The sequence below is a fragment of the Anaerococcus ihuae genome, from assembly GCF_928368155.1.
Classification (GTDB): domain Bacteria; phylum Bacillota; class Clostridia; order Tissierellales; family Peptoniphilaceae; genus Anaerococcus; species Anaerococcus ihuae.
Genome location: NZ_CAKMRU010000001.1, coordinates 230,685 through 346,027 on the forward strand (window position 1 = coordinate 230,685; position 115,343 = coordinate 346,027).

Consider the following 115,343-nt stretch of genomic DNA (forward strand, 5'->3'; position numbering starts at 1 on the left):
TTTTTCCTGTTCTAAAAGATCAATTGGACTATCATCTCTTGCAGGAGCTTTAGGCTTTTTAGTTTTTATGTTAGTTAAAGATTTTTATGGTGGATTATTTTTTCCAGTTCTTGTTGGATCATATTTGACTGGAATTTTGGGAGAAATATTTGCAAGAAAATGTCATATGCCAGCAATTTTATTTATAGTCCCAGGCATGATAAATCTTGTACCAGGAAAGGGAATATATAATACCTTATTTTATTTTATAGATGGACAAAAATCTCTTGCCCTTGTAACCTTATTTGATACCATGGCAGTAGCTTCAGCAATTTCATTTGGAATTTTACTAGCATCTGTATTATCAAAATCATTAATGAGTTTTAAATTTAGAAAACCGAGCAAAAAATATGATTGGAGAAAGAAAAAATGAAAAAAATATATTTAGCAGGCGGATGTTTTTGGGGAGTTGAGGCATATTTAAAAGATATAAAAGGAGTAGAAGAAACTTTAGTTGGATATGCAAATGGAAATAGTGAAAAAACAACTTATGAAAATTTATACCTAACAGACCATGCTGAAACTGTAGAAATAACCTACGATGGTAAAGAAGAATCACTAAAAAGAATTTTGGAATATTTTTATTATATTATTGATCCATTTTCAATAAATAAGCAAGGAAATGATATTGGTCTTCAATATAGGAGTGGAATCTTTTCAAAAGATGAAAAAGATTTAGAATTTGCAAGAAAATTTTTAGAAGAAAAACAAAAAAATGAAGATAGAAAAATTCAAATTAAAGTAGAAAAATTAGAAAATTTTGTAAAAGCAGAAGATTATCATCAAAAATATTTAGAAAAAAATCCAAATGGCTATTGCCACATTGATTTGTTAGATAAACCAAATCTAGATTAAACTAGGTTCAGAGCGTAGACAACCCCTCAAGCACGAATATCGGACTTCAAAAATTGTTGATTTCTAAATTCCAAAATTCTAAAAACGCAAACTCGCTAACGCTCAAACAGTGCGTTTTTTTGACGAATTTTAAAATTTGAAATCAAATCAATTTTTTCCGTATGATATTCTTAGCATGAGGATTTGTATACTTTATCAACAGTCTGAACCTAAATTAAACTAGGTTTTTTCTTTTTGGAAAACTTATAAAAAATATAAGAAAAATCAAAAATTGATTTTTCAAAACTTTGTAATACAATCCTTGTAGAAGAAAATATTCTATGTTATTATACTCAAAGGAGAGGATAATATGGATCTTATTGATGAAAATAATTTAACTCAAAATCAAAAAAATTTGTTGGATTTAAAAATTCGTCTTATCAAGGCCGAGTATGAATTAAATTTTTATTTGACTGGATATGAAAATCTTAGTCAATTTTATGATGATAAGGAAAAACTTGATAGGATTTTTGTTGATTCTTATGTTTCATTGAGAGATCATAACCTTTATGATTTTGTTGAAAAAATAGATAGAATTAAAGAAAGTGATTTTTTCTATAAAACTGACGACAGGAAAATTCAAAATTTTCTCAAAAGTTTAGAAGATATTAAAAATTTAGATGATGATGAGATTATAAAACAAAAGTATAGAATAAAAAACAGAATTCGCAAGATGGAAATGGCGGCAAGTGAGATTGAATATGTTTTGCTTGGCTCTTTGCCAAGGAATTATTATAGTTAGGAGTTTATATGGCAATAAAATATGATATAGTAGAAAATTTGGGAGTTCTTTCAACAAATGCAAAGGGATGGACAAAGGAATTAAATCTTGTTTCTTGGAACGATAGGGATCCTAAATATGATTTGAGAGATTGGAATGAAGATCATACAAGAATGAGCAAGGGAATTACTTTTACAAAGGAAGAAGCTGAAGTTTTAAAAGAAATTTTAAAAGAAGAATTTGACGACTAAGACCTAAATTTTTAGGTCTTTTATAAATTATAAGGAAATTTTGATGATATATTTTGATTATGCAGCTACATCAATAAAAAGAAAAGAGATTTTGAAAGATATTTTTGAAAACATGGAAAATTTTGATGGGAATCCTGATTCTTTGCATGCCTTGGGAAGGGCTGGAAAAAAAGTTTTGGAAGATTCTAGGGTAGAAATTGCAAAATCTATTAATGCAAATCCAAATCATATAATTTTTACTTCATCTGCAAGTGAGGCTAATAATACAATTTTGTCAAATTTCAAAGATGATTTAGTAATAACTTCAAAAATCGAGCATGATTCTATTTTAAATACTGTTAATAAGGAAAAAACAATTTTTCTTGATGTTGATGAGTATGGATATTTTTCTCTTGATGAATTGAAAGAAAAACTTACAGATGATGTAAAATTAGTTTCTTTGATGTTTGTAAATAATGAAATAGGGGCAATTGAGCCAGTTTATGAAATTGGAGAATTTTTAAAAGACAAAAATGTATTTTTTCATGTAGATTGCGTTCAAGCTTATTCTCATGTTGATATTGATGTAGAAAAACTTCATTGCAATTCTCTTTCTCTTTCAGGGCACAAAATTGGTGGAATAAATTCTTTCGGTGTTCTTTATTGTAATAAAAAAATAAATCCACTCATTAAAGGAGGGGAGCAAGAAAAAGATAGGCGTGCTGGAACTTCTTTTACCATGGGAGCATATTCAATGGCAAAATCTTTCCCAAAAGCTATTGGTGAAAGAGAAAAAATTAAAGAATTAAAATCTTATTTTGTAAACAAATTAGAAGAATCAAATTTCTTATATGAAATAAATGGAAGTTTGGAAAATTCAACTGATCATATATTAAATTTATATTTTCCAAAGGTAAGAAATGAGCTTCTTCTTACATATTTGGACATGAATGGAATTTGCATTTCTGTTGGTTCTGCTTGTAGGGCAGGAAGTGTGGAAGCAAGTAATGTTATAAAAAATATGTACGATGAAGATAGGGCAAGACATTCTGTAAGATTTTCTTTTGGTTTTACAAATACAAAAGAAGATATTGACTATACATTTGAAGTTTTGAAAAAATTAAGGGGGATAGATGGAAAAGAAAGATAAAAAAGATATAAAAGTTATAGTTGGTGTAAGTGGTGGAGTTGACTCATCTGTTGCTGCCCTCTTATTAAAAAAAGAAGGCTATGATGTAAGCGGAATTTTTATGAAAAACTGGGACGAAGAAGATGAAAATGGAGTTTGTACTGCAGAAGTTGATTATGAAGATGCTGTCAAAGTTTGCAATCAAATAGGAATTCCATACTATTCCATAAATTTTGAAAAAGAATATTATGATAGGGTATTTTCATATTTTCTTGATGAATATAAAAAGGGAAGAACTCCAAATCCTGATATAATGTGTAATAAGGAAATAAAATTTAAGGCCTTTTTGGACTATGCAAAAGATTTGGGAGCAGATTATCTTGCAACAGGTCATTATGCAAGAGTTGATAGGGAAGATGGCGAAACCAAAATGCTAAGAGGTCTTGATTCAAACAAAGACCAAACCTATTTTTTATCTCAATTATCCCAAGATCAAATAAAGGATGTTTTATTTCCAGTAGGAGATTTGGATAAAAAAGAAGTAAGAAAAATTGCCAAAGAAAATAATTTGGCAACAGCCGATAAAAAAGATTCAACAGGAATTTGTTTTATAGGAGAAAGAAATTTCAACGAATTTTTATCCCACTATCTTCCAGCAAAAGAAGGAAATATTGTTGATACCGATGGAAATATTATGGGAAAACACTATGGTTTAATGTATCACACAATTGGTCAAAGAAGAGGACTTGGAATTGGTGGAGAAGGAGAAGCTTGGTTTGTTTGTGGAAAAGATTTAGAAAAAAACGAACTTATAGTTTGCCAAGGAAAAAATAATGAAAAATTATTTTCAAATAGACTAATAGGATCAAATTTATCATCAATTTCAGCTAAGGGACTAAAAAAAGAATTTGATTGCACCTGTAAATTCAGATACAGGCAAAAAGATATAAGATCTCATGTGAAAATTTTAGATGACGGAAAAGTTGAAATCACTTACGATAAAACAAAGGCCGTAACCCCAGGTCAAGCCGCAGTTTTTTATGATGGAGAAGTCTGCTTGGGTTCTTGCATTATAGATGAAGTTTATAATGGAGAAAAAAGATTAAAAGTTTAATAGAATTAATGTGCTCTTGCAAAGTTTTTATTTTTGCAAGAGTTTTTTTATTTGAAAATTTTAAAATAATCCTACTTTGTATATATTTTTACGTAATGCTATAATTTAAGTATGAAAATTAAAGCAAATAAAGAAATTAGAATTGATAAATATCTTTCAGATATATTTGAAGAAATTCCTAGAGAAAAAGTGAAAGATTTTATCAAGGATGAAAAAATAAAAGTAAATAATAAAAAAATAAAACCTTCCTACAAATTAATTTTAGAAGATGAAATAGAAATTTCTGACCAATTATTTGAAAAAGCAAAAATTGAAGCTGAAGATATGAATTTAAAAATAATTTATGAAAATGAAGATTTTGCAATTATTGACAAGGATAAAAATGTAATTGTCCATCCAGCAGGTTCAATTGTAAGTGGAACTTTGGTCAACGGACTTTTGGATCATTTTGGCTATGATAATTTATCTCATATAGGAGGTGATGATAGGCCAGGAATTGTTCACAGACTTGATAAGGATACAACGGGTCTTATGGTAATTGCAAAAAGCAATTCTTCTTACAAATATTTGAAAAATCTTTTTGAAAAAAGAAAAGTTGACAAGGAATATTTGGCAATTTGTAATGGGATTTTCCAAAAAAAATCTGGAACTATTCATACTTTTATGGACCGTGATCCAAATAATCGCAGAAAAATGGCAGTTAGAAATTCTGGTCGTGATGCAATTAGTAAATATGAGGTTATTTCAGAAAATAATGGCTATTCCTTGGTTAAAATAAAAATTTTAACTGGAAGAACCCACCAAATTAGGGTTCACATGACTCACATTAATCATCCACTTTTGGGAGATCCTGTTTATGGGAATGTAAAACACAAATTTAATTTGGACCACCAACTACTTCATTGCCACAAATTAGGATTTAAAGATAAAGATGGTCTTTATAGAGAATTTTGTGCAGAAGTTCATAAAGATTTTAAAAAATATCAAAAAATTTTGGGTTTAGGAGAATAAAATGTATTCAAAAACAAATACAGTAAGTCTTTTGGGACTTGATGGAAAAGCGATTGAAGTCGAATCTGATATAACTTCAGGCATGCCAGCTTTTAATATTGTAGGTCTTCCCGATTCATCTATAAAAGAATCCAAAGATAGGATTAGGGTTGCTCTGATAAATTCTGGTTTCAAATTTCCCCAAGGAAGAATAACCATAAATTTATCTCCGGCAGATATAAAAAAAGAAGGAACTCAACTAGACTTACCAATTGCAATTTCTCTTTTAAAAAGTATGGGAGTAATTGAAAATTCAAAAGATGATTTTATTTTTATAGGGGAGCTTTCACTTGATGGAAGAATTGTCCCAGTAAAAGGTGCCCTTGCCATGGTAATTTCTATGAGAGAAAAGGGCTTTAAAAATTTTATAATTTCAAATGAAAATAAAGATGAATGTGCAATAATAAAAGACTGTAATATTTTTCCATTTTTAAATTTAGAAGAATTAGTTTCATACCTTAACGAAAACACCAAAAAATCTCCTTACAAAATAAAATTATCAAATACAAGTGAAAATATTACATATCCTTTTGATTTTTCTGATATAAAAGGTCAAGACTCATTAAAAAGAGCCCTAGAAATTGCAGCTGCTGGTGGTCATAATTTATTGATGATTGGACCTCCTGGAAGCGGAAAAACTTTTTCTGCCAAACATTTGCCATCAATTTTACCAGATATGGATTTTGAAGAAAAAATTGAAGTTACAAAAATTTATTCAGTGATGGGACTTCTTGAAAGTGGAAAATTGATAAATAATAGGCCATTTAGGTCTCCCCACCACTCAGCAAGCGAGGTTTCTTTGATTGGAGGAGGGGCAAATATTCCAAAGGCAGGAGAAATTACTCTCGCCCATAAAGGAGTTTTATTTTTGGATGAATTTCCAGAATTTTCCAAAAAAACCATAGAAGCTTTGAGAGAGCCTTTGGAAAATAAGGAAATAAATATTTCAAGATCAATGGCAAGTATAAAATATCCGTCTGATTTTATTTTAATTGCTGCCATGAATCCATGTCCTTGTGGAAATTTTGGAAATCCTTTAAAAGAATGCACTTGCACTCAAAATGAAATAAGAAGATACTTGTCAAAATTATCTTCTCCAATTCTTGATAGGATTGATATTCACATAGAAATAAAACCTGTAAAATACAAAGATTTGGATGATAATATCAAAACAAAATCTTCAAAAGAAATGAGAGAAGAAGTTCAAAGGGCAAGAGAAATTCAAATAAAAAGATACGAAAATGAAGAGATTTCTACAAATGGAGCCCTTTCAACAAGACTTATGAAAAAATATATAAAACTTGATAAAAATGTAAAGGAAATCGGACAAAAGGCTTTCGATAAATATAATTTTTCTGTAAGATCTTACAATAAAATTATTAAAATGGCTAGGACAATTGCAGATCTTGATGGAAGCGAAAAAATCGAAGCAAAACATCTTCTTGAAGCTGTTAGATATAGGTCTTTGGATGATAAATATTGGAGTGTGTGATGGATAATAATTTGATAAATTCAAATATAGATTTGTATATAAATGGGCTTATAGAAAAAGCTTTAAAATTAAATGCAAGTGATATACACATTGAGCCTATGGATGAAAATTTTTCAAGAATTAGATTTAGAATTGACGGCAAACTTAGAGTTATAACTGAGATGGATTATTCCTCTTATATTAAACTTTTGACAAGAATTAAATTATCTTCTAAATTAGATATTTCAGAAAAAAGAAGACCTCAAGACGGATATTTGAAATTAGATAAATTTCCCCACATTGATTTTAGAATTTCAACTTTAAACACAATTGTTGGCGAAAAATTAGTTCTTAGGATTTTATCAATTGAAAATTTTAAAAAATCTCAGAATTTATTGGGTTTTTCCGATGATTCAAAAAAAATTTTGGAAAATGCAATTAAAAATAAATCTGGAATGATAATTTTTTCTGGACCCACTGGCTCTGGAAAATCTACTTCCCTTTATTCTTTATTAAATAAGTTAAATGATGAAAATAGAAATATTATTAGCATAGAAAATCCAGTAGAAATAAATATTTTGGGTATAAATCAAATTTCAATTAATGAAAAAATAGGTCTAACTTTTCAAAGTGCACTTAGGTCAATTTTGAGGCAAGATCCAGATATTATTATGCTTGGGGAAATCAGAGATAATGAAACTGCAAAAATGGCAGTAAGAGCTGCTATAACTGGGCATTTAGTTTTAACAACTTTACATACTAACGATAGTTTTGCATCAATAAATAGACTTCGTGATTTGTCAGTTGAAGATTATTTGATAAAACAATCCGTAAATACCCTTGCAAGCCAAAGACTTGTAAGAAAACTTTGCTCATGCAAGAAAAAAAGAAAAATTTCAAAAAAAGAATATAATTTTGTAAAAAATTATTTTGATATAGACGAAGAAACTTATATTTACGATCCAGGATCTTGTGAAAAATGTCACGATGGATATCTAGGCAGAGAAGCTGTTGAAGAAATTGTAGATTTTGATGATGATTACAAAAATCTTTTCTTTGAAAATAAAAATTTCAGCAAAAATGATTTAGAATTATTGAATAAAGAAAAAAATTTTAAGTCTATGACTTACAATGGATTAAAAAAAGTTTTAGATGGGGTCACAAGCTTTGAAGAAATTTTAGATTCAATTTATTATTTTAATTAAACAAATCGAAAAAATTAATATAGCCTCCACCTTTTGGTGGGGGCTATATTAATTTTTACTACTGGAATAAAACTTCTATTTATTCTTTAAAAATATTGGAAAAAATTAATTTTATATCAGTATAAAAATATTGACTAATTAATAGACTAAATTTATAATGTACATAAATGGAGATATATTTATAGACTATTAAAATTGGAGGGAATTATGAAACAAATTTCACTGTTTAATACGGAAGAAAATAAAAATAATTTACAGAGGATTAATGATGGTACAAGTCAAAAATTTATAGAAAATAAATATAAAATATATCACACAAGATTTTTGGAAACTAGTTATGAGACTTTAGAGAATTTATTTAGTGGATACGATGAAATAAGGGCTATAACATACTCATATAATATTAAATTTATAAGTAAAATTATAAATATGTTCGAATACGGAGAGCTTATACTTGGTGGAAGATTTATGGTCAGAAGAGATAGCGAGCTACACAAATTAAGGTCAGAAGCTTATTTATTAGCCGAAAATATGACTTTATCAGAACTTGCTGCTGACTATGTTAGGAAGGAAAAAGATTTGGTAAAAAGAATTGGGGATGGATCTTTGTCGATAAGATCTCCTAAATACATAATAGACCATAGGAAATTCTATCTACTAAAATCTAATCAAGGGAAAACTAGAGTAATAATAAGTTCTGCAAATATGTCAAGTGGCGCATGGTCTGGAAATCAAATTGAAACATATGAAATAGATGATACAATAAATGCTTATTATGCTTATTTAGAAGATTTTGAAACAGCTTGGAGTTTGGCAGATGATATACCTGAAGAGGTAGTGGCATCTTCAAAAAAGGATGATCCAGAAAAAGATATACCAATAATTAAAAAAGCTATAAAAACACAAAAAACTATATTATTAGAAAAACCAGCTGAGAATGAAGAATTTTATGATCATATAAAATATACTTTAGATGCAGATAAAATAATGGAAAAGAATAAAATCTTGGTAAATAATATAAAGGCAAATTCTAAAAAAGGTTTTATTGAAATAGTTCCAGATTTAATTAAAAAGATAAGCGTAAACTCTAGGAAAATTAAAAGAAAAAAATTAGATATTAAAGAAATTCAAACAGATTATCCTAAGCTAACTTTTGATTATAATAATGGAAAAGTATTTTTAAATGATAAAGTTATAGATTTAAATCCAAAAAAAGAAGATGTAAAAAAAGATATAGAGCTCTTATTTGAAACGATGGATAATTACAAAAAAGATTTTATAGGAGATGTAGATAAACTTAGAGATTCACATTATAAACTTTTAAATATAATGTTTTCATCGCCTTTTAATGCAAAACTAAGATGTGTCGCAGATATTAAAAATATTCCTACTTCAAGTCTTCCTTTATTTACATTGATAGCTTCGTCATCATCTAATACAGGAAAAACTTTTATGACAGAGTTGATATTAAAATTAATGACAAATATGAACTTAAAGCACTTTTCAACTAAAGAAGTTTCAACTGCAAAAATTGGTATGATTCAAGAAACATATAAGGGTCTACCAATATTTGTAGATGAAATTGATGGACATTACTATGGAAGACTTAAAGAAAAAATAAAAAATAGTAAGCAATGTGAAAATAGGCAAATAGAAGAACAAGCACTTTTTATTTTCGCAAGCAATGAAATATGTGATCCTGGAGAACCTGAAAGAAAAAGAATGCCGTTTCTTAAATATAATTCGGGTCTAAAAAAAGATATTGATCCTGTAGCATATGATGGTATAAGTAAAAATATTAAGTCAAGAGCAACAAATGCACTCTATAGAGAATATTTAAGAATTATGATAGAAGAAGTTAATGGGATTATCGATTATATGATAGGTTCGAATGATATAGCAGATGATTATTATCCAGATATTATTAAAATATCTTCAAATGTTTTAATACAAATATTTAAAGAGCATAATTTTGATTTGCCTGATTATGTAAGAGAGCTAAACTGGAATGAAGATTTTTCTTACCATGCAAAATATATTTCACAAGATGCTATAGAAGAAATAAGAAATCTATGGGAAAGTGATCCTAACTGTTTTATAATAAAAACAAACATTGTAATAATTAAGTTTGGATCAGATAAAACTTCTAAGAAAATTTTAGAGAGTTGGACCAATTCTTTACCAGGGGAATTTGAATGTAAGTACTCATGTAATAGAGAAATGTCAAAAGTAAAAATTAATAGAAAAGAACTTGAAAATGCATTAGGATTTAAATTTAATAAGTTAGTGAAGTTTTTTAGGAGGTAAAAAATGTCTTTATATATTTATACAAAAACGACAGAAGATATTAATATTTTTGAAGGCATAATTGATTTAATAAGAGAAGAAAATGTGGATATATTTGTAAGTGTTGAACACAAAAGAAATTTTAGAGAACTAAATTCAATAAAAAACGAGATGAAAAATACTGATATCTTACTTATTGGATCACTTAAATCTTTAGGAATTAGCAAAATAGATATAGCAAATGAATTAGAATATTTTATAAATCGAAAAAAATTTTTGCTAATTGCTGACATTAAAACAAGCTATGAATACGGTGTATCCCAGCCTATGAATAAGGCTATACTTAAAACAATACTTGATTCTTTACTTTTAAATAATAATATTGTTAAACTAGAATTTAATAAAAAATCTAATGCTGGAAGAAATAAAATGGAATTTCCAGATAATTGGGAAGAACTTTATGAAAAATGGGATAATGAGGAAATATCTTCCAAAAAATTTATGGAAGAGTCAGGGCTTAAAAAAGCTACTTTTTACAATATGATCACAGAATATAGGGAGATTTTAAAAGCTAATAAAGATTTTGTAAATAAATATAAATTAAGTTAAATACAATTATAAAAATTTTAAAAGTAGATGAAAATATAAATTACAATCTTTTTTTTATTGAATGATTCATACTACTGATTTTCTAGTATTTTATTAAAATATTTCTTATTAATTCTTAAATTTCTTATGGTATAATCATATAGAGATAAAATTAGAAGGAAGGACGTATGAAAGAAAAAGAACTTAACCATCTTGCCATAATTCTTGATGGAAATGGTAGATGGGCTCAAAAAAGAAATTTGCCAAGATCTATGGGTCACAAGGAAGGTTCTGAAAATGTTGTGGATATTGCTCTTTATGCTAAGGAAAAAGGCATAAAATATCTAACTCTTTATGCATTTTCTACAGAAAATTGGAAAAGACCAAAAATAGAGGTCAATTATTTGATGAAATTGTTGGCAAAATTTATAAAAGATAAGACAAATTTACTCGTTGAAAATGAAGTAAAATTAAACATTATTGGAGATATATCAAAACTTCCAGAAAAAACTATAAAGGCTTGTCTTGATGTTTGCGAGCTAACAAAAAATAATGATAAGCTCGTTTTAAATATGGCCATAAATTATGGGGGAAGAAGTGAAATTGTAAAAGCTTTCAAGGATATGGCTAAAGATGGGATAGATTTTGAAAATATAAATGAAGAATACATTTCAAATTATTTGTATACGGCAAATATGCCAGATCCTGATCTTTTGATTAGAACTGGTGGAGATCTTAGGATTTCTAATTTTTTGATTTATCAAATGGCCTACACTGAATATTATTTTACAGATATTTTGTGGCCAGATTTTTCGAAAAAAGATTTGGATGATGCAGTCGATGCGTTTTTTGGAAGAGATAGAAGGTATGGTGGTATAAATGAACCTAGCTAAAAGGCTTTTTGGTGGAGGAATAATTCTTTTTATATTAATTGCAATAACTTATCTTGGTGGAATTTATTTTGCAATTGGTTTTGGGATTTTTTCGTGTATTGCTGTAAAAGAATTGGTAAATGCACTGAAAAATTTGTCATACAATGTTCCTTTAAAATTTGCTATGGTAATAAATTTATTTTTTGTTATAAATGCCTTTAGCAATCATCAAAATTTATTTATGTTTGGCTTTACATCTATACTCATAGCAATTTTTGTATATATGATTTTTAATAAAAAATATAGGATGGAAGACTTTTTTGCACTTTTATTTGTAGTAACTTATGTTTCTATTTTTATGTCAAGTGCGATAAGAATTAATAATAAAATATATCTTTATATGTTATATATTATTGCTTGGGGCTCAGATACTTTTGCTTATCTTACAGGCTCAACTATTGGCAAACACAAAATCAAATCATTAGAATCAATCTCTCCTCACAAAACCATAGAAGGTTTTATCGGAGGAATTTGTGGAGCTGTGATTTTAAATTTGATTTATGTAAATTATGTAAAGCTTGACAAAAATATATTATTAGTAATTATTTTTACAATAATTGCTGCATTTTTATCAGAAACTGGAGATTTAGTAGCATCATTTATAAAAAGAAAATGTAAAATAAAAGATTATGGAAATTTAATTCCAGGTCATGGAGGGATTTTGGATAGGTTTGATTCAATCTTATTTATCAGCCCTTGTCTTTATTTATTTACATTAATATAAGTTAGGAGAGAAATGAAGTCGGTTATTTTATCTATTATAATGTTCTTATTTTTGATTTTGATTCATGAATTTGGACATTTTATTATAGCGAAAAAAAGTGGAATTAAGGTTAATGAATTTGCCATTGGCATGGGACCTAAAATTTTTTCAAAACAAAAAGGAGAAACTCTTTATTCTGTAAATCTATTTCCAATTGGTGGATATTGTGCCATGGAAGGGGAAGATGATGAAAGTGATGATGAAAGATCCTTTGACAAGGCTCCAGCCTACAAGAGATTTTTAACAATTCTTGCAGGGCCTTTGACAAATTTGATTTTTGCAGCAATTTTATTTGCCATCGTATCTTTTAATACTGGAAAACCGTCAACAAAAATCGGTGAATTTACAAAAAACTCCCCGATAGAAAGTCAAGGTTTAAAAATAAATGATCAAATAACAGAAATTTCAGGCGAAAAAATTAATGAATTTTCTGATATTTCAAAAAGATTAGAAGAATTTTATAAAAACCATGATAAAAATGAAGAAATTTCTTTGAAAGTAAAAAGAAATGATAAAGAAATTGAAAAAAATGTCAAGGTTAAATTTGAAGATAAAAGACCTCTACTTGGTTTTATTCCAAAAAATGAGGATGTAGGATTTTTTGAAGCTATTAAAATTGGAATAAAAGAAGTTGGGTCCATGATAGTCTTAATGTTTACAGTATTAAAAAGTTTGTTTACTGGAAAATTAGGATTTTCAGCCCTATCTGGGCCAGTTGGTGTTGTAAAAGAAATGGGAAGACAGGCAAATCTTGGAGCAATGAATTTATTATTCTTTTTAGGATATATCAGTGTGAATTTAGGATTTTTTAACCTTTTACCAATTCCAGCCCTAGATGGATCGAAAATATTTACTTCCTTATTTGAAATGATTACAAAAAAAAGAGTAAATAAAAAAATTGAAGAAAAATTTACTATAGGAGGATTTATTCTCTTGTTGAGTTTAATTCTTCTAGTTACAATTAAAGATTTAATTAGCTTATTTTAAGGAGAAAAAATTGAAAAAAACAAGAAAAGTTTATGTAGGAGATGTAGCCATAGGAGGAGGATCTCCTATTTCTATTCAATCAATGACAACAAAAGAAACAAAAAATATAAAAGAAGTCGTAAAACAAATTAATGATTTTGAAAAGGCAGGTTGTGATATTTCAAGATCTGCAATAAATTCTCTTGAAGATGCAAGGGCAATTTCTGAAATTAAAAAGAAAACCAATCTTCCTTTTGTGGCAGATATACAATTTGATTATAAACTAGCTCTTGCTGCAATTGAAAATGGATGTGATTGCTTAAGAATAAATCCGGGAAATATTGGAGGAAGTGATAAGGTTAAAATTTTGGTTGAAAAATGCAAGGAGAAAAATATTCCTATAAGAATTGGAGTAAATTCTGGTTCTGTTCATAAGGATATGATAGAAAAATATAATGGAGTAAATGTTGATAGCCTTGTTTATTCTGCCCTTGATGAAGTAAAAGTTTTAGAAGATTTAGACTTTCACGACATAGTTATTTCTATAAAATCATCAGATGTAAATACAATGATTGATGTAAATAGAAAAATTTCTTCGCTTTGTGATTATCCACTTCATTTGGGAGTTACAGAAGCAGGTCCACTTTATCAAGCCTTGGTAAAATCATCAATTGGAATGGGATCTTTATTAAAAGATGGAATTGGAGATACAATTAGGGTTTCAATAACAGGAGATCCAATAGAAGAGGTGAAGGCTGGAAAAACAATTTTAAAATCTTTAGGCCTAAGACGAGATGGAATTGATTTAGTTTCTTGTCCAACTTGTTCAAGGACAAGTGTAAACTTAGATGAAATTGTAAATGAGGCAAGCGAAAGACTTGATAAATTAAATTTAAATTTAAAAGTTGCCATAATGGGTTGTCCTGTAAATGGTCCAGGAGAGGCAAAAGAAGCTGATTATGGAATAGCTTGTGCAAAAGGCTATGGATTTTTATTTAAAAAAGGAATAACCATAAAAAAAGTAAAACAAGAAGAAATAGTAGATAGTCTAATTGAAGAAATTTTGAAAGATGAGAAAAATGAAAATTAGTCTAAAATCAATTATTGATACTGATAAAGATTACTATATAAAAAATGCTATATATTCAAAAAAATTAAATAAATTAAAATTAATAATTGTGGGAAAAAAAGAAAAGGAAATCGAAGAAAAATTAGAAAATCATTTTTCCTATGTAAATTTGGTTTTAAAATATGAAGATTTAAAAAATGAAAATTTAAAAGTTAATCCAATAGAAGAATTTTATAAAAACCAACCACTGCCAGATTTTTACGAAACAGGCTATGAAAATGATAAGGAAGAAATAGTAGAAGATAATAAAGAACAAATAAAAGAAAATTCTGAGAATAATGATATTTTCGATTTACCAAATCTTGAAAATAAAAATGATGAAAATTTAAAAGAGGAAAAACCATCAAGCCTTAGAGATTTAAAAAAACTCGAGCTTGAAAATATGATCCAAAACGCCAGAAATAACAAGAAAAATTCTGAAAAAAATCAAAAAGATCCATCAGAAATTTTAAAATATGGAAGAAATATAAAGGCTGACGAATTTAAAATAGAAGAAATTTATGATAAAAAAGGCATGAATCTTTCATTAAAAGGTACAGTTTTTGGAATAGACATATTTGAATCAAAAAGAGGAAATTTCATTTATTCTTTTGACCTTGAAGATGAGTCAGATGCCATAGCTTGTAAAATGTTTGTTCAACCAAGAAATAAAAATAAACTTGATAATTTTAAAGAAAATATGGCTGTAAGAGTCCAAGGTGTTTTAAATTATGATGGATATTCTCATGAAGATGTTTTTACTGTAAATTCTATGGAAGAATGTGAAAAAAAAGAAAGACTTGATACCTATCCTAAAAAAAGAGTTGAGCTTGAAATTCATACAAAAATGACCAACCTTGATGGTTTTGTTGATATGGATGAACTTTCTAAAAAATTAAAAACTTGGGGACACACAGCTTGTGGAATTACAGATACAGAAACTCTCCAAGCCCTTCCAGATATGTATGATAAACTTGGGAAAAATGATATAAAAATGCTAGCAGGAGCAGAGCTTTTGTTAGTTGATAAAAATTTAAGAATTTTAACCAATAATTACAATAAAAAAATTAATGATATAAGTGATTTAAAAGATCAAAATTTTATTGTATTTGACTTGGAGACTACTGGCCTTTACAAATATTCAGATAAAATTACAGAAATTGGTGCTGTAAAAATTCAAAATGGTGAAATTGTTGAAGTTTTTAATGAACTTGTAAATCCTGAAAAAATGATTCCTCAAAAGGTAGTTGAGCTTACAGGAATTACAAATGAAATGGTCATGGATAAGCCAAAAATTGATGAAATTTTACCAAAATTTTTAGAATTTTCAAAAGATTCATATTTTGTAGGACAAAATACAGATTTTGATATTGGTTTTATAAAAGAAGCATGCCATAACCAATCTTTAAAATTTGAACCAGTTTATTTGGATACTTTGCCAATGGCAAGGGCAATTTTTCCAACAATGGGAAGATTTTCTCTTGATAAACTTGCAAAAAAATTAGGAGTTGGACCATTTAACCACCACAGGGCAAGCGATGATGCTTTAACAACTGCTAAGATTTTTATGAAATTATTTGAAAAAATCAAAGAAAAAAATAAAAACTTTAGTCTAGAAAAAATAAATTCTATAAAAACAAAATGGCCTCTTGCTCGTCATGAAAATTTCTCATCAATTATTTTTGCAAAAAATTATACTGGCCTTAAAAATCTTTATAAAATAATTTCAGAATCTAGGATGAAATATTTTAATTTTGAAGCAAAAACTCCCTTTGATTTGGTAAAAGAAAATAAAGAAGGCTTGATTATAGGTTCTGGAGGCAAGGAAGGTCTTTTGTTTAAGGCTATAAGAGATGAATACTCAGAAGAAAAAATAGATGAAATCTGTGAATTTTTTGATTTTTTCCAAATAGAAGCACTTGGTGTATTTGCTGATGATTTAGAAAATGGATCAATAAGAGATGAAAATCAAATTATTGAAATAAATAAAAAAATAATCGAACTTGGTAAAAAACATAATAAATTGGTTGTTGCAACTGGTTCTGTAAGATATATGGAAAAGAAAGATTATGTTCTTAGAAATATCCTTCACAAGGGACAATTTTTCCATTACAAGGAAAATAATCCCCTATATTATTTAAAAACAACTAATGAAATGCTTGATGAATTTTATTATCTAGACGATCAAACAAAAAATGAAGTTGTAATTGATAATACAATAAAAATTGCTGATAGCCTTGAAAGCATTATGCCAATTCCTCATGAAACTTTCCCACCAAAAATTGAAGGGTCAGATAAAAAATTAAAAGATACAACATATGAAAAGGCGATTTCAATTTATGGAGATCCTCTTCCAGATATTGTAAAAACAAGACTTGATAAGGAGCTTGATTCTATAATTTCAAACGGTTATGCAGTTTTATATATAATTGCAAAAGAGCTTGTAGAAAAATCAAATGAAGATGGATATTTGGTTGGATCAAGAGGTTCGGTTGGTTCATCTTTTGCAGCTACTATGGCAAATATTACAGAAGTAAATCCACTTGCTCCTCATTACATTTGTCCATCATGTAAGCATTCAGAATTTATAACTGATGGTAGTGTTGGGGCTGGAATAGATTTGCCAGATAAAACTTGTCCAAAATGCGGGGCAGAAATGAATAAAGACGGCCACGATATTCCTTTCGAAGTTTTCTTGGGATTTGAAGGGGACAAGGAACCAGATATAGATTTGAATTTTGCTGGAGAATATCAACCAACAATTCACAAATATACAGAAGAATTATTTGGTGAAGGAAAAGTTTTTAGAGCTGGAACTATTGGAACAATAAAAGACAATACGGCTTTTGGTTATATAAAAAAATATATGGAAGATAATGACCTAAATCTTTCCAACGCCCAAATTAGAAAATATCAAAGGGGACTTTTTGACGTAAAAAGAACTACTGGTCAACACCCAGGAGGACTTATGATTGTTCCAAATGATAAAGATATTTATGATTTTTCTCCAGTCCAATATCCAGCAGATGATGGAAAAGATGATATAAAAACAACACATTTTACTTACAATATGATGCATGGAGTAATTTTAAAACTGGATTTATTGGGCCATGATGTTCCTACAATTATTAGAAGCTTGCAAGATTTGACAGGAACAGATCCTTTGAAGCTTCAAATGGATGATGAAAATGTAATGAATATATTTTCTTCAACAAAACCCTTAAATATAAAATATGATTTTTCGAATAATGAAATAGGAACTTTGGGAATTCCAGAATTTGGAACATCTTTTGTAAGAGGAATGTTAAAAGATACTTTCCCAACCAAATTTTCTGAAATGACAAGAATTTCTGGACTTTCTCACGGAACGGATGTGTGGTTAAATAATGCTCAAGATTTGGTTAAATCAAAAACAGCAGGTTTTGATCAAATAATCTCAACTCGTGACGATATAATGAACTCATTGATTAATCTTGGACTTGATAAGAAAAAATCTTTCCAAATAATGGAAAAAGTAAGAAAGGGAAAAACTCTTTCAGAAGAAACTTTGTCTTATATGAAAGAAAATAAAGTTCCGGATTGGTACATTGATTCATGTCTTAAAATAAAATATCTTTTCCCAAAAGCTCATGCAGTTGCGTATTGCCTTATGAGTTATAGGATTGCTTATTACAAAGTTTATTATCCAAAAGCTTTTTATGCAACATATTTTTCTACAAAATTAAATGATTTTCAATATTCAGTTATTGTAAAAGGATTAAAATCAATCCAATATGCTTTAAATGAAATTAATCAATTGGAAAAACCAACACAAAGAGAAAAAAATCTAAGATCATTGTTGGAAGTTGCAGAAGAGATGGCAGCAAGAGATATTAAAATAAAAAAAGCAGACTTATATAAGTCTGAAGCTGTTAAATTTATTTTAGATGATGATGGAGAAATTTTACCTCCACTTTCAGCAGTCGATGATGTTTCAGAAGCTATGGCAAAAGATATAGTTGTAGAAAGAGAAAAATCTAAATTTATTTCAATTGAAGATTTGAAAAAAAGGACTTCATTAAATAAAAATGCCCTAAATTCTTTAAAAAATTTAGAAATAATTGAAGGCTTGCAAGAAGAAAATCAAATGTCTTTATTTGATTTGTAATTTATAACTCTAATAGAGATTAATTCTTTATTAGAGTTTTTTATTTGTTTTTAATAATCTAGAAAAATATGCATATTTATAACAAGAAAATCCATTTATTTATCAAAGTTAAGTCATAGATATAAGTTTTTAATTATTTTTATTAAAAAAATCTTACAAATTATAAATTTTTTGATATAATACAAGCAATGATTAAAGAAAATTTTAGGAGTAGATATGAAAAATAAGCATAAGGGTGAGCTTTTGTTATTATTGACTTCCTTTATTTGGGGATTTGCTTTTATTGCCCAAAAATTAGGAAGTGATTATATTGAGCCTTTTACCTTTAATTTTTTTAGAAATTTAACTGCAGGATTATTTTTGTTTGTATATTCAATTTTTAGAAAAAATAAAAATGCAAAAAAAATGGACACTTTTACAAAAACTGCAACTATCAGAGGGGCGATAGCCACAGGACTTGTTATGGCAATTGCTGTTAGTTTTCAACAAACAGGAGTTTATTTTACTACAAGTGGAAAGGCAGGCTTTATAACATCTCTTTATGTTGTTATTGTTCCGATTTTTGCAATTTTTATGGGAAAAAAAATCTCGAAAAAAACGGGAATTTCTATTATTCTTGCTTTAATTGGTTTATATTTGTTGACAGTAAAGGTTGAGGATGGGTTTTCAATTAACAAGGGAGATATTTTGATTTTTATCGGATCATTGTTCTTTGCCTTTCATATTTTATTTATCGACAAATTTTCTCCGAAAGCCGACAGCGTAAAAATGTCAATGATACAATTTTTTATTGCAAGTTTTGTATCTTTAATTCTTATGATTTTATTTGAAAAACCTGATATTAATTTGATAATGAAAGGAATGCTTGCGATTTTATATTTGGGTATATTTTCTTCAGGACTTGGCTATACCCTTCAAATTGTTGCCCAAAAAGATACTGATCCAACTATAGCAAGTTTGATTTTATCTCTAGAATCTGTTTTTGCTGCTTTTTTTGGATTTTTATTTTTACATGAAAGACCAGTTGGAAGAGAAGTTATAGGCGGTTTGATTATGTTTGCTGCAATAATTTTATCTCAAATTCCAGAAAGAAAAATAAAAAAGTTTTTTAGGATAAAATAAAAGAAAAATTCATATTATTTTTAAATAATACAGCGTATTTTTTAAAATTGAAAATTAAGACATAGAGAGTATAATAATTTTAAGCGAAGAGTGGACAAATCCACTCTTTTAATATGTAAAGGGGAAGTTATGGATTTAATAAGTAAATTAAAAGAAAATTTAGAAAAAGATATTAATGAGCTTGGTTATGAGCTTGTGGATATTGAGTTTGTAAATGAAGGAAAAAATAAAATATTGAGGTTTTTTATTTATAAGGACGGGGGAATCACTATTGATGATTGCGAAAAAACTTCTAATTTTTTGAGCGAAAAATTGGATGAAATTGACCTTATAAAATCATTTTATTATTTAGAAGTATCTTCTCCTGACCTTTCAAGACCTCTAAAAACGGACAGAGATCTTGAAAGAAATAAAGATGAGCTTTTGGAAGTAAAGCTTAAAGATGGTGAGAAGTTTATAGGAAAAATTAAAGAAATGAAAGAAGATTCCTTGATATTTGCACTTGAAAATGAAGAAAAAGAAATTAAGAAAAGTGAAATTAAGACTATTAAAATCGAGATAGTCTTCTAGGGGGAAAGATGAATAAAGAATTTATAATTGCCTTAGAGGAACTTGAAAAAAGTAAAAATGTTGACAAGGAAGTAATCCTTGAAGCATTGGAAAAAGCTTTGGTCAAATCTTACCAAAAAAACTACGATAATAATGAAAATGTTGATGTAAATATCAATCAAGAAACTGGAGAAATTGAAGTATATTCTCTAAAAAATGTAGTTGATGAAGTAAATGATCCGATAGCTGAAATATCTAAGACAAAAGCAAAAGAAATTGATTCAAAACTTGATTTAGGAGATATTTGTAGAGTAAAAATTGCTCCTAAAAATTTTGGTAGGGTTGCAGCTCAAACTGCAAGAAATATTGTAATCCAAAAAATAAGAGATGCCCAAAGAGATTCAGTTTACTCTGAATATTTGGATAGGGCAAATGAAATTATAACAGGTGTTGTTCAAAGAGAAGATAAGTTTAACGTCTATATTAATCTTGACAAAATTGAAGGAATTATTCCTTTAAAAGAGCAAGTAGAAAGTGAAACTTATACTCCAAATCAAAGAATTAAAGTTTTAATTAAAGAAGTTAAAAATACGACAAAAGAACCACAAATAATTCTATCAAGAAAAGACAAGTCTTTGGTTGTAAGATTATTTGAACTTGAAGTTCCAGAAATTACTAATGGAATAATTGAAATTTATGGAATAGATAGGGAAGCAGGATCTAGAACAAAAATCGCAGTATTTTCAAATGATCCAGAAATAGATTCTATCGGAGCTTGTATTGGTTTTAAGGGAAGTCGTGTAAACTCAATAGTTGAAGAATTACAAGGCGAGAAAATTGATATTATAAATTACGACAAAGACGTAAAAGTATTTATCAAAAATTCCCTATCACCAGCAGAAATAAACGAAGTATATATAAACGATAAGAAAAAACAATCCCTTGTTGTTGTAAGAGATGATCAATTATCACTTGCAATTGGAAAAGAAGGTCAAAATGCAAGACTTGCAGCAAGACTTACAGGCTGGAAAATTGATATAAAAAGCCAAGAAGAATATGACAGTTTAGACCAAGATCAAATAGATGAAATTTTAGGATTAAATGAAACAGAAGAAGAGATAGAATCTGTAGAATTAAGCGAAGAAGTTTTAAATAAAGATTTAGAAGATATTTCTAATACAGAAGATGAAAATTTAGAAGAAGGCGAGTCTTTAGATAAAGATGATATAGAAAATTTATCAGACGACCTTGACCAAATTATTAAAGAAGATATTGAAGAAAGTGATGAAGAATAACTTATTAATAATGGTGAAAAAATGAAACAAAGAAAAATACCACAAAGAAAATGTATAGTTTGTGGAGAAAACAAAGATAAACATGAATTAATTAGGATAGTTAAAAATAAAGAAGAAGGGATTATCCTAGATCCTACCGGCAAAAAAAATGGTAGAGGTGCTTATATTTGCAAAAGCGAAAAATGTATAGATGAAGCAAAAAAGAAAAGAAAATTAGAAAAAGTTTTTAAAACTGAAATTAGTGATGATCTTTACGAGGAGATAATTGCTATGAAATAAAAGAGGTGATTAGATGGCTAAAAAATTAAGAATATATGAATTAGCAAAAAAACACAAAAAAACTACAAAGGAAATGTTAAGTCTACTAAAGGAAGAATTTGGTTTAAAAATAAAATCCCATATGTCTGTACTTAGTGGTGAAGATCTAGAAATAGTAGAAGAATATTTTAACGAAACTACAGAAAATAAAAAAAATCAAGCCAAAGAAGATAAAAAAGAAAAAAAAGAAGAGAAAAAACCAGAAAAGGCTGAAAAAAAACCAGAAAATAATGAAAATATTTCTGAAAATAAATCTTCAAATAAAAAGAATAAAAAATCAAATAAAAAAGAAAAGAAAAAAAATAAAAAACAAAATAAAAGATCAAAAAAATCAACAAAAAGAGAAGCAAAGGCCGAAAACAATGATGATGGAAGGATTTATATTCCAGAATCAATTTCAGTAAAATCTTTTGCGGAAAAAATTGATGAAAATGCCAACCAAGTTATTATGAAACTTATGGGACTTGGGGTAATGGCAGGACTTAATGATCAAATAGAATTTGACCAAGCTGAACTTGTTGCTCTTGAATTTAATAAAGAAATTTCAAAAGAAGTTAAAGTTGATGAAATTGAAGTTCAAGAAAAAGATCTTGATTTTGAAGATGATGAAAAAGATTTGGCTACTCGTCCACCAGTAGTTTCAGTTATGGGTCACGTTGACCACGGTAAAACTTCAATTCTTGATGCAATTAGAGATACACAATTCGCATCTGGTGAAGCTGGAGGAATAACTCAACATATAGGTGCTTCAACTGTAAATATTAATGATAAAGAAATTGTATTTTTGGATACACCAGGCCACGAAGCATTCACTCAAATGAGAATGAGAGGGGCTCAATCAACAGATATAGCAATCTTGGTTGTAGCAGGTGATGATGGGGTAATGCCACAAACAATTGAGGCAATTAACCACGCAAAAGCTGCAGAAATTCCAATAATTGTTGCTATTAATAAAATGGATAAGGAAGAAAGTGATCCAAATAGAGTAAAACAAGAATTAACAGAATATGGTTTAGTTTCAGAAGACTGGGGTGGAGATACAATAATGGTAGAAGTATCTGCAAGAACAGGTGATGGAATTAAAGATCTATTGGAGATGGTTTTACTTGTTGCAGAAATGAGAGAATTAAAAGCAAATCCAAACAGAGCTGCTGTTGGAATTATTGTTGAGGCTCAACTTGATAAGGCAAGAGGTGCTGTTGCAACAGTTCTTGTTCAAAAAGGAACTCTTCACGATAAAGATTATGTAGTTACAGGATCATCTTCAGGAAGAATTAGGGCTATGTTTAATTCAAAAGGTGAACCAATTTCAGAAGCAGGCCCATCAATGCCAGCTCAAATTTTAGGACTAAGCGATGTGGCAGAAGCTGGAGATAAAATTTTTGCTGTAGAAGATGAAAAAACTGCAAGATTTTATGCAGACCGTGCTAAAGAACAAAAAAGAGAAGAAAGACTAATTCAAAAATCTAACACTAACCTTGAAGATATGTATGAAGGCATTGAAGATGGAAAATTAAAAGAATTAAATATTATAGTTAAAACTGATGTAAAAGGAACTGTAGATGCAGTTTCAAGTTCATTCTCAAAACTTTCAAACGAAGAAGTTTTTGTAAATGTAATAGCAGGAGCTGTTGGAGGAATTTCAGAATCAGATGTTCTACTTGCTCAAGCATCAAATGCTATAATAATTGGATTTAATGTTCGTCCTACTCAAGGTGCTCTTCAAATGGCAGAAGAAAATAATATTGAGATTAGAACATATTCTGTAATTTATGAAGCCATAGAAGATGTAGAAAAAGCATTAAAAGGAATGCTTGATCCAGAATTTGAAGAAAAAATTCTTGGTCGTGCAAAAGTTCAAGAAACTTTCAAAATTCCTAATGCTGGAATGATTGCTGGTGTTCTTGTAACAAGCGGATCAATTCCAAGAAGAGCAAAAATAAGATTATTAAGAGATAATGTTGTAATCTTTGATGGAAATATTGAATCTATGAAAAGATTTAAAGATGATGCAAAAGAATTAAACAATGGCTATGAAGGTGGAATTGGTCTTGAAAAATTCAACGACATCAAAGAAGGCGACGAACTTGAAGCCTATGAAATAATAGAAAAAGAAAGAGAATAGAATGGATAAAAGAAGAACCTTAAAAATATCTTCGCAAATGCAAAAAGAATTATCAAAAATTTTGGCAGAAGATATTAATGATCCAAGATTATCAGATAATGTAATAGTTTCTATTACTGATGTAGAAGTTACAAATGACCTTTCTTATGCTGATATTTTTGTTTCAGTTTTGGGAGATGACAGTAAAAAAGAATCTGTAATAGAGGCACTCGACCAAGCAAAAGGTTATATGAAAAAATTAATTGGCGAGAGAATGAGACTTAGGTCAATGCCAGAATTTAGGTTTAAATATGACAATTCTATCGAACATGGCGTATATATGGATAAGCTAATTGCTGAAACCATAAAAAAGGATGAAGAAAATGCCAAAAATCGAGAAGATTAGTCAAAAAGAATTAGAAAAATTCAAAAATTTTATTGACAAGGCTAATACAATTGCAATTTCAGCTCACATAAATCCAGATGGAGATGCCCTAGGATCAGCTCTTAGTCTTAGGAAGTCTCTTGAGCTTTATGGGAAAAAAGCCGAGGTAATAAAGATAAGTCAAGTGGATGATTACTTAAAATTTCTGCCACAACTTGAAAATTATAAAGATCCAAGCGAAAAAGAATATGATTTGTTTATAATTGTTGACTGTTCAGAATTTGACAGGATTGATAAGGCTATAGAAATTTGTAAAAGATCTAATAAAGTTCTTGTAATAGATCACCATGAAGGCGGATCTATAAAAACAGATTTAAATATAATTTACTCGGATTCTCCTGCAAGTTGCGAGCTTGTTTATGAAATTATTAAAAGATTAAATCTTCCAATTGATAAGGAAATTGCAACTTTACTTTATGCAGGCTTGGTTACAGATACTAATAGATTTTTATATTCAAATATAAGCGAGCTAACTTTTTATACTGCAGCAGACCTTTATAAGATTGGGGCAGATTTTGAAATGATTTATAAAAATCTCTATCAAAATAAAGAAATTTCAAAATTACAATTTGAAAATCATCTTTTAAATAAGGTTGAATTTAAAAAGCCCTATGCTTTGGTTGGAGTAAGCCAAAAATTGTGCCAAGAATTTGGTGTTCAAATGGGAGATAGTGAATCTGTTGTAAATATGCTTAGAGATTTAAAGGGGATTGAAGTTGCCTGTCTTGTAAAAGAGTACGGAGAAAATGAATATAAAATTTCTCTAAGAAGTAAAGATTATCTTGATGTTTCAGAAATTGCAAGAAATAATGGTGGCGGAGGTCATGTTAGAGCTTCTGGTTTTACATTAAATACAGATTCAATGGATAAGGCTTTAAATATAATGAGAAAAATTTTAGAAGAGGCAATAAATGACTAGTGGAATTTTATTAATTGATAAAAGTACGGGAATATCCTCAGGAAAATGTGTATATCAAGCAAGAAAAAAACTAGGCATAAAAAAAATAGGCCATGCAGGAACTCTAGACCCTCTTGCAACTGGCCTTTTGCCACTTTTAATTAACAAAGCAACAAGAGTTTCAGATTTTTTAATGGATGAGGTTAAAATTTATGAAACTCTTGCATTTTTTGGTCAAAAAACAGATACCCAAGATATTACAGGAGAAATTTTAGAAAAATCTTCAAAAACGTTTGAAAAAAAAGATTTAGAAAAAGTAATAAAAGAAAGTTTTACTGGAGAAATTCTACAAACTCCTCCCATGTATTCAGCCCTAAAGCACAAGGGCAGAAAACTTTATGAGCTTGCAAGAGAAGGAAAAACTGTAGAGAGAAAACAAAGAAAAATTAAAATTTATGATTTTGAAATTCTTGATTTTAATTTTCCATATGCAAGACTTAAAATAACTTGTTCAAAAGGAACCTATATAAGAAGTCTTGTAAATGATTTGGGCGAGAATTTAAAAACTTTTGCTACAGTAAAAGAGCTTAGAAGGTTAAAAGTTGGGGATTTTGATGTAAAAGATGCCATAAAAATTGATGATTTTGAAAAAATGGATACTGATCAAATTATAAAAAAATTAATTCCCATAGATAAGGCTTTGGGTCAATATGAAAAAATTATTTTGGATAAGTCTTATTATAAACAAGCGACCAATGGTATGACTATTAAAGTTGATGTTGACAAAAATGTTGAGGGATATTTGAGAGTTTATGTTAAAGATTTATTCATTGGACTTGGGGAATATAAAAATGAAAATAAGACTTTAAAGATTAAGAAGGTGTTTTATGAAAGATAATATAAAAATATTTGACCTAGATTTTAATGAATTTGACCTATCGCCAAAGGCAGTAAGCCTTGGGAATTTTGATGGAGTCCACAAGGGTCACCAAAAACTTATGAAAGAAAACATAAAAATTTCAAAAGAAAAAAATCTAACACCATCTGTACTATTATTTAAAGAAAACACCAAAAACATCCTAAATGGAGAAAAAGAATACCTAACAAGTCTTGAAGATAAAATTGAAATTTTAAAAAATATTGGAATAGAATGTTTCTGTTTGTTAGAATTTTCAGACAAATTTAAAAATTTATCACCCTATGAATTTATAGAAAAAATTCTTTACGAAAAATTAAACACCAAATATGTCATTGTTGGAGATAATTACAGGTTTGGGAAAATGGCAAAAGGTGATATAGAAACTCTAAAAAAATATGAAGAAGATTTTGATTATAAAACAAAAATTGTAGATTTTGAACTTGATGATGGAAAAATTATAAATTCTACAGATATAAGACAGATGGTAAGAGATGGAGAAATAAAAAGGGCCAACAAAGATTTAGGTCATCCTTTTAAAATGCAAGGAAAAGTTATAAAAGGAGCTCAAAGAGGAAGACTTTTAAATTTTCCTACAGCAAACTTAAAACCATCTTTTAAATATGTTACAGCAAAATCGGGAGTTTATTTTACAAGAGTTAATATAGACAGAGATTTTTATTATGCCCTTACAGATATAGGAACAAATCCAACATTTGAAAATAAAGAAGTAAAAATTGAAACATATATAATGGATTTTTCCCAAAATATTTATGGAAAAAATATGAGTATAGAATTTTTAGAATATTTAAGGTGTGATTATAAATTTAATTCCCCTGAAGAATTGATAAATCAAATGGAAAAAGACAAAAAAACAGGAAGAAATTTAATAGAAAAATATAGGAAAGAGTAGGAAACTGCTCTTTTTTTGATAAGCATTTTTTAATAAAGCACATATATAAAAATGTTGACAAAATATATATATATATGATTGTAGTAGGAAAACAAAATTTTAATAGGAGAAATTTATGAAATTAAAAAAGATTATTTTATGTGCACTTGCTATGAGTGTTTTTGTTGGATGTGGAGATAAAACAAAAGATGTTATTGAAGAGGCTGTAAATGAAACGAAACAAGAAGAAATAACATCAAATTCAGCAGAAAAAAATAATAAAAAAACAAGTAAAGAAAATTCTGATTATGAAGTTACAGATGTAGCAATAGAAACTGATGAATTTGGAATTTCCTATGTTACTGGAATATTAAAAAACAATACTGATAAACCAAAATCTTATATTCAAATATTATTTCCTGTAAAAGATTCACAAGGAAATAAAATTGGAGATGCTATAGACAATGTTAATAATATAGAACCTAATGGTACATGGAAATTTAAAGCTACAAGCCTTGAGAACGAAGAAGGAATGCAAATAGATACAGAAAATTATGATGTTACTGGATTTTAGATAAAATATATTCTAATTTTTTTACAGAAATAATTCTCAAACTATTATTTATTTTTTCTTTGCAAATATAAAGATATTTGGTATAATATCAAAGATACCTTAACTATGGACTAAGCTTCCTCAGACTATTTCATGGTTATGGCGAATATATTTAGGAGGATTTTATGTTAAATAAAGAACAAAAAACACAAATTATTAAAGAATTTCAAAAAGACGAAAAAGACACAGGTTCAGCAGAAGTTCAAATTGCTATTCTTACTCAAAGAATCAAAGAATTAACTGAACACTTAAAAGAAAACAAAAAAGACCACTCTTCAAGAAGAGGACTTTTCAAAATGATTAGACGTAGAAAAGGTCTTTTAAATTACTTAATGAAAAATGATATTGAAAGATATCGTGAAGTTATTGAAAAACTTGGATTAAGAAAATAGTTAAATATGACGGGGCTTATCCCGTCTTTTTTGTAGTTAGGAGAAAAAATGGAAAAAACTTATGAATATAAGTCACAAAATGGATCTGATCTTTCTATAAAGATTGGAAAAGTTGCAGAGCAAACTAACGGTGAGTGCCTAATTAGAACTGGCGATACAATTTTATTGGTTACTGCCGTTGCAAGCGACAAACCAAGAGAGGGGATAGATTTTTTCCCACTTATATGTGACTATCAAGAAAAACTATATGCAGTTGGAAAAATTCCTGGTGGATTTATTAAAAGAGAAGGAAAGGCTTCAGACAAGGCTATTTTAATTTCTCGTCAAATGGATAGACCTTTAAGACCTTTGTTTCCAGAAAATTTCTACAATGATGTTCAAGTAATTGCAACTCCATTTTCAGTAGATGAAGACAATGAACCTGATTGTATGACAACAATTGGTGCATCTATTGCCCTTGGAATTTCTGATATTCCTTTTTATGGACCAGTTGCTGCAGTTTCTGTTGGATATGTTGATGGAAAATTTATTGTAAATCCAAACAAAGATCAAAGAGAAAAATCATCTCTTGATTTAACAGTTGCTGGAACTGCTGATGCTATAAACATGGTTGAAGCTGGTGCAAATGAATTGTCAGAAAAAGAAATGCTTGAAGCTATGATGCTAGCTCACTCTGAAATCAAAGAAATTTGTGGATTTATCCAAACAATTATTGATGATATTGGCAAGGAAAAAATGGAAGTTGCAGAAGAATTTGAAACTGAACTTCAAAGAAAAATCAAAGATAAATACACTGAAGAAATTAAAAATTCTATAAGAACAACTGACAAGGTTCAAAGAGAAGATGATATAAACGAAATAGAAGAAAAATGTAGGAAAGACTTCTTGGAAGAATTTCCAGAAAGTGAAGATGAAATTCACAAGACTGTAGATTCTATAATGAAAAAAGAAGTTAGAAGAATGATTTCTATTGATAAAATTAGACCTGATGGACGTAAGATGAAAGAAATTCGTCCATTATCTGCAGAAGCTGGTCTTTTACCAAGAGCTCACGGTTCTGGACTTTTCCAAAGAGGACAAACTCAAGTTTTATCAGTTTTAACTTTAGGTTCTCCTGGTGAAGAGCAAGTAATCGATTCAATGAACAGAGAAGAAATTACAAAAAGATATATTCACCAATATAATTTCCCACCATTTTGCGTAGGAGATATTAGACCATTAAGAGGACCTGGAAGACGTGAAGTTGGACATGGACACTTGGCTGAAAGAGCTTTGATTCCAGTTTTACCTGATACAAATGATTTTCCTTACACAATTAGGGTTGTAAGTGAAGTTTTATCATCAAACGGATCATCTTCACAAGCTTCAATTTGTGGATCTACTTTATCACTTATGGATGCGGGCGTTCCAATTAAAAAAACTGTTGCAGGAATTGCTATGGGCTTAATTAAAGAAGAAGATTCAATTTCAATTCTTACAGATATTCAAGGACTTGAAGACCATCTTGGAGATATGGACTTTAAAGTTGCTGGAACAAAAGATGGAATTACTGCTCTTCAAATGGATATGAAAATTTCTGGAATAAATAAAGAAGTTTTAGAAGAAGCCTTGGCTGATGCTCACGAAGCTAGACTTAAAATTTTAGATGTAATAACATCAGCAATTGACAAACCAAGAGAAGATTTGTCAAAGTATGCTCCAAGGATTTTTTCCATAGACGTTGATCCTGAAAAAGTTAGGGATGTAATTGGATCAGGTGGAAAAACAATTAATAAAATAATTGATGCAACAGGTGTAAAAATTGAAACTGAGGATGATGGACACATAACAGTTGCAAGCCTTGATGGAGAAAGCGGAAAAAAAGCAATCGAAATGATTAGATCAATTGTAACTGATCCAAAGGCTGGAGATATTTATGAAGGCGAAGTAAAAAGAATAATGAACTTTGGTGCCTTTGTAGAAATTGCAATTGGAAAAGAAGGACTTTTACACATATCTCAAATTGATACAAAAAGAACTGAAAAAGTTGAAGACGTATTAAAAGTTGGAGATAAGGTAAGGGTAAAAGTAACAGAAATTGATAGGCAAGGAAGAATTAACCTTTCAAGAAAAGCCCTATTAATTGAAGAAGAAAAAAATCAATCTAAAGAAGACTAATTTTTTAGAATATATAACTAACTACAAAATTGGGCCAAGTCTTTTGGCTTGGCCCTTAAAAATATTGTAGAAGTAATAGAGGCTGCCAATTAATAGGCAGTTTATTTATTTTCCCCTTTGTTATATAATTTATATGAGGTGAATATGGCAAATACAAATACGAATAGAAAAAGAAAAAAATCTAAATATTCAAAAAAATCTGAAAATGCTAAATTTAATAAGAAATCATTTTCTATATTTTTAATGTTTATCTCTCTAATTGGACTTATATTTTTAATACTACCAAATACGGGAAGACTTGGAGATTTTATTACATATAATAATTTTAAATTTTTTGGATTTATGTCTTATTTTATTTTTCTTTTTGTTTTTATGAGTTTTTTATTTGTGTTTATGGATAAATTTAAGGAGAATTTTAGGATATTTAATATAGTATTTATCCTAATTCTACTTACTATGGCAATTTTATCTATGAAATTTATAGGAAATAATTTATCTATATCTTTAAAAACAACCGAAAGATTTATAAGAAAATCTGGAGGAGTTTTGGGAACAAGACTTGCTTTTTATTTAGAATCTCTTATAGGAAGTGCTGGAATTATAATTTTATACCTTATTTTTTGGATTTCTTTAATCAAAAATATAGTGGGCATAACTTATAAAGATTTAATTATAAAATTTAAGGAAAAAGTTATACTTTTTGGAAATTTTATAGGAAAAAATTATATGAAAATTTCCAACAAAATAAAAACTCATTTTAAAGAAAAAAAGCTTAAAAAAATTAAAGATAAGAAAAATGAGAGAAGCAAAGAAAAAATCCAAAATAAAGAGGATATAAATTCTGATAAAATTATAAAATTAGAAGAAGAAAAGAAAAAAGATACAAATGATGATTTTGACAAAAGATTTGAAAAGGCAAAAATAAATTCTTACAAGTCAAAACAAGTAGATTTGTCAGATTTTGACCAGACCTTTAAAGAAGAATACACTCTAAATTATAAATTTCCAAAGCTTGATCTTTTGGATGATAGGGAAAATGGGAGTGAAGTTGACCAAAATGATATTAAAGATAAGGCGAGAAGAATTGAAGAATGCTTAGATTCTTTTGGTATAAAATCAAAAGTTGTTCAAATAAATATAGGACCAAGTGTTACTTGTTTTGAATTAAAACCCCAAAGAGGAGTCAAGGTTTCAAAAATTTTAAACTTATCTGATGATCTTTCTCTTGCCCTTGCGACAAGTGATATAAGAATTGAAGCTCCAATTCCAGGTAAAAGTCATGTAGGAATAGAAGTTCCAAATTCCAAAAAAGAAGTTGTTGGTTTAAAAGAAATGATTGCAAGTGAAGAATTTATAAAAAATACAAAGGAACTTCCTTTTGTTTTGGGTAAATCTATATCAGGAACTCCAAAAGTTTCTGCAATAGAAAAAATGCCCCATCTTCTTGTATCGGGAGCGACAGGATCTGGAAAAAGTGTTTGTATAAATACAATTATCATGTCAATTTTATATAAGCATTCGCCAGACGAGGTAAAATTACTTCTAATAGATCCAAAAATTGTAGAACTTTCAATTTATAATGGAATTCCTCATTTGATTATGCCAGTAATAACTGATCCCAAAAAAGCTTCGTCTTCATTGTTTTGGGCAATCAGAGAAATGGAAAGACGTTATAAATTATTTGAAGAAAATCATGTTAGAGATATTTCTTCATATAGACAATTGAGTGAACTCGATGAAAATATAGAAAAACTTCCGTATATTGTTATAATAATTGATGAGTTGTCAGATTTGATGATGACAGCTGCAGGCGAGGTTGAAGATTATATTACAAGACTTGCTCAAAAATCTAGGGCTTGTGGAATTCATTTAATAATTGCAACTCAAAGACCAACAGTTGATGTAATAACTGGAACAATCAAGGCGAATATTCCATCAAGAATTGCCTTTGCAGTTACTAGTCAAATTGATTCAAGGACAATTCTTGATATGAGTGGAGCAGAAACCTTACTTGGAAAAGGAGATATGTTATTTGCTCCATCAGATGCAATGAAACCTATGCGTATTCAAGGAGCTTTTGTTTCGGATTCTGAAGTTTTGAGAGTTGTAAATTATATAAAAGAAACTCGTGAAGAAGAATATGACAAAAAAGCTATGGAAACTGTTGAAGAAAAAACAAAAGTTATTGAAAACGACGATGAAGATGAATTAATTAATGATGCAATAGAAATTATAATAAATGAAAACACAGCTTCGGTTTCTCTTATTCAAAGGAAATTAAAAGTTGGCTATGCAAGAGCTGGAAGAATAATTGATCAATTGGAAGCTCGTGGAGTAATCGGTGGTTACGAGGGCAGTAAGCCCAGAAAAGTTTTGGTAGATCATAGCTATTTAGAAGGAGAGTAAAATGAATATAGCAAATAAAGTTACAACTGTAAGAATGATCTTGGTACCAGTTTTTGTGGTATTATATTTAATTTTTGGTAGAATGTATAATGTTGCTGCAATTTTATATGCAGTGGCATCTTTGACAGATGCTCTTGATGGACATCTTGCAAGAAGTAGAAATTTGGTTACAACTTTTGGGAAATTTATGGATCCATTAGTTGATAAAATTTTGACCATGGCAGGATTTGTTTTATTAACATCAACAAATATAATTCCAAGTTGGGCAGTTATTTTGATTATTTCAAGAGAATTAATTATTACAGGACTTAGAACTCTTGCAGCAAGCAATAACATAACAATCGCTGCAAGCAAGGGTGGAAAGGCAAAAACAATGAGCCAATGTGTATCAACAGTTATGCTTTTATTAAATAATCAAACTTTAAATTCAATTGGTCTTGTTATATTTTATATAGCTGTAATTTTGACAGTTGTTTCTGGAATTGATTATTTGGTTAAAAATAAAAAAGTTTTAAACTTAGATGATATATAAATTTAAAATAAAATTTTCATAATAGAAAGGAAAATAAATGGCAAAAGAGATTGATAAGGAAAAAGAAAAAGCCCTAAGTCAGGCTTTTAAAAATATTGAAAAAAAATATGGTAAGGGCGCAATCATGAAAATGGGGGAAGCACCAAAGGTTGATGTAACTGTGATTCCTACTGGAGCAATAAATCTTGATATTGCTCTTGGAGTTGGCGGACTTCCAAGAGGAAGGGTTATAGAAATTTTTGGACCAGAATCTTCAGGAAAAACAACCCTAACTCTTCACTGTATTGCTGAAGATCAAAAATTAGGAAATACTTGTGCCTTTATCGATGCAGAACATGCTATGGATGCAGAATATGCAAAAAGACTTGGTGTAAATATTGATGAATTAATTTTATCTCAACCAGATACAGGAGAACAAGCTTTAGATATTGCAGAATCTTTGGTAAGATCTGGGGCGGTAGATTTAATTGTTGTCGATTCAGTTGCAGCTCTTGTACCAAAAGCAGAAATTGAAGGGCAAATGGGAGACAGTCACATGGGTCTTCAAGCAAGACTTATGAGTCAAGCCCTTAGAAGATTAACTGGAATTATTTCAAAAACAAATACAACAGTAATTTTTATAAACCAATTGAGAGAAAAAATTGGAGTTATGTTTGGAAGTCCTGAGACAACAACTGGTGGTAGGGCATTGAAATTTTATTCTTCTGTAAGACTTGATATAAGAAGAATAAAAACAATCCAACAAGGCGACAATATGGTTGGAAATAGGACTAGAGTAAAAGTTGTAAAAAATAAAGTTGCTCCACCTTTTAAGGTTGTAGAATTTGACATAATGTATGGAACAGGAATTTCAAAATCTGGAGTAATTTTAGATTCAGCAGTAGATGAAGATATAGTTGAAAAAGCAGGAAGCTGGTACTCATATAATGGCGAAAAGCTTGGTCAAGGTAGGGAAAATGTAAAAGATTATCTTGAGCAAAATGAAGATATTTTAAATGAGATAGAAGAAAAATTAAGACAATCAATAAATACAGATGAGAAAAAATCTGAAGAAGAAAAAATTGAAAAAGAAGAAGAATAAAAAAATCGCAAGCTAGTAAAATTTTATTAGCTTGCGATTTTTATTTAAAAATCAAAAAGTGATAATTGGGTATGGTCTTTTTTTGATAAATTTGATAGGGAAATTCCTATAAGTCTTAATTTTTCATTTGAAAGAATTTGATCTAAAAGCTCCTTGGCAATTTTTGAAATGTCTTCTTTTTTTGAAAGAGGAGATAGGAGGGTGTAAGATTTGGTATGAATTTTGAAATATTCTGTTTTTATTTTTAAATTTATAGTGTAGGCTTTTATATCTTTTTTTCTTAAATCTTCTTCGATTTTTTCAGAAATTTCATCAATGTAGGCATAGAGAATTTTTTTATCCTTGGTATTTTTTCTAAAAGTAAATTCTCTTCCGATAGATTTTCTTTCTGTGTAGCTTTGGACTTTTCTCTTATCTTCACCTCTTATAACCTTATAGACATAAGATCCTTGTTTTCCAAAAAGTGATTTTAAAAATTCTTGGTCAAGTTTTAATAAATCTGATATTTTATAAACTCCGATATTTTTTAATTTTTGAACTGATTTATTTCCAAGCCCGTGGACTTTTTTTATATCTAAATTTTTTAAAATTTCTGGAACATCTTCCTTGTTTATTTCTTTTATTCCCAAAGGCTTATTCCAGTCGCTTGCAAGTTTTGCCAAAAACTTATTGTAAGAAATTCCAATTGATACTCCAATTCCAGTTTCTTTCAAAACTTGATTTTGAATTTTTTTGGCAAGAATTTTTTTATCTTCATCATTATCTACATAAATATAGGCCTCATCAATTGAAACTTGCTCTTTTATGTTAGAATAAGATTCTATAATATCAAAAACTTCTTGTGATTTTTTCTTATAATATTTTCTATCAACCCTTACCATAATTAAATTTGGACAAAGCTGTTTTGCAATAAAAACTGGCATGGCAGAATGGATTCCGTATTCTCTTGCCTTGTAATTTGCTGTTGTAATTATTGATTTATTTGAAAGACCGCCAACTGCCATAGGATGATTTTTTAAACTTTTATCCCTAAGCTCCTCGCAGGAAGCATAAAAGGCATCACAGTCTATATGTAGGATTTTATTCATAATATCACCATTATAATTATACTATATAAATAAAAAATAAATGAAATTCTTTCTTATAGACTAAAGGGGTCCATATTTGTTATAATGAATTAAGGTGATTTAATGAGAATAGATAAATTTTTAAAAAATTCAAGAATTATAAAAAGAAGGCAGGTTGCAAAAGATGCTTGCCTAAATGAAAGAGTAAAAATCAATGGAAATATTGCCAAGGCAGGAAGTGATGTAGAATGTGGCGATATAATTGAAATTAGCTTTGGAAAAAGCAATTTGAAGGTCAAGGTCCTTGATTTAATAGATGGTGCAAAGAAAAATGATGCAAGTTGTATGTATGAGGTTTTAGATGAATAAGCATGAGAGATACCTAAAAAATAGGTCAAAAAATAATAGAAGATTTTTAATTATGAGTATCCTTGCCTTTGTATTAGTTTTTTTATTAGCAAAATCTTTTAACAATAAAATAAATACTCAAATAGGTTCTTTAAATAATGATATAAAATCGACATCTAGTAAAATTTCTTCTTTAAGGAATGAAATAGATACTATAAAAAAAGATTATGAAAATAGAAATACTGATGAGTACAAAGAAAAAGTGGCTAGGGAAAAATTGGGCATGATTAAGAAAGACGAATATGTATACAAAGACGAAAATAATAAATAAATTTAAGTCTACTATAGAAAAACATAATCTAATTAAAGAAAATGATACCATAATTATTGGAGCAAGTGGGGGACCCGATAGCCAATTTTTAATTTATTTGTTAAATGAGGTCAAAGATTTTTATAAGATAAATATTGTCCTTGCCCATCTTAATCATATGCACAGAGATGATGCCACCAATGATGAAAATTTGGTGATTAAAACTGGAAAAACCTTATCTTTTGAGACTTTTGTTGAAAGAAAATCAATGGATTCTTTCGCTAAAGAGAATAAAATATCTTCTGAGCATGCTGGAAGAATTTTAAGGTATGAATTTTTTAGGTCAATAAAAAATAAGTATAAAAATCCCAAAATTGCCGTTGCCCACAATAAGGACGATCAGGCAGAAACTGTTCTTATGAGAATAATAAGAGGGTCAGGACTTGATGGGCTTAGAGCTATGGATTATAAAAATAAGGATGTAATTAGGCCAATAATGGATTTTAGTAAAAGTGAAATTTTGGAATTTTTGGATGAATTTAAAATTCCCTATCACATAGACTACACAAATTTAGAAACTGATTATACAAGAAATAAAATTAGGCTTGAAATAATACCAGAAATTGAAAAAATCAATCCGAATTTTAAAAATTCCCTAGTTTCCTTATCAGAAATTGCAAAAAATGATTATGATATTTTAAGAGAGATTGAAGATAAAAAACTTGAAAAAATTATAATAAAAAAAGAAAAAAATCATCTTTCTTTTGATAAAATTAAATTTGAAGCAATTTCAGATTCTTTAAAGGCAAGACTTATAAGAAGGGCTATAGAAATTTTATATGGCAATATCAATGATTTTTCAAAAACTAATATAGAAGATTTTATAAAAATATGCTCTTTATCAAATGGAAAGAAAATTATAAAAGATGATTTGATATTTGAAAAAAATTATAGGTCTTATGATTTTTATATAAAAAGTAAAAATTTTGAAGAAAAATCTGAAGAAATTTATATGAAAACAGAGGATGAGAAGATTTTTGGAAAATATAGGTTTAAAACTTCTTTAGTTAATTATGATTATTACAAAAATTCTAGCAAAATAAATAAAGTTTTTTATAGTTTTGAAAATTGGGATGATATTTCAATTAAAATAAGGTATAGATTAAATGGTGATTATTTTACTGCTATGAAAAACGGAAAAAGAAAAAAACTCAAGAATTTCTTTATTGATGAAAAAATCGATAAAAATTTAAGAGATAAGATTCCGCTTTTGTTTATAAATGATAAACTTTCTTGGATTGTAAATTTGAGAAGGAGTGAAGATTTTAAAGTGAATAAAAATGATAATAATATTTTAATGGTGAGTGTGGAGGAAATATGAAAGTTGATTTAGAAGAAGTAATAGACCAAGTACTAATTGATGAAGAAAGTTTGAACAAGAGAATAAAACAACTTGCAAGTCAGATTAATGAATATTATGAAGATAAAAACGAACTTGTACTTGTAGGAATACTAAAAGGTTCAATCATGTTTATGGCTCAACTTGCTAAAAATATTAAATTAGATTGCACTTTGGAATTTATGGATGTTTCATCGTATGATAATGGCACACAATCTTCTGGAAATGTAAAAATTATAAAAGATTTGGACACAGATATTACTGGAAAAGAAGTTTTGTTGGTTGAAGATATAATTGATACAGGCAGAACTCTCGATGCTTTGAGACACTCTCTAGTAAAAAGAGGTGCAAATTCTGTAAAAATAATTACCCTACTTGATAAACCTGAAAGAAGAGAAATAGAAGTCAAACCAGATTGGTCAGGTTTTAAAATACCAAATGAGTTTGTAGTAGGATATGGACTTGATTATATGCAAATGTATAGAAACCTACCTTTTATAGGGGTTTTAAAAAGAGAAGTTTACGAGTAAAATAAAGAAATAAAAATGTTAAAATCTTATTAAATTTGGCTTTATTTCATTTTTTGAAAAAAGCCTTATTTTTTAAGTTTAAATAAAAATAGGAGGGAATATGAAACAATTTGACAAATTTATTATATTAATTTATGTAGGACTTATAGGATGGCTTGGGTTTAAACTTTTTAAAAGCAAAAAATCCAAAAAAGATCTTGAAGGCCAAATAAAAAGCTTTGGAAAAAGATCTACAAATATGGAATATATTTTATTTGCTCTTTTGATTGTAACAGGAGTTATTAATTTATTCCAAGGAATTAGGATGAAAAATCAAACAGCTCTTATAACTGCTTCAGTAATGATTGTTATGGGTTTAGTGTTTTTCTTAAATACAAGAACAAAAATGTATATAGCTGAAAATGGAATATTATTGAATGATTCATTTTTTACTTACAAAGAATTAAGAAAATGGGGATTTGACAAAGAACGTGGAAGCTTGGTTGTAATTGTAAAAAAAGACCACCAAGAAAGTCAAGAATCTGCTCAAGTAAAATTTGAAGATATTGAAGAAATAAATAGACTTATAAGAAAGTATAAATTAGGCAAATAGCTTGAAAAATCAAACAATAAGATGTATTATATAAGAGTTAATGTTTAGATAATAAAAAATTAGGAGAAAATATGCTACTAGTAGTAGATGTCGGCAATACAAATACAGTAATTGGCGTTTACAATAAAAATAAATTAAAAACAAAATTTAGAATTACAACAAATCAAATTGTAACAAGCGATGAAATTGTTCAAATCTTATACAATATTCTTGCAATCCACAAAATTGATAAGGATAATATAGAAGATACAATCATATCATCAGTAGCACCAGACGTCCTATATTCTTGGCAATCAGCAAATAGAAAATTTTTTGGCAGAGAAGCTATGATTGTAGGAATCGGTACAAAAACTGGAATTGATATAAAATATGACAATCCAAGAGAAGTTGGTGCAGATAGGGTTGTAGATGCAGTCGCAGCTTATGAAATGTATGGTGGACCTACTATAGTAGTAGATCTTGGGACAGCATCAACTTTTGATGTTGTAAATAAAAACGGACAATTTTTGGGAGGATCAATTGCACCAGGACTTAAAACAAGTCTTGACGCCCTAATAAATAGGACTGCCCAACTTCCAAGAATTGAATTACACGAACCAAGCTCAGCCATAGCAAAAAATACTTCAGAAGCTATAAATGCAGGTATGGTTTTTGGATATATTGGTTTAATTGATGGAATAATTGAAGAGTTGATAAGAGAAATCATAAAAAAAGAAAAAATATCAAAAGATGAAATCAAAATAGTTTCAACTGGAGGATATTCAGAATTATTGGCATCAGAATCAAGATATATAGAAATAGTTGAAAACGACCTAACCCTTGAAGGTTTAAGATTGATTTATGAGAGAACAATTAAAAAATAAAGAAATAATGCTGGCTCCTTTGGCTGGGGTCAGTGATGTTGGTTTCAGATTAATTGCAGAAAAATATGGGGCAGATAAAACTTTTACAGAAATGGTATCAGTAAATGCCCTTTTTTATGACAATAAAAAAACTGATGATTTATTATTTATTTCAGATAATGAAAAAAATTGTAACATACAAATTTTTGGTTCAAAGCCTGAGATAATAGAAAAGGTAGTAAAAGATAAAATAAACCCAATAGAAAAATCAAAAGAAATTTCCTTTAATATGGGCTGTCCCGTTGCAAAAATAACAAAAAACGGTGAAGGCAGTGCTCTTATGGCAAAACCTAAATTAGTTGAAGAAATTTGTAAAACTTTGAGAAAATCTACCGATAAAAAAATCAATATAAAATTTAGACTGGGCATTGACAATAATCATATAAATTATCTAGATATAGGAAAAATTGCCCAAGATACTGGAATTGATTATGTGGTTTTACACGCTAGAACCAAAGAGCAAATGTATTCAGGCAATGCTGATTGGGATCATATAAGAATATTAAAAGAAAATCTTTCTATTCCAGTTATTGCAAATGGAGATATTTTCTCTGTTGAAGATTTTATAGAAGTTATTGATAAAACAAAAGCAGATGGGGTTATGCTTGCAAGGGGAGCTATGGGCAATCCTTTTTTATTTAAAGAAATAAAAGATTATATAAAAACAGGATCCTATGAAAAACCAAGCCCCACACAAATAATAGACCAATTAATAGACCAATATAAAATAGAATTAAAATATAAAGAAGAAAAATTAGTAGTTACACAAATGAGAAAGCACTTATCATGGTATATAAAAGGACTAAAAAATTCCAGTAAAATACGTGATAAGTTAAATAAAATAAATAAAATTGACGAAGTGATGGATGAACTAGAAAAATATAAGTCCACACTGAAAGGATGATAAAATGACAGAAAATAAAGAAGTAATTCTATCAAAAGAATACCTACAAAAATTACAAGATGAACTTGAATATTTAAAAACAAAAAGAAGACCAGAAATTGCTGAAAAAATCAAAGAAGCAAGATCTTTTGGGGACCTTTCAGAAAATGCTGATTATGATGAGGCAAAAAACGAACAAGGTGAAGTTGAATCAAGAATTGCAAAAGTTGAAGATATGATAAGACATGCCAAAACTTTTGAAGATTCTACAAACAAAGATGAAGTAAGTGTTGGTAGCAAAGTTTTGATTCATGATGAAGAATTTAATGAAGACTTTGAATACAAGATTGTTGGAACTGCAGAATCAAATCCTCTAGATGGATTTATTTCAAACGAATCACCAGTAGGTGAAGCTTTAATCGGAAAGAAAAAAGGTGACAAGGTAGAAGTTGTAACACCAAACGGAAAATGCTACTATACTATTAAAGAAATAAGATAGGAGTAAATATGGCAAATAAAAATCAAGACCTTAATGAAATGCTTCAAATTAGAAGGGAAAAATTAGAAAAATTAAAAGCTGAAGGAAAAAATCCTCACAAAATTGTTAATTTTAGAAACAGAACCCTATCAACAGAAATTAAAGATAATTTTGAAGAATTTGAAGGAAAAAATGTAAGAGTTGCAGGAAGAATCATGGCAAGACGTGGTCATGGTAACATGAGTTTTATGGATGTTCAAGATTCACTTGGACAAATCCAAGTTGTAAATCGTAAAAATATCATGGGTGATAATTTTAAAGAAACAAAAGGCTATGATATTGGAGATATAATTGGAATTGAAGGTAAAGTTTTTAAAACTAACCAAGGTGAAGTTTCAATTGAAACAGAACATGCAGATCTTTTGACAAAATCTTTACAAATTTTACCAGAAAAATGGCACGGATTAAAAGATCCTGACATAAGATACAGACAAAGATATGTAGATTTAATTGTAAATCCAGAAGTAAAAGATGTTTTTGTACTTAGAAGTAAAATAATTTCTGAAATAAGAAAATTCTTAGAAAACAGAGGATTTTTGGAAGTAGAAACACCAATTTTAAATACAATAGCAGGAGGAGCAAGCGCAAGACCATTTATAACCCACCACAATAGTTTAGATATTGGAATGTATTTGAGAATTGCATCAGAGCTTTACTTAAAAAGATTAATAGTAGGTGGATTCGATAAGGTTTATGAAATAGGCAGAATGTTTAGAAATGAAGGCATGGATGCAACTCATAACCCAGAATTTACGACTATGGAATTATATCAAGCCTATGGTGATTTCGAAGATATGATGGAAATTACAGAAACTATGGTAGAAGCTGTTGCAAATAAAGTTAAAGGTACAAGTCTAGTTGAGTTTGATGGAAAAGAAATTGAACTTAAAGCTCCATGGAAGAGAATTTCTATGATTGATGCTATAAAAGAACATTATGGAGTAGATTTCAATGAAATTACAGAATACGAAGATGCAGTAAAAATCGCAAAAGAAAAAGGTGTTGAAGTAAAATCAACAAGAGGCGAAATAATTGCAGAATTTTTCGATGAATTTGTTGAAGATAAATTAATCCAACCAACATTTATAATCGATTATCCAGTAGAAGTTTCACCACTTGCAAAAAGAAAAAATGACGATCCGAGCCTAACTTATAGATTTGAAGCCTTTATAAATGGAGCAGAAATTGCCAATGCCTTCTCAGAATTAAATGATGCAGTCGATCAAAAACAAAGATTTTTAGATCAAGTTGCGAAAAGAGAAGCAGGCGATGACGAAGCTCATATGATGGACTATGATTTCGTAAATGCTCTAGAAGTAGGAATGCCTCCAACAGGCGGACTTGGAATTGGAATCGATAGGTTAATTATGATTCTAACCGGTCAACGCTCAATTAGAGACGTACTACTTTTCCCAACAATGAAGCCAATAGGCTTAGAAAAGGCAGAAAATGGGGGTTTGTCAAAAGAAACTTACGAAACTTACGACAAACTTACGACAGAAGAAATTGACCTTTCAAAAGTGAAAGTTGAACCATTATTTGAAGATATGGTAGACTTTGAAACTTTCTCAAAATCTGATTTTAGAGTTGTAAAGGTTAAAAACTGCGAAGAAGTTCCTAAGTCAAAAAAACTATTGAAATTTACATTAGATGATGGTTCTGAAAAAGAAAGAGTTATTTTATCTGGTATTAAGGAATATTACAGCGCAGAGAGCTTAATTGGAAAGACACTACTTGCGATTTGTAATCTTCCTCCTCGTAAGATGATGGGAATCGACTCAGAAGGTATGATTATATCTGCAATTTGTGAGTACGACGGAGAAGAAAAACTTAACTTAATAGTGTTGGATGATAATATTCCAGCAGGATCAAAATTATATTAAAGAACACGCTAATTATGAAACTGGGGTTTGTTACGAATCCCAGTTTAATTTTTAGGGGTATGTATGAGATGGATAATTAGAATAATTTTATTACCGATAAGATTAGTGTTGAGTTTGCTCATAGCTTTTTTCACTTTTATATTAAGTTTGAGTACTGCGTTGTTAAGCGTAGTTTCTACTTTAATTTTTATAATTGGATTAGCTAGCATATTTCAAGGAGATAAGCAAATTGTAATTGAAGCACTAATATTAGCATTTTTATTTAGTCCATTTGGATTACCTAAATTAAGTATATATGTTATTGGATTATTAGAATTATTAAAATATACAATAAACTCAATTTGAAGAAAAATAAATATTAGACAATCGTAGACGATAGAAAGTAATAATTCTGTCGTCTTTTTTTTATTTCAAAGAAAGGAGGTAAGGATGAATTTTGATTATTTTTATAATAGGCAATCTGAGATGTATAACTTTATTAGGTTACCTATGGTATTAATGGAAGATAAGATTTTTGAGAGCATTTCTATTGAAGCTAAAGTTTTGTATTCATATATGCTTAATCGAATGGGTCTTTCATATAAAAATGGCTGGATAGATGAAGATGGAAAAGTCTTTATTTATTACACAATTGAAAGCATAAAAGATCAATTTAATTGTGCGAGTGAAAAAGCGAATAAATTAATAGCTGAACTTGATATTAAATCAGGAATAGGACTGATTGAAAAGAAAAGACAAGGATTGGGAAAGCCTAACAGAATTTATGTTAAAGACTTTATGAGCATATTTAATAATGTGGAAATAAAAAATCAAGAAGTTCGAAAAACAAAATTCCAGAAGTTCGATAATCGAAATTCAAGAGATTCGAATATCGAAAGTCAAGATTTTCGAAAATCGGAAGGTAACTATAACAATATTAGTAATAATGAGTTAAGAAATAATGATTTTAGTAAAGGGCAAAAACCTTATGGAATATATAAAAATATATTTTTGACTGATGAAGAATATAAGGACTTAACAAATGAGTTAGGAAGTAGAATTAATGAATACATTGATAGGCTCTCGTCATATATGAAAGCAAATAACAGAGAATATCAAGACCACAAGGCAACGATAATCAATTGGTATCTTAATGATCAGGCAAAAAACATTAATGATAATACAACAAGGAAAATGAATTACGATATAGGAGAGAGTTTATGATAAGCTTAAAAGATTTTGTATTAAGAGAAAATGATATTGAAAGAAATGGACATATCTATTGCAAGGTATGTGGTAAAAGAGTAGATGGAGAATTACTTGACCTTGGCTTTACAAAGTTTATTCCCAGAATTAAATGTGAATGTGAAATAAAAAGAGATAAGGAAAATGCAGAAAGAGAAATATTAACGAGAATATCATCATTGAAAAGAGATTGCTTCTCATCGCCGCTCCAGCACCAATATACTTTTGAGAAATTCTTAAATGAAAAAGGTCAAGCCTACAAGGTTGCCTTTAATTACGCTAAAAGTTTTGAACAAATGAAGAAAGACAATGTTGGACTTTTATTTTATGGAGATGTTGGTAGTGGAAAGACTTACCTTGCTTGTTCAATTGCAAATGAATTAATCGAAAGAAAGCAAGTTAAAGTTAAGATTATGAATTTATCTCAGGTTATAAACCAAATACAAAAATCTGCATTTAAGGTTGATTCAAACGAAATTATAGATAACCTATCAAATATTCCATTGTTAATATTAGATGATCTTGGAATTGAAAGGGACACATCTTACGCAAGAGAACAAGTATATAACATTATAAACTCAAGATACTTAAAAGGCAGGCCGACAATTTTCACTACAAACTTATCATTGGAAATTATTCAAAATCCTAATATTGAACTTGAGTATCAGAGAATATATTCAAGAATACTTGAAATGACAATACCAGTTAAAGTTAGGGGAGAAGATTTTAGAAGAAAAATCCATCAAGAGAAGTTAAGAAAATACAAAGAGTTACTTTTATATGGAGGTGGAATAGATGATTAATGAAGAAGTATCTAGGTCAAGTCTTAATCTTGAAGTAAGGCTTGCAAAAGCAACAAGTAAAGCAATTCTTGATGCCTTAAAGAAAGTACACAAGCAAATAGAAGAACAAGGAGGCTTAAAAAATGTAATAAAAAATAATGGAGAAGAAGTAAAACTAAAAGATATGGTTAAAAAGGGACAGTTAGAAGAAATTAATCTAAAAGATCCTGAGTTAAAAGAACTAAAGAAAATTTTAAATAAACACGGAGTGAAGTTTTCTGTTATGAAAGATAAGGAAACTGGTAACCACTCTGTGTTTTTTCAATCTAAGGATATAAAGGTAATGGAACACGCCTTTAAAAAAGCAGTTAAGGCTTCCGAAAGAAAAGCCGATAGAAAAGATTCAATAACGAAGACTATAAATAAGTTTAAAGATATGGCTAAGGACACCATTAGTAAAGATAAAGTTAAAAATAAACATAAGGAGCAAAGCTTATGATAAGTAATCTAAAAACATTTGAAAATAAGAATTTTGGGAAACTCACTGTTATTGAAAAAGATGGTGAGTTTTTCTTTATAGCAAATGAAGTAGCAACTATGTTAGGATATGTCAATCCAAGAAAAGCTATTTGTGACCATGTAGATGAAGAAGATAAGGGTGTAACGAAATGGAACACCCCTGGAGGAATACAGAATATTTCAATAATTAACGAATCAGGATTGTATTCACTTATCCTCTCATCAAAACTACCACAAGCAAAAATATTCAAAGCTTGGGTAACTAGAGAAGTCTTACCAAGTATTAGAAAAAATGGAGGATATATAGTAGGGCAAGAAAAGAAAACGAATGAAGAGTTACTTGCAGATGCAATTCTAGTAGCCAATAGAATTATTGCCGAAAGAGAAGAAGAAATTGAAGAATTAAGACCAAAGGCAGATTACTATGACAAATTAGTAGATTATAACCTACTTACAAACTTTAGAAATACTGCTAAAGAGCTAGGAATACCACAAAATCAATTTATAAGTTTTCTAATGGATAAGGGATTAATTTATAGAGATAAGAAAAAGAAGCTATTACCTTATGCAGATAAGAACAAGGGATATTTTGAAGTAAAGGAATGGGTTGATCCACTAGGTACACTTGTAGGAATACAAACATTTATAACACCAAAAGGAAGACACTACCTACTAATTTTATTAGATAGTGAAGGTTTCTACGATGAATAAGGTATTAGAAGCCATTCTTTCTGATATTAAAAACTTAATTAAAATAGACAACCCAAAGAAATTTATATTAGCAAACATTCCTTACCTATCCTTTTTCTACATTGGAAATATCTTTTCTAAGCACATAAATTCTTATGTTGGAGGAGATATTATTGATAGGATAATGGTGGGAATTTCTGATATAGGAACTTTATCCTATATACCAAGCCTTAATCCAAGGGACTTGTTAGTAGGTGTTTCAGTTGCTGCTCTTGTTAAGCTAATTGTTTATATTAAAGGTAAAAATAAAAAGAAATACAGGCAAGGTAAGGAATATGGATCTGCAAGATGGGGAGAAAGCAAGGATATTGCTCCATACATTGACCCTAAGTTTGAAAACAATGTACTAATAACTAATACTGAAAGACTAACAATGAATTCAAGACCTAAAAACCCTAAATACGCTAGAAATAAAAATGTGTTAGTGATTGGTGGTTCTGGATCAGGTAAGACAAGATTTTATGTAAAGCCAAATCTAATGCAAATGCACTCTTCCTATGTAGTAACAGACCCTAAAGGCACACTTGTGTTAGAGTGTGGAAAAATGCTTTATGAAAATGGATATGACATAAAGATTTTAAACACAATAAACTTTAAAAAATCTATGAAATACAATCCCTTTGCATATTTGAGAAGTGAAAAAGATATTTTAAAGCTAGTCCAAACAATTATAGCCAACACCAAGGGAGACGGAGAAAAGGCAGGAGAAGATTTCTGGGTTAAGGCTGAAAAGCTATATTACACTGCCCTCATCGGTTATATTTATTATGAAGCACCTGAAGAAGAAAAGAACTTTAAGACGCTTTTAGATATGATTGACGCTAGTGAGGTTAGAGAAGATGACGAAACCTATATGAATCCAATTGATAGGCTTTTTGAAGCACTTGAAAAGAAAGACCCTACTCATTTTGCGGTTAAGCAATATAAAAAATATAAACTGGCAGCAGGAGTAATAGAATTAAGGAGAACACTTAATCACTGTTTTAGTGAAATATGTACTTCTTAATTCTTTTTTATTTAAGAAATTAAGAGGAAGGAGGAAAAAGTGAGGAATTTTGAAAAGATAACAGCACTCTATGAGAGATTAAGTCGAGATGATGAACTTGAAGGAGAAAGTAACTCAATCGTTAATCAAAAGAAAATCCTTGAAGAATATGCAAGTAAGAATAATTTAACCAACATCGTCCATTTTACAGATGACGGAATAAGCGAGACACAGTTTGATAGACCTGGCTTTATGGAAATGATGAATGGAGTAAATACTGGAAATATCGGTTGTATCATCGTAAAGGATATGAGTAGACTCGGCAGAGATTATCTCAAAGTTGGTCAATGTATGGAGATATTAAGACAAAAGGGCGTAAGACTGATTGCTATCAATGACAATGTAGACAGCTTTTACAGAGAAGATGATTTTACCCCTTTTAGAAATATTATGAATGAATGGTATGCAAGAGATACTTCAAGAAAAATACAATCTACATTTAGATCAAAAGGAGAAAGCGGAAAGCATACGGCAAGCACTCCACCTTATGGCTACATCAAAGATGAAAAAGACAAAGATAAGTGGATTGTAGATGAAAAGGCAGCCGAGATAGTAAGACGAATATTTAATCTTACAATGGACGGAGCAGGACCATACAAAATAGCAAAGATACTGGAAGCGGACAAGATAGATATACCCGCTTATCATCAGCAAAAAATGGGATATGGATTACATCAAAGCAAAAACTTTGAATATCCTTATCGTTGGTGTAGTTCAACAATTGCCAGTATCTTAAAGAAAAAAGAATACTTAGGGCATACAGTTAACTTTAAAACAAGAAAGCATTTCAAGGATAAGAAAAGTAAATATGTATCCGAAGAAAAATGGCTCATCTTTGAAAATACTCACGAAGCAATCATAGACCAAGAAACCTTTGATAATGTGCAAAGGATAAGAGGAAATGTAAAAAGGTATCCTGATGGTTGGGGCGAATATCACCCACTAACAGGACTAATGTATTGTGCAGATTGTGGAAGCAAGATGTATGTTCATAGGACAAATAACTATAAGAATATTCCTTATTATGTTTGCAGTAATTATAAGAAAGTACCTTGCGGAACGCTATGTCCATCAGCTCATAGGATAAAAGCAGAAGTAGTCATAAACCTTATCCAAGAAACATTAAAAGATATAAAAAATTATCTTGGTGAAGATAATGAAGCATTTATTCATTCCATTCAAAATGAAATGGAAGAAAAGGAAAAGGCACATATAGAAAAGAAAAAGATAAGATTAACAGAAAGCCAAAACAGGCTTCAAGAGCTGGAACGATTGATGTGCAGAATTTATGAAGATATGATTTTAAATAAGATACCGAATAATCGCTATGAAATTTTAAATAACCAATATGAAACTGAGCAACTCACGTTAAGTAAAGAGATTAAAGACTTAGAGCTTGTAATATCAAGATATGAAATGGAAACAGATAAGGCAAGAAAATTCATATCCCTTATTAGTCGTTATGAAAACTTTGATAATCTCACAAACACAATGATAAATGAGTTTGTAAAGAAGATAATCATTCATGAAAGAGATAGGAAAGGCAGTCAAACATCAAAGCAAAAGATAGAAATATATTTTAACTTCATAGGAAATTATGAAGTGCCAAAAGAAGAGTTAAGCGAAGAAGAACGATCAAAACTTGAGGAAGAAGAACGAAAAATTAATGAGAGAAGAGACAGACTTCATCAAAATTATCTAAAGCGTAAAGCAAATGGAAAACAACAGGAGTATGAGGAAAGGTATAAGGAAAGGAGAGAACAGAAAAAACAGGAGAAGTTAAAGGTTTTGAAAAGGGCAGGTATACTGATGAAGGATTATAAAAACAAGGAATCATTTAAAGAGAGCGTGTAAAAATTACACGCTCTAAATTTATGTTTTATAATATTGGGATAAATTTCTTTAGTTAAGCATACTTCTATATTTACTTGGTGTGATACCATAAGTTGATTTGAATATTTTAGCAAAATGTCCTGTGTGTGTATAGCCAACTTTTTCTGCTATCGTAGATATTTTATACTCAGGATTTTTCAGCAATAATAATGCCTTATTAAGCCTTAATTCTTTTAAGTACTCGTAGGGAGGAACACCGTAGTATTTGCGAAAAGCTAATTGAAATCGTGCAGGACTCATTAAAGCAATTTTAGAGAGTTCAAGTCCGTCAATATGAACCGATAAATCTTTTTTCATAGCCGATACAGCCCTTTTCAGATTTTGCTTATCTTTTTTAGTTAAGACAACGGATATATTTTTTTCCTTTTCTTCTAACTCTGTAATTATGATAGATAATAGTTCCATAACTTTGCTTTCCAAATATAAAGGCAAAATCTTTCCTTCAGCTTGGGATTCTCTTATCTGTTGAAATATAAAATTCAACTGCGGAGAATTTTGAGTTTTTAACAAATAAGAATTAAGAATCTTTGCTTTTTCATATTCAAAATCATCATATTTTAATTTTAAGAAAGTATCAAAGTATTCTTTGGTTAGGATTATTTTCGTAAACTTTACAGGCTTATTTGCCTCACAATAGGTATAAGTTTTCTTTTCTGTATTTAAGTAACAATATATACCTTTTTCTACATTATTTAACTTTCTGCCACCGACTTTAAATGAACTGCTTTCTGTTTCAAATTGGCTAATCTCTAAATACTTTTCAGATACTTCGGTTATTTTCTCCATTGTTTCATTTGGAGTAAAGTTAGCAATTAAAATTAGAATTAAACGGCTGTCAAATTTTAGTATGCGAAAAGTACCTTTGCCAAAATGGGGATCTATTTGAAAGATTTGTTTGTTTTCAGTTGATAAAGTTGGAACAGGAATAAAAGGAGCGTCATGTACTAAGTTTGTTAAATAATCAATAACTGTTCTATCCATCAATTCTGCTCACCTCTTTTAATATCACAAATTTATTTAATTATATCACAAATTTATAAAATTGTAAATAGAAATACTGATGAAAAGCTTACAAATAAAGGGATTATAAGGAATATCAAAATTCATAGTTAGATTTTGAGTTATAAAAAATTAGCTTTATAATAAATGTAGTTAGTTAGATATAGCTAACGGTCAGGAAAGGAGATGGAATAACTAATGGAAAAAAAGAAGACAGGGATATCTTATGTATTCCAATTAGCAAAAGATGAGAGAAAAAAGCTACATTTAGGAATGTTTTTATCTGTCATTTCTGCGGCTTTATCATTAGTTCCTTATTTTGTAGTTTATAAGATATTACTAATGATATTCCAGAAGAATATTTCGTATACAGAAATTTTAATGTGGGCAGGTATAGGAATTATAAGTGCTGTTTTGCAAGCAATACTAATGTCCTTTGCGGGCATTTTATCTCATACAGCAGCTTTTAACACAATACACAGAATTAAGCTGAAAGTTGTAAATCATATTTCAAAATTTAATTTGGGATTCTTTCAAGAGCATGCCCCCGGAGAAATTAAAACATTGTTGTTTGATGATGTAGATAGAGTTGAAAATTTTTTGGCTCATAGCACTTTGGAATTAGCTCAGGCAGCAGTTGTTCCGGTTATTATGTTCATTTTCATGTTGAAATTAAATTGGATGATGGCACTTGTTATGCTTATTCCTATGATTTTGGGATTAGGAATTCCTATGATGCTAATGAAAAATTATCCGGATATGTCAACGGAGCTATCCGAAGATATTGCTGATTTAAATGCTTCGGCAAACGAATTTATAAAGGCTATGCCTGTAATAAAAATGTATCATTTAACAGCAGAAAAATTTGAACAATATAGAAGCTCATTGAATGCGTATATTACTTGTTGGAAAAAGATGTGTATGAGCTCTTGCTATCCTTTATCAATAACCTTAGTGGTTTTGGATTCAGCAATCTTATTTACATTGCCGTTCGGAGGATATTTCTTTTTGAGAAATTCTTTATCAGCAACATCCTATTTGCTATTTATTATGCTTACAATGTGCTTTTTTGTTTCGTTCTTAAATATGGTAACAATCTTTATGCAATCTATGGAGCTTGGAAGCGGATTGGATAACATAAAAAAAATAATGGATATGGATGAATTGAAAGACGGAACAAAAATCATAAACAAGAATGAGTGTATGAAAATAGATTTTAAAGACGTTACTTTCAGTTATGACGATGAAGAAACAAAAAATAAAGCATTACAACATATAAATTTATCCTTAAAACCGAATACAATAAATGCTTTTGTGGGACCTTCCGGTGCAGGCAAGACAACTGCTGCACAATTGATTGGGAGGTACTGGGATGTAACAAGTGGAGCAATTAAAATTAACGACATACCGATCAATGAATTAAAAATAGATAATTTGATGGACATTACATCATTTGTTTTTCAAGATGTATTTCTTTTGGAGGACACTCTCTATGAGAATATTCGTATGGGAACAGATGCAGATGAAAATAAGATTATTGAGGCTGCAAAAGCAGCACAAATTCATGACTTTATTATGAGTTTACCGAATGGATATCAGACAAGAATCGGGGATCAAGGGGTGAAATTGTCAGGTGGACAGCAACAAAGAATCTCAATCGCTAGGGCAATACTCAAAGATTCTCCAATTATTATTTTTGATGAAGCAACTTCCTATTCAGATATAGAAAATGAGTACCAGATACAGTTAGCACTTCAAAACTTGTTGAAAAATAAAACAATCATTATGATTGCTCATCGTTTGCATACTATTAAGAATGCAGATCAAATTGTTGTATTTGATGAAGGGGAAGTCGTAGAGGTTGGAACACATAAAACTCTTTTAGAAAGAAAAGGGGTCTATGAAAGTATGTGGAACACATACACAAAAGATTACTTTGGAGAGGGGGTAAGTGCAAATGCTTAAGATTATTAGAACACTTCTGAAAGATAAAAAAGAAAAATTGTATTTACCGATTTTTCTAATGGTTATTGATTCGATAGGAAGCATTGTTTTGTATTTAATGCTCTATTTTACCGTTGTTAATATATTGCAAAATACATTAACTAAAACCTTAATCATAGAATATACGGTAATATGTTTCATCAGTATGATTGCAAGGATACTGATTTATAGGCATGCATACTATTTGAGCTTTTCAAGAGGAGCTGAAATGTGTGGAGATATGCGTTTGGATTTAGCAAATCATTATAGGAGTTTGAGCCTTGGTCATTTCCAAAAAAATAGTAGTGGTTATCTATTATCAACTCTTACAAAGGATTTGAGTAGTTTTGAACTGATCATAACGCACACTTTACCATCGGTTATTAAAACGGCAGTTACAGCAATATTGATTTTATTAGGCACATTTTTTATCGATTGGAAGCTCCCATTATTAGAGTGTTTAGTATTGCTTATCGCATATCCTATGTTGATATGGGGCAACAAATTGATAGAAAAATACGGGGCAAGAAAAAGAAATTTAAATTCTAAGATGATTTCTATTATTTTAGAGTACATTCAAGGTATGAAAGCGTTTAAGTCAGCTAATATGACAAGTGAACATTTTGAAAGAATGATAAATACACTTGAAAATGTTAGAAAGACAAGCGTAAACGCAGAAAAGAAAATGGCGTTACCTACAAGTATGTACTTTATCACAGTTAACTTTTTGCTTCCGATAGTTCTTCTTATAGGAGGATATTTGCTTATAAATGGTAGTGTTAGAACTGAACAGTTTGTGGCTTTTATGCTTATGAGTTTAGCATTATCTGCACTTCTTATTGCCTTTCAACATTCCTATGGACTATTGAAAGATTTGAAATTAGCTGCAAGTAATCTTGAGAAAGCTTATGAAACGAAGCCATTGCCTTATTCTGAAAATGAAGTTGAATTAGAAAATTTTGATATTCAATTTAAGAATGTAAATTTTTCTTATGATAGAAATAAGACGATTCTGAACAATATTTCTTTTGAAGCAAAAGAAGGAACTTCTACAGCTTTAATTGGTCCTTCCGGTGGAGGAAAAACTACAATCGCTAATTTGATTGCAAGATTTTGGGATGTAAATAGTGGAGAAATTATAATTGGTGGAAAAAATATAAAATCCATAAAACCTGATGTGTTGCTTAAATATGTTAGTCAGGTTTTTCAAGATAATGTACTGTTAACCGATACTGTTTATAACAATATCAGGGTTGGAAAACCTAATGCAACAAAGGAAGAAGTTTATCAAGCTGCAAAATTAGCTTGTTGCCATGAATTTATTTTGAAAATGAAGGATGGATATGAAACGGAAATAAAAGATGGAGGAAGTACATTATCCGGCGGTGAACGACAAAGGATTGCTATTGCAAGAGCGATTCTGAAGGATGCACCAATTCTTTTGTTGGATGAATCTACAGCTTCTCTTGATCCTGATAATGAATCTAAAATCAATAATGCTTTGGAGCATTTAATGCAAGGAAAGACAGTTTTTGTTATTGCCCACAGATTGAATACCATTAAAAACGCTAATCAAATTATTTTGATAAATAACGGAAGAATTGAAGAACAAGGAAATCATAATGAACTCTATGGAAAAAAAGGACATTACTATGAAATGGTAAATACACAGGAAAGAGCGAAAAAGTGGATAATAAAGGAGAATAGTTATGGAGAGGCTTAGTACTTTGAAAGAAAAGACAAAAGGTAAAGTTGTTGAAATTATTGGTGATACACATTTTCAAAGCAGAATAATATCTATCGGAATAACTGTCGGAAGCGATGTTGAAGTTATCCAGAATTATAAAAAGCAACCTATTCTCATTTATTGTAGAGATACGATGATAGCTGTCAATAAGATAGAGGCAGAGAAAATAATGATGGAGGTACTTTGAGATATGAAGAAAATAACGATTGCTTTGCTGGGGCAGCCTAATTCTGGAAAATCGACTTTGTTTAATGGGTTGACAGGCTCAAATCAACATGTTGGAAATTGGCCGGGTAAAACCGTTGAGAAAAAAGAAGGCGAATTTTCGTATAAAGATACCAATTATACGATTGTGGATTTACCAGGAACTTACGGATTATCAGCAAATTCAGAGGAAGAAGTTATAACAAGAGAATATATAGAAACCGGGAACGCAGACCTAATTGCTATTATGGCAGATGCTTCACAATTAAATCGAAGTCTATTTATGCTCTCTGACTACATTGGAATAAATATTCCGGTTGTCTTAATCATGAACATGATGGATGTTGCTACAAGTCAAGGGAAAAATATAAATATAAAGGGGTTACAAAAATCCTTGAATATACCTGTCATTCCTATCGTTGCGGCAGATAAAAAGGAATACAAAGAGTTTTATGCTTTTCTGGAGCATTCAGATAGAGGAAAAATTTTATCTGACGAAAATTTAGAAAGGGCATATGAAAATATTGTTGGAGATAACTATAAGCTATTAAAAAAACATATCCCTGATAAAGGTATAGGTGTATTTTCAAAGTCGTGGATTATCGGAAAATTATTAGATCAGGATGCAAAAGTAATTGCGTTAGTAAAAGATAATGTTGAAAAAGTCGAATTTGAAGAAATAGAGAACGTATTAAAAAGCATAAAAAATGGCAATTTAATAACCGGTAATTGTAAATTTGAATGGATAGATAAACTTATCAATGCAAATGTTATTCAGAAAAAGAGAGTATTTAAGAGAAGCAAATTTGATCGTATAGCCACAAGTAAAGCTTTCGGAAAACCTATGGCTATCGGAGTTATCATTTTAGGATTAGTTGCTTCTATGCTCATCGGATTTCCGCTAATGGGGTTATTTGGGTTTGTTATACCTAAAATATCAACATTGTTGGCAAAGGGGCTTGTCGCCATTGGAGTATCAAATTGGCTGATTTCACTTTTGTGTGGAGCCGTAATGACTGCAATTACTTTTGCATTGCAAATGGCAAGTTATGTATTGGGAATTAGCTTAGTATTTGGATTCTTGGAAGATGTAGGATATATGGCAAGAGTTTCCTATGTCTTTGACAACACTATGTCGAAATTAGGATTGCAAGGAAAAGCAATTATGCCGTTCTTGTTAAGTTTCGGCTGTAATATAGGTGGAATCACAGGAACGAGAGTAATTGATTCATGGGGACAGAGGGTTATGACGATTGCATTATCTTGGGTAGTCCCTTGCGGGTCAACATGGGGAGTAGTCGGGCTTGTTACAGGAACATTCTTCGGAAAACAGGCAGTATTTGTGATATTAAGCCTATTTGCAGTTGCTTTTCTACATTTACTAATCACATATAGGATTTTCAGAAAATCGCTTTATGAGGGAAGTGAACATTTTGGAATGATTATGGAACTTCCACCATATCACAAGCCACATTGGAAAAATTTACTTTCTTCTGTAATGAATAGGATGGGAAATGTACTGAAAAGGGCATTGAGTATCATTATCCTTATTTCTGTTATATTTTGGATTCTTGCCTATACGCCTGATGGAAATATAGCTAACAGCCTTATTTATAAAGTAGGAACATTTATAGAGCCTGTAACAAAATTGTTTGGGTTACCATGGCAATTATTTATGGCTTTTGTTGCTTCTGCAATGGGAAAAGAATCGGCATTAGGAGTAATGGCATCATTATTTACTTCTTCAGGAATATGGCATGCAGTTGAGGTTAAAGGGACAGTAGATACCGCTATTCTAAGCAATAATATGTTGACAATGATTTCAAAGCCGGAAGCCTTAGCATTTACTTTTGCCTTTTTCTTCAATATGCCTTGTTTGATGGCTCTTGCAGCTACCGCACAAGAAACACATTCAAAAAAATGGACGATAAAAATAGCACTGTATTATATATTATCGGCTCTAATTATATCTTGTGTTGCATATCATATTGGACAACTGATTTTTTAAGGTGTGATAAGTATGCTTATACAACTATTAGAAGTATTGAAAAAGAAAAAGACTTGCACTTTGCAAGAACTTGCTGAACTGACAGGTGAGGATTTAGATAGTGTAAAAATGAAAATTGAATATCTCGAAAATAATGGATATTTGGTAAAAACTAAAAGGTCTGCAACAAGTAAATGCCAAAGTCAATGTTCGGGATGCTCGAATTGTGTTGTTAATCAAGATGATATTTGGATTGTAAAAGAGTAATTTGGTTAAGTACAGAATCAAAGAATGGAGGTTAAAATGTAGCTAAGCAATGGAGGGATAAATAATGAAAACACTAAATTTTGTTATTCACATAAGATATATTTATCATTTTTTATGCTTGGAATTGCTTACACGTAGCAATAACACTTTACCAGAAACAACAAAATAGAAAATCATATAAAATATTAGTTTTTAAGCCGAGAGGACTTTTTACGTCAAAGTGTAGAAGTCCTCCTTTTTTATTCTCAAAAAGCAAAACAGAGAACTTAAAAAGGAGGATAACACAATGCCTAATAAGGAATATTACCTTTATGTCAAAGGGGAAGCTATACCCATAAGTGAAGAAGTCTACAAAGCCTATTGGAAGATAACAGAGCATGAAAAATATCTTCAGAAAAAGGATTGCAAGTATGGAGTTATTCCATTTTCATCATTAGATCATGATGGACACTTTGTAGATAACATCATAGATGAAAAAATAGACTTAGAAAAAATTGTAGAAGTCAAAATGCAAATTGAAGAACTGCATAAGGCATTAGCTACACTGACAAAAGAAGAAAGAGAGTTAATGGAAGCCATCTTCTACAGAGAAGAAAGTCTTAGGTCAATCAGCAGAAAAGAGAAAGTTACACATCAGGCAATCGGACAAAGGAGGGATCAAATTTTAGAAAAACTAAGAAAGATTTTAGAAGATAAAATCTAAAAAATGATGAAAGGTTAAGTATCAAAGAAAGGTGCTTAGCCTTTCTTTGTTTGGAACACAACAATATTGAAATGGAGGAATGAAAAATGAAAGAGTTAGAAAATGTAATGAGCCAGTTGGAAAAAGAAACTAAGAAAAAAGAACAGGTAGAAAACAAAATTAAGCAACTAAGACAAAAGAAATCACAGCTAAAAAGAAAGGCGGACACGAAACGAAAAGTAGAAAAAGGAGGCGTGTTTGAGAAATTTGAAAAACAGATAACCGGAGCAGAAGAAAGTACCGACAATGATTTAATCTATGCCTTTTTAGATTATGTACTTTCCGATAATCGAAATAGAGAAAAGCTAAAAGAACTTACAGAAATTCATTTAAAAGAAAAAGAAATCTCTTTAGAAGAAAATCCAAATCTTAAAGAGGAAAATGCAAATGATGATTTTGAAGAACTGACAGAGGAAGAATAAGGAAAACAGAAAATGTATTAGAAACTGAGATGGAGCAAAGTGAGAACATTTTAACACTTTGCTTTTTTGTGGATTTGAAAAATCTACAAAAAACAAAGTTCACAGGGGTCTAAGGGGGAGTAGCCCCCTTGAACAAATAAAAATGCTTTAGCGTTTTCGTTTCCTTAGCGGAGCTATAAGCTTTCCGCAGGAACGCAAAGCACCGTAGTCAAACGGTGTATCTTTGCGCCCTTTGAAAAAGGGAGCGAAGATACGACCTGAACATTAGGATAGTAAAATCCCAAAATTGAAAACAGATAAAGGAGGAAAAGACAATGGAAATCAAAAGTTTGCATACCCATGTAGATATTGTGGCAAGGTCAAAAGGGCATAGCGTGATTGCAAAAGCTGCATACAATGCAAGAGATAAATTACAAGATGAATACTATGGAAAAACACATGACTATTCTAAAAAAGAAGACCTTGTATTCTCAAAAATATTTCTGCCGGAACATATCCCGAAAGAGTTTTCAAATAGAGAATACCTATGGAATAGTGTTGAAAAAATAGAGAAAAGTAAAAATTCACAACTTGCAAGAAATCTGCTTTTTACACTTCCAAGAGAATTAAATGAACAGGACAGAATAAAATTAATCAGCGAATTTATAGAAGAAAACTTTACTTCTAAAGGTATGATAGCAGACTGTAATATTCATAATCCGCCGGCAAGCGATCATGAAGAACAACCACACGCCCATATCCTACTTACCCTTAGAGAAATAGACGAAAAAGGGAATTGGAAACCGAAATGCAGAAAAGAATATATCCTTGATGAAAACGGAGAAAAGATAAAACTGAAAAGCGGAAACTATAAATCAAGAAAAGTAAATCTGAACGATTGGAACGAACATGACAAAGCAAAAGAGTGGAGAGAAAACTTTTCAAAGAAAGCAAACGAATACTTGGCAAGTAACAACATAAATAAAAGGATAGATCCACGCACCTTTAAAGAACAAGGCAGAGAAGAACTCCCGCAAATCCATTTAGGCACAAGCAGTTATCAGATGGAGAAAAAAGGCATACAGACAGAGAGAGGAAACCAAAACAGAAAAATCATCGCCTTGAATTTAGAATTTAGAAAATTAAAAGAGGAGCTATCCAAACTTACATCTTGGATAGGCTCGTTACTTGGAAGTCTGCAAGTAAAATATGATGAATACAAACAGGAGAAAAAAGAAGAATATGAGAACAAGGCGGAACTCTTTAATCTCTATGAGTACATCAGTATTTATTATGACTTACAGGGAGAAAAAGCAAGAAAGTTAAATCCCTATGCAAGCAACAAAAAGATAGTTGCAGACCTAAGACGATTTTCCAAAGCAAGAATATATCTGAAAGACAACAATCTTAAAACCATAGCCGACCTACAAGAAAAGATAAGCACATTACAATCCCAAAATAAGAAGATTAGTCAAGACATTAAGGCGAAAACCACAAGAATAGAAAACTTAAATAAATGCTTTGCCTATGCGGACATCATCAAGGATAACAAAAAAGTCTTTGAGGAATGGAACAGTAAATCCCTATTCAAAGACAGCTTTTACAATTCCCATAAAGACGAGATAGATAAATATAAAAGAGCAAGGGCAATTCTTGAAAAGATAACAGGCTCATCGGCGATTAAGTCTAAAGACTGGAAAAAAGAAATCCAAAGCCTTGAAGATGAAATATCGAAACTCAACAGACAATCTCAATCAATCAAAGAGGAATACGAAAGTATTAACCATATCAAGTATGCCGTCAAGACAGTCAATGAGGATTATGGAATAGATTTATCCATTGAGATTGACAAGGCAATCAAGAGAGGAGAAAAACAAAGTGTCATTGCACAGATTAAGAAATATCAGGAGCAACAAGAAGCCTACGAAAAACGAAAGGAAAAGACAAAGAACTATTACAGGAATGAGGAAAGATGAAGTCCCAAAATGGGATAACATCGTAAATAAGATAAGCAGACGCACTGTTTCGGTGCATAAGAGGAACGAAAGGAGAGAAAAATGGCAGATAACAGAAGATACTATTGGTTAAAGCTGAAAGAAGATTTTTTTACAGACAAGAGAATAAAAAGACTAAGAAGAATATCAGGAGGAGATACCTATACAATCATTTACCTCAAATTGCTTTTGCTTAGCCTAAAAGATAGTGGAAAACTGTATTATGACGGAGTAGAAACAGACTTTATCAAAGAGCTTGCCTTAACGATTGATGAAACAGAAGATGATGTAATGGTTACAGTAAACTATCTTATGGCACAAGGATTGATGGAGATAATCACAGAAAATGACGAGTATTTTTTAACAGAAATCCCAAGTCTTATAGGTTCAGAAACAGCGTCTACAAGGCGTTCGAGAAAATCGAGAGGACAAAAAGCGTTGCAATGCAACACCAATGCAACACATAAGCAACAAAAGTGCAACGGAGACTAACTATCGGATGTCAAGAAAAAAATAAAAAAATCAAACTAATAAAAATAGGTTTATATTTTATGAATATTCATTAAATATGAACCTATTTTTCTATTAAATATGAGATTTAAATATAAAATAACATAAAAATGAGCATAGTAAACAAACCATCAAGCTTGATGGTTTAAAATATTCTAATATTATTTTTAAACTTTACTCACATATACTTCATTTTCTTTCAATAAATAGAATATTACCCTAACCAATTTTCTTGCTACATGAGTAAGAGCCACATAATGATGTTTTCCCTCAGCCTTCTTTTTTAAATAATATTCTTTAAAAACAGGTTCAATTTGACTAATAATAAAAGCAGCCTTAAACAAACTATCACGCAAATAAGAACTACCTCTTTTACTCATAGTACTAAAAGAAGAATGAAAAGTCCCAGATTGACTTATAGAAGGATCCAAACCAACATAAGCCAACAACTTAGAAGAAGAATCAAATCTGTTAATATCCCCAATTTCAGAAATAATAGTAGGACCAAGTTCAATACCAATACCAGGAATACTCATAATAGGACTATTAATATCATCAAGTAAAGGCTTAATCATTACATTAATCTCATCAATTTTCCTATCCAAAAAATACAAATAATCAATAGACTGTTTCAATTGAAAAGAAACAGAATAAGAAAAATACCCAATAGAATTTCTAGCAGCATCCCTAATAATCAAAGCCTTATCCTTAGAATAAGCACCTCTAGATGCATTCTTAATTAAATTAGAAAGCCTAGTAATATTAGCCTTAGAAATTTCATAAGCAGAAGAAAACTCATAAAGGATAGCAAGAACATACTTAGAAAAAACATCATTACAAACATTACAAAGTTCAGGAAAAACAATATCCAAAAAAGAAACAATAGAGTTTTTTAATCTAGACCTATCCCTTTTCAAAATAGACTTATACCTACATAGTGACTTAAGATCATAATTATGATAAAATTCAAAAAGAGTAGGATTAGAATCACAGGTAGTTTTTAAAAGCTTAGCAATGAAGAAAGCATCAACCTTATCAGTTTTAGTATTTCTAAAACTATCAGCTCTTCTAAAAAGACAAGTTTGAAAAGGGTTAAAAAAGTGAATATTAAAATTCAAATCAAGAAGAAATCTAGATAAGTTGAGATGATAATTACCAGTATATTCTAATCCTATTCTAATATTATCCCTATCATAAGAAGAAAGTTTATCAATTAAAAAATCAAAACCCTCTCTAGAATTCTTAATTTCAAAATGTTCCCCCATATCAAAATTATCCCCATCAGAAAGAAAACAGTTATGTTTAAACTTAGAAACATCAATTCCCAAAAAAATCATAAAAACCTCCGAAAAAAATAGTTGTGCATCCACATAAGAAATGTCATGTAACCTTGTACAATAAAGCGTCAAGCGCTATCTAACTAATAAACAAAAAAACATAGCTATGTGGTTGTAGTCTCCATGAAATAGTCAAAGCTATAGAGATATCAAACATTCCACAACACTATGTTTAGTGTATAATATTCTATTGTAAATTTCCATAGAATGACTACAACTATATGATACAAGAGATAGAGAAAGAAATAGATATAGAGTTAGAAAAAGAGGGGGAGATAGAAAAAATATCCCCCGTTTTTTACGGAGAATATAAAAATGTTTCCTTAACAGATGAAGAATATGGAAAGTTAAAGGATAAAATGCAAGGTCATAGGGAGAAAATGATAGAAAAGCTTTCGACTTATATGCAAAGCACAGGAAGAAACTACAAAGACCATTATGCGACCTTAATTCATTGGTATGAACAAGATAAAGGGAAATTAAAGGAGTGCAGTAAATCAACAGTATATACCCTTGAAGATTATGACAAGGGAGAACATTTATAATCTCATATAAGACGGTGGAGAGGCTTTTTTAGAGCGTTAATGGTAAAAGAGGTATCAGAATATAGCTAAGTGTGAAAACATCATGTGAGGGCTTAAAATTGCAGTATGGAAAAATCATCGTATTTATGATAAAATGACAGTGATATGATAATAAACTCAGTTATAAAGAGAGGATATATAAATGCGAATTCAATTTACAGTAAACGATGAAGAACTGAAAATTTTAACTAAAAAAGTTATAGAGGGTAATTACCCAAGTATTAGTGAATATTGTAAGTGTAGCAGTTTACAAGAAAATACAAGTTATGTTGACTTATATAATACCTTACTAAATAAAATAAGCTTTTTGCCGAAAGACAAAGAATTTGTTTTACGAGAGTTAATAGCAACACCGCCGGCTTTGATTGGCAGATGGTTTTATGAAAATGTAAATAAGGGACTTGTGAAAAATGTAGAACACATCGGAAAAGCTGAAAGTGGAGTAGAAAAATATAAAAAGATATGAGACTTATTTCAAAAAGCTACGCAGTGCGTGGCGGATTGGAAAAGATATTTAGATAATTTTGGAGGTGCATTTCATGGCAGATGAAAATAAAGAGATAGTTATTGTAGATGATAAAACTATACAAGAAAAAATATATTTCATTCGTGGACAAAAAGTAATGCTTGATGCAGATTTAGCTGAAATATATGGTTATGAAACTAAAAACTTTAATAGACAGGTAAAAAATAATATTGAAAAGTTTGAAGGCGAAGATTTTATGTTTCAATTGACCGAGAATGAGTTTGAAAACTTGAGGTGCAAAAATTTCACCTCAAGTTGGGGCGGCTCAAGGTACCTACCAAATGCCTTTACGGAACAAGGTATTTATATGCTTATGACTGTATTAAGGGGAGAACTTGCGATTAGGCAAAGCAGAGCCTTAATTAGAACATTTAAGCAGATGAAAGACTTCATTATTGAAAATCAAGATTTTATCGGTTCAAAAGAATTAGTCCAAATAGCTATTCAAACCAACCAAAACACAAATGATATTGCAGAAATAAAATCTCAAATGGCTACTAAAGAAGATTTGAAAAAAGTAATGGATAATTTTATCGATCCGGACACTTACAAGCATTTCCTTTTGATGAATGGAGATAAGATTGAAGCGGATGTTGCCTATACAAAAATATATAAGTCAGCAAAGAAAAGCATTTATGTAATAGATAACTATATAGGCTTGAAAACCTTAGAATTATTAAGAGCTGCAAAAGACAATGTTGAAATTATAGTCTTTAGCGACAATGTGAAAAATAAAGATATGCTTACAAAAAACATCCTAAATGATTTTAGAAGAGATTATCCAAATATCAACTTAAAAATGAAGGTTGCAGGCAAAAAATATCACGATAGATATATTGCAATAGACTATGGAACAGAAAATGAAGCCTTTTATCTTTGCGGAGCTTCATCAAAGGACGCAGGAAATAAAATATCAAGTATTACCAAGATAGAAGAATCCTCTAAGGATATGTATCATACAATGTTTGGTGGAATGTTAAACAATAAGAATTTGAAAATTTAATATGCAGATAACAGAATAGACAGTTATATGAGCTTTAAGCAAGGCGGTAGAAGTAAAAATCTATCGTCTTTTTTAATTGCAACAAACAGGAGGAAAACTATATGCAAGAAAATAAAAATGAACAGAATACAGGAACAAAGACGATAAAGAAAATTGGGAAAGTAACCTATGAGGTTGTTGTCCACTTTAATGAAAATGCAACGGAAACCATGCAAGACAAATTAAAACGCATCATGCTTAGAGAAATGGAGATGGAAAAACATCAAAAAGGCGATAAAAATGATTAGAAAGTCCTTGACAAGTTGTTACAGGAAAAACTGCCAAGTCAATTCTAATATCATGTGGAGCAAGACTAGCACCCTTTGATATAAGAGAGCTTAGAGAACTAATGAGTGAAGATGAATTAGAACTCGATAAAATTGGAGATAGGAAAACTGCCTTGTTCGTAATAATATCAGATACAGATGATACCTTTAACTTTGTAGTATCAATAATGTATTCCCAATTATTTAATCTACTATGTGATAAGGCAGATGATGTGTATGGTGGAAGACTTCCAGTTCATGTTAGGTGTCTACTTGATGAGTTTGCAAATATTGGCTTAATTCCTAAATTTGAGAAATTAATTGCAACAATTCGTTCAAGAGAAATATCAGCAAGTATAATACTGCAAGCACAATCTCAATTAAAAGCAATTTATAAAGACCATGCAGATACAATAGTTGGTAACTGCGACTCTACACTCTTTTTAGGAGGAAAAGAAAAAACAACAGTAAAAGAATTATCAGAAACCTTAGGAAAAGAAACCATAGATCTATATAACACATCAGAAACAAGATCCAACCAAAAATCTTTTGGTCTAAATTATCAAAAAACTGGCAAAGAACTTATGAGCCAAGATGAAATAACTGTAATGGATGGTGGTAAGTGTATATACCAGCTTAGAGGAGTAAGACCTTTCTTATCTGATAAATTTGATATTACAAACCACAAAAACTATAAGCTTCTTGAAGATTTTGATAAAAAGAATGTGTTTGATATAGAAGATTATATTAAGAAAAAAGGGAAAGTTAAGCTCAATAGAAATACAGTAATTACAAGATTGTAATATTTTCTGTTATGGCATTATACGGTATGGGTATATTATAATAGATTTATAATACGAGGAGGTTTATGTAAATGTCTAGTATACAAGCTAATCGCTTATCAGAATTTATGTTGAATTATTGCGAATTAATAAACCCAAGCGATGTTAATGATTATAAAATGATTGATGGATTTAATCCTAATTTATATTTTATATTAGGGATTAAAAAATATTATTTTTCTAATGATACTAAAATTATAGATAAAAAAAATGGTAAATTATTTGTGAAATTGGAATCGGAAGATGGGGAAATTATTGAACGTAATTGGACAGTAGTTGATCAAGAAAAAAATTTATTTAAAAATTTGACAATGGAAATTTCTATGGATAAGAGAGTTATGAAAGTGAATGGCGTAGATAAGTATCCTGTTGATTATTTTTATTTAAATAACCTTGATATTATTCCTAAGTTTAGAATATTGTATATCGGTCAAGCATTTGGAGGAAGTAAAAACAAGAGGGATGCTATTGATAGATTGAAGAATCATGATAAGTTGCAAAAAATTTTAGCAGACTGTATTTCTAGTAAGTTGAAATATGACGTTAAGATATTGCTATTAGATTTAAATCAATTAGATTTATTCACAACTTTAGGAAAGAAAGAAGATTCTCACTATGAATTGGAGTTTGAAAATAATTTTTATGAGGATTTTCCATCAAAAGCACAAATGATTAATATTGTTGAGGCATTACTAATTAATTATTTTAAACCAGAATATAATAGAGACTTTGTTAAAGGGGCTGTTCCGAGCTTATCACATTCTTCGTACAATGAATTTTATCGTAAACAATACGAGTCAATACTTATAAACTTACAGAAATTAGGTGATATAGAATTATATACTGATGTTAAAACTATTTTTCCTATACAAGAATTTATAGGAGGGAAAATTTTAGCAAATAATAATGAACTGGAGTTTATTTCAAATCCATTAAAAATGGAGAGGAGAATAGAATGATTAAATATTGTAATTATTCTAGTTGCTAATTTGAGATGGCTATTAGTGTAGCATATAGTTCTCTATTTAAATTTAGGTGGTGATTTTTTGAGTCGTAATAAGATTGAATGTAAGTTATGTCATAAGTTATTTGATTTTGATGAAATGAGTGAAGAACATTATCCAGCTAGGAGTGTTGGTAATGAAGATATTGTTTTGTTAGATATTGTTAAAATGATAGATTCTTTTCAGCCTGCTGGAATGAAAAAAATTGAAAAAAGATATCTGCAAGGAGAAAGTATAGGACAAATTTCTGATGATATTTTTGACAATGAATTATCTCTGCAACTATATCCAAATGGACGTACTGCTAGAACACTTTGTAGAAAATGCAATACTTTTTTAGGGAAATATGATGAAGCGTATTTAAAGTTTTTTTCTATAAATGGAGAACCAAAGATCGTAAAGGGCTTTAATAAAATAACTAGGCTTAAAATCATAAAATCAATTTTCGGAAAGTTTCTTTCTCTTTCTGAAACGATGGATGAAAAATTTGATTTTCTTGATTTTCTTAATGATGAATATGCATTAGAGTATAGAGGAAAATGGAAGATATATTTTGTAAAAAGAGATTTTAGCAGTGACATTATGGGAATGAGAGATATAGGTTCAGGTAAATTAGAATTTAATGAAGGAGTGGTATACGAATTATCTGACGATAAGTTTATATTTAACCTTATGAATTTTGAGAAACACTCATGTTATGATATGACTGATTTATTTGATATTTTGAGCAAAAATTACAAATTGGTTACCGGTACTGGAACTAATGGTGGATACCATGCACAAGTACTGATTTCTCGTTTATTTAAAGAAATATATTGAATCTTAATTTAATTAGTATAATTTGTTTCACTTTATAAATCATGTTAGACGATAGAAAAGTAAAAATCTATCGTCTTTTTCATGCCTATTTTCAATTTATATTGCAATCAATAAATAGGGAAAACTCGCAGAGAAGCTAACTAGTATTTCAAATGCCTCTCACTAATATATACACAACAAAATGCTAGTTACCTTAAATATGAAAGGAGAAAAGATGATAAGGATAAGAAGCCCTACCTAAAAGACAACTAAATATACAAATACTTGGCGACTGGAATTAACTTTTCAGTCGCTTTTTTAATTGAAATTTATAGATTAAGGAGAAGAAATTAATGGATAGAGAAATGATAAATATTAATGCAAATTTAGTTAAGGAAGCTGAATTTTCAGAATTTGAAAAAGATGGAGAAAGTGTTCAAGTAGCAAATTTTGCTCTTGTAAAAAATTATGGCAAGGGCAAAGAATATACAAATTGCTCAGTATATGGAGAAAAGGTAGAAATAGTAAAAGAATTTGAAAAAGGAAATCTAATCCATGTCTTTGGATATTTCAAAGAAAACAAAAAAGGAGATAAGGTCTACAAGAATTTTATAGTTAAATCATTAAACAAAATAGAAAATAAAGAGAAAGAAAACGAGGAGGAATAATATGGAATTTTTTACAGCTGGAGTTGGAGTTTTAAAGACACTTGTAACTGCAATTGGTGCAGGTTTAGGAGCATGGGGAGTTATTAACTTAATGGAAGGTTATGGTAATGATAACCCTGGTGCTAAATCTCAAGGTATTAAGCAGCTTATGGCTGGTGGGGGAATTGTACTAATCGGTATCAAATTAATTCCACTACTTGCAAATGCATTAAATTAGGAGAAAGTCTATGTTTGGTATCTTTGACAAGCTAACTGAATTCTTTAAGGATATGCTACTCGGAGGTATCAAAGCAAATCTAGAGTCCATGTTCTTAGATATAAATGACAAGGTAGGGGTTATTGCAACTGATGTTGGAAAGACACCAATGGGTTGGAATGGAGAAGTGTATAACTTCATAAAAAACATTAATGATAATGTGATTGTTCCAATAGCAGGTCTTATCATAACGGCAGTTTTATGTATTGAGCTCATAAATATGGTTATGCAGAAGAATAATATGCATGATACAGATACTTTTGAGTTTTTCAAATACATTATAAAGATGTTTATTGCAGTCTACCTTGCAAGCCATGCCTTTGAATTTTCAATGGCAGTCTTTGATGTGGCACAAAATCTTGTAAACAAAGCGGCAGGGGTAATCACTACTTCTGCCACTGTTTCAGGAGATCAGATAGTTGCAATGGTTGATACATTGAAAGAAAAAGATGTTGGTGCATTAATAATGATATTAGTTGAAACAAGCCTTGTAAGGATTGCAATTCAATGTATATCTTTAACTATTACCCTAATAGTATATGGGCGTATGTTTGAAATATATGTCTACTCATCAGTATCATCCATACCATTTGCGACTATGGGAAATAAAGAATGGGGTCAGATTGGAACAAATTATATCAAGGGACTTTTTGCCTTGGGACTACAAGGTTTGTTTTTGATGGTATGTTTAGGTATCTACACCGTTTTAATAAGAACGGTACAGATTACAGATATTCACGCAAGCTTGTTTAGTATATTAGGATATGCTCTACTACTTGGACTTATGATGTTTAAGAGTGGAACAGTTGCAAAAAGTATTATGAATACGCACTAGGAGGAATAAATGTTAAAAAAGAAAAATTGTGCTTTATTGGGACTTGGAATTTTATTGGGAGGAACTTATGAAATTTTAAAAGAGAAAAAAAGAAATGAAGAGATTAGAAACTTAAAGAGGAGAATAAATAGACTCGGAAGATGTCACAATGAATTTGTTATTTATCAAGGAGAATATAATGACAGAAATGAAGAAAAACAAGAAGAATTAGAAGAAAGAATTAGCTACCTAGAAGAGGAAACAACATCTAATTATGACCATATACTTGAACTTTCCAAAGAAGAAGTAGAGGGATATTAAAATGGCGTATGTACCAATACCAAAAGATTTGGACAAGATTAAAACAAAGGTTGCCTTTAACTTAACCAAAAGACAACTTATAGGTTTTTCTGTGGCAGGACTAATTGGCATACCAACCTATCTATTTATGAAGAAATATCTACCTAATGATGTTTCAATCATTGCAATGCTAATAGTAACCCTGCCAATCTTTTTTATAACCTTATATGAAAAAGACACTTTAACTTTTGAAAAATATTTTAAATTTTTCTATCTTCACAAGTTTTATCAACCAACTAAGAGAATAAGAAAGGAGGAATACCTTGAAGCAAAGAAAAAAGCAAATCAGCGACTTAAATCTAAGGGAAAAACAATTAAAAAAAGACCGAAAGGAAGTAAGAAGGCTAAAAACAAAGAAAGATCCAACAAATAGTCTTCTAAGTGTAATTTTAAAGAAAGAGAAAAAGAGATTTACTGTTGAGGATACTATTCCCTATATAAGAATGTTACCGGAGGGCATTTGCCAGTTAGATGAAAAAAATTATTCAAAGACAATTTCATTTCAAGATATAAACTACCAGTTGGCATTGGAAGAAGATAGAGATTTAATCTTTAACCAATTTGCCAACTTTTTAAATTCTTTTGATCCAAGTGTCCACATTGAACTTTCATATGTAAATCAATTAGGAAGAAATAGAGACCTACAAGATGCAATTAAAATTGCTGATAAGGGAGACTTTTATGACGATGTAAGAAAAGAGTTTAGGGAGATGTTAAAGCTTCAACTTGCAAAGGGAAATAACAGACTTAAAAAGATGAAGTATATAACCTTTACAACAGAAGCCGATAACCTAGAGCAAGCAAGAGCAAAGTTAAATAGACTTGAAGTAGATATTTTATCCAACTTTAAATCTATGGGAGTTAGAGCAGAAAGTCTTTATGGCGAAGAAAGACTAAGACTTGTTCATGATATGTTAAATCCAGACAAAAACTTTGATTTTTCATATAAAGATTTGAAGAAGAAAGAGTCTACAAAGTCACATATAACTCCCGATATCTTTAATTTTGCACCAGCAAATAATTTTAAATTTGGGAAATTCATTGGAGCAGTAAGCCATTTTCAAATACTTGCAAGTGAGTTATCAGACAGAATGTTATCTGAGTTTTTAGATATTGATGACAATATTTATGTAGCTTTTCATATAGATGTAGTTGAACAAGCAGAAGCTATTAAACTCATTAAGAGAAAAAACACAGACCTGGACAGAATGAAAATCGAAGAACAAAAGAAAGCAGTTCGAGCAGGATATGATATGGATATTATTCCTTCAGATATAAATACCTTTGGTGCGGATGTTAAGTCCATGTTATCTGACTTACAGAATAGAGATGAAAGGCTCTTTGTAGTTACCATAGCAATGATGAATTTTGCTAGGACTAATCAAAAATTAGAAAATACTATTGCTCAAATCTCATCAATTGCTAACAGACATAATTGTCAGGTAAAAAGATTATCTCACCAACAAGAGCAAGGACTTGTTTCTGTCTTACCTCTAGGAGTTAATCAAGTCGAGATAAAAAGATTTTTAACTTCATCATCAACGGCAGTTTTTATGCCTTTTACAACAGAAGAGCTATTTATTGATTCAGCAAATTCTTTGTACTATGGATTAAATGCCCTTAGCCAAAACTTGATTATGGCAGATAGAAAGAAACTTAAGAACCCTAACGGACTAATATTAGGTACACCAGGTTCTGGTAAATCTTTCTCAGCAAAGAGAGAGATGGCAAATGCAATTCTTGTAACAGACGATGATGTAATTATTTGTGATCCTGAAGGCGAGTATTCAAACCTTGTAAAACAATTTAATGGAGAAGTTATTAAAGTTTCGGCAAAGTCAAAGGACTATCTAAATCCATTAGATATTAATATGAACTATGGAGATGGGGACGCACCTTTAAAGGATAAGGCAAATTTCATAATGTCTATGCTTGAACTTGTAGTAGGAGGATCTGGTCTTACTGCTGCAGAAAAATCTGTTATAGATAGGTGCTTACCAAAGATATATCAAAAGTATTTTGAAGACCCAAAACCAGAAAATATGCCTATATTAGGAGATTTATACGATATGCTCCTATCTCAAGAAGAGGGAGTTGGTAGAAAGCTCGCAACAGAAATGGAAATTTATGTTAAGGGAAGTCTTAATGTATTTAATAATAGGTCAAATGTTGACCTAAATAGGCAACTGCTCTGTTTTGATATAAAAGAGCTAGGAACACAACTTAAAAAAATAGGTATGCTTGTAATTCAAGACCAGGTTTGGAACAAGGTTTCCCTAAATAGAGGAAGCAAGTCTACAAGATACTATATAGATGAGTTCCACCTTTTATTAAAAGATCCACAAACTGCTTCATATTCAGTAGAAATCTGGAAAAGATTTAGAAAATGGGGCGGTATTCCAACAGGTATAACACAAAACGTAAAAGACCTTTTAACAAGTCAGGAAATTGAAAATATCTTTGATAATACAGACTTTGTTCTAATGTTAAATCAAGCATCTGGAGATAGAGATATTCTTGCTAAAAAATTAAAAATATCGCCTTATCAGTTAAACTATATTACTAATTCAAACGCAGGTGAGGGACTATTATTCTTTGGAAATACTATTGTTCCATTTATAGATAAATTCCCTAAAGACACCATGTTATATAAGCTAATGACAACAAAACCAGAAGAAGCTAAGTAGGTGTGATATGGATAAAAAACTAAAAAAAGATTTTCAAAAGAAAATTATACGAAATAGGGACGCTCCTGAAAAAAATATGGATAGTAAACTTGTTCATTCAGATGATTATACCAATAAGATAATTAAAACTAAGGATAGGTTCGGAGATAAAATTTCAGAAAAAGAATCTAAACTTATTCATGAGAATGTATTAGCTAAGGATCAAAAACAAGATAAACTAAAAGATTTTCAGAAGGCTAAAAACAAGGAAAGAATTAGAAAAGAAGTTTTAGATAATAAGGATAAGGCTGGAGAAACAAAACAAGCTAATCTTGAAATAAGGATAGATGAAAGCTTTAAACTTGATGAAGACTTAGATGTAGATTTCAAAAAGGTAAATTTTGATAGTGAAAACAGTAGAAATATTAATTCTAATAAACTAACAACAGATGATATTTCAGCTAAGGCTCAACCAATAAACAATAAGAAGCCATCAAGTAAAAGACAAGTTATCAAAAATTACGAGGATAAACTTATCCATAGTAAGGATAAATTCCAAGACAAAATCAACGAGAAAGAGTCTAAGCGAATCCAGACAAGTGAAGATAAACCTAACGAAGCAAAGAAAAGCAAGAGAGTATATAGAAAAGATAAGCTTATTAAAGATGAAGTAAGTAAGAACGAAAGTAATACTAATATCGATAAAAAGCAAAAGCAGAAACTTTATCAAGAAAAGAAGTTTAAGAATAAGGAAAAAATTTCTAATGAAATAGATAAAGAAAGTAAGCTAAGTGAAGTTGATACAGATAAGACTTTTGATAATCCTGAGATTAAAGACAATAATCTTGAATCTATAAAAGACGAAAAGGAAACAAGCCTTAAAGCTTCAGAACAAAATAAAGTTAACAAGAAGAAGACTTACTACAAGAGAAAAAATTATGAAAGTGATAAATTCACTCGAAAGAAAATCGATGACTTAAAAAATGAATCTAAGAAAGTTACAACTAAAGATTCTAAGAAAGCACAAGATGTTAAAGATTTTATCTCCGATAAAAAGATTGGAGAACTTGAAAAGTCTAAAAGTAAGCTAAAGGATAATATCTTAAAGAATAAAACTAAAGGAAGTCTATCCTCTGGGGTTTTATTATCTGGAGCTAAGTCATCAGAGTTAGTGAGAGATTATCTAAGTTCAGGATCTGACAATACTGGTGTAGAATCTGGAGAAAAAGTCGCTAATGTAAGCTCTAAACTCCAGCATGGAATAAGGAAGTATAAGCTAGACAAAAAGAAAAAGTCCTTAAAAAAGCTATCTAAACTTGATAAAAAAATAAGAAAGAGAAAAAGCAAGTTGGAGTTTAAAAGTGGCTTGGAAGATTTAAAAAAGTCAGATGCCTATATAAAGAAAAATAGATTTAAGAAGTTTTACCAGAGAAAGCAAATGAAGAGCATGATAGCTAAAAAACACGAAACAAGACTGGTAGATAGAGTTAAAAAAGCTATTTTAAGTTTAGGTAAAGCTTCTAAAGAGTTAATCGTAAGAAAAAGTAAGATGGTTCTATTTGTAGTAATAGGACTAGGTCTTATGCTATCAATCATGATTGGTGGTGAAAGTGTTGGTATGAGTGGGCTAAGCAATTTAGTAAACTCAGTAATGACAACAACATACCTATCACAAGATACAGTTCTAAGTGAAGTTAATCAAGAATTTTCATCAATGGAATATGACCTACAATCACAAATCGAAAGTGTAAAAACAAGTCATCCTGGATATGACGAATATATCATAAACAAAGAAGGAGAAATTGGTCATAATACCCATGAACTTTTATCCTATATAACTTCAAGATGTGGAGAAGTAAAATCAGCATCTGAAGTAAAAGGAATTTTAAAAGAACTTTTCGATAAGATGTATAAGCTTGATTTTAAGGAAGAAATTGAAATTAGAACAAGAACAGTAGCAAGAACAAGATATGATAGTCGTGGCAATCCTTATACTAGCTATGAAAAAGAAGAGTACGAATATAAAAAGTTAATTGTAACTTTAAAGAAAAAAGAAATGGATGAAGTTGTTAGGGAAATATTTAAAGATTATCCAGACAATGTAGTTCATTATGAAGCTCTTCTTGAAGCTAAGGGGAATATGGGTGATGTTTTTGGATCAGGTAATGGGGACTTAGGAGAAATAGTAGATAATCCAAACTTTGGAAATCCTGGTCTTGCTTTTGATTCAGCTACTGCCAAGGCTCTTTTTAATGAAGCAGAAAAACATATAGGCAAAAGATATGTGTTTGGAGCAAGTGGACCATCTAACTTTGACTGCTCAGGATTTGTATGTTGGTCATTTACAAAGTCAGGAGTAAAAAGAATGCCAAGAACAACTGCATGGAGAATATACAAAGACTATTGTAATCCAGTAAGTCCAAGTGAAGCTCAACCTGGAGATATTATATTTTTCCATTCAACATATAACAGTGGAACACCAATATCTCACGTGGGAATATACGCAGGTAACGGAATGATGATTCACGCAGGAGATCCAATTCAATACACATCAATAAATTCAAAATATTGGAAATCACACTTTTATGGTTTTGGAAGACCAAGATAGAAGGGAGATATTATGTGAACAGAAAACTTATTAGTATTAGAAACAAAAAGAAAAAAATAGAAGAGAAATTGAAAGATTTAAATGCAAAATACAAGGAAATTTGCGATGAAGAAATACAAGTTGAAAATGAAGAAATAATTGTAACTCTTAGGAGGAACAATATTAGCTTGGAAGAATTAATGGAGAAAATCAATGATAGAAAAAGAGAAGAAAAATTAAAAGAAAAGGAGAACATTCATAATGAAGAAATTTAATACGAACAAACTAAGAGCCTTTTTTATGGCTCTTTTATTAATTTTGACATCAACTGTGCATACAAGTGCATTTGCAAAGTCTGATGTTACTTGGACGGAAGATGATTTTATGTATTCCTCTGAGGGAAATATAATAGCCTTTAGTGATAAGGGCTTAGAAAAGAAAGAAAAGACAAATATTCTAGTATTTCCTGAAGGAACGAAATCTATAAATGGAAATTATTCCTTAAGTCATTCAAACGATGAACTTAGATATAAAAGAGAATTTGGACGTGGCAAACATTGGGATAAAGTAATTATTCCTGATTCTGTTAAGCATTTAGGTTATGCTGCCTTTTACGAAGCGAGTATAGACGAGGTAAAACTATCAAATAGTCTAACTTATCTTGGTGGTTTAGCATTTTTCAATTGTGGACTTAGAGAAGTGACTTTACCTGATACTTTGGTAAATATTGAACATAATGCTTTTGAAAGAAATAACCTCCAAGAAATAACTATACCAAAGTCTGTAAAGACAATTGAACAATACGCTTTTTCAAGAAATAAATTGCACACTATAAAAGTTTTAGGCAATCCAAATATTAACAGTAAGGGAGTATTCCATAATCAAGAAGTTGAGTATAGACCAAAACAAAATCCATTTTACGAAAATCATTTTGGTTTCAACGGAAATCAAGGATTCAAATCTATTCCTAATGGATTAAGGTTTGAAAATGGAGAGTTTGTCTTTGATAAGAATGTAGATAGTGTAGAACTTGAATTTGATTATAACAATGATATGTATCAAGGAAAGATGACTATTTACAATCCAAATAAATATTCCGTTGATACTCAAACAGATTTAACAGGGCAAGATATTGATGAAAAGGACAATAAGATTGATGATTTAACTAAAAATATTAAGGACTTAGAAAATCAGATCAAAGACTTAAATGATAAGAAACAAGAAGACCAATCAAAGATAGATGAATTAAAGAAAAAGTTAGAATCTTGCAAAGATAATGGAGAAAAACTAAAACAAGAAAAGTCTAAGCTAGAAGAAGAGATTAGAGATAAAGATAATAAGATTGCCCAATTGAATAAAGAAATTGAGGAACTTAAAAATTCTAACAATGATGAACTAATAGCAGAAATTACTCAGCTTAAAGATGAATTAAAAAGATTACAAGATGAAAATGCAAAACTAAAAGAAGATTATTCATCTACAAAATGGGAGTTAGAATCTGAAAAAGAAAAGACCGACAAAAACGAAAATAAAATCAAAGAAATGCAAGAAAAGCTCGAGTCTTTAGAAGGAGAACTAGCAAAGAAGACTAAAGAAATAGAGGATAAAGATAATAAAATTAAGGACTTAGAAAAAGCCCTTGATGAAAAAGATAATAAGATAAAAGAATTAGAGAATAAAAAGAAAAAAACAGAAAATTCTAAGTCAGAATGCTTTAAGAAGATTGAAGAGCTTCAAAAGGCTATTGATAGTTTAAAAGAAACTTCTGAAAATACAAAAAGTGAATTAGAAGAGAAGATTAAAGAACTAGAAGAAAAACAAAAAGCTTCTGAAGAAGAAATTAAAAAGCTAAAAGAAGAATTAGATAAGAAAATTGAAGAAGCAAAGAAGTTAATCGAGGAAGCAAATAAAAAAGCTAAAGAAGATCTTGAAAAGCAAGCTAAAGATGAAAAAGAAAAAAATATAAACCAAGACTTATCTAAAAAATTAGATGAACTTCTAAAACTTCAAAAAGAAAACAAAGAGAAGAAAGAAGATAAGAAATCTCAAGATAAAAAATGGGACGAACATTTGAAAGCTGATGATAAGAATATCCTAAATCAATTTGATCTTAATAAAATGAAAAAGCAAGAGGAACAACAAGATGAAAAACAAGTTAAAGATGAAAAAGAATTTGCAGTTTTCCAAGTAGACAAAAACTTTTATAACATTATCAACAAAGATGGTAAGACAACAGTATATATGGATGTAAAAACTTATGTAGACCAAGGAAGAACTATGATTCCAGTAAGATATATTGCTTATACTCTAGGTTTTAATGTTGAGTATGACAACTCTACTCGTGAAGCTATTTTCTCAAATAAAGAGAATAATATCCTAGCAAAAAAGACATTAAGACTAAATATTGATACTGGTGTTATGAAAGATTCAGATGGAAAGGTCTACAATTCAGATGTTAAGCCAGTGATTATAAATGGAAGAATTCATGCTTCAATTTCAAATATTGCTAAAGCTTTTGGAGCAAGTCATGGAGATATTAAAGATGGCAAAAACCAAACAATAGAATGGGACAATGCTAGAAAAGCAGTCTATGTATTTAAAAATGTAAAATAAGAAAGGATAGAAAAATGAATAAGAGCATTAAACTAGGAGTAGCCATAGCGTTACTCCTTTTTACATTTACAGTACCAGCAACTACATTTGCAATGACAAATGAAGGGCAAATAGAAAGTCAAAACGAATCAATCTATGAACCACAAAAAGAAGAATTTGAGAAAATGTTGAAAGATGATGTTTTTACACCGTCAAAAGAAGAAATTCCTTATCAAGATGTTCCAAGAATACCAGGAAATACAAGTGAAGCAAATAAGCCTTCAAATAATCCTCCTAAGAAAACACCACTTGTAAAAGGTGGTAATACAAAGGCAGTAAATAATCTTGCGACACAAGAAAATAAGGCAAGAGGTTCAGTAATTGAAAATGTAGATAGGAATGGAAAAGATATTACACCAAGTGGAGATACAGAAAAAGATAAAGAAAATCCAGTAGATGTAAGACAATTTTTAACATTTCAAACTAAAAGTGGAAAAACTATGCACCTAATAGTGGATCACTCATCAAATCAAGATAATGTAAGGTTATTGACAGAAGTAGGAGAGCAAGACCTACTTAATATGATTGAATCAGAAGATAAAAATACTATAAAGGTTGAAGAGCCTAAGAAAGAAGAAGTAAAAAAAGAAGAGCCTACGGTTGTTCCAGTAAAAGAAGAAAAGAAAAGCGGGATAGGTTCATTTCTAATTGTTGCACTTGTAATTGGAGGAGTTATAGGAGCAGGATATTATTTTAAGGTAGTCAAAGTAAAAGAAGATAGAATGTTGGAAGACTTTGAAGAAGATGATGAAGATTATATTAGTGAGTCAGAAGATGAATCTGACAATGAAGAAAGTCATGAAGAGTCTTTAGATGAAGATGATGAACTATTATAAGGATATTAAATTTAAGTACAATTGAACTTTTGTCCCAAATATGATATGATATTTGGGACAAAGGAGGATTGTAATGAGTTCATATACAGAAAAAATATCAGATAAAATAAAAGATTTTGACTCACATAAAGTCTTTTTTGCTAATGACTTTTTAGATATTGCTTCTTATGAAACTGCTAGAAAGACATTGAATAGAATGGTTAATGAAAGAAAAATTAAGCGTGTCGTTGATGGCTTTTATTACAATCCAAGATATAGTGAATTAATCGGAGAGTACGAAGCAGTATCAATTCACGAATTAGCGCTTGCCATAGCAAGAAAATACAATTGGAATATTGCACCATATAATAGTACAGCCTTAAACTTATTAGGACTATCCACACAAGTTCCAACTCACTACAAATATATATCTAGTGGAAGATATAAGGAATATAAAATTGGAGATACGGTTTTAGAATTTAAAAAAGTAAATCCAGGAGAGATTGCTAATATGTCCTTAAAGACAGCGACTGTAATTCAAGCAATTAAGTCTTTAGGGAAAGAAAATATCAATGCCCAAGTTATGCAAAAGATAAGAGAAAATTTAACTCAAGAAGAAAGAACAGATTTAATGAACGAATCAAAATCAGTTCCTGCATGGATATATGAAGTAATAAGGGAAATTTGTGAGGGCAAAAATGAATAAGTTTTATATAGAAAACAAAGAAGACTTAAGAGTTTTAATAGTCAATACAGCCAGAAAGAAAAATATATCTGAAGCAGTCATTGAAAAAGACTACTGGGTTACTTTTATCTTAGATTATCTATTTAATGAAAACAAATGGAGGGAATATTTTACCTTTAAAGGAGGAACATCACTTTCAAAATGCTTTGGACTTATAGAAAGATTTTCTGAAGATATAGATCTAATCTTAGATTGGCGAGTATTAGGTTACGAAGAAAAAGAACCTTGGTTAGAAAGATCAAATACTAAACAGGATAAATTCAACAAAGCAGTTAATGAAAAGACAGAAGTATTTTTAAGAGATGAATTTGTAAAAGTTTTAGAAGAAGATTTAAAAGACATGGACTTTGAATTTTGGGTTGATACTCTTGATCCACAAACAATTCTATGTAAATATCCTAAAATATTTGAATCTAATTATTTAATACAAAATATAAGGCTTGAAATAGGAAGCCTTGCAGCATGGACACCTGCAATTGAAGTGGGAATCTTGCCGATAATTAGTGAAGCATATCCAAATGTATTTAAAGAAAAAACTAATATAAGAACAGTATCAGCAGAGAGAACCTTTTGGGAAAAGGCAACTATACTTCATCATGAAGCAAATAGACCAGAATCTTCTCCTATGCCACATAGGTATGCAAGACACTTTTATGACCTATATAAAATAGCAAATTCAGATTTTAAAAACAAAGCCTTAGAGGATAAAGAATTACTAAAGAAAGTGACTGAATTTAAAATGAAATTTTATCCTAGGAAGTGGGCAAAATATGAAGAAGCACTAAATGGTAGACTAAGGTTAGTCCCAAGAGAATTCCGATTTTCTGAAATAGAAAAAGATTATAAGGCTATGTCAGAAATGATATATGGAGAATATCCAAACTTTGAAGAGATTATAAAAGTTCTTCAAGAACTAGAAAAAGAAATTAATAAGTAAATCGAATTCTTCCGAAAAAAATATAATATTCAGGAGAAATACTTTGAGCGAGAGAGAAATCTTTCGCTCTTTTTTTATTTATGGAGGTATGAATGAAGTTAGTAATAGCAGAAAAGCCAAGTGTAGCAGTTACAATTGCAAAAGTAATTGGAGCAAGAACAAGAAAAAACGGATATTATGAGGGGAATGGATACATTGTTTCTTGGTGTGTCGGTCATTTAATTCAAATGGCAAGTCCAGAAAGACACGACGAAAAATGGAAGAAATGGACAATAGAAAATCTTCCTATAATTCCAGAAGAATATATTTATGAAGTATCTAAAAGCACTAAAAAACAATATGGAGTTTTAAAGAAACTTTTAAACGATAAGAATATCGACACAGTTATAAATGCTTGTGATGCTGGAAGAGAGGGAGAACTTATTTTTAGGCTTGTATATAATCAAGCTAAATGTAAGAAGAAAATTCAAAGACTTTGGATATCTTCAATGGAAAACAAAGCTATTGAAGATGGTTTTAGAAATCTTAAAGACGGAGAAAAATTTGAAGACTTATATGGATCGGCAAGTGCAAGAGCTATTGCAGATTGGCTGGTAGGAATGAATTTAAGTAGGCTTTATTCTTGCATTTACAAGGAAACATATTCAGTTGGTAGAGTACAAACACCAACTCTATATTTAATAGCTAAAAGGGATAGTGAAATAAATCTATTTAAGAAGCAAAAATATTATACAGTTGACCTATCTTATAAAGGATTGAAACTTGTATCAGATAGGATTGATAAAATCGAAGTGGCAGAGCAACTTTTAAACTTGATAGAAGATGAAATAGTTATTACAGAGGTAGAGGATAAAGAAATAAGCACAAAACCAGATAAGCCTTATGATCTCACTACCTTACAGAGAGAAGCAAATAAATATTTTGGATATTCAGCAAATGACACTTTAAATATGGCACAAGGTCTGTATGAAAAAAAGCTAATCACATACCCAAGAACAGATAGCAGGTATTTAACCGATGATATGGTTACTACTATGAAAGAATTATTAGAAGGACTTGAAGAAGGTTTTAAAATCAACGAATCAAACTTTAAGTCTATTTTTAATTCATCTAAGGTTACAGACCACTATGCGATTATTCCTACTATATCAGGTATTGGAAAAGTTAAAGATTTATCTGACAAAGAAAGTAAAATTTATAATCTAATTAAGAATAAATTACTTGCTTCATGTTCGGATAACTTAAAGGAATCTAGCAGAAAAATCAGATATGAATATGATAAATTTAACTTCAATGCAAGTGGCAAGACTGTAATCGATGAGGGTTATACCAAGTATCTAAAGACTTATGGAAAGGAAAGAAAAGAAAATGAATTACCAGATGTAAATACTGGAGATAATATTAAACTAACTTCTAAAAATATATCAGAGAAATTTACAAAAGCTCCAAGTCATTATAACGAAGATACACTTTTAAAGGCTATGGAGAATGCAGGAGTAGAGTCTTTGGATAAAGATATAGAAGTGGAAAGAAAAGGCTTAGGAACACCAGCTACAAGGGCAGGAATTATTGAAAATCTTATCCACAAGGATCTCATAAGAAGAGATAAGAAAAATCTACTTGTAACAGAAAAAGGCAATAGACTTGTATCGATTGTAGAGGATAAGTTCAAGTCGGCTGAAACAACATCTGAATGGGAAATGAAACTTGCAAAGATTAGCTCTGGCGAAGTAGATAAAGAAGACTTTTTAAGAGAAATAGAAGATAGTATAAGGGAGCTTGTAGATAGGTACAAGAATAATCTAAATGAATAAGGTAAAAATATTGGAGCTTTTCGGTGGCATAGGTGCTATTAGAAAGGCTTTTATTAATTTAAAGATACCTTATGAAGTTGTTGATTATGTAGAAATAGATAAGGCTTGTGTTAAATCATACAATGCACTTTATGGAGAAGATTATAAAGAAAAATCAGTAGTAAGATATAAAGCTTCTAATGAAAAGATAGACTTAATTATGCATGGAAGTCCTTGCCAAGACTTTTCAAGAATTGGAAAAAAGCAGGGAGGAGTGAAAAACTCAGGAACTAGATCAAGCTTACTATTTGAAACAATTAGAATAATAAAAGAAATGAAAGATAAACCTAAATGGATAATTTGGGAAAATGTAAAGGGAGTCCTTGATAGAAATATGAGGGACTCCTTTTTTATTTATCTAAAGAATCTAGAAGACCTAGGATATGAGAGTAAGTATGAAATCTTAAATGCAATGGACTTTGGGATACCTCAAAAAAGGGAGAGGATATTTGTTGTTTCATGTCTTGGAGCAAATAACTTTTCTTTTAATAAATTAGAGAGGAAAGAAACTAGACCACTAAGTGAATTTTTAGAAAAGAATGTAAGTGAACTTTATACCATGACTCAACCTTATATGCTGAAATTTTTAAATAAAGGCATAGATAATAGTTTTAGAGGGCGACTAAAAGTGATTAAAGATTTTTCTTATACTATTTCTACAAAACAAATGAGAGTACCTAATTCTGGAATAATAGATATTGGAAATGCTAAATATAGGTATTTAACAGAAAGAGAATGTTTAAGGCTCATGGGTTTTGATGATAGTGATATTGACAAACTAGAGAAAGTACATCCAAGAAGAAAAAATTGCACATCAAGTAAACTATATAAACAGGCTGGCAATTCTATTGTGGTTGATATTTTAATGGCTATTATAAAAGAAATTCATAGAATGGAGGTAGGAAATGCAAGTAAATGATTTTAAGAATATACAAGAAGCTATAAAGTATGAAGTGTTACAAGATGAAAAAGAATATTTAAAACTCTTAAAAGTTATAGGCAATAATCAGAAATATGATTTTTCTAGCCAACTAAGTATATATAACAAAGAACCTGAAGCTAGAGCTTGTGCGACTTTTGATATGTGGAAAAAATATTTTGGTCGAGTTGTTATGAGAGGTCAAAAGGGTATTCCAATTTTAGTTGGAAGTGATGTAAATCAAAGAATTTCATATATTTTCGATATTAGTCAGACCACATCAATGGATAGGAATATCAATGAGGTTAGCTTATGGCAGTTTGATCACGAAAACCATAACGAGACTTTAAAAGAAATAATAAATGCTTCTTCATTTGAAGCTAGTGATTCACTCAATGAAAATATATTTTCTTTAAGTAGAATTTATGGAGATGAATATATTAATTTGGCTCTTGCTGATTTGAGGATAGATATAGAGGATAGACTTAGCTTTGAAAAGTTTATGAGAGACTCAATATCTTATGCGGTAGCTAATAGGTTTAATACAGTTTATCCTATGGATATGGAAAATTTAAAAAATAATTTTTATAGGATTAATACAATTTCTTTAGAACAGATAGGTCTTGTAATATCAAGGGTTAGTGAAGATATTATAGATAGCACAATAGAAAAATCTAAGGAAATGGATCGTGCTAGGCTGCTGACAGAAAGGGCCGCTGCCGACTATAATAGAGATATAGAAAATATAAACGAAGATAGAGGAGGTCAAGATGATTTATATAGACGAGATGATAGGTCAAGAAGTAGAGATGGACGAGTTTTCACAGATGGAAGCGACAGAGGAAATAGCGATGAAGATCGAAGAGAAAACCTTGGACATGATGGAGAAGGATCTGGAATTTATGGAGAGATATCCGAATCCGACATACGCAGTTCTAAGACTGTCTTACCTAGTAGGGAGCGAGGACATGGAGAACTGGAAGAATCTTCAGGAGATGTACGAGGAGAAAACACTTTTGAACCATCTGAAAGAAATTCAGAATCAGGCAGTGGACTTTATCAAGAGAGAGAAAGTCAAGATGATGAAAGCACAAGGATTGACAGAGAAGATGATGAGAGAGAATCCAGAGGAATACCAAGGACAGATGAACAACTTGATGGCAACAGTGAAGAAAATGGCAATCAAGGAATACGTGGAAGCTTAGAAAATGAAATAAGCCAAGAAAAGGAAGCTGAGGAAGCTTCTTTTTTTGATGACAAAAACACTGAAAATAGAAAAGATTATTGGATTGTAGAATTTAATGAAAACCACGAATTAGTTTCCGATTATAGTGGGCAGATAGTAACTAAAGATTTAATTAATGTTCTAAGACAAAAGGATATAGATGTTAAAGACTATAATCAAACTCATGGAGAAAATGAATTTGGAGAAATGACTGATGATTATATCGGATATTTCAAATTCTATTTTGACCACTATGTAGACGGCGAAGTTGTCGAACATTATAGGATTGACCTTGGTGATGGTGAAGAAGTAAATGAGCGTGAATTTTCATATTTAGAAGAACAAGTTGCACTAAGTGAGGAAAAATCTTTACAAGAAGAAATTAAGGAAAAAATAGAACCTAAATTTAAGATAGGTGATCAGGTTAGATATAAAGATAAAGAATTTACCATTACAGATTTTGATGAACTAAGTGGAGGACTTAAAACTGTAACCATTAGAGATAATATGGAATATATGGGAGGTATGATTAGGGGTTCGGAAGTAATTCCATATAGAAATGATTCATACCTTGAAGAAATCTTTGAAAATCTAAGTCAAACATCAGAAAAACTAGCAGTAAAGGTTGGAAAAGAATTTATTTTCGAAGATGAGAACACCTTTGATGGAATTAATTTAATTGAAACTGGAACTTATGTAGAAGTTAATGGGGAAGAATTTCCTTTATGTAAGGGTGAAACATTTGAAGAAAGTAGAAAGATTGATGGCCTTTTAGATAGTGGAAATTATGAGATATACAAATTATCTGACCATGAAAATCAAATTGAAACAGAAGTAGAGCAAGAAAGCTTTATTTATAACCACAATTCCGAAATTGACCAAATGATGGATAGATATAATATCCCAAGAGAAGCAGCCGAAAACTTATTGAGAGGTAAAGAAGATTTAAAGAATCTAGGTTATGAACCTAATAAGGAAAGACTAAGTTTTGCTAGAAATTATGACTTAAAAAATCATATTTACTCAGAATACCTAACACCATCAGAAAAGCTAGATAAAAATATAAAAGCTATTAAAATGCTAAAAAGACTTGAAAATGAAAATAGGAGTCCAAGAGAGTATGAACAAGCCTACCTTGTAGACTATCTAGGTTGGGGTGGTCTTGCCGATGTCTTCGATGAAGAAAAGGGAGGACAATGGCTTGAAGCAAGAAATATTTTAAAAGAAAACCTGACAAATGAAGAGTATTTGAATGCTAAAGAGTCCACTCTTACATCATTTTATACACCTAGAGAGGTAATGGATGGAATATATAAGACTCTAACAGATATGGGATTTAAGACTGGGAACATCCTTGAACCATCTGCAGGAGTAGGTAATTTCATTGGTAATATGCCAAGTGAAATACAAGGCTCTAAAGTCTATGGAGTAGAAAAAGATAGTCTAAGCGGAAGAATAGCAAGAGAACTTTATCCTGAAGCTAACATTCAAATTAAAGGCTTTGAAGAAACAAACTTCTCAAATAATTTCTTTGACTTGGTAATAGGAAATGTTCCCTTTGGAGATTTTAAAGTTAACGATCGTGAATATAACAGAAATAACTTTCTGATTCACGATTATTTTTTTGCAAAGTCAATAGACAAGGTAAGAAATGGAGGAATTATTGCCTTCATAACTTCATCTGGAACTATGGATAAAAAAGATGAATCTGTTAGAAAATATATTAATGCTAGATGTGAATTTTTAGGAGCTATGAGGCTTCCTAATACAACATTTAAAGGACTTGCTGGTACAGAAGTTACTTCAGATATTATTTTCTTAAAAAAGAGAGATTCAGTTATAGAAAGAGATGACGATTGGATTCATCTATCAACTGATAAAAATGGTTTGACTTACAACAAATATTTTGTAGATAATCCTCAGATGGTATTAGGGGATATGAAAGAAGTATCTGGTAGATTTGGCAATACTATTACTTGTGACGAAAAAGAAGATGAAAAGTTAAAAGACTTAATGGATCTTGCAAGTAAGGAAATATCTTCAAATTCAAAATATGAAGAGGTCGAACTATTGGAAGATGAAGAATTAAGTCTTCCAGCAACAGATGATGTTAAGAATTTTTCTTATACCATTATTGATGAAGAAGTCTACCTAAGAGAAAACTCAGTCTTAATTAAGCAGAATATATCAGATAAAAATAAAGAAAAAATAAAAGATTATCTTGATATACTGAATGCCTTAAAAGATGTAATAGAAAAGCAAAAGGATGATTTTTCTGACGAGGAAATAAAAGAATCACAAGCAAAGTTAAATGAAGTCTATGATAACTTTTCAAAGAAACATGGCTTTATTAACTCCCTATCAAACACTAGAGCCTTAAAGGAAGACTCGAACTTTCCTTTGGTTTCATCAATAGAAATACTTGATGATGAGGATAATTTCAAAGCTAAGAGTGATATATTCTCAAAAAGAACAATAACAAAGGCAAAAGTAGTAGACCATGTAGACACTTCTCTTGAAGCTTTGGTTTTATCAGTTTCACAAAAGGGATATGTAGATTTTGAATATATGGAATCTATCACAAGTAAAGATAGGGACACCTTAATTGGCGAGCTTGAGGGCGAGATATTTTTAGACATTAAGGATACAGACCTAATAAATAACAGAATGCCCTTTGAAAACTTTAACAATGACGATCCATTTCATTTTTCATATGTATCGGCTGATGAGTATCTAAGTGGTAATATTAGAGAAAAGATTGGTTATCTCAATTCATATATCGGAGAAATTGAAAATGTAATAGATTTAGCACCTTCTGAAAAGAAAGACACATTATTAAACGAGTTAGGCAAGCTCAAATATCAAAGAGAAAAATTACAAGAAGTTATGCCTGAAGAACTCACTGCTTCTGATATAAATGTAAGGTTAGGAGCAACATGGATACCTCAAAAAGATATAGAAGACTTTACTTTCAATCTTTTAAAAACACCAGGTTATGATAGATGGAATATAAATGTTAGGTTCTCACCACATACAAGTGAATGGAATATTGAAGGTAAAAGTGTTGACTCAACTAATGACCTTGCTAACATGACTTATGGTACAAGTAGAGTAAATGCCTATAAGTTAATTGAAAATGCTCTTAATTTAAAAGATACAAAGGTATTTGACCAAGTAATAAATGATGATGGTTCTAAGACTTCTGTATTAAACAAAAAAGAAACTATGCTTGCAAGTCAAAAGCAAGAACTGATAAAAGAAGAATTTAAGAATTGGATATTTGAAGATCCTGATAGAAGATATAGGCTAGAAAAGATTTATAATGAAAAATTCAATTCAATTAGAAATAGAGAATTTGATGGCTCTAACTTAACTTTTGATGGAATGAATACAGAAATCAGACTTCGAGAACATCAGAAAAATGCCATAGCAAGGACTCTTTATGGTGGAAATACACTGCTTGCCCATGTAGTAGGAGCAGGAAAAACATTTGAAATGGTAGCTTCTGCCATGGAATCTAAAAAGTTAGGACTTGCAAGTAAGTCGTTATTTGTAGTTCCTAACCATCTAACCACTCAAATTGGTAGAGAGTTTATGCAATTATATCCGTCAGCAAATATTATGGTGGCCGATAAAAAAGACTTTCAACCAAAAAATAGGAAAAGATTTATTGGTAGGATTGCAACGGGAGAATATGACGCAGTCATCATAGGACACTCTCAATTTGAAAAAATACCAATGTCTAAGGAATACCAGGTTAGACATATACAAGACCAAATAGATGATATAGTTTCCTTTATTGATGAGAATAAAAGAAACAGAGGAGAAAATTTCACAGTAAAACAACTAGAAAAGACAAAGAAGAAACTCTTGGTAAGACTTGAAAAGCTAAATGATGACTTTAAAAAAGATGATGTAATAACCTTTGAAGAGTTAGGAGTAGATAAGTTATTTATAGACGAAGCTCATAATTACAAAAACTTATTTTTGCATACAAAGATGAGAAATGTTGCGGGTATCGGTCAAAGTGAAGCCTTTAAGTCTTCAGATATGTATATGAAATGTAGGTATATGGATGAAATGACAGATGGAAAGGGAGTTGTATTTGCTACTGGTACACCAATATCAAACTCAATGACAGAGCTTTATACTATGCAAAGATACCTTCAGTATGACGATTTAAAGGCAAGAGGATTAGAACACTTTGATGCCTGGGCTTCTACCTTTGGAGAAACAGAAAACACCTTTGAATTATCTCCAGAAGGTACTGGATATAGGCAAAAGACAAGATTTTCAAAGTTTTATAACTTGCCAGAGTTGATGAGCATGTTTAAAGAAGTAGCAGATATAAAGACTTCAGATATGTTAAATTTGCCAGTACCAGAAGCAAATTTTGAAGTTATTAAAACAAAACCTACTGAGGAACAAAAAGAAATATTAGAAGCTATTTCAGAAAGAGCGGATGCAGTTAGAAATAACCAAGTAGAGCCAACAGAAGATAATATGCTAAAGATTACAAATGATGGTAAAAAACTTGCCCTTGACCAAAGATTAATAAATCCATTACTTCCCGATGATCCTAATTCAAAGGTAAATGTATGTGTTAAAAATATATTTTCAATCTGGGATAAGACAAAAGAAAATTCATCAACCCAATTAGTCTTTTCAGATATGTCTACACCAAAAGGAGATGGAGAGTTTAATATCTATGATGATATTAGAAATAAGCTTGTGAATATGGGAATACCAAAAGAAGAAATAGCCTTTATTCACGAGGCAGATACAGACAAACAAAAAGATGAATTGTTCTCTAAGGTAAGAAGAGGAGAAGTAAGAGTATTATTAGGCTCTACTCAAAAAATGGGAGCAGGTACAAATGTACAAAATAAATTAATAGCTTTACACGATTTAGACGTCCCATGGAGACCGTCTGACCTAGAGCAAAGAAGTGGTAGAATTGTTCGTCAAGGTAATGAAAATGATAAGGTAAATATCTTTAGATATGTAACAGAAAATACGTTTGATGCCTATTTATGGCAGACAATAGAGAACAAGCAGAAATTCATATCCCAAATAATGACAAGCAAGACGCCTGTGCGTGTTGCAGAAGATGTTGATGAAGCAAGTCTATCTTATTCAGAAATTAAGGCTTTAGCTACTGGTAATCCTCTGATTAAAGAAAAAATGGACTTAGATAACGAAGTTACAAAACTAAAAATGCTGGAAGCAAACTACAAGTCTAATAAATATAAGCTTGAAGATAAGGTAAATAAGATTTATCCTCAAAGTATTTTAAAAACTGAAATGGAAATACAAGCAGTTAAAGAAGATATTGCAAGTGTTGAGAAATTAGGAGAAGGAGATAGTAAATTCACTTCAATCAGTCTTAGAGAAAATAAAATTTTAGATAAGAAAGAAGCTGGAGAGAAATTATTAGAAGAAATAAAAAAAGTAAATATAAATGATAGCAAGGTCATTGGTAAATATAGGAATTTAGACTTACAAGTTTCGTATAATTTTATGACTAATAATCACACCTTTAAACTCTTAGGAAAAGCAGAATACTTCGGAGAGTTTTCAAACTCTACTGATGGCAATATAACAAGACTTGATAATGCCATTGAAAAAATGCCTTCAAGGCTTGAAAGATTAAATCAAAATCTTGAAAACTATAAAGAATCTTTAGAAAATGCCAAAGTAGAATTAACCAAACCATTTGAAAAAGCTGATGAGTTAAGGGGTAAGACACTAAGACTAGCTGAGATTAATAAACTTTTAGATATGGGAGAAGTAGAAGAACTAGAAAACCAATCACCACTATTAGAAGATTTAAAGAGGGCAATAGTTGATTATTCTAACTACGAGTTTTCAGAATCTAATAGCTATGAAGACTTTGACAAACTATACCCTGATTTAAGCCATATAGGACTTGCTTATACAGAAACACCTGATGGGAAGCACTCTATTCAATATGAGGTAAATTTGGAAGAAAAAACATGGACTCAGTATGTAGATAATGTTGCTATTAGAACAGAATCTTTTGTAGAAGAAGATATATCTAATTCACAAGCTATTAAAGATATGACTGAAGCCATAAAGATGTCAAGTTTTGATGATCTGGTATCAGTAGATGAAGAAGATTTAAAACAAGCCCTAGGACTAGAAATAGATGATGACGGAAACTTCTATGATCCACTTGCAAAAGATCTTGATAATGACGGAATACCAGATAGGTATGACAATGATTTTAAAGATAGTGATTACTTTGAATCAACTTATGATGTAGAGGATAATCTTCACTCAAGGGAAGAGAAACCATCAATATTGGGACAAATATCAAAATTCAAATCTGAAGAAGAAAAAGATAAAAATCAAGAAAAAAGTGAAAAAGGACAAGAACGATAAAGGAGGGCGAAAGGCTCTCCTTATTTAGTACAAGGAGGAAAATATGGAATACAAAGATATTAGAGAAAACTTAGAAGAAATGATGAATGATAATTACAAGGACTTTATAAAAGCACTTGTGAGCATAGAAAAGGGCATTAATGATGAAAAGGCACTTGAGGAAGTCTATGTTTTATTTATGATCAAAGACACAACAGGTCTATTAAATGATGACTTTGACTATATGATTGATGATATGAAAGAACAAGGTAAGATTGTTGAAAATACCAATGAACTTGAAGAAAAAGACGATCTCATAAATCTCGTTGGTAATATAGCTGGAAAAGTAGAAAATCTTGAACGAGAAAATGCTAATGGAGAAAAATTCAAAGTAAGTAATTTTTCTATAGTTTCAAAAGATGACGATGGAAATAAAATTTATACCAATTGTTCAGCCTATGGAGATAAGACAAAAGATTTAGAGAACCTAAAACAAGGAGATTTTGTTAAAATATTTGGTCAAGTAAAAACAAGTATTGATAACAACGGAAAGGAACATAAAAATGTTCGTATTTTATCTTCTAAGCTCTTAAAAGCAAAAGAACAAGTAAAGAGTCAAGATAAGGATAAAAAGTCCATATTAGGGCAAATAAAAAGCTTTAAGACAGATGACAAAGCTAAGTCAAACAAGAAAGAACATAGCAAAGGTACAGAGAGATAAATATCGGCAGTCTTCGGACTGCCTTTATTTTTTTTGCTCATTTTTTTAATCTAATATATTTAGGTCAGATATGCATATACACTTAAACTCATATGAAAACATATCTTGTAAAAAAACTACTTTAGTCACAGTAATCGCATTTTAACTTGTGATCCTTGCAAGCTAAATGACGAACTTCACTAGGAAGTTTTCCCTTGTATCTTTTGTAATAAATGGAAAATTTGCTATGGGATGTATATCCAACAGATTCTGCTACTTCCTTTATAGGAAGTTTAGTATTTAACAGAAGAGTTTCAGCTACATTCATTCTTTTTCTTTGGGTGTATTCTGTAATGCTTTGACCATATTTTTCTTTGAACAAATTTTTTAATTTTGTTCCGCTCATTTTAGATATTTTTTCAAGAGTTTCCTGATTTACATTCATGGCGAAATGATCATCTAAAAATCTGGATACATCTTCAAGTGCTTTATTATCATCAGATTCAATTTTATATTTTTTTCTATTTAAGTAGGTATCGATTACTATACTTATCCACTCATTTGCCTTGGCTTTAAAGAAAAAATCAGCGGCAGGAGCGTCCATCTTACAATTTAATATTTCCATTGCTACTTTTTCTAATGACTTTGTAAGTATTATTTGATTTGTTTGAAGTAAAGCCCTATAAAAGGATTCAAGATCGATATTAATGGATGACAGGTGCTTTTCTAAAAGTTCTCTTTTAAATCCAACAGAAACAGTGAGATAGTAACTATTCTCGTGTAATAAAAATAGAAAGTCATCTTCTATATTGTCAAAATCAAGAGTATATAAGGAGTTTGGCGTCAAAGTTTGATAAGGGTTAAATTTTTCACCGTTTGCACTTACAATATAGCTAGAGCATATCGAAACATAGTTTTCCATACTATAAGTACTATTTTGAATAACTTCTTCTTTGATATAAAAATCGTGGATATCAATAATAAATCCATTTCCTTCATAAAACCAATATAGGCCTTCTGCATTAATTGAATCATCTTTACTCCAACAAAATGTATGCCCTGCACTTGAATATTTCTTATTATTTTTACATTCATCTACGTTCATATATTCTTTTACAAAATCATAATATGTCATAATACACTATCCCTTTTAGACAATATTCCAATTAGCCTTATTAATTCAAAACTATTGTATTAGTAATTATAACTGATGTATAATAAAAATGCAATGATAATTATTATCGTTCAGGCGAATTTGAATCTAATAGGAATATTAAAGGAGGAAAATATGAAAATTTATAAAAGGCTTTTTTCCTATGTGCCTGAAGAAAAACATAATGGATATATAGCAGTTTTTTTATCAGCACTATCTGCATTTCTAATGGTGTACGGATATTCGTTACTGTATAAACTTTTAAGAAGTTCAATTGTTGAAGGGGATTTATTAGTAGCTAGGACTTTGTCCATTCAAGCTGTCTTATATTTGACGATAGGGGCACTAGTTTACTTTTTGTCAAACTTTTTTTCTCATAAACTTGGATTTCACTTAGAAACTAATTTAAGAAAAAAAGGTATAGATGGACTTACAGGAGCAAGTTTTCGCTTTTATGATTTAAACCCATCTGGAATTATAAGAAAAACTATTGATGACAATGCAGCTAAAACTCATACGGCAGTAGCACATATGATACCAGATAACTCTCAAGCTTTTTTAATTCCAGTATTATCTTTAATACTTGCCTTTTCTATTAGTAGCAGAGTGGGATTAGTTATTCTTATACTAACAATAGTAGGGGCTCTTATTTTAAAGAACATGATGGGTGGAGGAGAGTTCATGGAATACTACCAAAAATCCTTAGAAATTTTAAGTGGTGAAACAGTTGAATATGTCAGAGGCATGCAAGTTGTTAAAATATTCGGAGCTACTGTAGAGTCTTTTAAAACTCTTTATAAGGCGATTAAGGATTATTCTAAGTATGCTCTTGATTACTCAATTAGTTCTAAAAAACCTTATGTTCTATATCAATGGATATTTTTTGGAATTATTGCAATTTTGTCTATCCCTTTAGTTTTTACCATAAATAAAGTTAATAATGCTAATTTGCTTATTGTTGAACTATTCATGATTTTGTTTTTAAGTGGAGTAATGATGGTTTCATTTATGAAAATTATGTGGGCTAGTATGAACATCTTTAACGCTAGGTATGCTGTAGATACTTTAGAAGACTTATATAAAAAAATGAATGAAGATAAATTAAGTTATGGAGAGATTAGTGATTTCAAAAACTATAATATAGAGTTTGAAAAAGTGAATTTTTCTTATAATGAAAACAAAGTACTAGAAAATTTATCTTTTAAATTAGAAGAAGGAAAAAAATATGCTTTGGTGGGTCATTCAGGATCAGGTAAATCGACTATTGTAAAGCTATTATCTGGTTTTTACAAAGTAGATAGTGGCAGTATAAAGATTGGAGAGAGACCCTTAGAATCTTATAGTAAGGATGCTCTAATAAACACAATTTCTTTTGTTTTTCAGGATAGCAAACTTTTTAAGACATCTATTTACGAAAATGTTGCTCTTGCTAATAGAAAGGCAAGTAGAGAAGAAGTTATGAAGGCTATGGAACTTGCCGGTTGTAATGTTATTTTAAATAAGTTTCCTGAAAGGGAGAATACCATGATTGGCTCAAAAGGAGTCTATTTATCAGGAGGAGAAAAACAGAGAATTGCTATTGCGAGAGCCATGCTCAAGAAATCTAAAATTGTAATTATGGATGAAGCTAGTGCTTCTATTGATCCAGACAATGAGTATGAGCTTCAAAAGGCCTTTAAAAACCTTATGAAAGATAAAACAGTTATTATGATTGCCCATAGGATGAGTAGTATTCGTTCTGTTGATGAAATTTTAGTTTTAGAGAATGGAGAAATAATTGAAAGAGGCAGTGATCAAGAACTTATTTCAAAAGGTGGAAAATATAAGGAATTATTAGAGCTTTATGACAGTGCAAATCAATGGAGGGTTAAAGATGAGGAAATTTTATAAAAAACGCTTTTGTCTGACTGATAAAGGGGCTAAAGATCTCACTAAATCTACTATATCAAGTTTCTTGGTCTACTGTATTAATATGGTTCCTGCCTTTATTTTAATGATGTTAACAGATGAGCTTCTTTTGAAAAATGTTAAAAGCCCTTATTTATATTTTGGTGTTTCTGTTGTTACATTAGTATTAATGTATGTTTTGTTAGCCAAAGAATATGATGATCTTTATACTACAACTTATGAAGAGAGTGCTAATTTAAGAATAGATATTGCAGAAACTCTATCAAAACTTCCCCTATCCTACTTTTCAAAACATAATTTATCAGATATATCTCAAACGATTATGGCAGATGTGGAAAAAGTAGAACACGCTATGAGTCATTCAATACCTAAAGTAGGAGGAATGGTTTTATTTTTCCCACTAATTGGAATTATGTTAATGATAGGTAATTTTAAGATGGGGCTTGCAGTAATGATCCCAACTATTTTAAGTTTTATACTAATACCTATTGCTAAAAAGTCGCAGGTAAAAGGAAACAAGAAATATCACAAGGTACTTAGAGAAAACTCAGAAAAATTCCAAGAAACCATTGAACTTCAACAAGAAATAAATAGTTTTAACTTATCCGATGAAGTGAGGTCTTCGTTATATATGCAGATGGATGAAAGTGAAAAAATACATCTTAAAGTTGAACAAGGCTCTCTTTTTGTAATGGGTTTATCCTCTGCTCTTGGCTTTGTAAGTATTGCAGTAGTTAGTTTTGTTGGGATTAGCCTTATTCTATCTGGGGAGATTGACATTTTATATCTCTTAGGTTATTTAATGGCTGCCATAAAGATAAAAGATATTTTCGATTTATCAAAAGAAGGATTATTAGAAGTGTTCTATATAGATCCAAGTGTTGAAAGGATTAGGGAGATTAAGGAAACAAAAATTCAAGAGGGTAAAGATGTAGAACTGAATATGTTTGATATAGTCTTTAAAAATGTAGCTTTTTCTTATGATGATAATCAGGTTTTAAAGAACATTAGCTTTACTGCGAAACAGGGAGAGGTAACGGCTCTAGTTGGAGCTTCTGGATCTGGAAAGACAAGTATATTAAGATTAATATCAAGATTATATGATTATGATAAAGGTCAAATTTTAATAGATGGAAAGGATATAAAAAACATTTCCACAGATTCTTTATTTAAGAAAATATCTATTGTTTTTCAAGATGTTACTTTATTTAACTCATCTATATTAGAAAATATTCGTATAGGTAAAAAAGATGCCAGCGATGAAGAAGTTGTAAAGGCAGCTACCCTTGCAAATTGTATGGATTTTATTAATAAACTTCCTAATGGGTTAGATACAGTTATAGGAGAAAATGGGTCAGAGCTTTCTGGTGGTGAAAGACAAAGACTTTCTATAGCTAGAGCCTTTCTGAAGGACGCACCAATACTTATATTAGATGAAATATCAGCAAGTTTAGATGTGGACAATGAAAAGAAAATCCAAGAGTCTTTAAATAATTTAATTAAAGATAAAACTGTTGTAATCATTTCACACAGAATGAAATCCATAGAAAATGCTGACAAGATAGTAGTTCTTGAAAACGGAAGAGTAGAAAGCGAAGGTAAGCATGAAGAGCTTTTACAAAAATCAAAAGTTTACAAGAATTTAATAGAAAAAACAAAAATGGCAGAAGAATTTATTTATTAGGAGGATTAGAATGAATAATAAAAAGTTAAAAGGAAAAGACGTTATTACGATAGGTATATTTACTGCAATATATTTTGCAATCAATTTTGGGTTTATGGTTTTAGGCGGTCTTCATCCATTAATGTGGATACTTATGCCTGGCTTTATAGCTTTGGTTGGATCTATACCATATATGATTATGGTTCAAAAAGTAAAAAAAACAGGAGCAGTCATAATAATGGGAGCTATTGTTGCTATAATATACTATTTAACTGGTCAGTTTAGTTTAATAATAATTGCATCATTAGCAATTGCTAGTATTTTGGCAGAAGTGATAAGATACCTATCAAAGTATGACAGTTATAAATGGAATTCACTTTCATATGCTTTCTTTTCATTAGGTATGATAGGTTCTCCAGCACAAGTATGGATTCTAAAAGATGAATTCATATCAAAAATTCTTAAAATGGGGATGCCAGTAGATTATGTTAATATATTAAAAACTTTTATTAACACACCGATGTTAATTGTATTAATTGTAACACCATTTGTTTTTGGATTATTATCTTGTGGGATTTTAAAATCATTTCTATATAAAAATTTTGAGGCGAGAAATTAAAATGTTCAAGCGATTAAAATTAGATCCTAGAACCTCAATAATATTGCTTTTATTAGTAAATATATTTTTCTTTAAAAGTAGATCGTTGGCAAGTGAATTAATTTTAATGAGCTATTTGTTGATTATTTTGACAGTTTGCGGAAATTTTAAACCGGGATTAAAAGTATATTTAACTTTTATTACTTTTTTAATAATAAATTATTTTGTTTTTCCCCATTCGCCCAAGTGGATTGTAACGACATTTATTGTACCTGTTTCTTATGCAAGGAAGATTTTTCCTTGCATAATGGCAGGAACATTGTTATACAAAACGGTGACCGTAAGAGGAATTGCAGGAGTTTTTAGAAAATTTAAATTCTCAGAAAATTTTATTTTAGCATTTATGATAACTTATAGATATTTTCCCACATTAAGACAAGATATACATTGTGTTAGAGAATCAATGAAGATTAGGGGGATTAGTATGATTAAAAACATGGATATATTTGTTGTACCTATAATAAATTCTGCAATTGATATGTCTGAAGAGTTATCTAAGGCAGCTGTAACACGAGGAGTCGAGAATCCAGGTAGAAAAACAACTATAATTGATTTTAAATTCACTGTTTATGATGTATTAGTTATTTTATTTGTTGTTTTAATTATGGTTATATTTTAGGTGAGTTAGAATGGGTTATGTAAATATAAATGATGTATCTTGTACCTCTAAAACGGGATATAAAATATTAAAAGGGATCAACTTAAATGTTGAAAAAGGCGAATGTATTCTACTTATGGGACTAAGTGGTTCAGGCAAAACGTCATTGACTAAATTAATAAATGGAATTATACCACATTTTGAAGAAGAAACTGATTTTGTTGGTGAAGTTTTAATAGAGGGAGAATCTACTAGAAATATATCACAATATAAAATTTCAGAAAAAGTTGGTTCGATATTTCAAAATCCAAAATCTCAATTTTTTAATTCTGATGTTGAGGGAGAAATTGTATTCGGTCTTGAAAATATGGGAATTGATCCAGAGTTAATAAAAAAAAGCTTTAAAAAAACTATCAATAATTTAAATATAGATAGATTATTAGGTAAAAATGTCATCTCATTGTCGAGTGGGGAAAAACAAATTTTAGCTTTTGCATCTATTTTTGCATTAAACACAGATATTGTCGTATTGGACGAACCATCTTCAAATCTTGATATGGATACAATTGAAACGATAAAAAATAATATTGAAATATTTAAAAAAGAAGGGAAGACAATTATAGTTGCAGAACATCGACTATATTATTTAAAAGACATAATTGATAAAGCATATTATATAGACAAAGGCATAATTAAGGATTGTTTCACACAAGAAGAGATAAAATCATTTAATTCAAAAAAAGAAGATAATCTCAAAATTAGAACCTTATCTACTCCGAAGTTGGAAGTTCTTGAAAAAGAATTTAATAAAAATGATGAGTATTTATGCGAAGATTTATCGTATACAATAAATGGAAATTTCATATTTAAAGATATTAATATTTCTTTGAATAGAGGTGAAGTATTAGGTATAGTTGGGAAAAATGGTATAGGAAAAACAAGTTTATTAAAATGCATTTCAGGACTTATAAAGAAAAATACAGGAAGTGTTTTTTTCAACAATAAACTCTTAAATAATAAAGATAGATTAAAAAACACATATTTTGTAACACAGGACATTAATTCACAATTATTCACTCGAAGCGTAAAAGAAGAATGTGAATTAAATTTACCTGAGGATAAATTAAATCAGGTAGATATAGTTCTAAATAGGCTTGGATTAGATAAATATAAAGATAAGCATCCAATGTCGCTTTCAGGAGGACAAAAACAAAGGTTAACAATTGCCTTAGCTCTACTTTCAAATAAAGAAATCATAATCTTTGATGAGCCTACAAGTGGTTTAGATTTCAAAAATATGATAATTGTATCAGAAGCTATAAAAGATTTGGCGAAAAAATCCAATAAAGTTGTAATTGTTGTTTCGCATGATTATGAGTTTCTAAATACGGTAGCGGATGGAATATATGAAATGATGTAACATCAATAATTAAAATCTTAATTACTGTTTCAATTTTCTTTATTTTACCGAATAATTATTGCCTATTATCAGCAGATTTTTTGTTAGCCCATTGCGTTATGTGATTGAATTCTTTGTTTTAGGTTCAATTGCTGAAAAATTCATAGTTTTGAATTTATATTTTTTTTCAAGGACCACTAACTTTTGATGACTTAGCTTTGAGACAGATTATAGAACATGTAAAATAAGGGAAAATATAATAAATGTACAGAGATATAAATATCGGCAGTCTTCGGACTGCCTTTATTTTTTTTGCTATATTTAAACAGATTGTATAATGACGTCATAAGTCGACTTAGGAAAATGTTGAAGATATTATTTTGTTAGTTCATGATTAGGATATCTGAATATATTTAAATCAAGAAATCTTGATGTTATATAACATATAATGTAATAAGTAGATGATTATATAGAGGCATCAATAGTCTAAATAAGAATACTTAGAAAAATACAATTAAGCTATTGACGTCTAATACTATACGACATATAATATAGACGAGGATACTATATGACATATAGCATAATAAGTTTAAAAGTGAGGTGATTGGGATTGTTTGAAATAGATACTCGAGTTTTAGAGCTATGTGTTTTAATAGCAATTGATAAAGAAGATACATATGGGTACAAGTTGACTCAAGAGTTATCAGATGAATTTAATATTTCAGAATCTACCGTTTATCCAGTATTAAGAAGGTTGCAAAAATCCAATTATCTTGCAACATATAATAAATCCATAAATGGAAGAAATAGACGATATTACACATTAACGGATGATGGAAAAAAAGAATTGGAGAAGCAATTAGAAAGCTGGTCAAAGTATAAAAATACAGTAGATGATTTTATTATGAAAAGTAAGGAGGGTAAAGATGATTAGGAAATCTTTTTTACAAACTTTGGATAAAAAATTAAAGAAATTTGATAATAGGGAAAGAGAAGAGGCAATTCTATTTTATTCAGAGATATTTGATGAAATGAATTTAGCGGATGAAGATCAAATACCAAATCAATATGATGTAAATAAAATTGCTAGGGATTTAAATTTATCTATGAAAATAGATAACTGGGAAGATGAAAATAGTTCGATTAAGAAAATTTTTAAAGGGATACCAATAATTACCTTAAGTATTTTATCACTACCAACAATTTTGGTAGGATTAATAGTATTCTTGGCTTTATTGTTTACAGCTATTTTTTTAATAGCTGCTACTTATTTCACGGTAATCTTATTGGTTATTGTAACAGTAAAAAATTTCTTTTTAGGTGGATTTTCGATAGCAAGTTTATGTTTGCTACTGGGAGTAATACTTTTAGTTATTTCAGCAACAGGGATATTGATTGAAATAATTAACCTAATTGGGAAATTAATAATAAAAAGAATCAAGGAAAGAAATATCAATAGTTAGAAAGGGGTTTTAATATGAAAAAGAAATTATGGATTACCTTGGCATTAGGTATGGTTTTAACTCTTGTCGGATGCAATATGGGAGGAAAACTGAACCTAAAATTATCTGAAGATGAATATTATATTGACAAAAATGGGTTAGATCCTGTAGTGGCATCTAGTTATACAGGAACAGAAACATTTGAAAAAATCAAAGAATTACAAATTGATACAAATATTACAAATATAGAGTTAATATCCAATACAAGTGAAAATTACAATGTAGAGATTGAAAATTTAAAATCAGACTATGTGAGTCCTATAGAGGTCGAAGAAAAAAATGGCGTAATTAGTATCTCTAACAAGCTATTAAAACAAAAACCAATAGGAATACTAGACGAAGAATCATCTAAATTGAAATTGGTAATTGAAGGACCTATCGAAAACATAGATAAGATTTCTATAAATGATAGAGTTGGTTCAATAAGTATTAAGAATGCAACGCTTAAGAATGTAAGCATTAAGGGTAATGCAATCGATATTGATCTTACTGATTCAACGATTAACAAATTAAATCTTGATTTAGAATTATCAGATTTAAGTATGAGCTCTACAAATATTAGTGATAGTAAACTAAATTTAAATAAATCTCGAATATTTGGAGAAAAAAATGAGTTTAAAGGAGATAATATATTGAATTTCTCTATTGTTGAAGGCGAACTTGGTTTAAAAAATTATGATGAGATATTTAATCAAAATACGCCCAATAAAATAAAATTAGAAGGTAAACTAAATAGATTTGAATTTATCAATGAGAGGTGAAAAGTTCATGAAATATATTAAAGCTGAGATTTTTAGAATTTTTCATACAAGAAATTATCTTAAATTTATCTTTGCTATTACATTGATATTACTAGGAAGTATGATTTATTCATCCATAGACTCTAATTCGGAAGAATATTTCGAATCTATGGAAACATTTTTAAAGATTGTTAGTATTATAATTTCAATTTTTTTCAGCGTGACTATTTTTAAGAAAAAAGATATAAAAGTAGAGCTACTATCAATGGGGCTTAGTAGAAAGCATGTATTTGTATGCGACCTTATTACTTTACAAATTTTTACTCTTTTTTCTATAGTAATAATGGGAGGATTGATTTTATTATTCAGTTTATTAAAAAATCTAGTGGGATATGATTACACTGGAGGATCATATATCGGATTTGTCTTTTTCTTGATTAGAATGATAATATTGATGATAAATGTAAACAATGGTGTCATGGGATTAACTTATTTATTGAACAATGTGGCTCTAGGCATTGCAACTTCCTTTGTTATAATTCCATCAGTTTTTCAAATAGGAATGTATATGACTGAAGGAAAAATCTACGATGTATTTAATAACCTTCTTCTTATACAACCATTCAAGCTATTAGATTTAGGATTGGCTACAGAGCAAATTGGAAATAACTTTATGAAGACAGCTGGTATTAGTTTTGTTTTTGTCTTTGTAATTTATCTAATGAGTGGATATGTAAGATTTGGTAGAAAAGAAATCAATTGAGGTGGATTATGGATGCTATAGTTAAAACAGATAATCTTTCAAAAAAATATAGTGATAAATACGCATTAAATAACTGTTCGCTAACAGTGAATAGAGGAGATATCTATGGTATAATTGGTAAAAATGGTGCTGGAAAATCAACACTGATGAAAATTCTCTGTGGAATTACCGAGAAAACTCAAGGTGATTATGAATTGTTTGGAGGAAAGAATCTTTCAGAAGGAAGAAAGAAAATTGGAGCAATTTTGGAAAATCCAACCTTGTTTGGTAATTTGACAGCTAGAGATAATTTGAGATATTTTGCCATTCAAAAAGGCATTACTAATGAGAATACTATAAAGAAATCTTTAGAATTAGTTGGATTAAACTACGATGATGGTAAGGTAGTTAAAAACTATTCAGTTGGTATGAAGCAGAGATTAGCTTTGTCTGTATGTCTTTTAGGAAAACCGGAACTTCTAATTTTAGATGAACCTATTAATGGAATAGATCCTAAAGGTATAGTAGAAATAAGAAGCTTATTAAAAAGACTAAATGAAGAAAATGGAGTTACTATTATTATTTCTAGTCATGTACTTCCAGAATTAGAAAATTTGGTAAATAAAATAGCGATTATTAATGACGGTCAAGTGATAGATAAATTAAGTTTGGATGATTTGTATAGCAGAGATTTTAATTATATAGAAATCTACACTTCAGATATTGGTAGAACTGTAGAAATATTAAAAGAACAGGAAATCTCCAAAATTGATATTCAAAATAGCAGGATTCGAGTTAAAGAAAATATAGAAGACAGTTCAGAGGTTGTTAGTCTATTAGTTAATAATGGCATAAAAGTCTATGAAATTTTTAGAAAAGAAGAGACATTGGAAGAATTTTATTTAAGAAATATAAGCTAATTATTTTATTAGGGGTATAAAGATGATAAAAATATTAAAAAAATATTAAAGAAACAATTATTCTTACATTGTTATATAGTTTTTTTGTTTTAGCTAGTACGGTAGGTGCATTGTTAATAGCTAAAAGTCTTGATTTTTTATTAAAACAGAATTTTTATCAATTTTTATACTATATTTTATTGTCTTTTATTGCTTGGATATCAGGTTTATTCTCAAATTATATTCGTAGAATTAAAGAAGAGACTCTAACACAAAAAATTTGTACTGATCTGAGAAGTGCTGCTATTAAGAAGCTGGTTTCAGAATTTTCAAGTAATTCAATAGCATGTGTAAGTTCGGATGATTATATATTTAATATGAGTATAAGAAACAATATCATTTTGGATAAAAAGTATGACGCTGAACTACTCTATGATGTAATCAAAAGAACAAAAATTGAAGATTTTATAAAAGATTTACCTAGAGGTTTGGAAACAGAACTGAAAAGTAACAATCTTACCCTTTCAGCAGGTCAAATTCAAAGAATTTGTTTAGCAAGAGCATTATACTCAGAAAGGGATTTGATTTTTATAGATGGAGGGACAGCAAATTTGGATATTAAAAATTCAGAATATATAGAGAAAGAATTGTTTTTAGATTCAAATTTAACTGTTGTAATGATTACTCATAGACTAAAGATAATATAGCTATGTTGTCAGATAATATATATACTTTGTAAAAAAATGGGAATGTCAACTTTTATGAGTAATAGTTTATATAAAGAATTGACTTCCCCTAATTTTTTATCTTTCTACTTCCTTTCCATAATAATTTTCATAGTTTTTCCTATACTGAACAAGGTCGGAAAATTGTTCTTTATTTAAAGAATACTCTTGCATGAGGGTGTTCTTTTTTTCTTGCAATTTATCGAGATTTGATAGTATTTCTTTTGTATTTGGAAGCTTTTTATAGTTTTCTAAAATTTCTTTAGCAGCTATTTTGTAGACGGAAAGTTCACTATAATATTCTTCTGCAAATTGCGTATCTTCAGGATTTTCTTTGTGGTATTTATAGATTTCACGATATTTATTTATAGTATTTATATTTTCCATATCTTGTGATAATCTCTTCATCTCAGTTTCAATTTTCTTTATTTTATCTAATAAGTCTTGTCTATCATCAGCAGATTTTTTAATCAGATCATCGAGCTGTGTAATTGAATTTATTCCTTGTTCTCTTAACTTTATTATTGAATCAGCCATAGTTTTGATGTTGTGCTTTCTTGCCCAAACTTCATAACCTTTTGAGGATTGAGCTTTTTTATTAGTAGATATATCAATAACATTTCCTACACGCTTTTTAGTAGGATTAACTTTATTTTTGATAGCTAAATCTATTCTTTCTTTGATTTTTTCCTCAGTATAATCTTCTCCGATAGTCTTAGATCTTGTAAATCTTTGCTTATCTTTATGACGAAAAGCAATGTGTTTACCAAACTTAATTTCATAATCAAGAGATTTCATATTTTCTAAAAACTCTTCCCATGATTTAGACTTATTAATCATTCTATCTATATCAAATTGTAGCTTAGACTTCCAAGAATTACCTTTCTTGTTTTGGTCATATTCATACCAAGATTTACCAGAAGTTTTATATTTTCTTTTGTAAGCTTCATAATATTCATCAATGACTGAAAGCTTATTTTCTTTACATAATTCATCACTTTGATACCTAATTTTATGGTAAGATTTTTTATTAGATTGGTAGCATTTACCAGTCTTATAATTAACATTATTAAAAATAATATGGTTATGGATATGCCCTCTATCTATATGAGTTGCAAGAACAAATTCATAATCTTCTTTTAAAATTTTCTTACATAATTCCATTCCAATTTCGTGAGCTTTTATAGGATCAACCTCTCCTGGTAGAAAAGATTGGATTAAATGTCTAGCCAAAACTGTACCCTTAGTATCATTATCTTCTCGTGTTTTTATAAATTGAATATGGGCAGTAGATGGATGACATTTGAATGAAGATACTAAGATTTTTTCATCAGTTTTTTCACTCTTAGTAATGTAGTCTATTGCCAAATTTAAAGTTGATTTTATAGGATGTATTTTTGTAATTGCCATACTAATCACCAGAACTTTCTTTTGATTTATTAAGAAGTAGGGAATGAATCTGCCATATTTCCCTTGATAATTTTTCTATCTGATTATTCATAGATTCAATTTCATATTTGTAAATAACACCAGTTGTATTAGTAGCTTTTGCAATCTGATTTATATTATTTGTTGCATTTGAAAGTAACCATTGTAGGTTTCTAAATGGTTCTAAATCTACAACGTAGATCTCTTTTTCTAATACGCATTTTCTAAGAAAGTGGGACATAGTTTTGCAGTTTGCAAGTCTCATTTTCTTTTCAAAAACTTCCTTTTCTTCATCTGTTAAATATATTTTTAGTTGATTATTTCTTTTTCTATTATCCATAGTATATCTCCTTATCATAAAATATTGGGGTCTTAGGGCTCTCCCTAACAAGGTAAAATTGATAAAAAAAGAAGCAGTCCATAAAGGTTCTGCTTCATCAATTTTTCGTAAGTGGGTACTCACTTACTGTGCTTGCTATTAAAGTTATAAGCGTTAAGCGTGTATTTAATTATTAATAATTATATCATACTTAAGTATTATTTTCCACTGTGCGTATTGACAAAAAGAAGATGAGTATATATAATGATAACTAAGTTATCATGGTTGGATTTTGTAGTAGGAAGAAGGTGAATGAGTGTTGAGTTTAAGTGGGTATGATGCTACTCATAGCAAAATTTTAGAAAGTGGTATAAAAAACTTTTTAAAAGATGGTTATGAGAAATCTAACTTAAGAAAGATTTGCAAAGAAGCTGGGGTAACTACAGGAGCTTTTTACCGTCATTTTGATGATAAGGAAAATTTGTTTACAAATTTGGTAGAACCTTTTGCAAGTCAGATTCTTGATATTTATAAAAATTATGAAGACAAAAGTCTTAAAACTTATGAATCTGATGAAGAGTTAAGTAAAAATAAGTTATTAGAAATACTGAAAATGAAAGAAGAAGCATCTGTAAAGTCCGTATCTTTCTTTTATGATAATAAAGATATTTTTGAGCTTTTGATTTTTTCTTCATATGGTACAAAATACGAGAACTTTATTGATGAAATTATAGGATTTGAAGATGAAAATCATAAAAAAATTTTAAATCTAATTTATAAGAATGGATATAGGAGCGTTATTACTGATGAGGGACTACATCTTATAAACCATGCTTACATTTATGCACTATCAGAATTAGTAGTACATTCTAATAGTAAGGAAGAAGCAGTTCATAATGCAAAGATTATAGCGGGATTTTTTAATGATGGTTGGAAAAAGATTAGGGGATTATAATCCTTAATTTTTTTAAAAATATGATAACTAAGTTATCTTTTTATGGAGGTGGAAATTTTGAAAAAAGAAAATCAATTTAAAAAACTAATGAAATTGGCGAACAATCATAGGTCAAGTTTAAATCTGTCAGTGCTACTCGCAAGTCTTGGAGTTATTTTTGGAATACTTCCCTTTATAAGTGGAGGAAAAATTGCTGAAGGACTTATATCAAATGATACTGATAAAAATTACTATATCTTATGGTGTTTAACTGGACTACTAGGTTATGCTTTAAAAACTTTATTATATGCATGGTCTCTATCTATTTCCCACAAGGCTACTTTTTCTATACTTGCTGATATTAGGATAAAAATGATAGAGAAACTTCCTAAACTTTCTCTTGGAACAATAAGCGAAACTCCAAGTGGAGCTTTTAAGCAAAAAATAGTTGATCAGGTAGAAAGTATGGAGAGTCCACTTGCTCACATGTTCCCTGAAATGACAGCAAATTTACTAGGTCCTGTTTTTGTATTTTTATATCTTTTATTTGTAGACTGGAGAATGGGACTCTTATCCCTCGTATCATTTCCAATAGGTATGTTTTTTATGGCAAGTGTTTTTAAATCTTATGGAGATAATTTTGCTGGTGCGATGAAAATCGGAGGAGAAATGAATTCTTCTCTTGTAGAATACGTAAATGGGTTAGAAGTGATAAGGTCATATAATCAGACGGATAAAACTTATAAAAAAATCACCGACAAAGTTTATGCTAATGCTAAATATTATTATGACTGGATGACAAAAACTCAATTTGGAATGTCAATGTCAAAAGCAATCACCCCAACTACTCTTCTAGCTATACTTCCATTGGGATATATCTTTTATAAGAATGGATCTTTATCCTTAACAGGATATCTACTTTCCATAATTTTATCCTTTTCCTTACAAGGATTACTAAATACTATGATGAGATTTACAACTATAGGAGCTCAAGTAGGCACTTTAGTAGAAAATGTGGAGTCTGTTCTTAATTCGACTGAGCAAATTCACAGTGAAGAAAAAATTGTTATTAAAAATCATGATATAGAGCTTAATAATGTGAGTTTCGAGTACGAAGATGGTCAAGAAATTTTATCAGATATTTCCTTACAAATAAAAGAAGGAACTAAAAATGCTTTTGTAGGTTTGTCAGGTGGTGGAAAATCTACTATTGCAAAATTAATTGCAGGATTTTGGGATGTAAAGAAGGGTGTGATTAAGATGGGCGATATTCCTTATGAAAACATTCCTTTAGAAGAACTTTATGATCAGGTTTCTTTTGTGTCCCAAGACAACTTTTTATTTGATGATACTATAAGGGAAAATATAAGAATGGGTGACCCTAAGGCGAGCGATAAAGAAGTTGAGGAGATATCAAAAAAAGCTGGCTGTCATGAATTTATATCTCATTTGGAAAATGCATATGAAACTAGGGTTGGAAAACAGGGAGAAAGTCTTTCTGGAGGCGAAAGGCAGCGAATCGTTATAGCTAGAGCAATGCTAAAAAACGCCCCTATAGTTATATTTGATGAAGCAACGGCCTATATGGATCCAGAAAATGAATATTTAATTCAAAATTCTTTAAATGAATTAATTAAAAATAAAACTGTAATCGTGATTGCACACAGATTATATACAATAAAAGATTCGGATAAGATTTTTGTAGTAAATAATGGAAAAATTGAAGACTCTGGTAAGCATGAAGATCTTCTAAATTCTTCAGAGACTTATAAGAAGCTTTGGAAAACAAGTATAGGAAAGGAGGATTAATATGTTAGAAACCTTAAGTAAAATTTGGAGGTTTTCAGCTAAGGAGAAGTCAAACTTAAATAAATCTTTAGTTATATCAGTAATTCATGCATTCTTTTATGTTTTGCAAATGGGAGCCGTTTATTTTATTTTGTTAAGTATTGTAAATAATGGAGAAAAATTAAGAACATCCTTAATGTCTTTTGCTATTATTCTTGCATCTATATTTGGACGAATGATAACAAATTATTACGCACAGTTAAGACAAACTCATGCAGGTTATTTTATGGTTGCAAATGCAAGAATTAAAATGACAGATAAGTTGAAAAAAATTCCAATGGGTTTACTAAATAATTCAAAAATGGAAAATATTTCAGGGATATTAACAACAGGGCTAAGCGAAACAGAAAACACTGTTCCTTCAATTCTCATAACCATGCTTACTGGATTTTTAACAGCCTTTGTTTTTACTATCATGGTTTTTATTTTTGATATTAGAATTGGGATTGTAGTTGCAATAGCAACATTAATATACCTTTATGTTAGTGATAGAATGCAAAAAGTTTCAGCTAAAGTTGCTCCCAAAAGAGCCAATGCCCAAATTAATTTATCTGATAGAGTTTTAGAACATATACAAGCCATGCATGTTATTAAATCATTTAATTTAACGGGTAAGGGAGATAAAAACACAAGAGATGCTATTTTTGAGAGTAAAAAAACTAATTTAGAAGTAGAGAGAAGATTTACTCCTTTTACAATTTTTTCTTCTCTAATTTTAAATGTTGCATCATTTATATTGATGTATTTGGCTATTAGATTTTATTTTGATCAAACTATGAATTTAACAAACTCTTTGATGACATTGATTATGTCTTATATGATATTTTCTCAGATTCAGGAGGCAGGATCTTCAATGTCAGAGCTAAGAATAGTAGCAAGTTCTATTGATAAAGTTGATGATATTATGTCGCTTAGTGAGATGAAATCGAAGTCTGGTCTAAAGTTAACAAGTAAAAGAAATATTGAATTTAATAATGTTTCTTTTTCCTATGGAAATAAAAAAATAATCGATAAGGTATCTTTTAAAATTCCTGAAAAAACTACTGTGGCATTTATAGGACCATCAGGAGCTGGGAAAACAACCCTATCAAAGCTCATTGCTAGATTTTGGGATGTAGATAGTGGAGATATTACAATAGGTGGAGTAAATATAAAAGATATTAGTTTAGAAGAATTGATGGATAATATCTCCATAGTCTTTCAATCAGTATATCTATTTAATGATACTATTGAAAACAATATAAAATTTGGAAATCCTAATGCAAGTCATGAGGAAGTCATAAATGCTGCAAAAAAAGCTGCGTGTCATGATTTTATTATGGCTTTGCCAAAGGGATATGACACAGTAATAGGAGAAGGGGGTGCTAATCTTTCGGGAGGTGAGAAACAAAGAATATCAATAGCAAGAGCAATTATTAAAGATGCACCAATTATAATTTTAGATGAGGCAACTGCAAATGTTGATCCAGAAAATGAGGACAAATTACAAATTGCGATTAACTCATTAATGAAAGAGAAGACGGTGATTATGATAGCCCATAAATTAAATACCATAAAAAACGCTGATCAAATCATCGTCTTAGAAAAGGGTCAAATTGTTCAAAAAGGTGAACATGATGAATTAATTAAAGAAGAAGGTATATATTCTGATTTCATTAAAATCAGAGAAAAAGCTGAAAATTGGAAAATTAAATAAGGAGGAGAAGATGAATTTAAAAAATATTGTAAAAATTGCTGTTTTTTCAGTTATAGGATTTGTGTTAACAATGGGACTTGGTTATGCTACAGGAGCTTTAGGTGTAATGCCTAGTTTATATTTGTCTTGTGCCTTTGCTACGATTGTAGTAGCACCAGTATTTGTAATTTTGGCAAGGAGTGTAAAGGTGAGGGGGACCGCATTTTTATATTTCTTTTTGATAGGACTATTCTACACTCTTATGGGGATGTGGCCTATTATAATTATAAATACCATTGCTGGAATCTTAGCTGAACTTGTAGTGGGAAGTAGTGAAAATTATGATAGAGGCAATAGTAAGGTTGGTCTTGCTTTTGGAGCGGGTATGTTTGTATATTCACTTCATCCTATGATAATTGTGTTTTTCTTTTCAAAATCTAAGGCGATGCTTGAAATGATGGGAGCAGACTACTTTGACTTTTTAAGAAACTTTTACACACCTGCAAATATTGGAATTTGTTTTGTTATTTCCATAATTGCATCAATCATTGGTGCAAAATTTGGATCATATATCTATAATAAGTTTTTTGCCAGTAGGAATAAAAAAAGTGTTCTTGGTTAAAAGTAAAAAAGAGAAAAAGGAAGTAATTAGCCCAATTACTATAATTGGGCTAATTATAATCTTTTCTATAATACTCACAATAGGAGATGAAGCTTTTTATATTACATGTCTACTATTAAGCTTATTATCATTATCCATTTATTCACTAAAGTTAAGTTTTAAATTTACTTTATTTTTGATTGTAATTTTTATTTTAATAAGGATTTTAGAAAATTATTTGGGTGGTGTCTTTATTGGCTCGATATATCTCATGCTTAGAATTATATTTCTTTACGCTCCTATATTTATTATGGCAAGAGTCATGAGTCTATATTCGGCATCTTTTATTGTAGCTTCTTTTACTAATAGAGGAATGCCTACAAGCTTTGGACTTCCTATTGCTTTATTCTTTAGGTTTATACCTGAAATAAAAATAAGGCTCCAAGAAATAAAAGATGGACAAAAGATAAGAGGATTTAAGACTAGTATATTTCACCCAATAAAGACTTTTGAGCTTTATTTTGTGCCTTTACTTTATAAGTGTCTTGAAATAAGCGATGTATTAACCTGTTCAATTATTTTAAAGGGGATTGAAATAGATTGTAAAAAAACATCCATATATAATCTGCAATTTTCAAAATTTGATTATTTTATGTGGGTTAGCACAATTATTATGCTAGGAGCAAGTTTATGGAAAATGTGATTAGTGTTAATATTAAATCTTTTTCTTATGGAGAAAATGAGAATTTAAAAAATATTAAATTTAATATCAAAGATGGAGAGTTTATTTTATTAACAGGTAATTCTGGTTGTGGGAAGAGCACACTAATAAGAATAATTACGGGTCTTTTTCCAAGCTTTTATGAAGGAAAATTAGATGGAGAGGTTGAAATTTTTGGAAGAGATATAAATGAATATAAAAAAGGAGAACTTTCAAAAATTTTATCCATTGTTTTTCAAAATCCCAAAGATCAGTTTTTTTGTACAAATGTTTATGATGAAATTGCCTTAGGGGCAGAAAACTTGGGAATTAAAAGAGATTTGATTATAGAAAAGATAGAGTCTATAAGTAAATTGCTTAAAATAGAAAAACTGCTTGATAAATCTATTTTTTCACTATCAGGAGGAGAAAGACAGAGAGTAGCTATTGCTTCAGCTCTTATTCAAGATAGTAAAATTTTATTTTTTGATGAACCATCTTCTTCTCTAGATTATGATTCTATTGAAAGCTTTAAAGAGATTTTAAAAGAATTAAAATCTATGGGTAAAACCATAATAGTAGCCGAGCATAGACTTTATTATCTAAAAAACTTATTTGATAGACTTGTGTTTATGAAAGGTGCAACAATCAATGAAATTTTTACAAGAGAAAATTTTAACAATAATCTAGCTAAAGAATTAGGACTTAGGACTTTAGAAGAAAGAAACTTAAAAGCTGAAAGAATTTTTTTGAAAAAAGATTCTGTAGAATTTTTTAATAATATATATGTAAGTGTTGGTAAGAAAAGCATTTTAGAAAACATTTCTTTTGATTTAAAGAAGGGAGAAGTTTTAGGAATACTTGGAAAAAATGGATCGGGTAAGACATCTCTATCAAGAATAATAACTGGACTTGTTGGGAAAAATCAAGATACAAGTATAGGTGTACGAGAAAAAGAAAGACTAAAAAATTCTTACCTAGTCCAGCAGGATGTAGATTCTCAAATATTTTTAGATACAGTTGAAAATGAACTCCTGTCTATATCATCTGATAAAGAGGAAATTAAAAAACTTTTAAAGGAAATAAATCTCTGGGATAAAAGAACATCACATCCTCAAAAATTATCAGGAGGTCAGAAACAAAGGCTAGCTGTAATTACTGCTTTTCTATCAAATAGACGAGTAATCATATTAGATGAACCAACATCAGGACTTGATTATAAGAATATGGAAATTATGGCTAAGCTTATAAATGAGTATTCTAAAAAGATTTCAATAGTTATTATAACTCATGATTTGGAATTTCTTTTTAAGTGTTGTAATTCTGCTTTAACTCTAGATAAAAATAATTATGATAGGTTTGTCTTATTTAATAATGAAGAGAAAATATTTGAATTTATTGAGCAAATGTAATATTTCAACTTATCATATATTAAAACAAGGAGAAAATAGACTTAAACATCGAAAGACGATATTTATATAATATATCTGTTAAAAATAATATAGCAAATCCAAAAAGAATCTATATTAAAAATAATTTCGTTCATTTTAGAGGACTAACCATGCCCAAGAGCAGGAGTCCTCCTTTTTTTGTCTGAAAACATAAAGACAAAAAAAGAATGGAGGAAACATAAATGACAAAAGAATATTACCTTTATGTTGGTGGGCAAAAAATCAAAGTAAGCGAGCAGATATACAAAGTCTACTGGCAAGAAAGAGAACATGAAAAATATTTAGAGCAGGTGGACAAGAAAAACCACTTGCTCTTTTTTTCGTCTCTAAATCATGATGGGAATTTTGAAAATAATCTAGAAGATAAAAATGTTGATGTAGAAAAAGTTGTCGCAACACAAATGATGATTGAAGCACTAAGAAATGCTATGTCAAAGTTAAATGAGGAGGAACGGGAAATAATTGAAAGATTATATTTCAATGATGAAACACTTCGTGCAGTAGCAAAGACTCAAAATATATCACATCCTGCTTTAATAAAAAGGCGAGATAAGATTTTAGAAAAACTAAAGAAATTTATAGAAGAAATATAAATTCTGGTTACCAAAGAGGGCAAATTTTCCTTTATAAAGTGAGGGGAGTTTTGTCCTCTTTCTATTTTAAAAGAAATTTAAACAATATTTGAACCATAACAATTAAATAGACCAAGACAAGACATTAATCATTTTTAGAGCGTAATAACCTATCCGCCAAGATCTTTCTGCTGAATAATTCGGCAAAACAAGTACTGCTAAGCTAAAAGCAAGGGAAGAAGAAAGGGAGCGATAAGTAAGAGTTTGAATATAGGGAGGGATACCCTATCCGCTAAGAAGAAAATGAGGATAATGATACTTCTAAGGTTGAAGCCGGCTCATCCTGAACAGAGGCGGAGGTGAGATTCCTATGTTGCTAATCCAAGGCACTTGTCAATGTCAAAAAACTTTAAAAATATTAAAATAAATATTTTAAATATATTATTTGGAGTATTTATGATTAACGAAAATATAAAAGGTGTACGTGTTTCTGAGAAAGCATTTCTAACATTAAAAGAAGCATCTGAATATTTTAATATTGGTCAAGATAAAGTTAGACAATTAACGGATGAAAATGATTGCGATTTTGTATTATTTAATGGAAGTAAGCGTCTTATTAAGAAAAAATTAATGGAAGAATATTTAAATAGACAGTTCTCTATTTAATCTAAAACTATATATAAAACACGCTTAATGCGGTATAATAATTATAGCGTGTCTTTTATCAAAAAAGGAGAATTTTTATGGTAAAAAGACGCAAAGATAGTAAAGGGGTTGTTTTAAAAGACGGTGAATATCAAAGGTCAAATGGCACTTATGAATTTAAGTGGCAAGACAAAATAGGTCGTAGAAAATCTATCTATGCGAAAACTCTAAAAGAATTAAGAGAAAAGGAATTAGATATTTTACGCAATACTATAGATGGAATCAACAACGAAGGAAGTAGCTTGTCTGTAAATGATACTTTTAAGCTATGGACAAAGGTTAAAAGAGGTTTAAAGGATAATACCTTTAAAAATTACATCTATATGTATCAACAATTTGTAGAACCGACTTTTGGTCGCATTAAACTATCTGATATTAAAAGATCTGATGTTAGAAGTTTTTATAACAGATTAAAGGAAGATCAGGGATTGATGGTTTCTACCATAGATTGTGTTCATACTGTCTTACATCAGGTTTTAGAATTAGCAGTGGATGACGAATATATAAGGTTTAATCCATCTGACAATGCTTTGAAAGAATTGAAAGTAGCTTATCGAAATGAATCCCCGAAGAAAAAAGCCATGACAATAGAAGAACAGGTGCTATTTGAAGAATATTTATCTAATAGTGATGAATATAAAAAATGGTATCCAATATTCATTGTTATGCTTTGGACGGGAATGAGAGTTGGAGAAGTCACAGGATTGCAATGGGACGATTTAGATTTTGATAATGGTCTTATAAGTGTAAATAGGACTTTGGTATATTATAGTAAAGGTAAAGGATTAAACAATAGATATGCTATTAATACACCAAAGACAGCATCAGGTAAGCGAAGTATTCCTATGGTTCAAAAAGTAAAAGATGCTTTTCTTATGGAAAGAGAGTTACACAAGACTTTTGGAATCGAATGTTGTGATTCAATCGATGGATTTAAAGACTTTGTATTTTTAAATAGATTCGGAAAGGTTCACAATAATGGAACACTTAATAAAGCTTTAAGAAGAATTGTTAGAGATTGCAATTTAAGTATAATGGATAAAAATAAATCGAGCTCTAATGATATTCTATTAGTTCCACATTTAAGCAATCACATTTTCAGACACACCTTTACTACAAGGCTTAATGAACAAAATATAAATACAAAAGCAATGCAGTCTATTCTAGGTCATTCTGATATTAGTACAACAATGGATATATATGTAGATGCAACAGAAGATTTTAAGATAGAACAGATGGGAGAATTTGAAAAAGCGATGAAATTTGTATTTTAGAATTTACGACAGCTTACGACAAATTTACGACAATTTGCTAGAAATCTATAGGCACTTATAGAGAGTTAGCAAATTGTCGTAAATGGAGGAGTACCATAAAATAGACTTTTATAGAGATTTAGACAATTATCTAAGGTAGAGGGGATTTTCCCAACAATGAAGCCAATTGGAGAAGAGAAAAAAGCAAGTGAGATTAAAGCAAAATCTATTGAAGAAGCAGCAGAAGATTATGATTTTACTAATGTTGTTGTAGAAGATTTATTTGAAGATCAAGTTGACTTTGAAACATTTTCAAAATCAGATTTCAGGGCTGTAAAAGTTTTGGACTGCAAAGAAGTTCCAAAATCAAAAAAATTATTAGAATTTACTCTTGATGATGGAAGCGGAAAGGATAGAACAATTTTATCAGGAATAAAAGCTTATTATAGTGCTGAAGAATTAGTAGGAAAAACACTTCTTGCTATTACAAACCTTCCACCAAGAAAAATGATGGGAATAAATTCAGAAGGAATGATTTTATCAGCAATTCATGAAAAAGACGGCGAAGAGCAATTAAATCTAATAATATTAAAAAATAATATCCCAGCAGGGGCTAAGATATATTAATAAAATTATTAAAAGGTTGATAGTAATCAGCCTTTTTTTGTTGGAAAATTTAAATACTGATAATTTTTTCTTGCAAAAAGCTATTAATAAGTATCTATGATATAATTAATTCTATAGAAACTTAGAGTTTTAAAAAATCGGAGAAATTTATGAGAACTTATGGAAATAGAGAAGAGTTGAAAGCTGAAATCAATAAGAAATTTGAAAAATATATTTCGGAATTTGATGATATTCCAGAAAATTTGAAAGATAAAAGAGTTGAAGAAGTTGATAGAACTCCAGCTGAAAACCTTGCTTATCAAGTTGGGTGGACAAGTTTAGTTATAAAGTGGGAAGAGGATGAAAAAAATGGTCTTGAAGTTAAAACTCCATTAGAAGGTTTTAAATGGAATAATCTTGGAGATTTATATCAATATTTTACTGAAACTTATGCTCATTTATCACTAAAAGAATTAAAGGAAAAATTAAGAGAAAATATTGAATCAATATATATAATGATTGATTCATTAAGTGATGATGAATTATTTAAACCACATATGAGAAAATGGGCAGATGATGCAACAAAAACGGCAGTTTGGGAAGTATATAAATTTATTCATATAAATACGGTTGCACCTTTTGGAACTTTTAGGACAAAAATTAGGAAATGGAAAAAAATAGCTCTATAATATTTTTTATAAAATAATAGAAAATAGAATCTATTTTGAAAATGTAGGGAAAATATAGCAGAAAGGATAATTTATGATTAAAAATATTATATTCGATCTTGATGGAACTATTTCAAAGTCCGCCCCTGGAATTTTGAATGCTTTCGAATATGCATTGGAAAAAATGGGAAAAACATATTCCAGAGATGATTTGTATAAATACATTGGCCCTCCTTTGAGAGATTCTTTTGTAAAAGAATTGGGAGAGGACTTGGCAGATCAAGGAGTAGATTTTTATAGGGAGTATTATTTTAACAAAGGACTTTTTGAAACCGAAATTTATGATGGAATCAAAGATTTAATGGAAAATTTAAATTCAGGAAGCTATAAAATTTATCTTGCCACAAGCAAGGGTGAAGATTCTTCTAAAAAAATTCTTGATTATTTTGGGATTTTGGATTATTTTTCCTATGTTTCTGGATCAGAAAATAATAAAAATACCAAGAAAAAAGTTATTGACCATCTTTTAAAAGAAAATAATTTAAAATCTTCAGAGTCTATAATGATAGGTGATAGGTCTTATGACATTGAAGCGGCGAATAATCTTGAGATAAAAACTATAGCTGTAACTTATGGTTATGGAAACAAAGAAGAATTTGAAAAAGCTAGTTTTATAGCAAATTCTCCTTATGAAATTATAAATATTATAGAAAAATTAAAGTAAGAATCTTGGACTGTTGCAAAGTGATTAATT

104 protein-coding genes and 4 pseudogenes (1 of these 108 only partly in view) are annotated in these 115,343 nt (G+C 29.8%); 102 read left to right on the top strand and 6 right to left on the bottom strand.

All coding sequences use genetic code 11. The annotated features are described in order from the left end of the window. The 31 genes from L6653_RS01030 to recA all read left to right on the top strand — a co-directional run. Window positions 1-412, top strand: the 3' portion of a protein-coding gene (locus L6653_RS01030; RefSeq protein ID WP_236785032.1) for a threonine/serine exporter family protein. It extends 59 nt beyond the left edge of the window; only the last 412 of its 471 coding nucleotides appear in the window; the start codon falls outside the window, past its left edge; it ends in the stop codon at window positions 410-412. Next, complete coding sequence (gene msrA, locus L6653_RS01035) at window positions 409-894, top strand: peptide-methionine (S)-S-oxide reductase MsrA (protein WP_236785034.1); 486 nt, start codon at window positions 409-411, stop codon at window positions 892-894. Before L6653_RS01030 ends, msrA begins: the two co-directional genes overlap by 4 nt. Window positions 895-1,243: 349 nt before the next feature. Next, the gene (locus tag L6653_RS01040) at window positions 1,244-1,675 is read left to right on the top strand and encodes a hypothetical protein (RefSeq protein ID WP_236785036.1); all 432 of its coding nucleotides are present in this window, start codon (window positions 1,244-1,246) and stop codon (window positions 1,673-1,675) included. Window positions 1,676-1,683: 8 nt separating this feature from the next. Continuing rightward, window positions 1,684-1,905 (top strand): YdbC family protein, encoded by a 222-nt coding sequence (locus L6653_RS01045; RefSeq protein WP_004838352.1) that lies wholly within the window; start codon window positions 1,684-1,686, stop codon window positions 1,903-1,905. 43 nt (window positions 1,906-1,948) lie between these two features. Further along, complete coding sequence (locus L6653_RS01050; protein WP_236785038.1) at window positions 1,949-3,034, top strand: cysteine desulfurase family protein; 1,086 nt, start codon at window positions 1,949-1,951, stop codon at window positions 3,032-3,034. Further along, entirely contained in the window at window positions 3,018-4,127 is a 1,110-nt protein-coding gene (gene mnmA, locus L6653_RS01055) for a tRNA 2-thiouridine(34) synthase MnmA (protein ID WP_236785040.1), read from the top strand. The genes L6653_RS01050 and mnmA overlap by 17 nt, the downstream gene beginning before the upstream one ends. A 111-nt stretch (window positions 4,128-4,238) precedes the next feature. Further along, window positions 4,239-5,138, top strand: a complete 900-nt coding sequence (locus tag L6653_RS01060; protein WP_236785042.1) for an RluA family pseudouridine synthase — start codon at window positions 4,239-4,241, stop codon at window positions 5,136-5,138. Between the two features lies 1 nt (window position 5,139). Next, a complete protein-coding gene (locus L6653_RS01065) occupies window positions 5,140-6,669 on the top strand; it encodes a YifB family Mg chelatase-like AAA ATPase (protein ID WP_236785044.1) in 1,530 nt (509 codons plus the stop codon). Then, entirely contained in the window at window positions 6,669-7,853 is a 1,185-nt protein-coding gene (locus L6653_RS01070; protein WP_236785046.1) for a GspE/PulE family protein, read from the top strand. Before L6653_RS01065 ends, L6653_RS01070 begins: the two co-directional genes overlap by 1 nt. Before the next feature lie 207 nt (window positions 7,854-8,060). Beyond that, window positions 8,061-10,160: an Aq_aa27 family P-loop NTPase gene (locus L6653_RS01075; RefSeq protein ID WP_236785047.1), complete on the top strand. Its 2,100-nt coding sequence runs from the start codon at window positions 8,061-8,063 to the stop codon at window positions 10,158-10,160. Window positions 10,161-10,163: 3 nt separating this feature from the next. Further along, window positions 10,164-10,748 (top strand): resolvase, encoded by a 585-nt coding sequence (locus L6653_RS01080; protein ID WP_236785048.1) that lies wholly within the window; start codon window positions 10,164-10,166, stop codon window positions 10,746-10,748. A gap of 167 nt (window positions 10,749-10,915) precedes the next feature. Next, window positions 10,916-11,620, top strand: a complete 705-nt coding sequence (gene uppS, locus L6653_RS01085) for an undecaprenyl pyrophosphate synthase (RefSeq protein WP_236785050.1) — start codon at window positions 10,916-10,918, stop codon at window positions 11,618-11,620. Continuing rightward, the gene (locus tag L6653_RS01090; protein ID WP_004838361.1) at window positions 11,607-12,383 is read left to right on the top strand and encodes a phosphatidate cytidylyltransferase; all 777 of its coding nucleotides are present in this window, start codon (window positions 11,607-11,609) and stop codon (window positions 12,381-12,383) included. The genes uppS and L6653_RS01090 overlap by 14 nt, the downstream gene beginning before the upstream one ends. A 12-nt stretch (window positions 12,384-12,395) precedes the next feature. Next, complete coding sequence (rseP, locus tag L6653_RS01095; RefSeq protein ID WP_236785052.1) at window positions 12,396-13,409, top strand: RIP metalloprotease RseP; 1,014 nt, start codon at window positions 12,396-12,398, stop codon at window positions 13,407-13,409. Between the two features lie 10 nt (window positions 13,410-13,419). Beyond that, window positions 13,420-14,478, top strand: a complete 1,059-nt coding sequence (gene ispG / locus L6653_RS01100; RefSeq protein ID WP_236785054.1) for a flavodoxin-dependent (E)-4-hydroxy-3-methylbut-2-enyl-diphosphate synthase — start codon at window positions 13,420-13,422, stop codon at window positions 14,476-14,478. Next, on the top strand, window positions 14,459-18,643 hold the full coding sequence (locus L6653_RS01105) for a PolC-type DNA polymerase III (protein ID WP_236785056.1): 4,185 nt from the start codon (window positions 14,459-14,461) through the stop codon (window positions 18,641-18,643). The genes ispG and L6653_RS01105 overlap by 20 nt, the downstream gene beginning before the upstream one ends. Before the next feature lie 216 nt (window positions 18,644-18,859). After that, on the top strand, window positions 18,860-19,765 hold the full coding sequence (locus L6653_RS01110; protein ID WP_236785058.1) for a DMT family transporter: 906 nt from the start codon (window positions 18,860-18,862) through the stop codon (window positions 19,763-19,765). 129 nt (window positions 19,766-19,894) lie between these two features. Continuing rightward, entirely contained in the window at window positions 19,895-20,335 is a 441-nt protein-coding gene (gene rimP, locus L6653_RS01115; RefSeq protein ID WP_236785059.1) for a ribosome maturation factor RimP, read from the top strand. 8 nt (window positions 20,336-20,343) lie between these two features. Beyond that, window positions 20,344-21,609 (top strand): transcription termination factor NusA, encoded by a 1,266-nt coding sequence (nusA, locus tag L6653_RS01120; protein ID WP_236785061.1) that lies wholly within the window; start codon window positions 20,344-20,346, stop codon window positions 21,607-21,609. 21 nt (window positions 21,610-21,630) lie between these two features. Further along, on the top strand, window positions 21,631-21,888 hold the full coding sequence (rnpM, locus tag L6653_RS01125) for an RNase P modulator RnpM (RefSeq protein WP_236785063.1): 258 nt from the start codon (window positions 21,631-21,633) through the stop codon (window positions 21,886-21,888). A gap of 13 nt (window positions 21,889-21,901) precedes the next feature. Further along, window positions 21,902-24,052, top strand: a complete 2,151-nt coding sequence (gene infB, locus L6653_RS01130) for a translation initiation factor IF-2 (RefSeq protein WP_236785065.1) — start codon at window positions 21,902-21,904, stop codon at window positions 24,050-24,052. A 1-nt stretch (window position 24,053) separates the two neighbouring features. After that, entirely contained in the window at window positions 24,054-24,437 is a 384-nt protein-coding gene (rbfA, locus tag L6653_RS01135) for a 30S ribosome-binding factor RbfA (protein ID WP_236785067.1), read from the top strand. Continuing rightward, window positions 24,415-25,395, top strand: coding sequence for a DHH family phosphoesterase (locus L6653_RS01140; protein WP_236785069.1), 981 nt, complete (start codon window positions 24,415-24,417; stop codon window positions 25,393-25,395). The genes rbfA and L6653_RS01140 overlap by 23 nt, the downstream gene beginning before the upstream one ends. Beyond that, complete coding sequence (truB, locus tag L6653_RS01145) at window positions 25,388-26,272, top strand: tRNA pseudouridine(55) synthase TruB (RefSeq protein WP_236785072.1); 885 nt, start codon at window positions 25,388-25,390, stop codon at window positions 26,270-26,272. Before L6653_RS01140 ends, truB begins: the two co-directional genes overlap by 8 nt. Continuing rightward, a complete protein-coding gene (locus L6653_RS01150) occupies window positions 26,262-27,203 on the top strand; it encodes a bifunctional riboflavin kinase/FAD synthetase (RefSeq protein WP_236785074.1) in 942 nt (313 codons plus the stop codon). The genes truB and L6653_RS01150 overlap by 11 nt, the downstream gene beginning before the upstream one ends. Window positions 27,204-27,318: 115 nt before the next feature. Continuing rightward, entirely contained in the window at window positions 27,319-27,756 is a 438-nt protein-coding gene (locus L6653_RS01155; protein WP_236785076.1) for an FxLYD domain-containing protein, read from the top strand. 164 nt (window positions 27,757-27,920) lie between these two features. Continuing rightward, window positions 27,921-28,187, top strand: coding sequence for a 30S ribosomal protein S15 (gene rpsO, locus L6653_RS01160; RefSeq protein ID WP_236785078.1), 267 nt, complete (start codon window positions 27,921-27,923; stop codon window positions 28,185-28,187). Between the two features lie 48 nt (window positions 28,188-28,235). Then, window positions 28,236-30,344, top strand: coding sequence for a polyribonucleotide nucleotidyltransferase (locus L6653_RS01165; protein WP_236785080.1), 2,109 nt, complete (start codon window positions 28,236-28,238; stop codon window positions 30,342-30,344). Between the two features lie 144 nt (window positions 30,345-30,488). Next, window positions 30,489-32,750 carry an FtsK/SpoIIIE family DNA translocase gene (locus L6653_RS01170; protein WP_236785082.1) on the top strand — a complete coding sequence of 754 codons (2,262 nt, stop codon included), beginning with the start codon at window positions 30,489-30,491 and terminating at the stop codon, window positions 32,748-32,750. 1 nt (window position 32,751) lies between these two features. Then, complete coding sequence (pgsA, locus tag L6653_RS01175; RefSeq protein WP_236785084.1) at window positions 32,752-33,282, top strand: CDP-diacylglycerol--glycerol-3-phosphate 3-phosphatidyltransferase; 531 nt, start codon at window positions 32,752-32,754, stop codon at window positions 33,280-33,282. A 37-nt stretch (window positions 33,283-33,319) separates the two neighbouring features. Further along, entirely contained in the window at window positions 33,320-34,363 is a 1,044-nt protein-coding gene (gene recA, locus L6653_RS01180) for a recombinase RecA (protein WP_236785086.1), read from the top strand. Window positions 34,364-34,407: 44 nt separating this feature from the next. Here recA and L6653_RS01185 read toward each other — a convergent pair whose 3' ends face one another. Then, window positions 34,408-35,451 (bottom strand): DNA polymerase IV, encoded by a 1,044-nt coding sequence (locus L6653_RS01185; protein ID WP_236785088.1) that lies wholly within the window; start codon window positions 35,449-35,451, stop codon window positions 34,408-34,410. Window positions 35,452-35,553: 102 nt separating this feature from the next. Here L6653_RS01185 and L6653_RS01190 point away from each other — a divergent pair, with 102 nt between their 5' ends. The 16 genes and pseudogenes from L6653_RS01190 (at window position 35,554) to L6653_RS01265 (ending at window position 48,989) form a co-directional block, all read left to right on the top strand. Beyond that, entirely contained in the window at window positions 35,554-35,799 is a 246-nt protein-coding gene (locus L6653_RS01190) for an RNA-binding S4 domain-containing protein (RefSeq protein WP_236785090.1), read from the top strand. Next, the gene (locus tag L6653_RS01195; RefSeq protein WP_236785092.1) at window positions 35,792-36,109 is read left to right on the top strand and encodes an FtsB family cell division protein; all 318 of its coding nucleotides are present in this window, start codon (window positions 35,792-35,794) and stop codon (window positions 36,107-36,109) included. The genes L6653_RS01190 and L6653_RS01195 overlap by 8 nt, the downstream gene beginning before the upstream one ends. After that, entirely contained in the window at window positions 36,081-37,469 is a 1,389-nt protein-coding gene (tilS, locus tag L6653_RS01200) for a tRNA lysidine(34) synthetase TilS (RefSeq protein ID WP_236785094.1), read from the top strand. The genes L6653_RS01195 and tilS overlap by 29 nt, the downstream gene beginning before the upstream one ends. Further along, entirely contained in the window at window positions 37,466-38,017 is a 552-nt protein-coding gene (hpt, locus tag L6653_RS01205; RefSeq protein ID WP_236785096.1) for a hypoxanthine phosphoribosyltransferase, read from the top strand. The genes tilS and hpt overlap by 4 nt, the downstream gene beginning before the upstream one ends. Window positions 38,018-38,117: 100 nt before the next feature. Further along, the gene (locus L6653_RS01210; protein WP_236785097.1) at window positions 38,118-38,609 is read left to right on the top strand and encodes a DUF5673 domain-containing protein; all 492 of its coding nucleotides are present in this window, start codon (window positions 38,118-38,120) and stop codon (window positions 38,607-38,609) included. A 71-nt stretch (window positions 38,610-38,680) separates the two neighbouring features. After that, window positions 38,681-39,472: a type III pantothenate kinase gene (locus tag L6653_RS01215; protein WP_236785098.1), complete on the top strand. Its 792-nt coding sequence runs from the start codon at window positions 38,681-38,683 to the stop codon at window positions 39,470-39,472. Beyond that, window positions 39,450-40,415: a tRNA dihydrouridine synthase DusB gene (gene dusB / locus L6653_RS01220; RefSeq protein ID WP_236785099.1), complete on the top strand. Its 966-nt coding sequence runs from the start codon at window positions 39,450-39,452 to the stop codon at window positions 40,413-40,415. The genes L6653_RS01215 and dusB overlap by 23 nt, the downstream gene beginning before the upstream one ends. A 4-nt stretch (window positions 40,416-40,419) precedes the next feature. Continuing rightward, window positions 40,420-40,893, top strand: a complete 474-nt coding sequence (gene greA, locus L6653_RS01225; RefSeq protein ID WP_236785101.1) for a transcription elongation factor GreA — start codon at window positions 40,420-40,422, stop codon at window positions 40,891-40,893. 8 nt (window positions 40,894-40,901) lie between these two features. Further along, the gene (gene lysS, locus L6653_RS01230) at window positions 40,902-42,815 is read left to right on the top strand and encodes a lysine--tRNA ligase (RefSeq protein WP_236785102.1); all 1,914 of its coding nucleotides are present in this window, start codon (window positions 40,902-40,904) and stop codon (window positions 42,813-42,815) included. Between the two features lie 63 nt (window positions 42,816-42,878). Further along, window positions 42,879-43,160: a CD1845 family protein gene (locus L6653_RS01235; protein WP_236785105.1), complete on the top strand. Its 282-nt coding sequence runs from the start codon at window positions 42,879-42,881 to the stop codon at window positions 43,158-43,160. 84 nt (window positions 43,161-43,244) lie between these two features. After that, window positions 43,245-44,018: a replication initiator protein A gene (locus tag L6653_RS01240; RefSeq protein ID WP_236785107.1), complete on the top strand. Its 774-nt coding sequence runs from the start codon at window positions 43,245-43,247 to the stop codon at window positions 44,016-44,018. After that, on the top strand, window positions 44,015-44,842 hold the full coding sequence (locus L6653_RS01245) for an ATP-binding protein (RefSeq protein WP_236785109.1): 828 nt from the start codon (window positions 44,015-44,017) through the stop codon (window positions 44,840-44,842). The genes L6653_RS01240 and L6653_RS01245 overlap by 4 nt, the downstream gene beginning before the upstream one ends. Further along, complete coding sequence (locus L6653_RS01250) at window positions 44,835-45,320, top strand: PcfB family protein (RefSeq protein ID WP_000606600.1); 486 nt, start codon at window positions 44,835-44,837, stop codon at window positions 45,318-45,320. The genes L6653_RS01245 and L6653_RS01250 overlap by 8 nt, the downstream gene beginning before the upstream one ends. After that, window positions 45,317-46,051: a phage antirepressor KilAC domain-containing protein gene (locus L6653_RS01255; RefSeq protein ID WP_236785111.1), complete on the top strand. Its 735-nt coding sequence runs from the start codon at window positions 45,317-45,319 to the stop codon at window positions 46,049-46,051. The genes L6653_RS01250 and L6653_RS01255 overlap by 4 nt, the downstream gene beginning before the upstream one ends. After that, a pseudogene (locus tag L6653_RS01260) lies at window positions 46,044-47,039 on the top strand (type IV secretory system conjugative DNA transfer family protein); the annotation flags it as partial. The gene L6653_RS01255 and the pseudogene L6653_RS01260, both read left to right, overlap by 8 nt. 96 nt (window positions 47,040-47,135) lie before the next feature. Further along, entirely contained in the window at window positions 47,136-48,989 is a 1,854-nt protein-coding gene (locus tag L6653_RS01265; RefSeq protein ID WP_236785115.1) for a recombinase family protein, read from the top strand. Between the two features lie 48 nt (window positions 48,990-49,037). Here the strand turns inward: L6653_RS01265 and L6653_RS01270 are convergent, their stop codons facing one another. Then, window positions 49,038-50,009 (bottom strand): helix-turn-helix transcriptional regulator, encoded by a 972-nt coding sequence (locus L6653_RS01270; RefSeq protein WP_034432632.1) that lies wholly within the window; start codon window positions 50,007-50,009, stop codon window positions 49,038-49,040. Between the two features lie 216 nt (window positions 50,010-50,225). Here L6653_RS01270 and L6653_RS01275 point away from each other — a divergent pair, with 216 nt between their 5' ends. The 9 genes and pseudogenes from L6653_RS01275 to L6653_RS01315 all read left to right on the top strand — a co-directional run. Further along, entirely contained in the window at window positions 50,226-51,992 is a 1,767-nt protein-coding gene (locus L6653_RS01275) for an ABC transporter ATP-binding protein (RefSeq protein ID WP_236785116.1), read from the top strand. Beyond that, window positions 51,985-53,733 carry an ABC transporter ATP-binding protein gene (locus tag L6653_RS01280; protein WP_236785117.1) on the top strand — a complete coding sequence of 583 codons (1,749 nt, stop codon included), beginning with the start codon at window positions 51,985-51,987 and terminating at the stop codon, window positions 53,731-53,733. Before L6653_RS01275 ends, L6653_RS01280 begins: the two co-directional genes overlap by 8 nt. Then, window positions 53,720-53,944, top strand: coding sequence for a FeoA family protein (locus L6653_RS01285; RefSeq protein ID WP_002416391.1), 225 nt, complete (start codon window positions 53,720-53,722; stop codon window positions 53,942-53,944). Before L6653_RS01280 ends, L6653_RS01285 begins: the two co-directional genes overlap by 14 nt. Window positions 53,945-53,947: 3 nt before the next feature. Then, complete coding sequence (gene feoB, locus L6653_RS01290; protein ID WP_034432640.1) at window positions 53,948-55,969, top strand: ferrous iron transport protein B; 2,022 nt, start codon at window positions 53,948-53,950, stop codon at window positions 55,967-55,969. Between the two features lie 12 nt (window positions 55,970-55,981). After that, a complete protein-coding gene (locus L6653_RS01295) occupies window positions 55,982-56,215 on the top strand; it encodes a hypothetical protein (protein ID WP_002416388.1) in 234 nt (77 codons plus the stop codon). A 286-nt stretch (window positions 56,216-56,501) separates the two neighbouring features. Further along, a complete protein-coding gene (locus L6653_RS01300; RefSeq protein WP_002416386.1) occupies window positions 56,502-56,918 on the top strand; it encodes a sigma-70 RNA polymerase sigma factor region 4 domain-containing protein in 417 nt (138 codons plus the stop codon). An 86-nt stretch (window positions 56,919-57,004) separates the two neighbouring features. Then, window positions 57,005-57,379, top strand: a complete 375-nt coding sequence (locus L6653_RS01305) for a hypothetical protein (protein ID WP_002416385.1) — start codon at window positions 57,005-57,007, stop codon at window positions 57,377-57,379. 314 nt (window positions 57,380-57,693) lie between these two features. Continuing rightward, window positions 57,694-59,334, top strand: a complete 1,641-nt coding sequence (gene mobQ / locus L6653_RS01310; protein WP_236785119.1) for a MobQ family relaxase — start codon at window positions 57,694-57,696, stop codon at window positions 59,332-59,334. An 81-nt stretch (window positions 59,335-59,415) separates the two neighbouring features. Next, a pseudogene (locus L6653_RS01315) lies at window positions 59,416-59,841 on the top strand (phage replisome organizer N-terminal domain-containing protein); the annotation flags it as partial. Between the two features lie 188 nt (window positions 59,842-60,029). Here L6653_RS01315 and L6653_RS01320 read toward each other — a convergent pair. Beyond that, window positions 60,030-61,199 carry an IS110 family RNA-guided transposase gene (locus L6653_RS01320; protein ID WP_236785121.1) on the bottom strand — a complete coding sequence of 390 codons (1,170 nt, stop codon included), beginning with the start codon at window positions 61,197-61,199 and terminating at the stop codon, window positions 60,030-60,032. Window positions 61,200-61,429: 230 nt separating this feature from the next. On the opposite strand from L6653_RS01320, the pseudogene L6653_RS01325 reads away from it, so the two are divergent. From L6653_RS01325 to L6653_RS01435, 23 genes and pseudogenes are all read left to right on the top strand, one after another. Further along, window positions 61,430-61,744: pseudogene (locus L6653_RS01325) on the top strand (phage replisome organizer N-terminal domain-containing protein); the annotation flags it as partial. 181 nt (window positions 61,745-61,925) lie between these two features. Beyond that, complete coding sequence (locus L6653_RS01330; RefSeq protein ID WP_236785123.1) at window positions 61,926-62,249, top strand: single-stranded DNA-binding protein; 324 nt, start codon at window positions 61,926-61,928, stop codon at window positions 62,247-62,249. A gap of 73 nt (window positions 62,250-62,322) precedes the next feature. Further along, window positions 62,323-63,312 carry an ORF6N domain-containing protein gene (locus tag L6653_RS01335; protein ID WP_002838522.1) on the top strand — a complete coding sequence of 330 codons (990 nt, stop codon included), beginning with the start codon at window positions 62,323-62,325 and terminating at the stop codon, window positions 63,310-63,312. Window positions 63,313-63,413: 101 nt separating this feature from the next. Then, entirely contained in the window at window positions 63,414-63,599 is a 186-nt protein-coding gene (locus L6653_RS01340) for a transposon-encoded TnpW family protein (protein WP_002838479.1), read from the top strand. Between the two features lie 11 nt (window positions 63,600-63,610). Next, window positions 63,611-64,420, top strand: a pseudogene (locus L6653_RS01345) (VirD4-like conjugal transfer protein, CD1115 family); the annotation flags it as partial. Between the two features lie 71 nt (window positions 64,421-64,491). Next, window positions 64,492-65,418 carry a hypothetical protein gene (locus L6653_RS01350; protein WP_236785125.1) on the top strand — a complete coding sequence of 309 codons (927 nt, stop codon included), beginning with the start codon at window positions 64,492-64,494 and terminating at the stop codon, window positions 65,416-65,418. A gap of 87 nt (window positions 65,419-65,505) precedes the next feature. Further along, complete coding sequence (locus tag L6653_RS01355; protein WP_236785127.1) at window positions 65,506-66,282, top strand: hypothetical protein; 777 nt, start codon at window positions 65,506-65,508, stop codon at window positions 66,280-66,282. A gap of 332 nt (window positions 66,283-66,614) precedes the next feature. Further along, entirely contained in the window at window positions 66,615-66,929 is a 315-nt protein-coding gene (locus L6653_RS01360; protein WP_236785129.1) for a single-stranded DNA-binding protein, read from the top strand. A gap of 1 nt (window position 66,930) precedes the next feature. Next, complete coding sequence (locus tag L6653_RS01365) at window positions 66,931-67,146, top strand: Maff2 family mobile element protein (protein ID WP_000394204.1); 216 nt, start codon at window positions 66,931-66,933, stop codon at window positions 67,144-67,146. A gap of 10 nt (window positions 67,147-67,156) precedes the next feature. Beyond that, window positions 67,157-68,020: a VirB6/TrbL-like conjugal transfer protein, CD1112 family gene (locus L6653_RS01370; protein WP_000466914.1), complete on the top strand. Its 864-nt coding sequence runs from the start codon at window positions 67,157-67,159 to the stop codon at window positions 68,018-68,020. A 9-nt stretch (window positions 68,021-68,029) separates the two neighbouring features. Further along, the gene (locus L6653_RS01375) at window positions 68,030-68,320 is read left to right on the top strand and encodes a hypothetical protein (protein WP_236785130.1); all 291 of its coding nucleotides are present in this window, start codon (window positions 68,030-68,032) and stop codon (window positions 68,318-68,320) included. A gap of 1 nt (window position 68,321) precedes the next feature. Beyond that, the gene (locus tag L6653_RS01380; RefSeq protein ID WP_236785132.1) at window positions 68,322-68,732 is read left to right on the top strand and encodes a PrgI family protein; all 411 of its coding nucleotides are present in this window, start codon (window positions 68,322-68,324) and stop codon (window positions 68,730-68,732) included. Then, a complete protein-coding gene (locus L6653_RS01385; protein WP_305854532.1) occupies window positions 68,623-71,046 on the top strand; it encodes a VirB4-like conjugal transfer ATPase, CD1110 family in 2,424 nt (807 codons plus the stop codon). The genes L6653_RS01380 and L6653_RS01385 overlap by 110 nt, the downstream gene beginning before the upstream one ends. Window positions 71,047-71,053: 7 nt before the next feature. Then, window positions 71,054-73,633: a CD1108 family mobile element protein gene (locus L6653_RS01390; protein ID WP_236785134.1), complete on the top strand. Its 2,580-nt coding sequence runs from the start codon at window positions 71,054-71,056 to the stop codon at window positions 73,631-73,633. Between the two features lie 14 nt (window positions 73,634-73,647). Then, window positions 73,648-73,887 (top strand): hypothetical protein, encoded by a 240-nt coding sequence (locus L6653_RS01395; protein ID WP_001080402.1) that lies wholly within the window; start codon window positions 73,648-73,650, stop codon window positions 73,885-73,887. Then, entirely contained in the window at window positions 73,874-76,225 is a 2,352-nt protein-coding gene (locus L6653_RS01400; RefSeq protein WP_236785136.1) for a leucine-rich repeat protein, read from the top strand. The genes L6653_RS01395 and L6653_RS01400 overlap by 14 nt, the downstream gene beginning before the upstream one ends. 14 nt (window positions 76,226-76,239) lie before the next feature. Continuing rightward, on the top strand, window positions 76,240-77,100 hold the full coding sequence (locus tag L6653_RS01405) for a CD1107 family mobile element protein (RefSeq protein WP_236785138.1): 861 nt from the start codon (window positions 76,240-76,242) through the stop codon (window positions 77,098-77,100). Between the two features lie 73 nt (window positions 77,101-77,173). Beyond that, window positions 77,174-77,785, top strand: coding sequence for a DUF6088 family protein (locus tag L6653_RS01410; protein ID WP_236785139.1), 612 nt, complete (start codon window positions 77,174-77,176; stop codon window positions 77,783-77,785). Continuing rightward, entirely contained in the window at window positions 77,778-78,761 is a 984-nt protein-coding gene (locus tag L6653_RS01415) for a nucleotidyl transferase AbiEii/AbiGii toxin family protein (protein ID WP_236785141.1), read from the top strand. Before L6653_RS01410 ends, L6653_RS01415 begins: the two co-directional genes overlap by 8 nt. A 92-nt stretch (window positions 78,762-78,853) precedes the next feature. After that, window positions 78,854-80,575: a DNA topoisomerase 3 gene (locus tag L6653_RS01420; RefSeq protein WP_236785143.1), complete on the top strand. Its 1,722-nt coding sequence runs from the start codon at window positions 78,854-78,856 to the stop codon at window positions 80,573-80,575. Next, entirely contained in the window at window positions 80,568-81,533 is a 966-nt protein-coding gene (locus L6653_RS01425; protein ID WP_236785145.1) for a DNA cytosine methyltransferase, read from the top strand. The genes L6653_RS01420 and L6653_RS01425 overlap by 8 nt, the downstream gene beginning before the upstream one ends. Beyond that, window positions 81,520-89,163 (top strand): helicase-like domain-containing protein, encoded by a 7,644-nt coding sequence (locus L6653_RS01430; protein WP_236785147.1) that lies wholly within the window; start codon window positions 81,520-81,522, stop codon window positions 89,161-89,163. The genes L6653_RS01425 and L6653_RS01430 overlap by 14 nt, the downstream gene beginning before the upstream one ends. Before the next feature lie 43 nt (window positions 89,164-89,206). Beyond that, a complete protein-coding gene (locus L6653_RS01435; protein WP_236785149.1) occupies window positions 89,207-89,863 on the top strand; it encodes a DNA-binding protein in 657 nt (218 codons plus the stop codon). Between the two features lie 121 nt (window positions 89,864-89,984). Here L6653_RS01435 and L6653_RS01440 read toward each other — a convergent pair whose 3' ends face one another. After that, window positions 89,985-90,977, bottom strand: coding sequence for a helix-turn-helix domain-containing protein (locus L6653_RS01440; RefSeq protein WP_236785150.1), 993 nt, complete (start codon window positions 90,975-90,977; stop codon window positions 89,985-89,987). Between the two features lie 153 nt (window positions 90,978-91,130). Here L6653_RS01440 and L6653_RS01445 point away from each other — a divergent pair, with 153 nt between their 5' ends. From L6653_RS01445 to L6653_RS01495, 11 genes are all read left to right on the top strand, one after another. Next, window positions 91,131-92,885 carry an ABC transporter ATP-binding protein gene (locus L6653_RS01445; protein WP_236785152.1) on the top strand — a complete coding sequence of 585 codons (1,755 nt, stop codon included), beginning with the start codon at window positions 91,131-91,133 and terminating at the stop codon, window positions 92,883-92,885. Further along, window positions 92,869-94,587, top strand: a complete 1,719-nt coding sequence (locus L6653_RS01450) for an ABC transporter ATP-binding protein (RefSeq protein WP_236785154.1) — start codon at window positions 92,869-92,871, stop codon at window positions 94,585-94,587. Before L6653_RS01445 ends, L6653_RS01450 begins: the two co-directional genes overlap by 17 nt. Window positions 94,588-94,597: 10 nt before the next feature. Next, window positions 94,598-95,185 (top strand): MptD family putative ECF transporter S component, encoded by a 588-nt coding sequence (locus L6653_RS01455; protein ID WP_236785155.1) that lies wholly within the window; start codon window positions 94,598-94,600, stop codon window positions 95,183-95,185. A gap of 1 nt (window position 95,186) precedes the next feature. After that, window positions 95,187-95,843, top strand: a complete 657-nt coding sequence (locus tag L6653_RS01460; protein WP_236785157.1) for an energy-coupling factor transporter transmembrane component T — start codon at window positions 95,187-95,189, stop codon at window positions 95,841-95,843. Window positions 95,844-95,853: 10 nt separating this feature from the next. Beyond that, window positions 95,854-97,242: an ABC transporter ATP-binding protein gene (locus tag L6653_RS01465; protein ID WP_236785159.1), complete on the top strand. Its 1,389-nt coding sequence runs from the start codon at window positions 95,854-95,856 to the stop codon at window positions 97,240-97,242. Between the two features lie 589 nt (window positions 97,243-97,831). Continuing rightward, the gene (locus L6653_RS01470; RefSeq protein WP_236785161.1) at window positions 97,832-98,155 is read left to right on the top strand and encodes a PadR family transcriptional regulator; all 324 of its coding nucleotides are present in this window, start codon (window positions 97,832-97,834) and stop codon (window positions 98,153-98,155) included. Beyond that, entirely contained in the window at window positions 98,148-98,684 is a 537-nt protein-coding gene (locus L6653_RS01475) for a DUF1700 domain-containing protein (protein ID WP_236785163.1), read from the top strand. The genes L6653_RS01470 and L6653_RS01475 overlap by 8 nt, the downstream gene beginning before the upstream one ends. A gap of 14 nt (window positions 98,685-98,698) precedes the next feature. Then, complete coding sequence (locus L6653_RS01480; protein ID WP_236785165.1) at window positions 98,699-99,484, top strand: DUF4097 family beta strand repeat-containing protein; 786 nt, start codon at window positions 98,699-98,701, stop codon at window positions 99,482-99,484. A 7-nt stretch (window positions 99,485-99,491) separates the two neighbouring features. Continuing rightward, window positions 99,492-100,226 (top strand): hypothetical protein, encoded by a 735-nt coding sequence (locus tag L6653_RS01485; protein WP_236785167.1) that lies wholly within the window; start codon window positions 99,492-99,494, stop codon window positions 100,224-100,226. Between the two features lie 8 nt (window positions 100,227-100,234). Then, complete coding sequence (locus tag L6653_RS01490) at window positions 100,235-101,125, top strand: ABC transporter ATP-binding protein (RefSeq protein WP_236785169.1); 891 nt, start codon at window positions 100,235-100,237, stop codon at window positions 101,123-101,125. A gap of 110 nt (window positions 101,126-101,235) precedes the next feature. Then, entirely contained in the window at window positions 101,236-101,811 is a 576-nt protein-coding gene (locus L6653_RS01495) for an ATP-binding cassette domain-containing protein (protein WP_236785170.1), read from the top strand. Between the two features lie 96 nt (window positions 101,812-101,907). Here the strand turns inward: L6653_RS01495 and L6653_RS01500 are convergent, their stop codons facing one another. Further along, a complete protein-coding gene (locus L6653_RS01500) occupies window positions 101,908-103,239 on the bottom strand; it encodes a relaxase/mobilization nuclease domain-containing protein (RefSeq protein WP_236785171.1) in 1,332 nt (443 codons plus the stop codon). 1 nt (window position 103,240) lies between these two features. Further along, entirely contained in the window at window positions 103,241-103,597 is a 357-nt protein-coding gene (locus tag L6653_RS01505; RefSeq protein ID WP_110058796.1) for a plasmid mobilization protein, read from the bottom strand. 295 nt (window positions 103,598-103,892) lie between these two features. Here L6653_RS01505 and L6653_RS01510 point away from each other — a divergent pair, with 295 nt between their 5' ends. The 12 genes from L6653_RS01510 (at window position 103,893) to L6653_RS01565 (ending at window position 115,313) form a co-directional block, all read left to right on the top strand. After that, on the top strand, window positions 103,893-104,531 hold the full coding sequence (locus L6653_RS01510) for a TetR/AcrR family transcriptional regulator (protein WP_019118521.1): 639 nt from the start codon (window positions 103,893-103,895) through the stop codon (window positions 104,529-104,531). 57 nt (window positions 104,532-104,588) lie between these two features. After that, window positions 104,589-106,319, top strand: coding sequence for an ABC transporter ATP-binding protein (locus tag L6653_RS01515; RefSeq protein WP_019118520.1), 1,731 nt, complete (start codon window positions 104,589-104,591; stop codon window positions 106,317-106,319). A gap of 1 nt (window position 106,320) precedes the next feature. Then, the gene (locus L6653_RS01520; protein WP_236785173.1) at window positions 106,321-108,054 is read left to right on the top strand and encodes an ABC transporter ATP-binding protein; all 1,734 of its coding nucleotides are present in this window, start codon (window positions 106,321-106,323) and stop codon (window positions 108,052-108,054) included. A 10-nt stretch (window positions 108,055-108,064) separates the two neighbouring features. Then, window positions 108,065-108,655, top strand: a complete 591-nt coding sequence (locus L6653_RS01525; protein WP_236785175.1) for an MptD family putative ECF transporter S component — start codon at window positions 108,065-108,067, stop codon at window positions 108,653-108,655. Then, complete coding sequence (locus L6653_RS01530) at window positions 108,642-109,337, top strand: energy-coupling factor transporter transmembrane component T family protein (RefSeq protein WP_236785177.1); 696 nt, start codon at window positions 108,642-108,644, stop codon at window positions 109,335-109,337. The genes L6653_RS01525 and L6653_RS01530 overlap by 14 nt, the downstream gene beginning before the upstream one ends. Beyond that, the gene (locus L6653_RS01535; RefSeq protein WP_236785179.1) at window positions 109,325-110,746 is read left to right on the top strand and encodes an ABC transporter ATP-binding protein; all 1,422 of its coding nucleotides are present in this window, start codon (window positions 109,325-109,327) and stop codon (window positions 110,744-110,746) included. The genes L6653_RS01530 and L6653_RS01535 overlap by 13 nt, the downstream gene beginning before the upstream one ends. 221 nt (window positions 110,747-110,967) lie before the next feature. Continuing rightward, entirely contained in the window at window positions 110,968-111,378 is a 411-nt protein-coding gene (locus tag L6653_RS01540; protein ID WP_236785181.1) for a sigma factor-like helix-turn-helix DNA-binding protein, read from the top strand. A 435-nt stretch (window positions 111,379-111,813) separates the two neighbouring features. After that, entirely contained in the window at window positions 111,814-112,023 is a 210-nt protein-coding gene (locus tag L6653_RS01545) for an excisionase (RefSeq protein WP_009345237.1), read from the top strand. Between the two features lie 77 nt (window positions 112,024-112,100). After that, window positions 112,101-113,336 (top strand): site-specific integrase, encoded by a 1,236-nt coding sequence (locus L6653_RS01550; RefSeq protein ID WP_236785183.1) that lies wholly within the window; start codon window positions 112,101-112,103, stop codon window positions 113,334-113,336. A gap of 156 nt (window positions 113,337-113,492) precedes the next feature. Beyond that, window positions 113,493-113,942: a methionine--tRNA ligase subunit beta gene (metG, locus tag L6653_RS01555; RefSeq protein ID WP_236785185.1), complete on the top strand. Its 450-nt coding sequence runs from the start codon at window positions 113,493-113,495 to the stop codon at window positions 113,940-113,942. 149 nt (window positions 113,943-114,091) lie between these two features. Beyond that, window positions 114,092-114,610, top strand: coding sequence for a ClbS/DfsB family four-helix bundle protein (locus L6653_RS01560; protein WP_236785186.1), 519 nt, complete (start codon window positions 114,092-114,094; stop codon window positions 114,608-114,610). A 73-nt stretch (window positions 114,611-114,683) separates the two neighbouring features. After that, a complete protein-coding gene (locus tag L6653_RS01565) occupies window positions 114,684-115,313 on the top strand; it encodes an HAD-IA family hydrolase (RefSeq protein ID WP_236785188.1) in 630 nt (209 codons plus the stop codon). Window positions 115,314-115,343 lie beyond the last annotated feature (30 nt).

Coding starts and splice junctions, on each gene's coding strand:
- msrA (WP_236785034.1), top strand. CDS start 409: ATGAAAAAAATATATTTAGCAGGCGGATGTTTTTGGGGAGTTGAGGCA.
- L6653_RS01040 (WP_236785036.1), top strand. CDS start 1,244: ATGGATCTTATTGATGAAAATAATTTAACTCAAAATCAAAAAAATTTG.
- L6653_RS01045 (WP_004838352.1), top strand. CDS start 1,684: ATGGCAATAAAATATGATATAGTAGAAAATTTGGGAGTTCTTTCAACA.
- L6653_RS01050 (WP_236785038.1), top strand. CDS start 1,949: ATGATATATTTTGATTATGCAGCTACATCAATAAAAAGAAAAGAGATT.
- mnmA (WP_236785040.1), top strand. CDS start 3,018: ATGGAAAAGAAAGATAAAAAAGATATAAAAGTTATAGTTGGTGTAAGT.
- L6653_RS01060 (WP_236785042.1), top strand. CDS start 4,239: ATGAAAATTAAAGCAAATAAAGAAATTAGAATTGATAAATATCTTTCA.
- L6653_RS01065 (WP_236785044.1), top strand. CDS start 5,140: ATGTATTCAAAAACAAATACAGTAAGTCTTTTGGGACTTGATGGAAAA.
- L6653_RS01070 (WP_236785046.1), top strand. CDS start 6,669: ATGGATAATAATTTGATAAATTCAAATATAGATTTGTATATAAATGGG.
- L6653_RS01075 (WP_236785047.1), top strand. CDS start 8,061: ATGAAACAAATTTCACTGTTTAATACGGAAGAAAATAAAAATAATTTA.
- L6653_RS01080 (WP_236785048.1), top strand. CDS start 10,164: ATGTCTTTATATATTTATACAAAAACGACAGAAGATATTAATATTTTT.
- uppS (WP_236785050.1), top strand. CDS start 10,916: ATGAAAGAAAAAGAACTTAACCATCTTGCCATAATTCTTGATGGAAAT.
- L6653_RS01090 (WP_004838361.1), top strand. CDS start 11,607: ATGAACCTAGCTAAAAGGCTTTTTGGTGGAGGAATAATTCTTTTTATA.
- rseP (WP_236785052.1), top strand. CDS start 12,396: ATGAAGTCGGTTATTTTATCTATTATAATGTTCTTATTTTTGATTTTG.
- L6653_RS01105 (WP_236785056.1), top strand. CDS start 14,459: ATGAGAAAAATGAAAATTAGTCTAAAATCAATTATTGATACTGATAAA.
- L6653_RS01110 (WP_236785058.1), top strand. CDS start 18,860: ATGAAAAATAAGCATAAGGGTGAGCTTTTGTTATTATTGACTTCCTTT.
- rimP (WP_236785059.1), top strand. CDS start 19,895: ATGGATTTAATAAGTAAATTAAAAGAAAATTTAGAAAAAGATATTAAT.
- nusA (WP_236785061.1), top strand. CDS start 20,344: ATGAATAAAGAATTTATAATTGCCTTAGAGGAACTTGAAAAAAGTAAA.
- rnpM (WP_236785063.1), top strand. CDS start 21,631: ATGAAACAAAGAAAAATACCACAAAGAAAATGTATAGTTTGTGGAGAA.
- infB (WP_236785065.1), top strand. CDS start 21,902: ATGGCTAAAAAATTAAGAATATATGAATTAGCAAAAAAACACAAAAAA.
- rbfA (WP_236785067.1), top strand. CDS start 24,054: ATGGATAAAAGAAGAACCTTAAAAATATCTTCGCAAATGCAAAAAGAA.
- L6653_RS01140 (WP_236785069.1), top strand. CDS start 24,415: ATGCCAAAAATCGAGAAGATTAGTCAAAAAGAATTAGAAAAATTCAAA.
- truB (WP_236785072.1), top strand. CDS start 25,388: ATGACTAGTGGAATTTTATTAATTGATAAAAGTACGGGAATATCCTCA.
- L6653_RS01150 (WP_236785074.1), top strand. CDS start 26,262: ATGAAAGATAATATAAAAATATTTGACCTAGATTTTAATGAATTTGAC.
- L6653_RS01155 (WP_236785076.1), top strand. CDS start 27,319: ATGAAATTAAAAAAGATTATTTTATGTGCACTTGCTATGAGTGTTTTT.
- rpsO (WP_236785078.1), top strand. CDS start 27,921: ATGTTAAATAAAGAACAAAAAACACAAATTATTAAAGAATTTCAAAAA.
- L6653_RS01165 (WP_236785080.1), top strand. CDS start 28,236: ATGGAAAAAACTTATGAATATAAGTCACAAAATGGATCTGATCTTTCT.
- L6653_RS01170 (WP_236785082.1), top strand. CDS start 30,489: ATGGCAAATACAAATACGAATAGAAAAAGAAAAAAATCTAAATATTCA.
- pgsA (WP_236785084.1), top strand. CDS start 32,752: ATGAATATAGCAAATAAAGTTACAACTGTAAGAATGATCTTGGTACCA.
- recA (WP_236785086.1), top strand. CDS start 33,320: ATGGCAAAAGAGATTGATAAGGAAAAAGAAAAAGCCCTAAGTCAGGCT.
- L6653_RS01185 (WP_236785088.1), bottom strand. CDS start 35,451: ATGAATAAAATCCTACATATAGACTGTGATGCCTTTTATGCTTCCTGC.
- L6653_RS01190 (WP_236785090.1), top strand. CDS start 35,554: ATGAGAATAGATAAATTTTTAAAAAATTCAAGAATTATAAAAAGAAGG.
- L6653_RS01195 (WP_236785092.1), top strand. CDS start 35,792: ATGAATAAGCATGAGAGATACCTAAAAAATAGGTCAAAAAATAATAGA.
- tilS (WP_236785094.1), top strand. CDS start 36,081: ATGTATACAAAGACGAAAATAATAAATAAATTTAAGTCTACTATAGAA.
- hpt (WP_236785096.1), top strand. CDS start 37,466: ATGAAAGTTGATTTAGAAGAAGTAATAGACCAAGTACTAATTGATGAA.
- L6653_RS01210 (WP_236785097.1), top strand. CDS start 38,118: ATGAAACAATTTGACAAATTTATTATATTAATTTATGTAGGACTTATA.
- L6653_RS01215 (WP_236785098.1), top strand. CDS start 38,681: ATGCTACTAGTAGTAGATGTCGGCAATACAAATACAGTAATTGGCGTT.
- dusB (WP_236785099.1), top strand. CDS start 39,450: ATGAGAGAACAATTAAAAAATAAAGAAATAATGCTGGCTCCTTTGGCT.
- greA (WP_236785101.1), top strand. CDS start 40,420: ATGACAGAAAATAAAGAAGTAATTCTATCAAAAGAATACCTACAAAAA.
- lysS (WP_236785102.1), top strand. CDS start 40,902: ATGGCAAATAAAAATCAAGACCTTAATGAAATGCTTCAAATTAGAAGG.
- L6653_RS01235 (WP_236785105.1), top strand. CDS start 42,879: ATGAGATGGATAATTAGAATAATTTTATTACCGATAAGATTAGTGTTG.
- L6653_RS01240 (WP_236785107.1), top strand. CDS start 43,245: ATGAATTTTGATTATTTTTATAATAGGCAATCTGAGATGTATAACTTT.
- L6653_RS01245 (WP_236785109.1), top strand. CDS start 44,015: ATGATAAGCTTAAAAGATTTTGTATTAAGAGAAAATGATATTGAAAGA.
- L6653_RS01250 (WP_000606600.1), top strand. CDS start 44,835: ATGATTAATGAAGAAGTATCTAGGTCAAGTCTTAATCTTGAAGTAAGG.
- L6653_RS01255 (WP_236785111.1), top strand. CDS start 45,317: ATGATAAGTAATCTAAAAACATTTGAAAATAAGAATTTTGGGAAACTC.
- L6653_RS01270 (WP_034432632.1), bottom strand. CDS start 50,009: ATGGATAGAACAGTTATTGATTATTTAACAAACTTAGTACATGACGCT.
- L6653_RS01275 (WP_236785116.1), top strand. CDS start 50,226: ATGGAAAAAAAGAAGACAGGGATATCTTATGTATTCCAATTAGCAAAA.
- L6653_RS01280 (WP_236785117.1), top strand. CDS start 51,985: ATGCTTAAGATTATTAGAACACTTCTGAAAGATAAAAAAGAAAAATTG.
- L6653_RS01285 (WP_002416391.1), top strand. CDS start 53,720: ATGGAGAGGCTTAGTACTTTGAAAGAAAAGACAAAAGGTAAAGTTGTT.
- feoB (WP_034432640.1), top strand. CDS start 53,948: ATGAAGAAAATAACGATTGCTTTGCTGGGGCAGCCTAATTCTGGAAAA.
- L6653_RS01295 (WP_002416388.1), top strand. CDS start 55,982: ATGCTTATACAACTATTAGAAGTATTGAAAAAGAAAAAGACTTGCACT.
- L6653_RS01300 (WP_002416386.1), top strand. CDS start 56,502: ATGCCTAATAAGGAATATTACCTTTATGTCAAAGGGGAAGCTATACCC.
- L6653_RS01305 (WP_002416385.1), top strand. CDS start 57,005: ATGAAAGAGTTAGAAAATGTAATGAGCCAGTTGGAAAAAGAAACTAAG.
- mobQ (WP_236785119.1), top strand. CDS start 57,694: ATGGAAATCAAAAGTTTGCATACCCATGTAGATATTGTGGCAAGGTCA.
- L6653_RS01320 (WP_236785121.1), bottom strand. CDS start 61,199: ATGATTTTTTTGGGAATTGATGTTTCTAAGTTTAAACATAACTGTTTT.
- L6653_RS01330 (WP_236785123.1), top strand. CDS start 61,926: ATGCGAATTCAATTTACAGTAAACGATGAAGAACTGAAAATTTTAACT.
- L6653_RS01335 (WP_002838522.1), top strand. CDS start 62,323: ATGGCAGATGAAAATAAAGAGATAGTTATTGTAGATGATAAAACTATA.
- L6653_RS01340 (WP_002838479.1), top strand. CDS start 63,414: ATGCAAGAAAATAAAAATGAACAGAATACAGGAACAAAGACGATAAAG.
- L6653_RS01350 (WP_236785125.1), top strand. CDS start 64,492: ATGTCTAGTATACAAGCTAATCGCTTATCAGAATTTATGTTGAATTAT.
- L6653_RS01360 (WP_236785129.1), top strand. CDS start 66,615: ATGGATAGAGAAATGATAAATATTAATGCAAATTTAGTTAAGGAAGCT.
- L6653_RS01365 (WP_000394204.1), top strand. CDS start 66,931: ATGGAATTTTTTACAGCTGGAGTTGGAGTTTTAAAGACACTTGTAACT.
- L6653_RS01370 (WP_000466914.1), top strand. CDS start 67,157: ATGTTTGGTATCTTTGACAAGCTAACTGAATTCTTTAAGGATATGCTA.
- L6653_RS01375 (WP_236785130.1), top strand. CDS start 68,030: ATGTTAAAAAAGAAAAATTGTGCTTTATTGGGACTTGGAATTTTATTG.
- L6653_RS01380 (WP_236785132.1), top strand. CDS start 68,322: ATGGCGTATGTACCAATACCAAAAGATTTGGACAAGATTAAAACAAAG.
- L6653_RS01390 (WP_236785134.1), top strand. CDS start 71,054: ATGGATAAAAAACTAAAAAAAGATTTTCAAAAGAAAATTATACGAAAT.
- L6653_RS01400 (WP_236785136.1), top strand. CDS start 73,874: ATGAAGAAATTTAATACGAACAAACTAAGAGCCTTTTTTATGGCTCTT.
- L6653_RS01405 (WP_236785138.1), top strand. CDS start 76,240: ATGAATAAGAGCATTAAACTAGGAGTAGCCATAGCGTTACTCCTTTTT.
- L6653_RS01410 (WP_236785139.1), top strand. CDS start 77,174: ATGAGTTCATATACAGAAAAAATATCAGATAAAATAAAAGATTTTGAC.
- L6653_RS01415 (WP_236785141.1), top strand. CDS start 77,778: ATGAATAAGTTTTATATAGAAAACAAAGAAGACTTAAGAGTTTTAATA.
- L6653_RS01420 (WP_236785143.1), top strand. CDS start 78,854: ATGAAGTTAGTAATAGCAGAAAAGCCAAGTGTAGCAGTTACAATTGCA.
- L6653_RS01425 (WP_236785145.1), top strand. CDS start 80,568: ATGAATAAGGTAAAAATATTGGAGCTTTTCGGTGGCATAGGTGCTATT.
- L6653_RS01430 (WP_236785147.1), top strand. CDS start 81,520: ATGCAAGTAAATGATTTTAAGAATATACAAGAAGCTATAAAGTATGAA.
- L6653_RS01435 (WP_236785149.1), top strand. CDS start 89,207: ATGGAATACAAAGATATTAGAGAAAACTTAGAAGAAATGATGAATGAT.
- L6653_RS01440 (WP_236785150.1), bottom strand. CDS start 90,977: ATGACATATTATGATTTTGTAAAAGAATATATGAACGTAGATGAATGT.
- L6653_RS01445 (WP_236785152.1), top strand. CDS start 91,131: ATGAAAATTTATAAAAGGCTTTTTTCCTATGTGCCTGAAGAAAAACAT.
- L6653_RS01450 (WP_236785154.1), top strand. CDS start 92,869: ATGAGGAAATTTTATAAAAAACGCTTTTGTCTGACTGATAAAGGGGCT.
- L6653_RS01455 (WP_236785155.1), top strand. CDS start 94,598: ATGAATAATAAAAAGTTAAAAGGAAAAGACGTTATTACGATAGGTATA.
- L6653_RS01460 (WP_236785157.1), top strand. CDS start 95,187: ATGTTCAAGCGATTAAAATTAGATCCTAGAACCTCAATAATATTGCTT.
- L6653_RS01465 (WP_236785159.1), top strand. CDS start 95,854: ATGGGTTATGTAAATATAAATGATGTATCTTGTACCTCTAAAACGGGA.
- L6653_RS01475 (WP_236785163.1), top strand. CDS start 98,148: ATGATTAGGAAATCTTTTTTACAAACTTTGGATAAAAAATTAAAGAAA.
- L6653_RS01480 (WP_236785165.1), top strand. CDS start 98,699: ATGAAAAAGAAATTATGGATTACCTTGGCATTAGGTATGGTTTTAACT.
- L6653_RS01485 (WP_236785167.1), top strand. CDS start 99,492: ATGAAATATATTAAAGCTGAGATTTTTAGAATTTTTCATACAAGAAAT.
- L6653_RS01490 (WP_236785169.1), top strand. CDS start 100,235: ATGGATGCTATAGTTAAAACAGATAATCTTTCAAAAAAATATAGTGAT.
- L6653_RS01500 (WP_236785171.1), bottom strand. CDS start 103,239: ATGGCAATTACAAAAATACATCCTATAAAATCAACTTTAAATTTGGCA.
- L6653_RS01505 (WP_110058796.1), bottom strand. CDS start 103,597: ATGGATAATAGAAAAAGAAATAATCAACTAAAAATATATTTAACAGAT.
- L6653_RS01520 (WP_236785173.1), top strand. CDS start 106,321: ATGTTAGAAACCTTAAGTAAAATTTGGAGGTTTTCAGCTAAGGAGAAG.
- L6653_RS01525 (WP_236785175.1), top strand. CDS start 108,065: ATGAATTTAAAAAATATTGTAAAAATTGCTGTTTTTTCAGTTATAGGA.
- L6653_RS01535 (WP_236785179.1), top strand. CDS start 109,325: ATGGAAAATGTGATTAGTGTTAATATTAAATCTTTTTCTTATGGAGAA.
- L6653_RS01540 (WP_236785181.1), top strand. CDS start 110,968: ATGACAAAAGAATATTACCTTTATGTTGGTGGGCAAAAAATCAAAGTA.
- L6653_RS01545 (WP_009345237.1), top strand. CDS start 111,814: ATGATTAACGAAAATATAAAAGGTGTACGTGTTTCTGAGAAAGCATTT.
- L6653_RS01550 (WP_236785183.1), top strand. CDS start 112,101: ATGGTAAAAAGACGCAAAGATAGTAAAGGGGTTGTTTTAAAAGACGGT.
- metG (WP_236785185.1), top strand. CDS start 113,493: ATGAAGCCAATTGGAGAAGAGAAAAAAGCAAGTGAGATTAAAGCAAAA.
- L6653_RS01560 (WP_236785186.1), top strand. CDS start 114,092: ATGAGAACTTATGGAAATAGAGAAGAGTTGAAAGCTGAAATCAATAAG.
- L6653_RS01565 (WP_236785188.1), top strand. CDS start 114,684: ATGATTAAAAATATTATATTCGATCTTGATGGAACTATTTCAAAGTCC.